Consider the following 115343-nt stretch of genomic DNA (forward strand, 5'->3'; position numbering starts at 1 on the left):
AAGCTAAAAAGCATTACTATTTAAAAAAGGGTAGCAATTATTATAGTATTGGAGGGCAAGGTGCTTTCCTGAATGTATTGAAGGATAAGAAGAAAGAACTGCAGCAATATATAAAGGCCAATAAAATTAAATTTAATGATAACCCGGAAAAAGCAATGTATTTGATTGCAGCCAGGTATGATCAGTTATAAAAATAAGTAAGCTTTATAAAATATTGTATCAACCCCAAAATAGCTGTTAAATCTTCACCAGATATAGGGCATTGCGAAAAATAAATATGCTAATGAAAAAAATTTACTTTCTAAGTTTTTGGTTTTTGATCCTGATGAAGGTTGGTAATGCCCAGCAAACTGCGGTTAAAACAATAAGTGTAAACTTTCAGCAGGCTACTATCGGGCAACTTGTTGCCGATGTTGAAGCCCAAACAGGGTATCACTTTTACTATGAGCCCTCACTATTTGATAGTTTAAAGGTAACAATTAAGTTAGATAATAAACCGGTTGAAGCAGTGCTGGATGCCGCATTCAAAAATACTGCTTTTCGTTACGCTATAACAGCTGATCGCCAGGTGTTTTTAACCAAAGGACGCGAAATACAACCATCGCTTGCCGCCGGCTTTTTTGGAGTTAAACCCGGCACCCAGGCGGTAAAAAACAATGTGACCACAACCGTAGCGGAATTTACCGATCAGAAAGAAAAGGTTATTCCGGAAGCGACAACTGAAAACAAATTATATGAAATAGGTAATAAAACGAACACTATTGGCCCCGGTAACGCAACGCTATCTGGCTACGTTCGCGACAGCAAATCTGGCGAGGCGGTAATTGGGGGGAGCATTTTTGTTACTAATACCAAAACAGGGGTTGCAACAGATCAGTTTGGCTATTTTACCATCAGCCTGCCTAAAGGGCGCCAAATTTTAAGTATCCGTGGACTTGGGATGCGCGATACGCGCAGGCAAATTGTGCTTTATTCTGACGGAAAGCTAATCATCGAAATGAAAGAGCAAATTACCAGCCTGAAGGAAGTAAAAATATCGGCCGAGAAGGTGGCCAATGTACGCAATGTACAATTGGGCGTAAACAGGCTGGATATTAAGAGCATTAAACAGGTGCCAACGGTATTTGGCGAGGCCGACGTTTTAAGGGTGGTATTAACGCTGCCGGGAGTACAATCGGTGGGCGAAGCCACAACAGGCTTCAATGTGCGTGGCGGATCGGCCGATCAGAACCTTATTTTAATGAATGATGCTACAATTTATAACCCATCTCATTTTTTCGGATTTTTCTCGTCATTTAACCCCGACATTGTTAAAGATATTGAACTTTATAAAAGCAGTATCCCGGAAAAATTTGGCGGGCGCCTATCGTCGGTGCTGGATGTTACCAATCGCGAAGGCAATAAAAAGAAGTTTACCGGTTCGGCAGGCATTGGTTTAATAACCAGCAGGCTTAATGTGGAGGGGCCTATCATTAAAGATAAAACCTCGTTTTCATTCGGCGGCCGCACTACCTACTCTGATTGGCTGTTGAAATTGCTGCCCGATGCTTATAAACACAGCCAGGCATCCTTTTACGATTTAAACCTCGACATTAGCCACCAGATAAACGAGAAAAATAATATTTATGTAACTACTTATCTGAGTAAAGATAAATTTAAACTAAACAGCGATACATCATACGGATACAGCAACCGCAACGCCAACATTAAATGGAAACATAATTTTAACGATAAGCTGTTTAGTGTAATTGGAGCAGGTATAGACAGGTATCAATATGATATTGCCAGCTATGATAACCCGGTTAACGCTTATAAGCTTAATTTCGACATCAACCAAACCAATTTTAAAGCTGATTTTGTTTATTACTTTAACCGTAAAAACACCATTGATTTTGGTTTAACATCTATTTTTTATAAGCTACATCCCGGAAATTTTCAGCCAAATAACCCCAAATCATTGGTAGCACCTGATGTTATCCCGGCACAGCAGGCTTTGGAGAGCGCCTTATACCTGGGCGATAAGTATGATTTTACCGAAGACTTTTCGGTAAGCGGAGGCATCAGGTATTCCATTTATAATTTCCTGGGCCCCCAAATGGTTTATAATTACGCCCCTAATTTGCCAAAAACAACCTCAAACCTGCTCGATAGTACAAATTATAGCAGCGGGAAGTTCATTAAAACATATTCGGGACCCGAGATTCGGCTTTCGGCAAGGTACCAATTGGGCGACAATACTTCTTTAAAAGGAGGCTACAACACGTTAAGGCAATACATTCATTTATTATCAAACACAACTGCCATTGCCCCTACTGATGTGTGGCAACTGAGCGATCCTAATATTAAGCCACAATATGGCGATCAGGTATCGCTTGGCCTTTACCATAACATGAAGGCAAACACCGTCGAGACGTCTGTTGAAATTTATTACAAAAGACTAAGGGACTACCTGGATTACCGCAGCGGGGCCAACCTGGTTTTGAACCACCACATTGAAAATGACGTATTGGGTACCGAAGGCAAGGCTTACGGCATTGAATTTTTGCTAAAGAAAACTACAGGCAAGGCTAATGGCTGGATAACCTATACCTACTCGCGCACTTTCTTAAGGCAAACCAATCCTAATGAAGGAGAGTTGATTAATGGCGGCACGCACTATCCGGCCAACTTTGATAAGCCACACGCGTTTAACTTTATCGGCAATTACCGCTTTTCGCACAGGTTTAGCGTATCGTTAAATGTTACTTATAGCACAGGCAGACCTATTACATTGCCGGTAGCCAAATATGAGTACGGCGGATCGGAGCGGGTATATTATTCAGACAGGAACCAGTACCGGATACCAGATTACTTCCGTTCGGACTTTTCAATGAACATTGAAGGGAATCACAAAGTACATCAGCGCACACACAACTCATTCACCATAGGTGTGTATAATTTAACCGGCAGGCAAAATGCCTATTCCACTTATTTTACCGAGCAGGGGGGCATAATAACCGGGTATAAACTATCCATTTTTGCAAGGCCAATTCCGTTTATCAATTATAACATCAGGTTTTAACCAAATATGTATAGGGGGCCAATTATATGGTTTATTTGATAATGCTTACAGCAATTACGCAGGCCTGTCGTAACGCCAATGCGCATTTAGCAGTTGAAAGTGTAGGGGGTATAGTTTGTATGTTAAATAAGGTTAAAGCAGGGTGCAATATGCAGGGTAGCGGCCTGTGTGGAATGGTTAGTTACCGCTTCAATAATGACGGGCTGAGCGCCCCCGGGGCTGTTTATCAAAAAAGGAAATTAAACCCGACAGATGCCGTTATAAGGCCGCAACATGCCGGTGGCGTTATTGGTTACAACGCTTTTGTCATTTGCTGCACAGGCTGCCGGGCACATAGGACGTCAGTTGCTCCTGATTTTTGGATATTATAATGATGAAAAAAAACAAAGACATATGGTGTATTATTGTAATACTGGGCTGTATAGTTGCCGGGTGCAGAAAACCCTATAACCCGCCAGCAATTTTGGCGCCTAATAGTTACCTTGTTGTTGAAGGGGTAATAAACAGCGGCGCCGACTCAACAGTTATTACATTAAGTAAAACGGTGAACCTATCCGAAACGCCGTCGTCAACACTATTATCAAATGCAACGGTAACTGTCGAGGCCGACGGTGGTGCCATCTATCCCTTGCAAGCTTCAATGTCTAACCCGGGTAAATATATTGCCGTTGGCTTAAACCTGGATAATACTAAAAAGTATCGCCTGCATATCACCGCATCGGGGAATGAATATTTATCCGATTATGTGGCTGTAAAAGCAACCCCGCCAATTGATAGCATTACATATAAAATAACAGAGAAAGGCTTACAAATAAACTCGAACACTCATGATGTCACCAATAAAACCCGATATTACCGTTGGGCCTATGAAGAAACATGGCGCTTTCACGCCAGGTTCAATTCGGGATTGATAGTAAAAAACGGCGAGGTTGTGTTTAGAGGAAACGATGAACAGATTTATTATTGCTATGCGGGAGATATGTCGAGTAATATTGTCCTGGCATCATCGTCAAAGCTGGTTCAGGATGTTATATCACAGAATCCGGTTACATTAATACAATCCAATTCAGAGAAGCTTGGAATAAGATATAGCATTTTATTAAAACAGTATGCGCTAACCAAAGAAGGGTATGCATTTTGGGAAAACATGAAGAAAAACAGCGAACAATTAGGTAGCATATTTGATCCTCAGCCGTCAGAGATAAAAGGAAATATTCATAATGTAACCAATCCGGCAGAGCCGGTTGTTGGTTATTTAAGCGTAACGAATGTGCAAACCAAACGAATATTTATATCAAACAACGATTTGCCATTAACCTGGCAACCGCAGGTGGATGCTTTCTGTCAAATAGATTCTGTTTTGTTTGCCAACCCGCATAACGGAGCTAATGATGTTCAAAATCAAATTGTAAATGGTGGGTTAATACCAATTTCGACAATAAGCAAGGATGGGTTTCATGTTATTGGATATACAGCATCAACAGTAGAATGTACAGATTGTAGGGTACGAGGGCAGGTAACAGCTCCCCCATTTTGGAAATAATTGACGAGAAAATGATTATGAAAAAATATATATGGTTTTTGGCGATAGTTTGTGGAATAGCCGGAGGGTGTAAAAAGCCGTATAATCCATCGGTTATAAGCAGCCCCAACCATTATCTGGTGGTAGAGGGGGTAATTGATGTTGGCGATAGTATAACAGTTATTAAGCTAAGCCAAACTGTGAACCTTGGCGATGATGTTAAAACATCCGGCCTGGCCGGTTACACGGTAACTATTCAGGATGCAGCCGGAGCGTCCATAGCAGAATTGCAGCCGATACCCGGACAGGACGGAAAATATGCTTCGGCGGCGCCATTAACGCTTGATCAGTCAAAAAAATACAGGCTGCATATTTCGGGCGATGGCAAGGAATATGCTTCAGACTATACAGCAGTAAAAAAAACACCGCCTATTGATAGCATCGGTTTTATACCGAAGGGCAATAATTTGAACGTATATGTTAATACCCATGATGCAACAAACAGTACACGCTATTATCGCTGGGATTACACAGAGGCCTGGAAATTTCATGCCAAATACGTATCAGGGTTCCTTGTAGACCCGGTAACCAAAGAAGTAAGGAGCAGAAAAGAGAATGAAGCCGCATACTATTGCTATACGGGCGATATATCAAGTAATACAGTAATAGCATCATCAGCCAAGCTAACATCAGATGTTATATTCCAGGCACCGGTAACAACGATACCTTCTACCGCCGAGAAAATTTCAGTGCGGTACTCTATTTTGGTAAACCAGTATGCCTTAACAAAAGAGGCCTATGCGTTTTGGGAAAACATTAAGAAAAACACCGAACAGTTAGGGAGTATATTTGACGCGCAGCCCTCACAGTTGCAGGGTAATATCCATTGTATATCTAACCCTGCTGAGCCTGTTATAGGATTTGTAATTATCACAAACGTACAACGGAAACGCATTTTTATTGACAACCGCCAGTTGCCGACAGCGTGGTATCCTGTTTATCCATATAACTGTGAGGCAGATACTGCGCGTATATATAATCCGAAAAATATGCAGCACGAAGTACAGCAATTTATAATTGACGGAAATGGCATTCCAATTTCGGCCATTATAGAAATGAATGTATTAATTGGTTACACCTATTCAACTATCGAATGTACGGACTGCCGGATAAGGGGTAAATCATTACCTCCGCCATTTTGGAAGCCATAACGCACAAATAAAACACTAAAACAACAGCCAGGTAAGGCAGATCACATAATTGTTAAACAAACCAGCTTTTAGCTATGGGAAAATATAACAGAATTACTAAGACTATAGTTTCGTCGGTTTTGGTTTTATTGCTTGCACAAACAACGGGCTTTGCTCAGGTAATTGAGCAGGTAAAAAGCAGCTTTAACCAATACCGGCAGCGCAACGTACAGGAAAAGATATATGTGCATACCGATAAAAGCGTGTACCTGCCGGGCGAAATTATTTGGTTTAAAATATATAGTGTTGATGCCTCTTTTCATCAGCTCTTGAACCTGAGCAAGGTAGTTTATGTTGACGTAATAGATAATGGCCATAACGGCATAATGCAAGCTAAAATAGCTGTGAATTATGGCACAGGCAGCGGCTCGTTATACATACCCGTATCGGTAAGTAATGGCAACTATACCTTGCGCGCATATACCAATTGGATGAAAAATTTTAATCCCGATTATTATTTTGAAAAAAACATCACCATTATAAATCCGTTGAAGTTGCCTGATGCCTCTGCCAAAGAAACAGCGCTAGTTTACGATGTGCAATTTTTCCCTGAAGGGGGCAGTCTTGTGGGCGGTTTAAACAGTAAGGTAGCCTTTAAAGTTACTGCGCCCAATGGCAACGGACTTGCAATATACCGGGGGGCTGTAATTGACCAGCACAGCGATACAGTGGTACGCTTTGAGCCATTAAAGTTTGGTATTGGCAGTTTTACATTTACACCGGCGGCAAACAACAGCTACAAGGCTATTATTAAAACAAGCCAGGGTAATAAGATTATTAAAGAATTACCCGTGGTCAACAACCGGGGCTATGTAATGCAGCTAAAAGATAATGGAACCAATTTAGATGTTACAGTAAACTGCAATAGCGGCGACAATCAGGTGTTTCTTTTTGCGCATACAAGGCAATTGGTTAAAGCTGCTTTAAGTTCTTCGCTTAATTCGGGTGTGGCTACATTTAGCATCGATAAAAGCAAACTGGGCGAAGGCATATCGCATATAACTATTTTTAACAGCGCCAGGCAGCCGGTGTGTGAGCGTCTTTATTTTAAGCGTCCTAAACGGTTGCTACAAATAGATGCGGCTGCCGACCAAACTCAATACGCTACGCGAAAAAAAGTAAATATTAATGTGGGCACTAAAAGGGCAAACGGGGCTACTGTGCTGGCTAATTTATCACTTTCGGTTTACCGGGTCGATTCGTTGCAGCAAATGGATGCTGATGATATATTTAACTATCTGTGGCTAAGATCGGACTTGAGGGGCAATATAGAATCGGCAGGTTATTACATCAAAAACCAAAACGCCGAAGCTGATGCCGCTATGGATAACCTGATGCTGTCGCAAGGCTGGCGCAGGTTCCAATGGAATAATATTCTAAATGGCGGGTCGTCGCCATTTAATTTTTTACCAGAGTATAATGACCATCTGATAAGCGCGAAAATAACCAACACACTAACGGGCGCTCCGGCAAAGGATATAGTAGCATATTTGAGTGTGCCGGGCAAAAGGGTACAATTATATGCATCCAGGAGTGATTCATTGGGTCGCCTTGTGTTTAATACCAAGCAGTTATTTGGCCCCGGTGAAGTAGTTGCCCAAACCAATCCCGAAAAAGATTCAACCTACCGGATTGATGTTTTGAGCCCCTTTTCGGAGCAATACAGTAAACGTATCACGCCCCAATTAGCCTTGTCTGCCGATTTACAAAAGGCCTTAGAGCAGCACAGCCTGGGCATGCAGGTACAAAATATATATGCCCTTAATAAAATCAAACGGTTTTATGATCCGGGTGTAGATAGTGCCGGTTTTTTTGCGCAGCCTTATAAAACCTACCTGCTGGATAACTACACCCGATTTACCACAATGGAAGAAGTGTTGCGCGAGTATGTGAGAGAAGACAATATAGTGCGCTCCAAGGGTAGGTACCACATTAAAGTATTGAACGAAAAAGGTTTTTTAGACGGCGACCCTATTGTTTTATTGGATGATGTGCCGGTATTTAATATAGATAAGGTAATGGCAATTGACCCCTTGAAGGTAAGAAAGCTTGAAGTAATAAGGGACAGATACTTTTATGGCCCAACCGTTAATGAGGGCGTGTTTAGCTTTACCACGTACAAAGGCGACCTTGGCGGCGTTGAAATAGACCCACACGCAGTAGTTTTGGATTATGAAGGCTTGCAGTTAAAACGAGAGTTTTATTCGCCGGTTTATGATACCCAAAAAGCCGCCGATAGTCGGGTACCTGATTTCAGAAGCTTGTTGTTTTGGTCGCCAGATGTAAACACAAATGCTGCGGGCAAAGGCCTGGTATCGTTTTACACGTCGGATCAGAAGGGAAAATACGTCGTATCGGTGCAGGGAATTAGCGAAGAAGGCAACGCAGGCGCCCAGTATTTTAGTTTTGAAGTTAAATAAAAAAATAAATTTTAAGAAAATTATTAAAGAGATGGCCAACCCTATCGGTCTTTTTTTTCTTTGATATTGAGATAGTTATGACGGGTGCAAAGACCGAGGTTAACATTGAAAAACAGTTGAGGCCGCTAATAAAAGAGATTAAAGCAAGGTTTTTTAAAAAACCACTTGTGTAAACCAAAATGGTGCGTATATTTGCAGACCCAAACGGAGTGGTAGTTCAGCTGGTTAGAATGCCTGCCTGTCACGCAGGAGGTCGCGGGTTCGAGTCCCGTCCATTCCGCTAAAAACTTAAAAGCCTTACTGAAAAGTAAGGCTTTTCTGCGTTTAAAGCCCTTTTTAAGCGGTTTCTCACAAAAAAGCATATCAAAAAAATCAATTATTTACAGCCTTGTAGGGTACCATTTCGGGTAACACTGAAAGTGCCGAAATTTGTTACCCTCGACCCTTTGCAATACGCTATTAATCAGCGATTTGAGGGAAGAATGATTAAAATCATTCATTAAAAATTATTGAGTATGAAAATCAATGAAAGGGTATCATTATTAGTTATGTTGGAGAAATCCAGGTTGACCACCGATGGCAAAGCACCAATTTTTATTCGCCTTACTGTTGATGGCAAGCGTGCGGAAATGTCTTTAGGACAAAAAGTACATGCCTATTTAAAGGAAGTTGCCGATATCTGCGGTATCAATAAAAATCTGACCACACATACCGCCAGGCATACTTTTGCCACAACAGTTACGCTGGCTAATGGTGTTCCTATTGAAACAGTTAGCGCCATGTTAGGGCATAAATCAATTAAGACAACACAGATCTATGCCAAAATAGTAGCCCAAAAAATCAGTACTGACATGAGCGATCTTAAGAAAAAGCTTATGATCAAAATGCCTAATCTGCAAAAGCTAAATGAATTAGTGGCTTAATGAATGAAGAAAGCTGGGATGGAAAACAATAAAGCCCCGGGATTGCCGGGGCCTTAATTCTTAAACTTGATTACGTTTTTATCGCTAAAAAGAGGCTTTATCAAGCATTACGAAACAAAATTACATAATTTACAATTAAAGTCCTTAAAGCAAAAACCAAACATCATCTCCTGCCGAACTACCGAGAATTCCTCGGCAGTTCGGCAGTGTGGGGCAGTAGGCGCTACGAAAAATCTATTCCTTAATTCAAAATGTGCGTTTTATCGTTTAATTAAGGTTTTGTGGATAGCCTGCATGTGGTGACCGCGCAGAATAATTCAATTTTGCAGGATTTTATAGATCGGATTTTGTAGATCTAATGCCAGAAATAGATATGGAAAACAAACAGATTAATAATAAAAGTTTACATAAATTGTAAACTTTTTTATATATTTGAATTATGTATGTAATACATGCCGAGACGGGTCAGAAACTTCAAGCTACTATTAGTAAACTGGATGCCAAAGAAATTGCTCAAATCAATAAAACGAAACGATTTGATTTTAATTGGAACAAAGAAAAAAGCTATGAAGTTTATAAGTTAACAGCGGCAGGCATTGACGAGCCTTTAGGATTAATATCATTAGCAGACCGGCCAGATGATATTGCAATAGAAATTAGGCTGTTGGCATCGTCTTTGGAAAATGTGGGTGATAAAAAGCAATACCAAAGAATTGCAGGCTGTATGATCGCCTTTGCCTGTAGGCAATCATTTAAAGCCCAATATGGCGGTTACGTTTGTCTTAAGCCTAAGACTGATTTGAAGGACCATTATCGGGATATTTATGGATTTGAGTCCACAAAACTATTTTTAGTAACAGACGGCGCTAATTCTTTATCTCTAATTAAGAAATATTATGAAGACCAGGAATAATAAAAAGCATGAATTAACGGATTTCTCTAAATTCAGTAATAAAGAACTTGCCGAATCTTTTGTATTTCCATCAAAAGCTCCCGCCACTGAAAAAGAAAGAAAGGAAGAGAAAGAGTTTTTTCAGGAGCGCCGAAAAAAATTCGCGAACAGGACACATCAGCAGCAGATATATGATAAATTATTGCAGTTAAAATTTCAATTGGAAGATTATATCAGCAGTAATCAATATCAGGATGTTCTGAATTTTAGTTATTTCCTAAGTGAATATGTGAACAGGCAAGATAAGAAAGATAAAGACTTTGCCGCCGAGATCGATATTAAACCCGCAGTATTAAGCCAGTATCTTAACAATTACCGGAAGCCTCCCGAAAAAATTGTTTTCAGGCTGGAATTACATTCCAATGGCATGATACCGGCGGTAGCATGGTACAAGCTTTTACAGAAAGATAAAGAACACGAAATCATGACAGATTCCAGCAGCAGAACGGAAGAAAGCAAGCATATTAAAAATAAACTGGAATTTGCATATTAAGTTTTTTTCACCCAAAAACATTAAAGGTTGCCAAAAGTAATTACAACAGTTTTCTGTATTCACTTGGATATACAGTTAATGATGGGTTTAAGGAATTAGTGCCTGTTGTTACCAAATTATGCTTTAACTCATACCCTGTGCTTGGGCATAACGATTATAATTATTTAACAAAATCATTGATGTTTGTTTCTGTCAAATCAGCAATGGGCTCCTCAGGATAATGTTCAGTTATCCCTGATTGATGGCATGTATTGTTCGATCATTCAGGATATCGAACGGATTTGGAAATCGAAGTAGCCAACCTGTTAAAATCTGTTTCTAACCCAGTCTCAGGAGTATAACCAAAACATAACTTGCTTTAAACTGCTTTGAAATATCGGAAGTATCTCGCTGCCGGGCGAACTGAACTTTGGAAAAAATGCTGTTCAATTTTTTTTAGTGGTTAGAGTACCATAGGTCACCCCTTATGGGGCAAGGTCTTTAAAAGAGATTTTTGCCCCATTTTTTTGCCTGTAACTTCTTGTTTTTCAGGTAAATCAACTCGCCGGCTTTGTTCATGTCAGCGGTTCGATGTACCCCTCCTGAGTACTCTAATTTTTGCGGAAAAGCATCCCTACTAAAGTATCTTTGTCCTTCTGAGCCAGCACTTTCATACAATTGGTCGATTTGCTTCAAACACTCGATTGCGTCTACGGCAATGGTGCGAATATCGACCCAAACGGCATTCTGGGTATTCAATTCGCTTATAGCGCCTTCGTCCGTGTGATCCTTTCATTACATTCCTCTTTGATCTTCCTGAACTCCGCCGCATCTAGTTCATCATACAGAAATTGCTCCCTGGAATTATCGATCCGTTTTGTCTGTAAATTGATTTCCGCGATCAAATCTTTACGTTCTTCCCGCACCGAACGGGTTTGATTAGTGTAGCAGTCGGTGATCGTTTCTACCAACAATTCGTCGTAACCTTTCTTCGGCACATATTGCATAAATTCCTCCACAAAGGCATTATTCACATCGGCTGCACGGAAACGAACGCCGCAGGACGAGGTGCAATGATAATAGACCTTATAGTTATTATTCCGGCCTTTAGACGCACTGCCGGTCAGCAAACGGTTACATTTGGGGCATTTCAGAAAATTACGTAACGGCAGTTCCTTATGCGTGGCAATGGGAGGCCGTATTTACCTGGTTGTTTTTCGCCAGGTGCTTATTCCGGCGCTGCAAAGCGCGTTTAATGACCTGGCTTACTGACAACTTACTCAATTTATACAGCAATTCCAACATGATTTTAGCATCTTCAATGCTCAGATCAGTGCCGTGTTTGGCCAATATTTTCCGAGCTTCTGCGGGTGTGACGGTTTTTTTTTCGTTGGGGAGATAGACTTGCATTGTAGGGCGTTTTGATATGCACGCATCGGCAAGCGAAAAATGTCGATTACTCTACTATAGAAAAATAAGTGTGTCCAAGCATCATTAAGGGATTTTCGCAGGAAGGCACTAAATTGCCGTCAATAATCAACTGCGCACATAGACTGCGTAATAGTTATTTTTATTTGTACTATGGAAAATGAAAAAACTGTCCGGGTGCTGACGCGCATTAAGCGTCAAATCGAAACAAGGGATATCGCTGATGCCCTTAATGACCTTCGGCGGTTATATAATGGCTTTGAAGCGTTAATCGGCCAACTTGTAGCACAGCAAGTGGTTTTGCCACAGATATGGTATGAATATTACGAGGCGATGGGTATCAAGTTCCGATTGAACCTGGGTTCAATTATTGATCTTTATGGTAGTCCCGTTGATCAGGCTGACGAGCTCATTCATCATGACCTGGGCTCCGTCTACTTACTGAACCGATCCCTACTGGAAACCTATCTCACCTTTTATTATTGCTTTATCATGCCCTCATCGAACGAAGAGGGATTAATGAATTATTATATTTTCAAGATCAGCGGACTCATGCAGCGTCAGGGCTATGGACTTAACGATCCCCAGGGAAAAACACCCGAGCGGCAGGCGCTTCATGACAGCGAAAAGCTGAATATTGATAAGTACCGTCGAATACTGGAAAATATGCCATGTTTCCTGGCTTTGGATAAAAAACAACAAAAAGATTTACTGGCCGGCAAATACGCTAAGCGGTTCGGATTTTTGGAGCTGATCAGGCACTCAGAACTAAAAAATATTCTGTTTGAGGATATGTGGAAGCTGTATAGTAATTACGCGCATTCAGAACTACTTGGCCTGCTCCAAATTAATAGTTATGCCGATGAGCCGGGCAGTATTTATGATGCCTTGTTCAGCACCTTAAATAATACCTTGATCGTCACTTCCATGATGTTAAAGGATTTCTCGAAGGTTTTTACCGAGACCGGCCATGACCAGATAGATATTCCCGAGTTGGATGAGGAGTTGATCACGCTCCTGCAATTCTGGTACGGTTCAGGCAAAAATATTTTGGATGGGCCATGATAATTTTTCATGATTTCTGCATCTTCCATGCTGATGTGAGTGCCAAGTTTGGCTTATATTTTCAGGGCTTTTCTGAGTGTAATAGGTCTTTTTCCGTCGGGGGATAGACTTGCATTGGAGGGTGTTTTAAAATGCAAAGATCGTGGAGTTAATAATCTCGTTTGCTTTACTATAGTGAAAATATATATCGAAAGTGTAGCCAGGAATGTCAATTGATTTAATTAAAATTGACGTTCATTCCTAATACTTATGCAATTAAATGAATTTCAAACCAGTGCGCTGGAACAGATAAAGAAAGCTTACGACTCTTCGAGGACCTCCGCTTTATTGATCATGCCAGCTGGAACCGGAAAAACAACATTATCCAGGTTTATCATTGAAGATTTTGCTAAGGAATTTAATATAAAATCATTCGGATACTTTTCGGGTACCAAGATTTTGAAGCAAACCTTTGAATCTGTAATTGAGGAAAGCGTCCAATCAGACGATGTCGTTATCAAAGTATATACCTATCAGGAATTAAATGAACTGATCGATAACAAACTAATAAAAACCGATGAATTCGAGGTTCTAATTTTTGATGACGTTGATGAAGCTGGTTTTTATGTGGGTATGACGCAAAAAATTTATTCTTATTTCAGCGGTTTCAAAATTGGATTTTCACGTTCTACTTTAAATCATGAAACCAAAAGCGTCTTTAAAGTTGAAGAAGGAGGAATTATAATATTATACTCTCTTGATCAGGCTGTTAATGATGGCTATTTCTTTTCTTCGCAAGAGGCGTGGCACAGGCATTTCTTAGGGAATTTTAGAAATTATATCTCGCATATAGGTGTTGGCGTTGACTGGAATCAGGCTATTAAGCAACGGCTGCTAAAGGAAATAGATATTGTCAGCAGTGAAAATGATGAATATCTCAAGGTACAGAAAATACTACTTTCCGGTAAAATCAATACCGCTGAAATATTAGAAATGTCGCATCGCAAAGAACAGTTATTGGAATTCAATAGGCTACTCACCGATAAGGCGTATTTTGACAAGCAGATTGAAAGTGGTAAAGGGACGGAATCTGTCTGGCAAAAGTTTTTTGAGGACAACCCCTGGATATTCGGTTTTGGCCTCAATTATATATTTAACGCGCCTTTGTCCGGAAGGAAATTGGAACAAACCGTTGCGGGTTATAGTGTAGCCGGGCATGGTAAAAGAACAGATGCCCTTTTAAAGACCACGGGACTAATTCAAACTTTGTGTTTCGGTGAAATAAAAACACACCGGAAAAGTATACTTAAAGACACCCTAACACCGTACCGTTCCAGTTCCTGGGCTATATCAGATGAATTGGCCGGAGGCATTGCGCAGGTACAAAGGACGGTGCAGAAATCGTTGATGAATATTGCCGAGGCGCTATCGATGCCGGACGAGGATGGTTATAAATCGAAAAATCCGGTTTACCTGTATAAGCCAAAATCATTCCTTATTATTGGTTCGCTGGACGAATTCAGAAATGAAAATGGAGATATCCACGAAGATAAATTCAGCTCATTTGAATTGTTTCGCAGGTCTGTAAATGACGTTGAGATCATCACTTTTGACGAACTGTACGAAAGAGCAGATGCTATTGTCAATAAGAAATGGAATATTGACATCACGGACAATAAGTAGATATTTATCACTACTAGAGATTCCTCCATTTCAACACCGCCCACCTTTGGCTATTAAACATCATAGCCATGCAAGTATCGAAAGACCCCAACATTAAAGGCCGTAAATATAACGGCCATCCGCACCATCCAATCCCAATCCACAATATTCATGTAAGTAGCGTCTGATTAAGTGTATTGATTACAGGGACCCAAGGGAAATACCGCCCATTTTATGTGACCATAATTAACCCAAACAATACGAGCCCGCAAGGCACGAGCCTCTTTTGCCGGGAACGCGGATGATGATTAAATCTATAGCGATCAGTAAAGAAGCTTTCGAGCTAGGTAATACACTATGTTGGACAGTTTACGCCGATAACGCCGAACCAAAGACCTTAAAGGTTGCGTTTTCCTCAATTTAGCCATTCGATTTCTTTATAGTTTATGAACAATATTTGCGTTTTGTTTATAACTTTAATCTCTCAATGCCCTTACAATACGGTTACTTTACTGTTGAATTGCTAAAACCTGACTTATGAGTGTACAAACCAAGCTAGCAGCCTTTGATTATGTCGTCTTCAGATTAAGTGAATGGTACACAGAGAAAAATGGTCAATGGCAAAATAACGACCTTTCGCGTTTGAAAGTAACGAAATTGCTTTTTTTCGTAACCGCCGTTAGTTCAACCTCCGATAATCCAGGTTTGCTTAATGTATTTGATAACTTTGCAGCAATGCCCTACGGCCATGTGGAAAGTGAAATACAGGACCACATGCATGAATCTCTTAATTACGATATTTCCAAGAGTAGCGTCTCGTTCAAGGAGGGTGTTGCGAACTACCAGCCCGATGCTTTTGTAGACGCTAATACCAGACTTTTAATTGAGCAAGCTGTGGCTAAAATGAAATTAATTAATAATGATCTAATCAACTATAATGCTTTCAAATTAGTTGATCTTAGCCATAGGTGGCAATCATGGAAAACTATCTTTTCTTTGGCTAAACGCAACGGTAAATTTTCGATGCCAATCCCCAAGCAAATGATTATGATCGAGCCCAAAATTTTAAAGTAGTTCTTAAATGGGGCATTTAGATACTGCTTTCAACGACCTACATAATACTTTACCAGTTAACTGGATAAATTCCTTTGCCATAACTGTAACAGATGATGATGTAACTCTACAAGAAAATGTGATTAATGCGGAAGTCGCGGTCACGGTAATTTTGGACACTGCAGCAAATATATTTTTTGAGGAATTAAATTTGTCTATTATCGCAGGAGAGTATGTAACTGATATAGATGGCTACCGGACTAAATTAATCGCTATTGAGGATTATATAAATGATCAGGCTGATTTCGAAATTCTTGGTTACCCACAAATTACATCTGTAAGCCAGGAAACTTTTAAAAGTTCTTTTTTTCATCCAGTAAAGCATAGCCTAAATAGTTATAAGCTATTGCTGAATTTTGTTGAAAAACACTTGGTATATAAACCAAACACAAGCACGATTTTCCATCTGATCAAGAACGACAATAAAGATAGCAGGGATACGAACAGTGCGGCGAAGGAAATGGGGGCATTGTTTCAGCTTAATATTACCTTGGCACAAATTGATCATAGCTTGTCTTTTGACCAAACATATTTTAAAAAATTACTTTTTGTTCAGAAGTCGCTCCGGGAACTAAGTACATCTACGCCTACGTCGGAAATACTGATGAAAAAGTGTGGGTTTCTGTTATATAAAATCTCATTTAGGCTACAACAATCGCAGCAAAATTATCTTTACGCGATTGATTTTAATTATACACAGGTCGAGCCGAGCGAAATTCCTGAGTTTCAAGAATACAATGATATTATCAAGGGTCATTATGATGATGGCATGAATCCGATATATTTCAACCAACGACTAGATGCCGCTCTAATAAAATTTGAAGAGGCACCTACCACACTTGATTTGGACAATTATCATTGTTTAATTAAGTATTTTAAAGACGTTAAAAAAGATATTAAGAAACTTGAGAAACTCAAAGAATATTATGAGACCTTTTATGAAAGAGAGAGAGCAAGCGCTAATTTATTTGATAAGAAAGCCTATGATATATCCTACTGTTACCTTGAAAACAACATATTTTCACTGGAGTTAGATCAAAAAAAAATCACATTATCTAACTGGAACCACAAACTTAACGAATATACGGACAGGGCTGAAAACTTTAAAAACAGGAACTTTTTTCCTTATTATAAAATTGTTAAAGAATTTCTTAGAAAGGAAATTCCGCAGCAATTTAAACTGAAAGATTACCAGTTGAATGTCATCAGAGGCTTGATAGACGAGTATAAAATAAATCTCACGAAACTGATTGAAAACGTTGGGATATGTGAAGAAACAGATTACCTGCCTTTTCAAAAGAACTATGATAGTTGCAAGGTGACTTTCCCTGACAGCTCGGGTACAAACAGGGTATGTTTTATTTCGTCATCATTTTCGCTTCCTCTAAATTATAAGGAACTGAAAGAGGAACTTGAGATTTATAAGGCGGAACTTAATCAGTTTAACGCAATGTTTGAAATACAGCAACTTATCGACGTTGACCGAAAGGACATTAAGACCGTTAAGCAAGAAATTGAAAGAACAGATAAACGACATATCGAGATACTCTCCATTTTTGCTGCTCTTGTAATGTTCGTTTCAAACGAAATACAAATTTTTTCGAAGGTGCCTAATATGGTGGATGCAGTTGCTTACACACTTTTTTTTGCTTTTGGATTAGGCCTCTTTGTTCTAATGATTTGGTTTATCACCCGGCCCGAAGGAGTGAAATTGGATTCATTGACGTTTATGCATTGGTTTGTTGTGATATTATTTTCTATTGGATTGATTTCAGCCGTAACTTACGTCTACACGTCCAAATTCCCAAACAAGGGTCAGCAACAGGAATTAAGCAGGATGGATTTCAAAATTGATTCATTGAAACGGAGTAAGACGATCGACACGCTCCTCTCTCATCAAGGAGCTAAAACTGATTCTTTAAAAAAGGCAATTAAAACACCGAAATGATGAAGGCTTTTCTATATGTTTTAGCGTGCCCTATTAGGAGGGGTGAGGTAATATAGTACTGCCTTCAAAATGATTAAACTGTTGCGAGCTGTAAAAATTAAAGTAGCCCAGCAGGTTCAAGTCTAGCAAAAGAGCCAGCATCTAGGCTGGCTCTTTTTAATTTTTGGTTCATTTTAGGCCATCCAACGGAGGGTACAAATTATCTTCTAAATCTGCTGCATTGTGCAAATCACGTATAAAAGAGTTCGAGTTTTGTAGTATAGGGACCAGGGCGATAACAAATTTTACGTTGTGCTATTCAACGTTGATGATAAACTATAGATAACTATTTATTATATACTCAACAGCACTAATGCAATAATCAATACCCGCCTGCATATCTGCCATGAAAAAATTCAAGGGCTGTAAGAGCCAGATAGTTTGGCAGGATTGCCTGTTTATCTTGTGCGTATGCCGCATATCGCAGTGTGAACAAGTGATAACCGCTAACGTTAGCTCACCCGGGTTCCATAGTGATGAAAAGGGTCAATAAAACATTAAATTGATGGAAGTGTGATTAGGCTGTTAACTCGAAATTTAAAATTCTTATTAATTTATATCTCAAGATTTTTTTGTCTTTCTGATTATGCGCATACATTTCATCGATTTCCATGTCTGTAAAACCATCTTTTAGTTTTTTTAAAATGGCCTGAATTCTATCTGCAAGTTGTTTACTTTCATTTACAATGGGACGCATTTGGCGTCCTAACATTTTCGCTGCCGATAATACCGGCACGAATTCTTCATCAATCAGGTCGTCATAATTGCCATTGAAAAATTCATCCCCTGCTATTTCGAAATAATTCTCTGCGATATAGTAAAAGTCACCCATATCTTTTGGAAACCTCTCAGGCTTGTCATTCCCGGATAAAAGTTTTAGAACACACAAGCCGGGTAAATTGCATACTTTAAAGTCCTGATCTGGTTGCTGTATCACCGAGGCATGGTTTAATACCTCAGTGTTTCCAAATACCGATAATTCAGTTGGTGGGTTACCATTTAGGTACACGACGTTGTTTTTTTCTATACCCCCGAAAGGTATTAAATCAACGATGTGTTTTTCGCTGGAATATAAGCGGTACGGTTCTTCATCCCGGTAGAATCGTTCAGTTGAAACTAAATATTCTTTTAGTTCTTCAAATTGTTCTTGATCATTGATGTAAACAGAAAAATCTACATCTACTGTGGCACGCCTTTCAGGTAGGTAATCTAAATGGTTTAGCCATATATCCCGTGCATACGCGCCTATTAGGTAATAATCAATATTGAACTTTTTAAATGCGCGTTCTAAGGCATCGAATGTGGTCTTCATTTCGCCGTTCCGCAACACCTCAAAATTAATCTTCAAGTAGTCCATTATACAGCATTTTGGCAGTTTCAATATTTCTTGGGTCACCTGAATTGATCAGATCGGCATAAACAAGTATAGGTGGGACGGTATCGGTAGCGATACTAAACTTCCAAAATTTCCTGTAAATGCCTAAATGTCCCTTTTCATCAGGTACCAAACGATACTTTTTGATCAACTGTGGTTTTGTTTCCAGCGTATACAACATTAATCTTCCGGGTTTCAGATAACCTGTAAGCAAATTTGCCGCAGGTTCACCTCCCCATTGTGTTTCTATGTTGTTTAGCGGGATCTTTTCCCAATCTTTATCCGCGCCGCTAAGCTGGCGAAAGTTTCCTATAAACAAGGCAGGTTTAAGTTTTTGTTCATAAGCCTGAATCCACTCATCCAGTAACTCTTTTTTCCTGGTAAGTTTGAGCTCCTTTTTATTGAGTTTTAACAGGTATCCCTGATCTTTTAAACTATTAATAATTTTGTTTATATTTCCTAAGGCGGTGCCGTAATCTTCCGCCATTTGGCGATAAGTTACTTCCAGATACCGTTCATCATTTAGAAAATGAAAGATTAATAGTAAACCCGTTTTTGTAAAGGCGCTGTCTTTACTTACGCTAACAGGCGCTTCAGTTTTAAAACCCTCAACTAAATATACCCATTCGTTTTTTGCGATATAGCAGTTCCCATGAATGTCTATATAGTTGACACCCATTTTGCGTAGTTGTTCACGAATTTTAGGGAATATGGTTTCAGCTATGATAATAACATCCGGAAAAGTCTCCTTTGTTTCTGAAAAGCCTACCAGGTGTGTAGTTTTGATTTCTTTCTTTACGATTGCCGGGAACGTGTTTTTATTCAGCTTATTCTTTAGTTCCAGGTTACCATCAATTGTTTTATCTTTGAGCTTAGCAAACCATCGCCCCTTCAGGTCGGTCTTTTCTTCCAGTGCCTGAATAGCCTTATAAATGATTTGTTCCTCTATGTTCATTTTTTATCGATGTTCACTTATTCGTGAACACTAATATAAAGTGAACAAATTACAATTGCAAATTATTACCAATAATAATTCCACCACAACTAATTATCGCAGCGTCAGCAAATAGCTTATTAATAAATGGATCAGCCAGTGTACCAAATGGGCAGCTGCCTAAATTCATAGCTGTAGCAGTCATTTGCAAAATTTGCAATAACGCGCCGGCATCCCGCCAAACCAGGCTGGCCGGATTATCATATTTTGCCGAAGTCCGGTTAACATGCGCGATAAGCCAGATAACTGTGCCTTTACCTACTGGAATATTATCATTGATATGCGTAACAAAATCAGTAAACAAATCTTCATTTAATTTCAGATTATTAAGGGAGTGTTCAAAAGGGTTATAATACTGAAAAACTGGATTTTCAGAAGGATTGATGATCAGCAAATCGATGGGGTGACGCGCTCCTGCAGAGGGCGATGGCCTATGTGATAAAATATACCCATTGTCCTGATAATGGGTATCAATGACCTTAGCAGCATACCAAAGCAGATCACTTAATTGAGAAGCCGATAAGTCACTTAGATTTTTCTCTGAAGTGCGTAGTCTGGTTAATTCAAAAAAATCGCTTACATAATTATGAGACGGTTTCGGTAATCGCTCAATATAAGAGATGGGATAAGCGAACGACGAAACGAAATCTTCAGCAGATTTTGGCGTTGGATTAATATCAGGCATGCTGTTCCAGTTCAAAAATAGTTTGCCTATATTTATTGCAACCACGGCAATTGCTACAGGGCACGTTGCTCTTATGACAGGAATGCGCCCAGTACAATAAGCTGTTAGGTATCCCTGACTTTTTCACCAATTCTACTGATGAAAAACCAATTGCCGGACTGGTAATTTGAATATTTCCCTCCTGAAAAACCATCAGATCATTTATGAGCTTATAAAATTCAGCAGTGCCATCTTTATGAAAACCATCTGACCTCACAGAAGCCGTCATTAATTCAGTTACTCCTAATGTTATCGCTTTCATACAAGCCAGGGTAATCAGAAGCTGATTACGATAAGGCCACCATTCACTGGAAGGCGCAGCATTGATAGATTCTTTATTCAATAAATCACCACTTCCCAAACTACTGCAGTCAACTGTAATAATATGATGCGTAATATTTAATTCTTTTGCAACCACTTTACTTGCTCTGATCTCAGCTTTAGAAGGTTGTTGGCCATAATCCAGCGTAATGGCGATTTCCGGCCTCAACCAATAAGCCAAAGCAACTGAATCAATACCACCGGATAATAAAATTGCTTTACTCATTTTCTTTTTCAGCCAGGAGCCACAGGCATTTATATAAGGCCGTAGTCATATCAGATTCAATCAGGCACATGGTACCCGCCAGCATAACCAAAGCTGCTGGCGGCTCACTTTCCACATAAGCGATGACAGGTATATTCATCTTTTTCGCATATCCAATTTCAAATAAAGTTCCAGAATCCAGACCATCCACTACCGCAAAAACTATCTTGCATTCTTCCAGTCCATCAATGTCTTTTTGAGCTACGCCATCCTGCACAGTACCTTCACCAACATCATGCATAGGCGAAAAGACATTCAGCCCAAGTCCTTTTAAACCATAATATAATTCGTTGATCAACCATTTTTCCGACAGATCGAAAAATGGCCCAGCTAAATATACTTTTCCTTTAGGGAAATCTTTGATCTTGAGCGGCTGAATAGACTCCGCTACCTTAGCTGGTTTGAACCTGAAATTATGAGAGTTGCAATAAAGCGCTGTCATAAAAGACGCCTTTTCTGCGGCTTCATGAGGGCTTAAGCCTGCTGACATCCAATGGTAGCCAAACATGGCTACAAACACGTCTCCTGAACCTATGGGCCATACAGATTGCGTTTTGTATACAGGAATAATGGTCTCATGGCCGTCAGCGGTAAAAACTTTAGCACCTTTAGGCCCCATTTTTAAGACCAAAACCGAAACTTTCTCCTCCTCGAAAAAGTGCTTTTTAATAACTTCTTCATCGTAAGTTCCTACAATCAAAAATGCTTCCTGGCGGTTAATCACCATAGCCAGTTCTTCTGCTTCTGATTTAGTTTCACTAAAAGGCATGGGCCTGACCGGCGACTGCGGGTCATAGACGACCTTCTTGCCTTTTACACGTGCATTTCCCTCCATCATCCCATAATAAATGATGTGCTCCGCTTCAACACTAAAGTCTTCGGCTTTAACAATAAGATCGGGTCGAGGCGAAATGATCGGTTTTCGCATCGGGTGGTCATAATAAAACCCGATGATTTGTTCACTTTTATGTGTAATAAGTGACATTTTCAGGTAATTGCCTAAGACCTCCAAGTTTGATTTTTCAAAATCAGGTATGTAGGTATGAAAAGTTATATTAATATCGGCGTCAAGATTACGGATCGCGTGGCAACCTCTAAGGCCTGATCCGTATTTTTCCAGAAAATGAGGGTGAAAACACCGCTCATTATATGTGCCACCTATAATTGTTATCATCTATTATCGCAATAGATTGATACCTGGCAATCCCCACCATTTATGCTTAACACCTTAGCAAGGTATTCGTAACCTTCCGTAATGCAATTGATTAATAAAGCAGGATTTGACGATAAAATAGCTCCAGCTACCAGTCCATCCATTGTTACCGCCTGTAGCGGCCCAGTCGCGCTTGACAACTTGATATTTAGTATGTCACCAACACCGAGATCTTCAATTACATCAGGATCAGGTGATGCTAACTGCGTTTTTAATACAATATCGGCACAGTTTTGCCGGGTGGCACCGGTGTCGAATGAGTAACTGCTGGAGCTTCCGGACATATTAGATAAGTTTAAGTTATTGAAGATAAAATATTTAGTGCTAATTTATTATTCTTTTTCATATAACTCCAAATAATTGCATCCATATCAGATGGCCTGACTTCAAGAAACTGGCAGAATGTTAAATATTTTTTCTCCAAGTCATAATATTCGGTGACAATATTAAAATTGCGGCTGAAAAAACCTGTGATTACCCCTGCTCTCAAAATATGTACATCCAGGATAGCAACCCGCTCGCTTCTCAGCCAGTTCCTGGTAATCCAGGATGCTGTTTTAGGCCCGATCCCTTTTAATGTAATTAACCAGGCTCTCAAGCTCAAATCATCAAGCTCGGCCAAAGCATCTAAATCGCTCCTGTTCAAAAATTGATAGATGTATTTGGCTTTTTGATTGGCAAAACGATATTTTACAAACCTGTTCTCGCTTAACTGGAATGGCGTTGTCAACGCTTTGGATATTTCCGTAAAAGAAACGTCCCTGCGTATTAAATTTTCATTTTTAAATCTGCTAAAAGCAATCATTCCCATCTCCGAAGGGATGCCATAACCACCTAAAATACACAGCAAAATTTCTTCGATCAGGCTACTACTGATCTGGTGGGCGTTATTTTCAACAGAGAATGAATTTAATATATACTGAAGTTTCCAGAACGCGGGGGTGTACAACTGATAGCAATACCCCCATTTGAGGCCAGGCAGCACCTCGTGATCTTCTTTTGGAAAGCGCGCGATCACCGAATGCAGGTCTTTCCAAAGATCTGTTTCATCTACTACATTGTTGCTTGTACTAGCCTGCCAAGGTAGTGTAAGTTGATGATTTGTTTGTAATCTCATATCCCTCGTTATTTAAGTTTTAGCATTAAATTATAAATCCAGGCCGGAGCCTTTTTGATGTCATCCATTATCTTTTTTGCATCTTCATTTTGAAGCGCTTTTTTAATTTTGACTTCCAATTCCGTAGTAATCTTGTCCTTACCTACTTCTTCCAAAGCCTGGATGATCAGGCTGCTTATCGGACCTTTCATACTTAACTTTTTGGGTGTCGTTGACTTAAACACAATGGTATGGTCGTTGATAGATATTTTCCTCGGCTCACCATCGGTCACATAGGTCAGAACAGCCGGCTTATCGCTCTCAAAGCCCAAGTGATATAGTGCGTAATTACCGGCAGGCCTTATTCTAATATTCTCCCGTTCGGCGATAGCATCAGCTATGAACTCTGGTGCCGGAACGGCTTCCTGTTTTTTTGACAATCGCCCCGGCTTTAAGTATATACCATGGGACAGCCTTGTTAAGTGCCCCTGTTTGGCTATTCTTGAAAGGCTCATCTTAATAGCTGAATCAGTTCCAATTCCCCTGAAATCTGTTGGAAACAAGACTTTACCCCTTTTTATGTGGCTGATTTGTTCCATAATGAGTTGGTGAATTGACATCGATAATTGTTACAAAAATATCTAAAAAGGTAACACTATTTGTATATTATTTATTTTATTTTCAGTTGGTTATAATAAGAAGGATTTAAAGTGCCAGGCTTTGACATTTCATTCGACTTAGGCTTTTTGCTGCCTAATCGTTTCCGAATGCAAAAAATATCATTGAAAATTCTTGCAAAAAATAAGATTGTATCACAATGTGATAGACCATTGTCAATTTTGAAAGTCTGTTAAATACAAGATTTGTCCGCTATATTTTGCCTTAATTTTCTGCATGTCTAAATGAACTTTGGTGTCGGTAACGCGTGCATAATGTTGAGTAGAGCGAATGTTTTTATGTCCTAACATTTGTCCGACGGTTTCCATGGGAACACCATTAGTCAGCGTAACTGTTGTCGCAAATGTATGCCGGGCGCAGTGATAAGTGAGCCGTTTTGTAATACCCAGTTGTTTTGAAATGTCCTTAAGATTAGCATTGGCTTTTTGATTACTAATATTAGGAAATAGCCTGTCTTTTGGCGTACGAGGGTGTTTCCTGTAATGTTCTAGAAGAGCTTTGGCCGGTGGAAGAAGCGGCACACGCACACGGTTATTCTTTTTAACACGATGAGTTTGAATCCAGGTTTCACCATTATCCACAACCTGATCATCGATGCTCAACTTTACAGTATCCGCATAGGATAAACCAGTGTAGCAGCTAAATAAGAATATATCGCGAACTAAGCCTAGCTTTTTAGGAAATCGTTTTAAAGCTAAACGGGACAACTCTTCTCCGGTTAGATAATCACGATGAACCTCGGTCGATTTCATTCGATGAGCAATAAATGGATCTCGCGAAAGCCAACCGAAGTCGATTAGACCGGTTTTTAAATGCTTGTGGTAACTCAAAATCAAAGGCGCAAAAACTATATATAATAAACCTTAGGGTATCCCAGGAAGCGTACCCGCTTTTAAACCTTTTTGAGATTTTCCTAAGAAATGCAGTCAACGAGAAAGTCTCAGCTTATTTCACAGATACTGACTGGATAGTTAATCAGAAAAGCCGGTTTATGAGTAATCCTTCATTAGCCCCATCCCGGTATCAAATGCGAAATTCTGTTCAAAAGGCAGAAAATACCATAATAGCGAAGGGGGCGGTAGTAACCTCGGGTAAGGTAATTGCCGAACAGACATTTGGTTTTTGGACCAGCCTGTTTGAAAATCACCATTTCAGATTAGTAGGTGGTGCTCCATTAAACAGTTTTCCGCTAAAGCCAGCCGCTGTTAACCGTAGCGTTATGGCAACCAAACTGAATGAGATTAGGCTGTTTAGAAACCGTGTTTACCACAACGAACCGATATGCTTTCTAAATAATAGGATTGATTTTGCTCATGTTCAAAGAATAATCCAAACGATTTACGATTTACTAAGCTGGATAGAACCAAACCTGGTAACATACGTGAATTATTTTGATAATATCAATAGCAAAATTGCTGCGGGAATGACTCTTTAAGTGGTCTGTTTTATATATTTAACAGTTTCGAGTTTTTTTAGTTGCGGTTTTGCCCTTGAAGACATAACAAGTTCAAAAGAAACACATAGCTTTAAAGGTTATCAATAACGATCAAATTATAATTTATCAAATCCCCAATGGCGAAACCGCAATTGACGTTCAATTGCACGATGAATCCGGCTCTCCCTTAAATCAACTAACAATATTATTTAAACGGGACAAGTTTTCTATTCCCAGACACTTAAAAATATATTCCTCGAAGGAGAATTAGAACGAATTTTAGTTGTTGCAAAAAATGCTAAAACTGCCAATGATGGAAAAACTTATGAGGTATAATATTTCAATATAGATGTACACAAGCATCTAACCATCAGGGGTGAAGGTATAATTCCGTTCTTATAAAAATCTTTTACGAATGGCATTGTTTTTCCTTGTGGACAAAGTAAGCTTTCGATTAAAGCCCTTAAAGCAGGAGTCAAACTCCATCTCCGTCGAACTGCCGAGGATTGCTCGGTAGTTCGACAGTCGGGAACCGGAGGTTATTAATGTAGATATTCCGAAGCCATTGATCACCAGAAATGGAAAAAAGCATCATCAGCAATAGTCAAGCTCAATTTTGCAGAACCCTATATTTTACGGCTTGAGATTGGGGATTTTACTAAAAATGAGGAGGCTACCACGGACATGCGGTAAAACCGACCACAAAAGAAAAAGTGGACAAACACATTATCCGCCACGGGTAAGCCTATTCCAGTAGATTTTATTTCACCCTGAAAAAAAGGTAATCTTCCGAGCCGGAGCGACAAAGAAATGCAAAAATAAAAGATATCCGAGGTCATTTTTTAAACACCAGAATCCATCAAAATGTACTGCATGCTTGTTTCCTATATCATATTTGTATAATAGTTAAAAAGCAAAGAAAATAAACACAATTACATGAAAATTAATTCTTAATAAGAATAGATATTTGATATGTTTTTACAATTAACACAAAATTGTTACAAATAATATTTCTTTAATGGAAATCATGTGTATAATTTTAGGAAATTATTCTCTACGGAGTTAATTAACGTACCTAATACTTTAAAACAAATGAAACTATATTTACCAGAACGACACGCTCTCTCTTGAATTTCATCTTGACTTTTTCAAGGACCTAACCTTTCACCTAGCCTGCAAGCTATTCACTGGTCTTTCAATTAGAATTCTGATGATAAATTTGCTGAACAGGCTTTTAGAGCCTAAAATGAACGGGCCTGAGATCGCCCATTTATTCGCGACCTTGCTAAAGGTGGATATTTCGAACACGACGCTTGCTATAGAGATTGAAAATCACCCAGACTACCCCAGCCTGCTGAGTATCAGCGACGTCCTGAAGCAGATCGGCATAGATAATATCGGGCTTAGGATCGATGCTAAAAGGTTTTCAGAGATGCCGGTGCCGCTGATCGCCCAGATCAAAGGAAAACAGACCGGAGAAGATTTCTTTACCGTGGTCAGGGAGGTCAAAGAAACACAGGTGGATTTTTTTGACCCGGAAAACCATAAATGGAAAGCTATTCCGAAAGATCTTTTCCTGGAACGATCCTCAGGTGTAGTATTGCTGGCGGAAGCCTCAGCAGGAGCTGGCGAAAAAGATTATAAGATTAAGATAAAACAGGAGCGGCAAAAGAAGACCGGGGCTTTCCTGGCCGCCTTGGCCATTCCTGCATTGGTCGTGCTCAGCGGGGTTATCGCGTTGGCGCAGGACAGGAACGCCATTTTCCCTTTTTTATTCTCACTGTTGACGGTCTGCGGGGGTATCATCGGCGGTTTGCTGCTGTTATACGAACTGGACCAGCACAACCCTATCCTGCAACAAATTTGCTCCTCCGGAAAAAAGGTGAACTGCAGTTCCGTCCTGCAGTCAAAAGCTTCAAAAGTCATGGGACTTAGCTGGAGCATTATCGGCTTTACCTATTTCACCGGAATGCTCCTCCTCCTGTTGTCCGAAGGGATGACTAGCCCAAGAGTCCTATTCGTTTTGGCCTGGCTGAACACCGCGGCGCTGCCTTACATTTTGTTTTCGGTTTATTATCAATGGCGAATCGCCAAAAACTGGTGTATATTGTGTCTTTGCGTCCTGTTCACTTTAGGGATGCAGTTCCTTGTCGTAGCAACGCAAAACTGGTATGGCAGCATATCCCCGGACATGTTGAACTTAACCCTAGTCATGAAGATCCTGGTTTGTTTTGCATTCCCGCTCTTAGCTGTGAAATTGATCATGCCGGCGCTTGAAGGGGCCAAAGAAGGAAAATACTTTAGAACAGAACTGCAAAAGCTGAAAAATGACAAGCTTGTCCTCGGGGCCTTGCTGAAAAAGCAAAAACAGGTCATCGCTGACCCCAGGGGCCTGGGAATTACGATCGGCAACCCAGAGGCCCCTTATAAGATAATCAAGGTCTGCAATCCATACTGCGGCCCTTGCGGAAGGGCGCATAAGGTCATCGAGGAATTCGTTGAACACAATCCCAACCTGCAGGTACAAATTATTTTCACCGCTACGACTTCAGATCTTGACCACAAAAAGCCACCCGTAAAACATCTTCTGGCGATCGCGCAGCGAAAAGACCCCGCCATGACCAGGAAAGCCCTTGATGACTGGTACCTCGCACCTGAAAAAGATTACGGGGCATTCGCGGCCAGGTATCCCATGAACGGCGAACTCCAGCAGCAGGAAGCCAGGATCGCGGGGATGTTTGCATGGTGCCGGGCGATGAAGATCGAATCGACCCCGACATTTTTTATTTCCTCAGCCGGAGAAGACTCTGCCTTTTCCAGGTTCCATCAGCTGCCGCCTGCTTACTCGATCGCTGACCTCAGGTATTTCTATCACGCTTAAGCAATAAGATCGTGCCTTGAAGTCGCCGGGCCTGATAATAGGCGGCCATCATTTACTTAAATTTTTATTATTTTATGAAAAAGTCAGAACTGGGATCGCTTTCCTACGCTGGTTCGGAAATGCTGTCCAGGGAGCAAATGAAAAATGTATTAGGTGGCTACGTGCAGCCCCCCAATGACGGCATTAAATGCAATTTCGGAACTTCTGCCGGCTGTGGGGTACTCGATGACTTCGACGGTTGCAGTGATTCCTCAAACCTGGATTCGTGTCAGGACGAGGCCGATGCAGCTTGCGAAAAATACGATTGCTGCTATGACGCGGCCTGCAAGTATGCTTAAAACCTTAAAAAAAGCCGCGGACGTCGTGGCGCTTAAACAATCAATTCTTAACATTATTCGAGTTATTAATCATGAGAAATTCAACATTAAATTTATGGGCTTCAGGGGAGTCGGAGTTGCTTACACGGGATCAAATGAAAAATGTATTTGGTGGTTATGTGCAACCGCCTGACAATGTACAGTGCAATTTTTATTCGACAGGCACCGGATCATGCGCAGCCGCAGATGATATGCCTTCTAACTGCGGTGACCTTGATGCCTGCCAGGATAAGGCGGATTCCATCTGCGAGAAATATGATTGCTGTGATGATTCTACCTGCAAATATGCTTAATTAAGCGCCTGACCAGCCCGGTGGACCATAGGTCCGCCGGGTTTTTACAGGTACGCCAGTTCAAAACATCCTATTTTAAATTTCATGCGCCAATTCATTATCGCGTTCATTTTCTGCCTCATCTTTCAGCTCCGGGGCCTGTCCCAATCCAGGTTCAGGGTAAGCTATCAATTCGACGGAACCCAAAAAAGGGGCTTATATTTCCAGTTGCTCAGGCCACTGAGCAACAATCCGGGAGAGCACCTTCCCGCTTTCCCCCTGCTATCCATCGATACAGGGATAACGAACGCCATAACCTGTGTTTTCGCCGTCAGGGATACCTCGATCTGTTTGTTCGCGGATGGGTTTGGACACGAATCATTCATTATACCGGGTGACCAACTGACGATCAGGGTCAAAAAGATGCCGAAAGCAGGGACGCGCGGGGCTGACAAGCTCAATGGGAAATTCATGAGCCCTTTTTTCTACGAATTTGACTACCAGGGCCCCAATAAAAATATTTACGCACTTTTCGACTCGCTGACCTACCATACCGGCGGCTTGTTCGCAGGTGGAGATATTGGCTTCAAAGAAGTCGGGCACGATGTAAAAGTGTTCTTTGATACCGTTACCAATCAATACCAGGCCAGGCTGAAATACCTGGATTACTATGCCCGCAAGTACAAACTTCCGAAGACCATACACCAACTGGCCTTTATGGAAATCAAAGCCGATTACGTCGGCAATTTGCTCGAACCGATGCAGAATATCGTAAAAGACCTTGATTTCCAAGACTACCCCAGGGGCTATATCGATAGTTTGAACAATATAAATTTCAATGATCCCCGTTCATTCTTCCGCTCGAGAGAGTTCGCGCTTAAAGCCTATTATTATGTGCTGTTGTACCAAAACCGTCCGCGGCTCAGCAGCAGGCTGGATGATGAAGAAACCTTCAGAAGGGTTTTCCGGACGATCAATAAACATTACGATAACAAACAGATACAGGAACGGCTTTTAGCGACTTTACTCATTAACAATCACAAGCACCCTTTCAGCTCATTTGATTCCGTACTTAATGTTTACCATGAGCGTTACCCGTCATCGGTCTACAGGAAAAATATTGACTCACTGTACTTCAACTACAAATCAAGGCCGCGGGGAACAGTAGCGGACGTGCTTGCGGGCCAGCTCGTCGACCCCGCCGGGAACAAAGCGACCTTATCAGACCAGGTAGGTGAAGGGCCGACGGTCATCGATTGCTGGGCCTCCTGGTGCGTACCCTGCCTGCAACAGTTCCCTTTCTCCGAGGAACTGGAAAAGAAATACGCCGGGAAAGTGAAGTTCCTGTACCTATCCTTTGACCGGGAACCTTCAAAGTGGAGAATGAAATCGCAAACCCTCGGTCTGAAGAATTCCTTCCTCCTACCGGACGATTTCAAATCAAGCCTCGCGAACTATTTTGAGATCACCGCGATACCGCGCTACATCATCATCAACAATAAAAATGAAGTGGTATCGCCGGAGGCCCCGAGACCTTCGAATAAGGCCGCCCTCGAAAAAATATTAAACAAATTGCTTAAAAACTAGTCCCGCATCTCATGGCCTTCACCTTTTATCGCCAACTCAATGTCATGGACTGTGGGCCGACCTGCCTCCGGATGGTATCTAAATATTACGGCAAACATTACAGTGCCGATACCTTAAGGCAAAAAGCAGGTTACAGCAAACAGGGCGTTTCCCTTTTAGGCATCAGCGAAACTGCGGAACGGATCGGCTTCCGTACCAGGGGTCTGCAGATCAGTTTTGAAAAGCTGCTTGCGGCGCCGCTGCCGGCTATCCTGCACTGGGACCAGAACCATTTTGTGGTCCTCGTCTCCGCGGGCAAAAAACAAATTCGGATCGCTGATCCCGGAAAAGGCATAGTCACCTATGACAAACAGGAATTCCTGCATTTCTGGCTGTCGAACGGATCGGCCGAAAAAGGAGCTACAGGGACCCTTCTGCTCCTGGAACCAACCAGCGACTTTTACAAGAACGAAGGCGAGGAACAACAAAAACTGGGCTGGGGCATCATTCTTCAATATTTCCGCCAAACCAGGCCCCAGCTGATCAGCATATCCGTTTCGATCATTGTCGGTTCCATCTTACAACTGATATTCCCCTTTCTGACCCAAAGCATCGTCGATACCGGCATCAACACCCATAATTTATCGTTCATTACGGTCATTCTCTGCGCCCAGCTTATGCTGACCTTCAGCACGACCGTCATCGGTTTTATCAGAAGCAGGTTACAATTACGTGTCTCCAATGTCATCAACATATCGATCCTCTCAGATTTCTGGATCAAACTGACCCGCCTGCCACTATCATATTTCGACCTGCACCAGACCGGTGACACCCTGCAACGCCTGGAAGACAATAAACAGGTTCAATCCTTCCTGACCGGCCAAACACTGACCACCGTATTCTCTTTGTTCAGCTTCGTTGTCTACGCCGCTGTACTGGTATTATACAGCGTCCAGCTATTTCTGGTATTTCTGGTCGGGAACCTCGCTTATTTCGGCTGGATCAGGATCTTCATGGGTATCCGCCGGAAAATAAACTATGAAACCTTCCGGCTTTCCTCGAAAGAGAACAATTCAACACTTGAACTGATCCAGGGGATGCAGGAGATCAGGCTGAACAACGCGGAGAAACAGAAACGATGGCGCTGGGAAAATATCCAGGCCAATGTCTTCCGCTTAAATTTCAGGAGCCTCAATTTCAGCCAATGGCAATCCGCCGGCGGCTTGTTCATATCCCAAACCAAAGACATCGTGATCACGTACATGGTCGCCCAGATGGTCGTTAAGGGTGAGCTCACCTTAGGTACCATGCTGGCCATCCAGTATATTATCGGGCAGCTCAACAGCCCTGTCAGCCAGTTCATCTCGCTTTCCCAGAACCTCCAGGATGCCAAAATAAGCATGGAACGCCTGAACGAGATCCATGAGCTGTCGAGCGAGGAACCCGATAACAAGGTATTCTCCCAGCTCCTGCCCGCGGACAAATCCCTCTACTTTAAGGACCTGTCATTTTCCTACCCGGGTGCTGGTAACGAACCCGTTCTGAGGAACATCAACCTGGAGATTTCGCAACAACAGGTCACTGCGATCGTTGGCACCAGCGGCAGCGGTAAAACCACGCTTCTAAAGATACTGCTCCGGATATATGACCTCTACCATGGTGAATTGAAAGTCGGGGACACCCATCTGAAACAGATCAGCCATTCTTTCTGGCGGAGCAAATGCGGAGCTGTTTTACAGGATGGCTATATTTTTAACGACACGATCGCCAATAATATCGCCGTCGGGGACGATCATATAGACCAGGACAGGTTGATCCAAAGCTGTTCCATAGCCAACCTGTTAAGCTTCATCGAGTCGCTCCCTAACGGGCTGAATACCAGGCTGGGTGCCGAAGGTATCGGTATCAGCCAGGGGCAGCGGCAGCGCCTGCTGATCGCGCGCGCGGTATACAAACAACCGCAATTCCTGTTTTTCGATGAAGCTACGAATGCCCTCGACGCCAATAACGAGAAAGCCATCGTCCGCCAACTCGATCATTTTTTCAAGGACAGGACCGTGATCGTCGTCGCCCATCGCTTAAGCACCGTCAGGAATGCCGATAAAATAGTTGTACTGCATGAAGGCAGGATCGTAGAAGAGGGTACGCACCAGGAGTTGACCGACCTCCAAGGGCATTATTATGAACTAGTCAAAAACCAGTTGGAATTAGGTAGTTAAACGCATGAACGATACCATTGAAAAAACCGTCGCCTCACAGAAAAGGGACCTCTCTAAAACCATCCTGCAGCGCTCAGAACTGGCCCAGGAACTGATCACCACCAAATCCGGCCTGCTGGAGCGCATGGCCATCTATATCTTTATCGGTGTCCTGGCAATTGTGGTGCTGGCAGCCTGGCTGATCAAATATCCGGATACCATCATTGTAAAATCAAAACTGACCAGTCAGAACGCGCCTAAAGAACTCCTGGCCAGACAGGACGGCCGCCTGGTCAGGTTATTCGTACGAAACGGCCAATCACTTAAACAACACCAGGTGATTGGCTGGCTTGAAAGTACAGCCAGTCATTCAGAAGTTATCGACCTCTCCGCGAAAATAGAAAGCTGTACCCGGTTGCTGGACATGAACCGGATGGCGGAGGCCTCAGCTCAATTCAGCACCACTTATGGTCAGCTCGGAGAAATTCAGCAAACGTACCAGCAGTTTATGAACTCGGTTCAACAATTTAATGATTACATGGTGAATGGATTCTACGACCGAAAGAAGCGGAGCCTGGAAGATGATATCCTCGCGTTAGATAGCGCCAGCCGGACTATCAGGTTCAAAAGGACTTTAACAGAGCAAGACTTACGATTGGCCAATGAATCTTTCGACATGAATAGAAAACTCTATAAGGAGAAAGTAATCACTACGGAAGAGTACCGAAGCCAGAACAGTAAACTGATCAGCAAACAAATATCGATTCCTGAATTAGATGCTGCGGTACTGGCCAACTTAACTTCGAAACGTGAGAAACAAAAAGACCTTGATCAGCTCGACCATGATTTCGCACAGGAAAAAGAACTTTTTGTTCAAAACCTCCAATCCTTAAAAAGCCGGGTCGACGACTGGCTGCTCAAATATGTGCTAAGTTCTCCTACCAGCGGACAGGTATTTTTCACACTTCCCCTGCAGGAGAACCAATATCTTCGCGGAGGAACTGTCTTAGGTTATGTAAGTCCCAATGAAGGGTCGCTGTATGCTGAGGTTTACCTGCCGCAGAACAACTTTGGGAAGATCGACACGGGCAAAGACGTTGAACTTCGCTTTGACGCCTACCCTTACCAGGAAACAGGCTATGTTGCAGGCAAACTTGATTTCATTTCAAGCATTCCTTCAGACAGCGGTTTCCTGGCGAGCGTGCGCCTGACCAAAGGGCTGCTTACCAACAGCCGACACATCATTCCGTTTAAAACCGGACTCACCGGACAAGCTGTCATCATCACCCGGAATATGCGATTGGGTAGCCGGCTTTACTATACGATATTAAAATCCACGTCAGCAAATAAATAAATCCTTTAGTAACCAACCGGGTTACTCATATATAGAAGATGTAAATCAGAAAACCGCGCCTGACCGGGAGAGAAATTTCCAATAAAGGAGAATTTTCCGTCTCTGATATTTCAGACATGACCTTCACTCTTCCGAGCACGACTGCTTCTAGACACAATACTCAGATTCACAACTATCTATTTTGAATTCATAGCGGGGTTTAAACACTTCCATTTGAAGCTTTGAAAAACTGCCCGGTTAGTCATGATAATGTTCAGTTATCCTTCATTCGAGGTTTATTGCTAGCGATGGCAAAACTCATCCAGGGGGCGCGCGAGGATTTTTTTGTTTTTCGAGGTTGACTTGAGTATAGATTTGCGTGACTTACATAAATCAAATATCTTGGACCTATCTTATTCCAACAGGCTCTTTTGATTATGCAAACTGATAAAGCGGTACAGGTCCGTGGTGATGGCTTGGACGACCGGGTTTACCGACAGCATTTCCCAGGTGATCGTTTTATCCCTTACCCCGGCGATCAGGAATGCCGCCAGCATATTTTTATAGCCTGTGGTCAGCGTTCCGCCGGTTTTGGCCTCCACTTTACGGTTGACCTGGTGTTTGGCGAATTCCCGGCTGAGGAATTTACCTAGCTTCGTCTTCGCGTAGGAATTTTTACAGATTTTATCACTTATTACAGGATCGATGCTCAGCCGGTCTTTTAAGAACATAGCGAGGACTGCCGGCGGCAACAGGTTCTCGATTTCCGGGTATTCCGTTTCGTGGTAAACGAAGGTCCTGGCCTTTTCAAGTTTTTTATAATACTGGTGCTTCTTATTCTTATTGGCGTCCGTATCGCTGATGAGGAATATTTTATTGCTGGTAAAATAAGCCCGGATGCCCTCATCCATCGCCGGCGCCGCGGTGGTATCCCCGAACAGGTAATGGGTGAGGTTGCTGCCGCCGTATTCGATAAAGGTATAATTCAGGCCCTCTATGGGTTGAAAGGCCTGCCCGTTTAAATAAGCGCTGAGGAAGGCCCGGAAATAAAGGCGGTCGGTCACCCCTTCGACCCATACCGAACAGTTGCTGATGAGCGTCGAAGTATTTAATACCCCCAGTAATTCCAGCGTGGCCGATTCGGAACCTTTGAATGGCATGATGTCCGAGGAATTCTGGTCCCTGGCTTTCATGACATAGATCTCCGCGTTCTCTGAGCCGCCCAGCAGTACCTCTGACAGCATATGATTGGAGTGTGAATTGATAAAGAATTTTAGGTTTTTTCTTTTCAGCACCTCATTCTCCAGCAGCGTCCGGATAAACAGGTTCTGAAAACCGGGGTGCAGGTTGAGCTCCGGCTCATCAATAAATATCCAGGAATTATTTTTGGCGGTGAACACGGGGAAGAGCAAGTTGATCACCGCCTGCACACCGTCCCCCAGGTCCTGTATTGGCATATCGTTCCTTTCCCCGGGCAGGTCCACGCGTATCTCCTGGTTGTCTACGCCGGCGCCTTGGTAAGCGGTGATATGCAGCTCCTGGTCCCTGAAAAAGCTCTTGCCGATAAATTGCTCGAACAGCTTAAAGTTGTCCCGCTGCTCGCGGGAGCCGTTCTTTTCCTTTTTGATCGCCTCATAGAACTGCAGGCCGGTAAAGATCTGTTCGCCTTCCTTGCTCAGCTTCCCCTTAAAATACTGGGCGTGTACGGTTTCCTTAAATACATCCTCGTAAAGCTTCGTGCCGTTCTTGGTCAGCAGGCTTCGCGAAGTGCGCAGCACTGGGATGTAGGCGATGGCCGTGGTGGAGAGGTCAAATTCCAAATTTCCTAAGTAATCCAGGTAATCCTTGGCTTTTTTAAAGATCTCCCGTGGTACGGTCGTATCGGTATCCAGTTGCCCGTCCCTTAACACGAATTTGAACTTCCGCAGGCTCAGTTCCTGCCAATCATTATGCGCAAAGAATTGCTGCCATTCCGCAAGGCTCCGGCGTACGTCGTACAGGTGATAGATCAGGTCGGTGACCAGCCGGGCCTCCTTTAGTTTTTCCAGAAAGGAAGATACCTGGTCATTGGTTCGGATGCCGAGCAGCGTTTCGTTAAAGTTTTGCAGAAAGTCGACCAAGTCCTGGAAACTAAAGGTTGGCGGGTTCACCGATTTTTCGGCAAATGCAACCTGTGCGGCAGAAGTCGGGCTCATGCTCAGCGGGAAATTACATACTGACCTGTTGTTGTTCCATACTTATATTGATTACGCCACGATGGGGGCGTACGGCGGCGGCGGATGGATCGTGGACGAGTTCACCGAACGCAAAAAACACAGCAAACAGGGTTTGGAGCTGCTGACGGAAGGCCTGGAATCACTGAGCAATGAATTGGAGCCGGGTGACTATAAACCGGTTATCTCGTTTGATTTGAACGACTGCAACCTGGAAATGGCTGTCGCCGATCTCTTACGTCAAAACAATGTCGAACTGATCGTGATGGGGGCGCGTTCCCATGATAAGGAAGAAGCCTTATATGGCGACGACACCAATTCCATCGTAAACCATGCTACCTGCCCGGTACTTATTGTTCCTTCCAAAACCGACCTGGAACAAATACGAAAGGTGATCTTCGCGACTGACTTTGACCAGGCAGACTTTAAAGCGATCCATTACCTGGCAAAACTGGGCAGGCTTTTTCATTACCAACTGGAAATTATTCATGTGATTAACCCTGCTTCGAAAGAAGCCGTCAAAAGTACCCAGGGTACTGCCTTTAAGGAACAGCTGATGCAGTTCAAATACCAGGGTTTAACCTACCATGAAGTGGGCGGAAAGGATGTGATCAGCAGGTTAAACGGTTTAAGTACGGAAACCGGCACCGGCTTGTTAGCCTTATTCCATCACCAGCGACCTTGGCTCATCCGTTTATTCGCACATAGCGAAACAAAAAGAGCCCTTGCTAAACAAAAAATGCCGCTGCTGATCTTTCCGTCCGGCATGGTCGATTTCAATTAAAACCCTGTATATAATGCGCTATCATATCCTGACGACCGACTACGACGGCACCCTGGCCAGTGATGACCGGGTAGCGCCGGGGGCCATCGGGGCCTTAAAACAGTTGAAGGCGACAGGCCGGAAACTTATCCTGGTGACCGGGCGGCAACTGGAAGAGCTAAAAAGCGTGTTCCCGGAATACAGCCTGTTTGACCGTATCGTTGCCGAGAACGGCGCAGTGGTCTATTGTCCTGCGACGCTCGAAATACAGCTTTTGGGTGCGCCCCCGCCCGAATCATTTAAACAGCTTTTAAAAAAACAGAATGTCCCCTTCGTGGTTGGACAGGTCATTGTTGCGAGCTGGGAACCCTACCAGGATGCCGTACTCGATGCGATCAGGTCGACAGGGTTAGAATACCAACTGATTTTCAATAAAGGAGCCATTATGGTTTTGCCACCCGGCATCAACAAAGCCACCGGCCTGCACCATGCGCTCCACGAACTGCATCTATCGGAACATAATACGGTGGCGATCGGTGATGCAGAGAATGATAATGCCATGCTGCTGGCCGCTGAATGCGCAGTGGCCGTGCAGAATGCGTTACCACAAATTGCCGGGATAGCTGACTGGACAACAGATAAGCCCTACGGTGATGGCGTGGTGCAGCTCATTGACCGGCTGATTGCCAATGATTTGGAAGACCTGGACCTGTGCCTGTCGCGGCACTACCTGACTTTAGGACGGCAAATGGACGGTTCCCCGTTCCGGATATGCCCTTATGGTGAAAAGATCCTGCTGGCAGGCACGTCCGGGTTTGGAAAAACTACATTGGCGGCTGCCTTCATTGAAAAACTGGTCGCGAAGGCTTACCAGTTTTGCCTGATCGACCCGGAGGGTGACTACCAGGAGCTGCCCGGGGTGCTCACCATTGGCAACAGCAGCCAACCACCGCCGGTTAGCGAAGTGATCGACTTGCTGACCAAGGCGGAAGAAAATGTGGTCGTTTGTATCCTGACCGTACCGCTGGCTGACCGTCGCGACTATTTTAAGAAGTTATGGCATGCGGTCGCTGAGCTGCGCCGCGCAACCGGCCACCCGCATTTTATCATCATGGATGAGGCGCATCATTTAATGCCCCGGGAACACAGCTCCGGCCCGGTGGAACTCCCGGAAGACTTTAATAGTTTTATGGTCATTACTACCCGCCCTGAACTACTGGACCGCGAACTCGTAAAAAAGGTCAATACCGCCCTGATCATGGGCGAAGTACCCGATCAGGCCATGCGGTCGTTCACCAGCCTTGTTGCTGAAGAAATAACGCTGCCCCCGGACCAGGTCTTGCAAAAAGGCGATGTTATGGTCTGGCAAAAAAGCCATCCGCAACCCCGGCTGATCAGAAGTGATATGCCGGTTCCATTGCTGCTGCGGCATAAACGCAAATACGCTACCGGCGATATGGGGTACAATAGTTTTTATTTTAACGGCCCCGCTCACCGTACGAACCTGAAAGCCAGCAATCTGCTAATGTTCATCCAAATGGGCAGCGGTGTCGATGACGAAACATGGTCGTATCACCTCGGCAGGCACGATTATTCCAAATGGTTCCGGAATTCGGTCAAAGACGAGAAACTGGCGCTATGCGCTGAAAAAATAGAGGGTGAAGCGCTCAATCCGTATGCCTCGCGAAAGGCTATATTTCAGGCCATAGCTGAAAGGTATACCTTACCCGCCTGACCGCATAGGCTTTTTAACAACATTCCATCCTGTCAATAAAAATGGCATTGTTTTTTATCCTGGGGTGCGGTTCAGGTTTTTCATCGCCATAACCGAGGATAACAGCGAGCTGCACCTCTTCAGCGGGTGGTATCCCCAGTTTGTGGTATACCGGCGTTTTACCAATATATTTGGCAAACCCGACAGGACAAGTGTCCAGGCCCAGCGATTTGGCTGCGAGCATCATGTTCTGCGCGCACATGCCAATATCCAGGCCAGCCCATTCATTGTCCCGGGCTGCAGTGATAAAGATCACGACCGGCGCGCCGTGAAAAATGTTGTCTTCGCTGTCCAAATGCACGGGTCCGGACGTGAAATGCACGAGTGTCTTTATGGTTTCCAGCGGATGTTTGACCGCATTTTTCAGCATCGCTTTTGAAGCGACCTTGGCGATCGCCTTGGAGAATGCGGAGATCGTGTCCTTGTGAGTCGCGATATAGAATCTCCAGGGCTGGCGGTTCATGGCCGACGGTGCCATCCGGCCCGCCTCGATCACCTTTTCCAGGATATCGTCATCGGGTATATCAGAAAGGTATTGTCTGACCGCCCTTCTTTCAAAGATGGTTTTCAATGTTTCGTTGTCCGTCGCTGTTTTCATGATGGCTGGATCAACTTATTCAAATATCTCCGGGAAAAAACCCTCACCCGGAGGCGGGAAATCATAAGGCGATATTTCTTCAGGCCGTTCTTCAGGTTGAACATGAGGATCCTCTACCGGACCGGGCTGCGTTACGGGTTCCACCGGTGGTTTTACTTCGGGTTGTGGTTGTATGGGAGGAGTTTCTTTGGGTATCCCTGGCTCACTGTTTGCTTTGCTGGTCATCGTCTGAAATTTTGCTTGTAAAGTAACTGAATGCAAAGCGGTTAATAGCTGATTAGTATCATTGTTCCCGCTGATGTTTATCACCCTTAAGAAACATTTTGGTCTATAAATTTGGACTTAAAGCAAAACAACATGGAAAGCGATTCAACAATTACTACACTAAACAACTTACTGGACGATGACGCCGGAAAGTTCACCAGCGGGGAGATCCAGTTAAAAAAGAACCTGCCTGCCTGGATCAAAGCATCGAATTAATTTGCAGAGCAATTCACTTTATTGAGCCTGGTCAACCGGGTCATGCAGGCTCTCCTGGTAGAAACTAACGAAGAGTTGGGTAAATGCACAGATGCCGATATCCGGGACGCCTGACCAACCTCAATGGCGGTAACCCGGAAGATTTCCTGGAAGAACCGGCCGGTTGTTACGAGCCGGAAATCATTCAGGCCGATCTGCTGACCTTGATCCGTACCCACCTGTAGACCATCGGCTTTGAACAGGCTATTCCGCTCGTAACCGCGCAAATGAAAAAAGATAGCGCTTTCCGCCCCAATGAATTTGAATTGAATGAGTGGGCCTACCGGATGCTGTATAGAGGGCAATTGCCGGAAGCAACCGCGATCCTCGAGCTCAATGTTCATCTTTTCCCGGCCAGTTCCAATGCCTATGACAGCTATGGCGAAGCCCTCCTGAAGTCCGGAAAGAAAAGCGAGGCCATCCGGATGTACCAAAAATTAATTGCACTGGACCCGCATAATGAACATGCCGAAAAGGTGCTCGGCGAAAGTGCGCATTGAGCCGGCTTTGACTTACTCAGATTTTTTAATACTTCAGGCATGTATTGCCGGTAATCCAAAAACTAGATGAAATAGGTTCGTTTGCGAACAAACGCGTACGAATCCGAACAACTCGAAGACGGGAATAAACAACAATGTGCCGTTTTAAGCGCCTAAATGCATCTTTGCCGCTGGCACACCTATTGATATTCTTTAGGCGGTCAATCAACAGCAACATGGAACAATTGAAGCGCTATTTTATGCTAACTATAGTCATCAGTATCACATCCCCGCTTTTTGCGCAAACCTCTAACAGGTTGGACAGTCTGTTAGACAGGCTGGACGCCGCACATCTATTCAACGGCAATGTGCTCGTAGCCGAAAAGCGTAAAATCATCTATAGCCGTTCCGTCGGTTTTGCACAGCTGAAAGATCATAAGAAAAACACGGTCAGGTCGGCGTTCCAGGTCGGTTCCGTCTCCAAGACCTTTACCGCTATCGCCGTGCTGCAGTTGGTGCAACAGCATAAGCTGCATCTGGACGACCCGCTGACAAGGTTCTTCGCCGGTTTTCCATATCAGGACATTACGGTGCGCCATTTGCTAAGTCATACCTCCGGTCTTCCGGATAAAGAAGAACTGTTCTTTCCCTTGATCGATGCCGACAGCACTTACACGGCTACGAATGATTCTGTTATATCTGTATTGAGCAAGACGCACAAACCTTTGGCGTTTAGCCCAGGCAGCCAGTGGCGCTATAATAACGTCGGCTACGCCATACTCGCGCTGATCGTCGAAAAAGTCAGCGGCGAAAGTTTCGCTGTTTACCTGGACAGGCACATTTTCCTACCCGCAGGTATGAAACAAAGTTATCTGCTTAGCAGCCAGTCTGAACTGAATCAAGTGACCGGGTACCTTGTCCGTCATCATTACCTGGGCGATCTCGAACCGATTGCGGTGAGCAAAAAGGTCAGGCGCTGGAGTTACAACCTGCGCGGCCTGTACGGGCCGACCAACATCATCAGCACTACAAGCGATTTGATGAAGTTTGGCCAGGCCCTCGATGCACATCGCATACTTAGCAAAAAACTCCTGGACACTGCTTTTACACCATTTCGTTTAAGTGACGGGACAAAAGCAACGCCCGGCGGTGAATTTGGAGCGGCGGCTTACGGCCTGGGTTGGTTTCTGCCGGAAGCCGGCGGCTTAGGTAAAATGATCATGCATACCGGTCGGGAACCCGGCTTCTTTACATTTTTCTGGCACGACCCCATACGCCAAAGAACGCTCATTTTATTAGATAACGCCGAAAGCAGCGGTTTCGGCACCGCCTGTAAGGCTGTTTTCAATATCGTCTATGGACAATCGTATTTCAAACAGGAGCCGACAGGCAAGCGATCCCTTTTTCAACCTTATGTCCGCCTGTTGCTAAAAGAAGGGCCGGACGCGGCGGCGACACTGTTTAACCGACTGAAATCCGATACCTTACATTATTTTACGGATGAGCGGGAGTTGAACGAACTCGGGCTGGAACTGTTGGACGACCATCACGAAACCGCTGCGCTGGAAGCACTGAAGCTTTGCACTTTGCTATATCCCGCAAGCTGGAACACATATGACAGCTACGGTAAAGCACTACTGCAGGCGGGTAGAAAGCGCGAGGCGATCGACATGTACCGTAAATCGGTAGAGATGTTCCCGGGTAATCTGCCCGGATACAAGATCCTGGAAAAACTGACAGGTGTCCGGGACAAGCCGTAAAAAGTTTGGGCATCAAATTTTACCTGTTTTACATTCACGTAAGCATATCGAAAGTGGATAAACCACACCTGATTGACCCCATTTGGACAATTTCAAAATGGCCGCCTTTAGTGCTTAAGTTCAAGCTTTTAGGAAAAGAAAGCAAATTGGCGGTGAGGCGCAGTGCTATTGGTTTATCCACATATAGAATGAATAGGCCTTTTGTAAGTGACGTTTGCTATTGACTTGCCCAGTTCCCATCGCTTAACGGTATCAATGTCGGCACTGAACATTTGGTTCAGTTAAAGTCAACTAATTACCAAATCTGGCTTTCGCTTCGCTAGTTTAGCAGATGGTGAAGGCCTGCTGAATTTATTGTTGTAGAATTTAAATAAAGTAACCGCTATTTTAAGCTGAGTTTTTGTATTTGCGTAGTTTACATTCGTAATAAAATTTCGTAAATTTGATTTATAATATCAAGAGTCGAAGTCCTTTAAGAGCTTGATTTCATTTCGGTAAAGTAAAATCTTGCCGTTATTCTCCAGGATCTTCAGCAGCCGGGATATCACAACCCTTGACGTGGCCAATTCATCAGCTATCTGGTAATGAGAGGCTTTAATAACGTTCGATCCTGAAAGGCGTTGTTTGTCCTTCAAATAAGCGATCAAGCGGTCATCCAGTTTATGAAATGCAATGCTTTCAATTGATTTTAACAATTCAGAAAAACGTTCACTGAAGCTGCGCATGATGTAATTTTTCCAACTCGGGTATTTATTCAGCCATTCATCCAGCTTGCTGTGCGGAATAGCGATGATGTCAACATCTCCCTCTGCAATTGCTCTGACATCGCTTTTTTTCTCTTCGAGACAGCAACTGTACGCCATCGAACAGGTCTCATTATTTGACAGGTAATATAAAAGGATTTCTTTACCGCTCTCTTCTTTTTTGAGTACTTTCAAGGTGCCTTTGATAACCAAAGGCATCATACGGATGTATTTGCCGTAATCCATAATGACGTCTCCTTCTTTGAAATGCTTCAGTTCGCCGAATCTTTTAATTTCTTCGATTAATGCAGGTTCGAATTCAAAGCCGAGGGTCTCTAATTTATCCATATAGCTAAGGTAACAGTATTTTAGTTTAAAGGCACCTTTTTGAATTTAAAGGTTTAAGTGCGGTATGTTTATAGAAACGAAAAAGCCCTGACGGGATAAATATCATTTGGATACCAATGGAGAGATGGATTTGTGATAGCTGACATAGGTATTTCTCAAAATTTCCGGTATAATTAATCTTCAGAAAAAAAGCCTCAAATCGATTTTTGGTATTTCAGTAACCGATTTGAGGATGTCCCGGACTTTATTTTATAAATTGATTTACATTGTTCCAGGTGCCGCCATTGACGACATTGGTAAACCCGTTTTGTTCCAGGATAGTTTTTGCCTGCCCGCTTCTTCCCCCGCTTTGGCAAAAAACAATGATGTTTTTCTGGTTTTTGAACTTTGATAACTGCGAACTTACTTTGTCGAGGGGAATGTTGACTGAACCTTGAACGTGCCCACCCGCATACTCGCCTGGTGTCCGGACGTCTACTAAAAAAGCACCCTCTTTGATAATGTTGGCCAGATCGACCGATGGGCCTCCGCCAAATAGTTGTTGGAATATGTTCATCTTAATGTTTTTTATGACTTTTTAATTTCCGTTAATGTTTTAAACAACTTCTTCGTAGCTTGTGCCTTTTAGCGCTCCTTTGCTGGTTTTAACTGGTGTGTAACAGATCCCGGAGCCACAGCAGCCTAAGTTAAAAACGCCGATGCCCGTAAAAATAGCTCCGGCTATCCCGCTGACCACATCTGCCCTGGCTATCGCCTCACTTATGATGACCACCCCAATGATCACGCGAAGAATACGGGATAAGCTCCAATTGCTAAGAATGCGATTTTTCATATTTGCTGTTATTAATACGCTTTAATAAAATGCTGTTTACTTGATGAAACAAAGATAGGTTCCATTATCTGCCGGGTTGGTAACAAAGGTTACATAAGAAAAAAGCAACCATAGGCTGCTTTTCAAAAATGCTGTATTTCCGGTTGCTGATAATTCATTTTATACAACCGTATGATCCCCGATCATTTCACTTATTGCCAATCCCCATTGTGGTATTTTCCCACCCAGGGTGTAATACATTTGCTTGAAACCCATTTTCAGCGCATAAGGTGTAATCCCCATTTCCAGGTGGCTTTCCTTACCGCCCCACCATTCATTGGTGCGCATATAGAAACCTTTAATGCCACCCATGTCGCCCATGCACAATAGTTCAAATTCCATAGGTTTGATATCACTCTTGATGACACCTAACTCTTTAGCTAAAGTATTGGCCAACACTTCAGCCTCCATGTGACCCAGTGACCCGATTTTGGGAACGGTAATGGCCGCTGCGTCCCCAACAGCAAAAATATTTTGATAGTCGGGATTGCGCATAAACAGATCAGTTACTACAAAACCCATATCATCGGTAAATGTCAATTCCTTTAAAAAAGCATGGGCCTGCCAGTCGGGGAAAATAATGGAAACCTCTGCCTCCTGGGAGGAGCCATCATTGAATTCTATCCCACCATCGTGAATTTTCTTAATACCGTTGGTATTTGCCTGGTAATGGTAGCCCATTTTTGTCATCATGGGTAACAGCTGGTGCAAAATGGTTTCGCCTGCATCTTCGGCAATTACTTTTGCCGGGGTTGATAGATATACCGTAGCGGCATTGCCTTTCTGCGTTTTTTCCAGCCAGTGTGCCAATGAAAAGGCCAGCTCAACCGGAGGGCCTTCGCAAGCGGTCATGGCTACAGGTAACCCAGGCGGCAACTTCCCGCTCTTACCCTGACGAAAAACGTCGGATGTAAGAGCAATAGGACCGCCTTTATATTCCCTGTGCAGGTAATTTCTCAGCCGGTTACCCAGAAATGTATCCGTAACACTATGCCCGTTCTCGCTAAACCCGTCGACCGCATCGTAAGCCAGGCGGTTACCTAAGGCAACAACCAGGTAATCATATTTTATTTTTCTAACCGGATGGCCCGGCCGTTCATTGGGCTGGTAAAAAACAGTGTTCGTATCGGCATCAATAGTCGTAACCTCCGCCTGGATAAATTCACTTCCGTCATGTTCAAGGTATGACATAAATTTATATTGCAGGTCGATCGCAGGGTTGATGTTCGCCAAAACCTGCATGGGGATATTAGGAACAAAAGTGAGCAATGATTTACGATCAATGATGGTAATGTCTGCCTTGCCTTTTACAGCAGCATGAATATACCTGGCTGTTGTGAGCCCGGCAAAATTGCAGCCGAGGATGATGATATGAGGGTTTGACATATTAATTAATTTAATGGCCGATTACTTTAATTATTGGTATCATGATAACTTTTGATTTTACAGAATTGGAGATCAAACAGGCCGCCTCTGATTTTTGAAGAACCCTTTCCGCTCTTTCACGGTCCTTTTCATCGGTTATGGTAACAGTCGGCGTAAGAAGAATTTCACTCATCATGAATTTCCCATCGACCTGTTCCAACTTTCCTTTCGAACTACAACTGAAACTTTCAAATGAAAGCTTTGAATTTTCTGCAATCGCTAAGAAGGTGGTCATTAAACAGCTGCTTACGGCAGCCGTGAACAAATGTTCCGGCGACCAGATCCCGGGAATACCTTTCGGGAACTCCGGCGGTGTAGCCACTTCAATGCAGCTGCCGGCATCCCTGTTTAACTCCGGGGAACACATCATGCCTTTGCGTTCTGTATTCCAATTGACTTCGACATTATAATAATGTGCTTCCATGTCGGCATATTTATTTAACCAGTACCTTTTCAATGGCTAATGGCTTGGTACAGAAAAACCAGTCAGCACATGTCATATCATCTTTATGATCCATTCTTTCTTTTGCAACCCCACAAGAACCCGCTGTCGGGACAATCACATCATCGCCCGGCCGCCAGTCCGCTGGTGTCGCAATACTGTAAGTGTCGGCAGTTTGCATGGCGATTAATGCCCTTTTCAACTCATCAAAGTTCCTCCCCATAGAAAGCGGGTAATAAATGATTGCCCGGATCATTCCCTTCGGATCAATAAAGAAAACGGCCCTTACTGCTTTGGTAGAACTTTCACCGGGTTGGATCATCCCGTATTTTTTAGCTACTTCCATCGTGATGTCTTCGATGAGCGGAAACTTCACCTCGATGTTTTTCATCCCTTTAAATTCGATCTTTTCTTTGATGGTTCTTAACCAGGCAATATGACTATATAAACCATCGATGGATAAACCGACCAACTGGCAGTTTAACGCGTTAAACTCAGGTTCCATTTTGGCAAATGTCATGAACTCCGAAGTGCAAACCGGGGTAAAGTCGGCGGGATGGCTAAAAAGAATCACCCATTTGCCAGTGTAATCAGCGGGGAAATTGATCTCGCCCTGCGTAGTTACGGCTTTAAACTCAGGTGCTTTGTCGCCTATCCGCGGCATTGTCATTACTTGTTCTGTTGTTTCCATTTTACGGTTTTTAGAATACTAAACTACCCCGGTTTTTTAGAATAAATAATGACCCTCAGTAGTTTATGAAATGATTTAAGTCACGCTCCCGTATTTCAATGCAAGCGATAGTTGTCCTGCGTGATAGGCACTATGTGAGATGATCCTGCCAAGTGCTTCTGCTTTGGTTTTTGTGCCAAATTCTTTGGTTGTTATGTCTTGCTGCCAATCTTCATCAGTTTGCTTTTCAATAATTGCTTTCAGGTGATCAAAAGCGTATTGCTGGTAGTCCAATAACTCAGGGAGGTTTATCCATTCTCCGGTATCGTGCTGTGCAATTACCGTTTTGGCCTGTACTTTTAGGTCAGTTGCACCGAATACATTTTTGGCAAATAATAATTCAACATCGGCTATATGACGGATAAGAAATCCCGCACTATTCTTGGTGTTGACTAACCTTTTTGTCAGTTCTTCTTCCGCTAAGGAAGGCAACAAATTAGAAAACCTTGTCCGGGCTTCTATCCATGTTTGCAGGCAGGATTGTGTTATAGTCATAACGTTAAATTTTTATTTTGGTAAACCGTACGATATCCACTAATAATGGATGTCTTTCATATTGTTATCTATGCTATTGTTACATTCAATCTTTGACGCCAGCCGCCTTCAGGATCAGTTCCAGGGGACAAAACTTTGTAAAGGCAGATTGCAATAAGTTTAGGCCTACAAATACGCCCAGCCATAACCAGTTGATATTAATAGCGTAAGCTAAGGCTATACTGGTTAAAACCATGGTGCCTGCAACGGCACGTACAATTCTTTCTTTCATGATTTTTAATTTTAAGAGTTAAACAGATTTTTCAACAGGCAGAATAAACGCCCTGACCGGGAATCCATTGTTATGGTTTTTGTTATAATCTTTGATCAATTTTATCCCAAGATCGGCACTTGCCACGGTGGTAAAAGTAAAGACCATCATCGAGTTTACGGCTTCGCCGCCGCTGGCAAACCAATCTTCCAAAAGATTAGTGTTTTTGCGCTCTCTGTAACCAATAATGTCGGTGGTACTAAAGATGTCAATATTTGCCTGCTTGAATATCTTTGATACATCATCCAGGTTGTCTTTCAGGCACGTTACGATTAATAATTTCATGACTCAGTATTTAAAGGGGTTAATGTTTTCTTGCGCATCATCTTAAAGTACAATAGCGGTACAACTATCAAGGTTAGGAAAGTAGAGGTAACCGTACCGCCCATCAGCGAAATTGCCAGCCCCTGGAATATCGGGTCAAATAAAATGATCACTGCACCCAAGGCTACTGCACCGGCGGTTAACAATATCGGAGTGGTACGTACTGCACCGGCTTCGATAATCGCTTGCTTGAGCTGGATACCCTCGTCCAGCCTGATATTGATAAAGTCGATCAGCAAGATGGAGTTACGCACCATCACACCGGCGAGGGCGATAAATCCGATCATGGAAGTTGCTGTAAAATAGGCATGCAGCATCCAGTGGCCCAACACAATACCTATCAATGAAAGCGGTATCGCAGCCAGCATAACCAGCGGTACCGTAAAATTCTGGAACCAGCCCACGATGAGGATATAGATCATGATGATCACCACGGCGAAGGCGATTCCCAGGTCGCGAAATACTTCGAAAGTGATTTGCCATTCGCCGTCCCATTTCAGGCTGTAATTGTCTTCCAGTTCGGGCTGATGGGTATATTCTTCTTTCAGTGAAAACCCCTTGGGAACGGTTACCGTTTTTAAATGATCAGACACGTCGGAGATCGCATACGAAGGACTTTCCAGGTTACCGGCCATATCGCCCAGTACATACACGACTTCCTTTTGGTTCTTGCGGTAAATGCTTTTTGGCTTGATTTGCCGGGTTACCGTAACCAGGTCCTTTACGGGTACCGCGTTCCCCTGCATCCCGACCACTTTCAAATTCAGCACATCGTCTATACTGCTTTTATCAGCATCGCTCAATTGCAATTTGATCGCGGTTTGGTTATAAGCGGCGGGCTGGGCAATATTGCCCACCGGCATACCAGACAACCCGGCGTTAACCGTTGCGGCTATTTGCGCGGTGGCGATGCCATAACGCATGGCCTTTTCTTTATTCACTTCAATATGGTATTCGGGCTGGTCATCTTCCACCATCCAGTCCATATCCACTACATTGGAGGTTTTTTCCATCAGATTTTTTACCTGCCTGGCTACTTTTATCTGCTCCTGGTAGTCGGGTCCGTAAATTTCGGCCACTAAGGTCGACAGCACCGGCGGTCCGGGTGGAACTTCCACAATCTTCGCATTTGCGTTATATTTCCTGGCAATGGCCTGTATAGGGGCGCGCATTTCTTTGGCGATACCGTGACTTTGGATACTCCGGTCGCTTTTATCCACCAGGTTAACTTGTATGTCAGCTACATTGTCGCCCCTTCTAAGGTCATAATGACGCACCAGCCCATTGAAGCTTATAGGAGCTGAAGTACCGATATAGGTTTCATAATTTCTTACAAGCGACTGGCCGGAAACATACGATCCAATGTCTTTAGCAACCGCTTGTGTCTTTTCGAGCGTTGTGCCTTCCGGCATATCGATCACTACCTGGAACTCGTTCTTGTTATCAAAGGGCAGCATTTTAACGGCAACCGTTTTGGTATAGAACATTGACAATGATGCGAACAGGATCATCACAGTGCTCAGGATAAAGGTCCAGCGTTTCCAGCGGGTTTCCAGTAACGGCCGAATGGAAGACCGATATATTTTATAAATACGTGTTTCTTCCAGTAACTTCGGTTTGCTTTCTTCGTGTGCGGTGCCATGTTTCTCTTTTTCGCGCAGAAAGATATAGCCCAGATATGGGGTTAGGGTTAGCGCAACGATCAGCGATAAGATCATGGCAATAGATGCGCCGATCGGCATTGGGCTCATATAAGGCCCCATCATGCCGGATACAAAGGCCATCGGTAATACGGCTGCAATTACGGTGAATGTTGCCAGAATGGTAGGATTGCCCACCTCGTTAATGGCATAGATAGCAGCCTGCAGCGGCGGCAGTTTTTTCATCTTAAAATGCCGGTGCATGTTTTCGGCAATGATGATGGAATCATCGACCACGATACCCGTAATAAACACCAACGCAAACAGCGTGATACGGTTAAGCGTATAATGCATAAAATAATAAGCAAACAATGTAAGCGCAAAGGTGACTGGTACGGATAGGAATACGACCAGGCCACCGCGCCAACCCATGGCCAGCATTACAAATACGGTGACCACCACAATGGCAATAAACAGGTGGAATAACAATTCGCCCACCTTGTCCGATGCGCTTTCGCCATAGTTACGGGTAACGGTCAAATGCACATCATTAGGCAATAAACTTGCTTTTAAATGCTCCACTTTACCCAGGATCTGTTCGGACAGTTTCATCGCATCCGCGCCTTTTTTTTTGGCTACGGAAAGCGTAATGGCCGGGTAATTGGATCTGAATTGATGAGCATTTGCCGTATCTGCTTTTCCATAGCCGAACAGCACATATTGATTTGACGTTTCAGCGCCTTCGTCAACTTTGGCGATCTGTTTCAGGTAAACCGGCTGCTGCTGGTTAATGCCCACCACCAAATTGCCTACATCGTCTGATGAGCTCAGGAAATTCCCGGTCTCCACCGAAAAAGCAGTATCTTTTTGGAGCAGCGTCCCTCCCGGCAACTGCATGTTACTACCCTGAATTTGCTTGCTCAGTGATAAAAAGTCTACATGGTTTTCCGCCATCTTGTTTTTATCCAGCAATACTTTTACCTCGCGGTTGCGGCCACCGATAATGTTGACATCCGATACATCGTTTATCTTTTTGATTTCGTTTGCCAATTCCTGGCCCATTTGCTTCAATTGGTAATCATCGTATTTATCGCTCCAAAGCGTTAAGCCCAATACCGGGACATCATCGATGGCCCTTGTTTTGATTAATGGCAGCGTAACGCCCTGTGGCATTTTATCCATGTTTTTCATCAGTTCGCTGTACAACTTTACTAACGAACGTTCCACGTCTTCGCCCACGTTAAACTGCACGATCACCATTGCTTGTCCCTGCATCGAAGTAGAATACACGTATTCCACCCCCTTGATATTCGAGATCATTTTTTCAATGGGCGCTGCAACTTTAGTCTCCACATCTTTTGGGGAAGCGCCGGGGTAACCAATAAAAATATCGGCCATAGGCACCTGTATCTGTGGTTCTTCCTCACGCGGAATTAAGAACGTACTGTAACCGCCTATGAGTAAAAAGGCGATCATCAACAGTATCGTTAATTTCGACTGTATAAATGCCTTAGCTATATTTCCTGCAAATCCGTCTTTCATGTTCTTATTTTGTTTTAACAGCTACACCGTTATACAATCTGCCTTCTGCGCTGACAATAAATTGTTCATTTGCTGCCAGCCCGCTTAATACTTCCACCTGGTTCCCTTGTTTTTTGCCGAGCCTTACCCAGCGTAGCAAAGCGGTATGGTTATTACCAATGGTATATAAGCCTGTTAACTGGTCCTTATGTTCAACAGCCGATACGGGAATCATAACCTGTTCACTACTATTAGCTGTTTTTACTGCCTGTGTTAAAGGGATAGCTATATTGGCGTACATGCCAGCGAATAGTCCTTGCTTTTCGTTATCCGGGATATTTACTTTGATCAGATACTGCCCGCCGCTGTTCGCAGACGACTGGTTGATCTGCGCTATTTTGCCATTGATCACTTTATGAATAGCATCGATATTTATCGTTACCGGTGCGTCTTCCTGGATCAGGCTGATCTCGCTTTCAGGCACAGCTGCGTTTACCTGGTAGCTGCCGCTTTGTTCAATGGTCAACAGCGGCATTCCGGGATTGGCCATGCTGCCGGCATCCATCATTTTCTGGGTAACGGTTCCTGAAAAAGGAGCTGTCAGGTTAGTATAGCTGAGCATGGCGTTTGCTTCGTTGCGCTGTTGTTTGGCGGCTTCGAGGCCGGATTTTGCAGATTGGTATTGCAGCGTTACGTTATCCAGTTCTTTGGCCGAGGCGCTTTGCTGTTTATATAATACGGTAAAACGGTCGTAGTCCTTTTGGGCGCTCTTTAAAGCCGCTTCTGCTTGTGCGATCATAGCGTCTGTTTGTGCCCGCTTTGCCAGAATATCATCGTTGCTGATCGTTGCCAATAGTTGACCTTTGTTTACCCGGTCACCCACTTTGACATTGATCCTGGTAATGTAACCCATTACCCTGGTGCTGATGTTAGCCGTTTGACTGGCTTCAACCTGACCGCTCACGATTAATCCTCGTTGGGCATCTGTCGAAGGCCGGCCTAGCGTAACCACAATTGCAGTGCCTGCACCGGTCATTGTATCCTTTTTTTGGTTGGATGAACAGGAATTAAGAACCAACAAACCTATGATGGTAAATAATTGTAAAGCCCTGTTTTTATGGATAGGTAAGTTCATATCTGATCGGTTATTTGGTGGTCGTTGTTGTTGTTAATAATTTGATATAAGCCCTGGTTATATTGGCAGTGAACTGCGCCTGAGCGAGTGAAAATTTTAATTGGGATAACTGGGTATCGGCAGTCAGGACGTCGGTAGTATTGACCAATCCTTGCTGGTAACGATTTTGTAAGATCCTTAAAGCTTCGGTAGCCTGATCAATGGCAGCCTGATCCTGAGCCATTTCAAACCGCGCGTCAGAAAGGTCACGGTAGGCTTTATCCAGTTCCAGTTGGCTCTGGTCTTTCTGCTGGGCAAGCTGTACGGTAAGCTTGTCCCGCTCCAGTTTTTGTGCGGCAATTACATGTTTGGTTTTATTCCCGTTAAAAATGTTCCACGATAATTGTATACCAAACAGGTAAGCATTCGCACCGAAACCGGTTAAACGGCTGTCGTTATATTGGTAATTGCCGAATGCATTCAGCTTAGGCAGGTAGCTCATCTGGCTGGATTTGATCATCAGCCCGGATGCATCAATGGCTTTCTGCATGGCCATGAAATCGGACCGGCCCGCCAATACCTTTTGCGTGCTGTCTGTAACCAACAAGTTTGTTTTGGGCTCATCAGCAATGCTGTAAATTTTTCCGGTCGGCAGCCCCATTAACAGGCCAAGGTAATCAGATGCGTTAAGGATACTGCTCCTTGCTTTGGCCAGGTTATTTTCAACTGCGGTAACATGTACCTGGGCGTTCAAAAGGTCCGACTTCTGGATCAAGCCTTGTTTGAAGTGATTTTCGGTGAATGTATATACAGACTTTGCAGTTTGCCCGGCTTCTGCCAAAACCTTCTCTGCCTGGTAGGCCAGTTGCAGTTGCAAAAATGCTTTCGTGGTTTCGAAAGTAATATACTCCTGGGTGCGCTGGGTTTTATACCGGTAAACTTCGGTTTGCTTTTCGGCTCCCTTGCGCATATACAACATATCAATATTGAGCAAGGGTTGCTTGACCTCCACTTGTGCCAGGTAATCCGGTGTTGCAGAAGGATGGTTTAAAAGGGCAGGATTAAAATCGTTTTGAGTAATGCTGCGTTGCTGCAGTTTAAAACCAAACGCGTTGAGCGGGTTGTTCGTGCTCATCGCGGTATAAGAGAGGTCAACCTGTGGCAGGAAGACAGCCTGGGTTTGGTTGAAACTCGACTCCGCAATACGCAAGTCCAAGCCGGCCAGGCGGATAGTTTTATTGTTGGCTAAAGCTGCCGAAATAGCCTCTTGCAGGCTTAGTTTTTGGTAGGTGTCCTGCGCTTGCGTTATCGCAGGGAAACCGGGCATTCCTATATAGAGGAACAGCCCCCATTTGATCAAACGCTTTATCTTCTTCATTAATTTAATTTTTAACAAAAGTACTTTCAGCAGAAAAGTTAAACGGTAACATTTGTTACCTACGCCTGAATCGGCAGGTATTTTAAGCTCATTGACAAGCTTTTTCATAAAGCGCCAAATGATTGCCGCTGATGATATCGCCAAGGCCACCCTCTCCATTTAGTTGGTCAATGTCCACGTGGCAACCTGGTGGCATGACTGCTACCTCTCTTAGTTTGTCGGCCTCGTCCTGAATCAAGCGAGCTTTGTTGTCGTCAAAGAGCAGGCATAGGGCTGTTCGGCATGCTTGCTTTAATCGTTATCCTTGCCATCTCTATCTTTAACTGGGGAAGCCGTGTTCGTTCTAATTTCTGTATGCCTGATCTGTCCGCCCAAATAACCGGTCCTTGCGATTAGCCCAAAGCCGATCAATGATGCCCCAACCGCAAATAGTGCAAACGGCCTGGTTAGGGATGTGCTTTTTATTGTAATAAAAAGCCCGGTCACGGCGATCACGCCTATAACTATTAGGCCTGCCAACGAAGTTAAGGCAGACTCTGCATGTTCTTCGATCAAATTTTTAGATATACCCTGTAAATGTTCAACTGTTTCTTCTGCACCTTCACCGGTTGCATAAGCTATACCGGCACCTATAGCAGACAGGATCAAAACGTTATAGGCAGCGATAAGAATAGAATTGCTTTTTCTCCATATCCCATGGATCAAAACAAGAGTACCCAGCGCAGCGCCGATGATCGGCAGGTGGGTAATCAGTAGGTGGATATGCGTCTGGTTCATGACTTTTTTTATCGAAGTTCAGTATTTGTCCGTAATGTTTAAGTGGTTGTAATCAAGTGTTTTAATGATCTTTGTCATTTATTTTTAGCAGGTAAAAAGCCAGTTTTATGATCTAAAAAAACGCTGCTATGAAGACAATCATGATGCTCACTGACTTTTCGGAAAATGCGGATCATGCTGCAAAAACCGCTGCAAAAGTTGCTCCCCAATTGAAGGCGGATATTTTGCTTTACAACACCTACTATGACCATCCTATACTGCCGACGTATGCCGGCGGCCCCTGGGTGGTTGAAGAATTCGTCTTTCGTAAGGATGAAAGTACTGCAAAACTTAGCCAGTTAGCCATTCAATTAAGGCATGTAATGGCAGGCATATCGCAGGGCGACTTTAAACCTAAAACTGATTATCAATGCGGGGAAGGTTCGCTGGGTAAAAATATTGCGATGATCATTCAGGACAACAAAGTCGGGCTTGTTGTGATAGGCAGTCGTACTGATAGCGCAGTGGATCATCTGATCTTCGGTAGCGACACGATGGATGTGATCGATCATTCGTCTTGCCCGGTTTTGATCATTCCGCCGAAAGCTGAAATGAGTGCGCTTAAAAAAGTTACGCTGGCCATCGCTTTTGAATTAACAGATATCAACGCAATCAGCTACCTGATCGACTTAGGTAAACAACTTCACTTCCACCTGGAGATCGTCCATGTTTCGCTCCTCAATAAAAATGATGACCCGGTAAAAGAAAATGCGATCATTAATCACATTAATGCCATCAAGCAGGATAACATATCGTACCTTGAGATCAGGGGAAATGATGTGGTGAAACGATTAAACCGGTTATGCAAAGACAATAATTCTGATCTGCTGGTACTGGTTCATTACCGGGAAGGTTTCTTTTCAGACCTGTTTGACCGGTCTACAACGGCGGCGGCTTTGGATAACCAACATATACCGCTAATGGTTATTCCGTCCGAAATGAAATAATCACCTGATACGGGCTATTATGAAATCCTTAAGATTTAATTTCTGCCACCCGGTTAAAGCGAAGGCACACCTGGTACCGCTTACCGGAACAGACACGAAGTGCCTGCGCATGAATGTTGACAGTGACGAATCGAATCTATTGGAGATCCCGATCGATCAATGCTGCGACGGGAACTGGCGAATTGAACTGGAATGGGAATATGGTAACGAATCGTTCCATCATAAAAAAGAGTTCGAGGTCAAACGGAATAAATTACTTTATTAAAACAAATCTCACTCTGCTATACCCAACAACATGAATGGACGGATTTAAATTACAGCGTATCGGGATCATTATGAGGCCGGAACCGGGAAATGACATGGAGGTTGAAGGCGTATTAAATCCGGCGGCCATACGCGGGTCAAACGGCGACCTGTATTTGTTTCCCCGGCTCGTCGGAAAAGGAAATTATTCCCGTATCGGTATTGCCAAGATCATATTCGACGAAAGGGGAGATCCGGTTGGCGTTAAGCGGCTCGGTATCGTATTAGAACCCGAAGCTGAATATGAAAAAAGGCCGGAAGGCGGTGGCTGCGAAGATCCAAGGATCACCTATTTTGAGCCGATCGGGCAATATATCATGACCTACACCGCTTTTTCGTCAAAGGGCCCGCGTATTGCGCTGGCCATTTCAAAGGATCTGTTGCACTGGGAACGCCTGGGCCTGGCCGATTTTGCCAACTATAAACTGATCACTTTTAATGATGTTTACAACAAGGACGCGTGCATTTTTCCCCGTCCAATGACGAGCCCGCATGGCGATACATCCATGGTGATGCTACATCGGCCTTTATTTCCAGGCACCCTGCCGGAGGACATCATGTGCGACCCCGAAGACCGGAGGGTCAGGGATCACCATGAATGTATCTGGATATCCTACAGCGATCTCATGTTAAACGGCCGTAAAGCAGATCACCTGCAGGAATTTGAATCCAATAGCCCGCTTGCGTTGCCGGAAGCAAACTGGGAAAAGATCAAAATCGGTGCGGGAACACCGCCCGTGCTGTGCAAGCATGGCTGGCTGTTGGTTTATCACGGGGTACACCAAACACTGCCTGTCGGGGCCGAGCCGCATCATTTAATCTATTCGGCCGGGATTATGGTATTAGATATCAATAAGCCTGATAAGATTTTGTATCGCTCGCCCTTTCCCATATTAGAGCCAATGCTTACAGAGGAAAAGGTTGGAATAGTTCAAAGCGTGGTATTCCCGACTGGCATTGACCGGCGCGATGATCTGGGTACACCAAACAGATTTGACATTTATTACGGAATGGCCGATAATTATATCGGGGTGGCGCGATTGGACATTCCTGACGAATTGCTGCCGCTTTAAGGTTTAACAAAGTGGGAAAGCTTTGTATCCACACAACGTTAAATGATGAAGAGTTGATAATCATGTGATTTGCATCAAAAAACGATTGCTTATTAATTGTTACCTTTGTGAAGTTTGAAAAAGTTCACGGCCATATTGCTTTTAACAGTTTTCCTGTTCTCGACAACTGAACTCCACCAGTTGCTAAAATTGCCCGTATTTTTTGAACACTTAGCCGAACATCGTAAGGAAAACAAGAGCATTTCATTCCTGCAATTTCTTGACATGCACTACATGCACGGTAGCCCAAGGGATAAAGACTATAGCGAAGACATGAAATTGCCCTTCAAAACGGCGGATAATTGCACGGCAACCGCATCACCGGTGCTGGTTCCTCAATTATTACAGGCCCTGGCCCTTCCTGTGATATTTTCAGCGGAAACGAAATTACAAGTCTTCGATTTCTGGTTTAATCACTCTGCGTATTTATCCAGCATTTGGCAGCCGCCAAAATCTTGCTAATTAATCCTCTTTTCAATTTTATGTACAATGCTTAGCATGGCTGTTCCTGCTATGCAGTACTTTTTGAATTATTAATTTTTCAAGATCTTATTTTATGCTAAATCATATCATCGCTTTTTCCGTGAGGAATAAACTGATCATAGGGCTTTTTGTGATTGCCCTGATTGGCTATGGCAGTTACCAGTTTACCAGGCTGCCCATTGATGCCGTACCTGATATTACCAACAACCAGGTACAGGTTATTACCGTAGCCCCATCATTCGGGGCCACCGATATCGAACGTTTAGTTACTTACCCGATAGAACAGGCCAATAGTAATATTTCCGGACTCAAGGAGATCCGCAGCTTTTCCAGGTTTGGCCTTTCGCTGGTTACCATTGTATTTGATGATGCCACAGACGTTTACTGGGCAAGGCAACAGGTTGCCGAGCGTTTGCAAAAAGTGCAAAGCCAGATACCATCCGGTATCGGCACGCCGGAGCTGGGCCCGGTAAGCACCGGGCTTGGCGAAATCTATCAATACGTAGTGCGCCCTAAAAAGGGTTATGCTGCAAAATACAATGAAACCGACCTGCGCACCATCCAGGACTGGATTGTCCGCCGCCAGCTTTTGGGCGTTAAAGGCGTTGCCGAGGTGAGCAGCTTTGGCGGTAAGCTAAAGCAATACTCCATCGAGGTTGACCCCAATAAACTGCTCTCGCATAATATCACGATAACCGATGTATTTAAAGCACTGGAAAATAATAACCAGAATACCGGTGGAGCATATATCGAAAAAGGGCCCACTGTGCTCTACATCCGCAGCCAGGGACTGATCGGCAGTATCGAAGATATCAACAATACGATGATTAAAACCACTACCGGCGGATCGCCCCTTTTTATTAAAGACGTAGCTGATGTTAAAATAGGTTATGCCACCCGTTTTGGCGCCATGTGCTACAATGATGAAGGTGAAGTTGCCGGTGCTGTTGTCATGATGCTGAAAGGCGCCAACAGCAGCGAGGTGATCAAAAATGTCAAGGAGCGCATCGTACAGATCCAGAAAACCATGCCCGAAGGTGTAGTAATCGAGCCATTTCTGGACCGAACGAAAATGGTGAATAATGCCATCGGTACAGTGGAGCGCAACCTGCTTGAGGGGGCGCTCATTGTAGTATTTGTGCTGGTATTATTCCTTGGCAACTTCAGGGCAGGTTTACTTGTCGCCTCTGTGATCCCGCTGGCCATGCTGTTTGCCATCATTATGATGAACCTTTTTGGCGTTAGCGGTAACCTGATGAGCCTGGGAGCACTGGATTTTGGTTTGATTGTAGACGGGGCCGTAATTATTGTGGAAGCGGTTATGCACACACTTAGCCATAGTAAACAATTTAAAGGCATTGGCACCCTGGGCCAGGAAGACATGGACAAGGAGGTAAACAGCGCTGCCAGTAAGATGATGAACAGCGCCGTATTTGGCCAGATCATTATCCTGGTGGTGTACCTGCCTATCTTCACTTTGCAGGGCATTGAAGGTAAAATGTTTAAGCCCATGGCACAAACGGTGGCATTTGCTTTATTAGGTGCTTTTATTTTATCCCTTACCTATATCCCCATGATGAGTGCCGTCTGCTTGAGTAAAAAGATTAAGCATAAACCGAACTTTTCAGACCGGCTGATGACTAAGGCAGAAATAGCGTATCAGTCAGGCCTTAGCTATATCATTGCTTTTCCGAAAATGGTATTGTTCACGGTTGTAGGCTTATTTATATTTTCAGCCTATCTTTTAACTACGCTGGGCGGTGAGTTTATCCCCGCGCTGGAAGAAGGCGATTTTGCCGTTGATACCCGCGTATTGACAGGCAGCAGTCTGAATACAACCATCGCTAACACCCAAAAAGCAGCCCATATCTTAAAAACACAGTTCCCTGAAGTAGAAAAAGTGGTTACCAAGATTGGCAGTGGCGAGGTGCCCACAGACCCGATGCCGATGGATGCCAGCGATATGATGGTGATCCTGAAACCTAAGGATGAGTGGGTATCAGCCAAAACCTTTAATGAGCTTTCCGAAAAAATGGGCAAGGCCTTACAGGCTGTTCCGGGTGTTACCGCGGGCTTCCAATTTCCGGTACAAATGCGTTTTAATGAGCTGATGACCGGCGCACGCCAGGATGTAGTTTGCAAGATATTTGGCGAAGACCTGGATACCCTTGCAGCTTACGCCAATAAACTGGGTAAGATAATCAGTACTGTTGACGGTGCTAAAAACCTGTATGTTGAGGCAGTTGCCGGCATGCCGCAGATCATCATTAATTATAATCGTAATGCCATAGCGCAATACAACCTCAATATCACTGATATTAATAAGGTGGTTAATACAGCGCTTGCCGGGCAAAGCACCGGAACCTTGTTTGAAGGTGAAAAGCGTTTTGAGGTAGTGGTGAGAATAAGTGGTGAGCAGAAAAAAGACCTGAAGGACATCCAGAATTTACTGATCCCGACACCGCAAGGCACGCATATCCCTTTGTATCAACTTGCCGATGTGCAAATCAAGGATGGCCCCAACCAGATACAGCGGGAGGATGCCAAGCGCCGTATTGTAGTGGGGTTTAATGTTCGGGGCAGGGACGTACAAACCATTGTAAACGAGTTACAAGCCAAGGTAGATCAGCAACTCAAATTCCCGGCGGGGTATTATGTAACATATGGCGGTGCCTTTGAAAACCTGAACGCTGCCAAACAGCGCCTGATGATTGCGGTGCCGGTTTCACTGCTGCTTATCTTCTTACTGCTCTATTTTGCTTTTAACTCCATCAAGCACGGATTATTGATATACTCTGCAATTCCTTTATCAGCCATCGGGGGTATCCTGTTCCTGGCATTACGGGGCATGCCATTCAGCATCAGTGCAGGGGTGGGTTTTATAGCTCTGTTTGGCGTGGCTGTGCTAAACGGCATTGTATTGATCTCTGAGTTTAATCAACTAAAAAAAGAAGGTATGACCGATTTGAAACGTATTGTTTTAATGGGTACCAAGGTAAGGCTAAGGCCGGTACTCATGACCGCGTTTGTAGCCTCGTTGGGTTTCTTCCCAATGGCTATCAGCAATGGCGCAGGGGCCGAAGTGCAAAGGCCATTGGCCACGGTAGTTATAGGGGGCTTATTAATCGCTACTTTCCTCACTTTGTTTGTATTGCCGGTATTGTACATCATGTTTGAGAAAGGGTTCAAAACAGTGCTCGGTAAAACAACAACCGCCATGGTTTCTATTGCCTTATTGACCGTTTTAAGCCAGGCCTCCAATGCACAGACACCAATTACACTTAAAGCTGCTATTGATACCGCTTTGAAAAATAATTTGCAGGTGAAACATGAGCAACTAAAGGTAAAATACCAGCAAATGCTGATTGGCACATCGGCCAACATGTCGCAGGCCACCTTGTTTGGCGAGACTGGGCAGATCAACAGCAATTATACCGACACTAAGTTTGGTATATCACAGTCTTTTAACTTTCCCACTGTCTACAGCAGGCAAAAGGAACTTTTAAAAGCCGATTGGAAAAACAGTGTATTGAGTGTTGCTGTCAATGAAGCGCTGTTAAAAAAACAAGTGAGCCAGGTATACTACGCCCTGGTTTATATGGAACAGAAAAAGTGGTTACTACAGCATACCGACAGCCTGTACCTGGGATTTTATAAAACGGCTGAGTTGCGGCTGGCTAAAGGAGAAACCAATATACTGGAGAAAACCAGCGCCGAAACCTTGCTGGGGCAGGTACAAATGCAATTGAATCAGTTGAAAGAAGATGAAGCCATATTGCAATTGCAATTGCAGCTGTTGCTGAATTCTACCACTGTATTTACAACAGCCGGAGCCAGTCATAAATTAAGTCTTTTTGCTGTCAATGATAGCCTCAATTTAAAGGAACACCCGGCAGTGAAATTAATAGCGCAGCAACAGCAAATTGCGGATGCGGCAATACGAGTGGAAAAAAGCAGGCTTTTACCGGATATTACCATCGGATATAACAACACCAGCATCAAAGGTATCGGTGCCGATAATAAGTTGTATAATGGTTCAAACCGGTTTAATTCGGTGCAGGTGGGAATTGGTATCCCCATTTTCGCCAATGCACAAAAAGCCCGGATCAACAGTGCGCGGGTGAATAAACAGATAGCCGAGAGTAATCTTGCATTAGAGGTACAAAACATAACATCAGGTTACCGGGCGGCAGATCTCCAATATAAAAAATACCTGCAAACAGTATCCTATTTTGAAAGCAAACCCTTAAAAAATGCTGAATTGATAGCCAATACGGCCAACCAGCAAATAGCAGCCGGTAATATCAATTACCTGGAATGGGCACAGCTGGTTAACCAGGCTACCACGATCAAAAATGATTACCTGGAGGCTGTACGCAACCTCAATGAAGCGGCCATACAACTTAACTATTTTTCTAACAACTAAAATTCAGATCATGAAATCCATCATATATTTATCAGCCCTTGTCGTCCTGTTATCAGCCTGCGGCGACAAAAAAACGGCTTCAGACAATACAGGCGATGCAGTTAATCCCAACATCGTAACCGTTACAGATGCACAGCAAAAAAATGCTGCGATAGCTACCGGAAAAATTGAGTTAAAGGCAATATCATCCGTTTTAAAACTCAACGGAAAAATTGATGTTCCACCGCAAAATATGGTTTCTATCAGTGTACCATTGGGCGGTTATTTAAAATCTACCAAACTTTTACCCGGTATGCATGTAAGTAAAGGTGAAGTCATCGCCATGATGGAAGATCAGCAATACATCCAGTTACAGCAGGATTACCTGACAGCCAGGGCAAGAATCGGATACCTGGAAAATGAATATAACCGCCAAAAAGACCTTAACCAGAGTAAAGCCAGCAGTGATAAGGTATTTCAGCAGGCCGAGGCCGAATACCGTAGCCAACAGGTGCTGATCAGCTCGCTTGCCGAAAAACTGCAACTTATTGGCATCAACGTTCGGAATATGAGCGCGTTGAAAATATCGAGGAGCGTAAATATCTATTCGCCTATCAATGGCTTTGTATCAAAAGTAAATGTCAACATCGGCAAGTACGTATCACCTACCGAGGTGCTGTTTGAGTTGGTTAACCCGACAGATATCCACCTGGCCCTTAAAGTGTACGAGAAGGACCTGGATAAATTATACATCGGTCAAAAACTGGTGGCCTTTACCAACAATGAGCCGGCAAAAAAACACGAAGCCGAGATATTACTGATTGGCCGCGACCTTTCTGCCGATAGGAACGCCGACGTACATTGCCATTTTGAAACCTATGATAAAACGCTGGTCCCGGGTACTTATATGAACGCAGAAGTACAAGTCAAAAATACACAGGCTTATGCCATAGTCAACGAAGCAATTGTTCAGTTTGAAGGCAAACAGTATATCTATAAAGTAATCGGAAACCGGCGGTTTGAAATGACGGCCGTTAATATAGGCGAGAGTGAAAACGGTTTTACAGAAATCCTGTCGCCCACAAAGGATATGACCTCGAATGCTGTTTTCGTAATCAAAGGCGCATATTCGCTATTAATGATGATGAAAAACAAGGCAGAATAAATCAAATAGACTTTAAGTTAGAGCATGCCAAATATGAAAACTAATATCGCGACAAAATTGGTCATCTTAATGGTCACCATCATCATATTTTCTTCCTGCGAAAAGGCTGTCGTATATAATGGGAATGTCAATATCACGTTACAATACAAACAACAAGCTGTACCAGACATCCCCGTTTATTACTATGCCGGGATTCCTGTAAAAGATAGCTTAGGAAACATCAGATATCACGGGATGCAGCTTTCCGCTATTGGCGGAAGTACGACTTTTAGCCAATTACCGCCCGGGGCATATCACTTTACTGCATCCGGTTTTTTGAACTCTGCCCATAAAACTGTACGGGGAGACACCGATATTGTGGTAAGAAAGCGTTACCGGGACGAAAGTAATTATCAGATACTGCTCCCTCTTCGTTAAACTAAATCCGGATGACAATTTATCTACCGTATATGCTAAGTACCGAAAATTGATTTTTGGGTACTTAGCTTTCCGTATTGTGCAAACTATCAATGCCGTTAATTATAAAGCAGAGCTTCAGGTGCAGGGCGGTACTGAAAGTACCTTTTATAAAGCATGGTGGGAGAAGTAATTCAATTTAATAATGGTTTAACAGGCACTTCAATTCATTTGAAGTGCCTCCTGTTTAATTTTTGAATGAGCCATAGAAGCGTAAATATCAACCAAAAAGACAATAGTTTTTCCGCTTTTGCCAGGGCACTGGCCTTACCAGTAAGAATACAAATCGTCAGACTGATCATTGAAAATGGCTTCACCATAAGCCGGGAGGATCTTTATGGTGAAGATTTTGCGAGGGAAACTATTACCAAACGTCTTGCCGAATTGAGATCGCTGGGAGTTTTAAAGATGGATGGGAGCAAAGGACATATCACCTATAATATTGATGAAAGTTGGTTTACACAAATGATGACTGAATTTCTGAATTTTTTTGGAAAATGTATTTCAATGCCTAAACCCTAAATAGCAGATAGTTACATTCAAATGCATATTCCTTCAGTAAATGAGATAAAAGAGGATAAACCACTTCCTGTTTATTCCCATTTTGGTGCTTTTATTAAAAAGCGCCGGGAGGAACTGCACATTACCCAGGAAAACTTTGCCAGAAAGATAAGGATGGACAGGGGGCATTTAAGCCGGATCGAGTGTGGTAAACCAACATTAAGCTTCACAAATTAAAGTCGGTTTCTAAGGCTCTTTATATAGATTACCCGACCTTAAAAAAGGAATATTACAGTTTCCAACTGGCGGAAATGTTTGACGACAGCGGTTATGACGAGTCTGTATTGCTCAGTGCCAGGGAAAAGCTTGAGCATTTGTCAAAACGGAAAAATCATTAACCTATGTGTTTCAACCAGTGTCAGTAGCCCTAATGTGGTCAGCAGGTATCTATCCGAAAATTTAGGAGAAGTTGACCCTTCCTAAATAAATATTGAACCTACGGGGTAACGTTAGGTAAACTCGCAACGCCTGCTTATATCATTTCTCCTTCCTGGTCATCAACAGCAATAACGCCATTACCAATGACTAAAAAGCAGATGATCGCGAGTAACACAGGCAATGACAGCCAGAATTCAGAGTATGGCTTAAATATATTCTGCCGCAAATTAACCAAAATTACGGCTCCAAGAAGAGCAGGGAGGTTAAAAAGACAAAACAAGCGCGTCCGGAAACCCAAGGCAATACACAATCCGCCGATCAGGTGCATGATGATGATTAAGTGCGCCAAAAATGTAATGGAAATTGACAAACCTAACTTGTCAGCAATACCTGTTTCACGAAGGTACTGATCCAAAATATCGAGGTTTAATATAAAGGCGACTCCTTTCCAGACGAGTACTATTCCGAGGGCAATTCGCAAGAAATCGATCCACTTAGGATGATGATGATCGCCCCAAATCTTAATTTGCATGAGCGTTTTCATATGTTTATAATTTGGTTAACTTATTAACGTATGAGAAGGTAAATTGTTATATATTGTTATGCTGGTAAGAGGATTGCTAAATACGAAAAATTTTTATTTTCTATCCTAAATATTTACATTTGTCTTAGCAAGTTCTTTCCCAAAATCGCTAAAATAGAACCAGTGTTATAGGGTAACAGTTAGGGTGGAGATTCTGATGAACCAGACCACCTGATTCCGGGGCAAGCTTTCAGTCGCCCGAAAGAAAAGTAGCAAAAGAAAGGGGCTTTAAACATGAAGCATACAGATCTGCCAGCATGATTCATTCCCTTTACCCCCAATAAATTAGCTGCAATAACCACATTCTTGTAATTGCTTATTAGACAGATCTGTATCTTAAATTGTGTCATTCACATTAGTTTTCCTCAATAATGACAAATCCCCAGGGCGATAACTTAAGTCTGCTTTTCGGGCTAACACTTTCCGATGTAAGCAGTTCCTTGCCAGCGGCATATGGATAAACAAATTCCTTCAGCTCTGCTGAATAGTTTAAGTAATAGTGGACTTTTTTCCTTAGACCGTTAATACCTGATTTTGTTATCAGTGGAAATTTAATTTCCTGATCGACATTCCAGAGGCCGGCATCTTTTACAGCCTTCTCTAAAAGTTTTTCTTTAACGATTTTAGTTATTCCACAAGCAACATATAAAGCGGTTCCTTTGCCGTATTTATTCTCTGTAATTGCAGCATATTTACCCCAGATTGGATGGTCGTATTGCAATAATACTGATGCAGAAACCGGTGTTACTAGCTCCATCCACTCTTCGGCTGAATTTTTAATGCTGTCTGGCAATAATTTACCTTTAAGACCGACGTCTTCTGGTTTAGTAAACTCAGAATATTTAATTCCGCAGGCTTCGCTGATGATACCTGGTTGAGAAACAGTTCTCACTTTGTTGTGTTCGTCAGAAAAGCCGCTTTTGAAAGTATAAATTATATGTCCGCCATTTTTTACATATTGATTCAGATGCCTAAGTATAGTGTCGGGTGACGAATAAAGTGCAGGAACGAGAATCAATTTATATTTATCGATGTCTCTGCTGGAAGGATCTATAAAGTCTACTCCAATATTCATATTGTACAATTATACTGGAAAGGAAAAAATAAATCAGTTTTCAGTGCACCCCCTCTGTTATTAACTACCATATCAATTTGTTAAAAAGTGTTAAAGCCTTTTGAAAATTTTCGACTGCTTTTTTTCTTTGAGCCGTCAATTTTTAACATTAAACCAATATCGAAAAGGCATTTTTTGAAGCTATCATTAACTATTTTAGTTGTAGATTATGTTATCCAAATTCACTATCCCCCGTTTGAGCGCAGCGCGCAGCTTTGCTTTTCTTTTATTATTTCTGGCATCCGCCTTCGCATCAGAAGCGCAACAGCAGCCGGTCACCTGGCCGGCGGGCAAATCAGGGTTTACTGCCAAACTGATGAACATCGAAGCTGCAACCAACGAAACCTTTCGTTACAGCACGACGCTGCATAACGGTTCGGGCAGTTCCAGGATTTACGAACTCAAAACCGATCTTCCCATTGGCTGGGCTATCGCTTATAAAGTGGACGGTAGCCAGGTTACTTCCATAAACATGGACGCAGGCAAAACACAGGACGTCGCCATCGAGATCAATGCCACAGCTACCGCCTCCCCGAAAAAATACAAGGTTCCGATCAAAGCCGTATCCGGTTCCGATACCCTATCGCTGAACCTGGAAGCCGTAGTTAAAGGCTCCTACAGCCTGGCACTAAGCACACCTACCGGAAAATTAAGCGACGAAGTAACCTCGGGCAGCCAAAAAGAGTTGCAGCTGACCGTCAAAAATTCGGGTACATTGCCTTTAAATGATTTGCAGGTTACCGCTCAGCTGCCTACCGGCTGGGAATCTACTTTTGAACCTGCCAGCATTAAACAGCTGGAAGCCGGGAAAACCATCGATGTAAAGGCGACGGTAAAAGTACCGGACAAAACTATCGCCGGGGATTATGCCGCTAATTTTACAGCGACAAACAGCAATACCAACTCGCAGATCGCCTTCCGGCTACTGGTCAAAACATCGTTGCTTTCCGGCTGGATCGGCGTTTTGGTCATCCTTTTAGCTATTGGCGTCGTTTATTACCTCATTCGTAAATATGGCAGAAGATAAACCAGCCATTCCATTTTTTACCAATGAAAGATCCTATTATACAATTAAAGGGTTTAACCAAACAGTATGGCGCTATTAAAGCGGTAGATGGTTTAAACCTTGATATAGACAAGGGCGAGATCTTCGGATTGCTGGGGCCTAACGGAGCCGGCAAAACCACGACCATATTGACGATGCTCGGGCTTACCGACCCGTCGAGCGGTACCGCTTTTGTTTGCGGGCATAACGCGACCAACAGTCCGATACAGGTGAAGCGAAAAGTGGGTTATATGCCTGATAGTGTTGGTTTTTATGATAACATGACCGCACTGGAAAACCTGATGTATATTGGCAGGCTAAACGTTGTACCCGAGAACGAACTAAAAAAACGCTCGGCCGAAGTGTTGGAAATTGTTGGGCTAGCCGCAGACCAACATAAAAAGACTTCGGCTTTCTCGCGCGGAATGAAACAGCGACTGGGCCTGGCCGATGTGCTGATCAAGAACCCTGAGGTCATCATCCTGGATGAGCCGACACTTGGCATCGACCCAACGGGGGTTAGAGATTTCCTGGCGCTGATCAAACAACTGAGCCGGCAGCATGGGCTTACTGTTTTGCTCTCATCACATCATTTACATCACGTTCAGCAAGTGTGCGACCGGGTCGGGATTTTTGTGAATGGCAAGTTGCTTGCTCAGGGAGATATCGGTGCACTGTCCGCCCAACTATTCGGCACCGATAGCCATGTCACTTCTATCAGGATAGCACAACCCGTTCCGCAACCCTGGCAGCTGGAACCGGAACTCCAGTCATGGGATGCTATTACCCAGATTAGTATTCACGAAAATGAACTGGAATTTACCAGCAGGCGCGACATAACGGCCGCATTGGTCCGCTTCCTGGTTGAGAAAAGCTTCGATGTGATTGGTGTCAATCGAAAAAATTATGGACTCGACGATATCTACCAGAAATATTTTGAATCAAATAGTACTAAAAAAACAAGCTATGAAAAGTCAATCTCCTGATCCGGGGCCTTTCGGCGTTATGGTTCACAAGGAAATAGGAGATCATATACGCAGCCGGCGCTTCAGTATACTGATTGCGCTTATTGTTCTTACTTTTATCGCCGCGATGTACGTATCGCTGGCGAATATTAAATCAGCAATAGGAAATTCAAAAGATCCGGATCATCTTTTTATATATCTGAAGTTGTTAACCACAACCGATAATTCCATCCCGCCATTTCATGTGTTCCTGAGTTTTCTGGCACCGTTGCTGGGCATCAGTTTAGGGTTTGACGCGGTTAATTCCGAGCAGAACAGTGGTACCTTAACCCGCCTGATGGCGCAGCCCATCTACCGGGATAATTTATTGCTGGCCAAATTTGTGAGCGCCCTGGTGATCGTCAGCGGTTTGTTTTTTGCATTGGCTCTGCTGATGATAGGCGGCGGATTAGTACTGACCGGTGTACGTATGGAGCCGCAGGAATTGCTGCGAATACTAGGGTTTATTGGGATCACTATTGCTTATGTGGCTTTTTGGTTGAGCTTATCTATCATGCTTTCCATCTTGTTTAAGCAAGCCGCAACTTCCGCACTTACGGCCATCGGAACCTGGTTGTTCTTTACCATATTTTACCAGATTGTCATTAATCTTATTGTCAAGTCCTTCTTACCTGATCCGGCTTATCTCACCCATGCCGAAATCATTAGTTATAACGATCTTATTTTGAATCTGCAACGCATCGCCCCGAATCAGCTTTACTCAGATGCAGTTACGACACTACTGATGCCGTCGGTTCGCAGCCTTGGCCCTGTAACTATGGAGCAAATGGCGGGCGCTATACCAGCCCCCTTGCCTTTTAAGGAAAGCGTCATGATCGTATGGCCGCAAGTAAGCGGTTTAATCGCATCAACAGCAGGCTGTTTTGCACTTGCTTATTACTTTTTTATGCGGCGTGAGATACGTAGCTGATGAGAGATCAGCTACGTATTAACGAAAAAAAATCTTAATTTTGAAATATTGGTGATGCGTTAAGTTTTTATAAACCGTTGTAAATAGCTGAATATAAATATAATATAGTTGTTATTTGATTTTTTGATTTGATTTGACCTTTAGTTTAGGCCTTTTTTAAAGGCTATGAATTCAGGGAAGTATGTTTTTGCTCAACTTTTGCATTTGGTTGATAGGTATGAGTTTGAGAAATGCGTTTCTAAGTATAATGGGGATTTCCGGACAAGGAATTTCAATTGTTGGAACCAGTTCATCCAACTGTTTTTCGGTCAATTGACCTCCCGAAACTCGCTCCGTGATATCTGTGTTTGCCTAAAAGCGCACAAGAACAAACTGTACCACCTCGGAATTAGGGATTATGTGAACCAATCCACGTTATCGCGCGCAAACGAAAACCGGGATTGCCGGATATTCGAAGACTTCGGCAAATACCTGATTGAAAAGGTAAGGCCGATGTATTCCAATGAACCAATTGCCAATGTGGATATTGGCAATGAAGTGTTTGCCCTTGACTCCACAACGGTTTCTTTGAGTCTGAAGCTATTCGTTTGGGCTCCTGGCAAGTACTCGCGTGGCGCTATCAAGATACATACACTACTGGACTTAAGAGGGAACATACCTGCTTTTATCCTGATCACCGATGGTAAATACCACGACAGCAACGCGCTTGATACAATAACTCCAGTTCCAGGGGCAATATATATAATGGACAAAGCGTATGTTGACTTTAAGGCTTTGTACAATATCCACAACTGCGGTGCATCCTTTATCACAAGGGCAAAGAGCGTCATGGATTGCGCGATTGTTGAGCGAAATTTCAACATTGATCCGAACTCAGGGCTCACAGGGGACAAAACTGTCGTGCTGAACGGGCCAAAGTCTAAAAAACTTTATCCAGAACAGCTAAGGTTGGTGGAATATTACGATGGTGAGAAAGATACCGAACTGGTGTTCCTAACTAACAACTTCGAAGTATCCGCCCTGGAAATTGCAAGGCTGTACCGTAACAGGTGGCAAATAGAGACTTTTTTCAAGTGGATAAAACAGAACCTGACCATTAAATCTCTGTGGGGGCAATCAGAAAACGCAGTGAATATTCACGTTTGGGTTGCTATTTGTACTTACCTAATCGTAGCCAGTGTGAAGCATACTCTGAAAAGCACCCTTTCTATTTACGAGATCATGCAAGTTCTGGGGATATCTGCTTTTGATAAAACTCCTTTGAAAGAGTTATTAACAGAAGATCAAATCATTCAAAATGTCAAAGAACAATATGACTTATTTTAACATTAAAAACTTAACGCATCAGTACTAATTTTGAATCAGGAAATACGTTCTTTCCAAGAATCGTCAAAATAGAACCAAAGTTGTAGGGTAACTTTTCGGGTAACAAAGGCGATAATTGATCTTATAAAAACTTCACAATAAGGCATATAGAAGCACGTGGTCAACCTAAAATCCCGTCCATTCCGCCAAAAGCATTTAAAAAATGTTCAAAAGCCTTTAAATCATATGATTTAGAGGCTTTTTTGGTTTTAAGCCCCTCCAAAGCAACCCGGATTATTCGGGATTAAGTGGAAAAGTTGTGGAGGAACAAAAAAGTATTTGTTTTGCGGATAGGAATAACAATACGAATACCCTTGTCAGCAGCATTTATGCCGGTAAGTTGTATATCTATAAATGTAAACGTCAGGATACTTTTCTCATTTGCAACAGCCAGGTATTTGAATTTACAAACTTAAATATCATTTTTATAAGCACTAATCTGCCAGAAGTTTTATCAGCATCCACCGTTTGGATATAAATGTACACGATGTCAATAAAAATGTATGATTTTGCAACTGTTTTGGAAACTATTATGGGTTCATTTGTATTACACAGCAGACAAATAACATAACTAATATATGGCTGCCAGCATATTGAGCAAAAATATTTTAAAGCGTATAGCAGTATTTAAAACCGGGCCAGCTATGATACGTTCTTATCATATTTGGCTTACTTTGCCCGTTTAACCAAAAGAAATTGATTAGACCATTTTTAACCTGCCAGAAAATAACGCATGTAATAAACTATGAGGAAACTTATCCTTTTTATCATTTTAACTTTGTGTTCGGTATGTGTTACCCTTGCACAACAGTCGCCTGTTAAATATGTAAACCCGTTGTTGGGTACTGCTACTTTGTGGGATGCTAAGGATGCGGGCTTTACACCTACACATCGTGTTTGGGGGGCCGAAGTGTTTCCCGGATCATCGCTTCCCAATGCCATGGTGCAGTTAACTCCGGTTACGCAGTTTCACAGTGGCTCAGGCTATCAATATGAGGATACGGTGATATATGGGTTTGCCCATACCAGCAAAGGTCACTGGAATTTATGTAACATACCTTTGCTGCCGGCTACAGGTGTTATAGCAGCCGACGATTATAAATCATCCTATGATCATAAAAATGAATCGGCCCATCCCGGTTATTACCAGGTTTATTTAAATCGTTATGGCATTAATGCCGAATTAACCTCAACCCTGCGTTGTGCATTCCATAAATATACTTTTAAACATGGCGAAAGCAAAAAGTTAATTGCCGACCTGGCCATGGCCAATGAAAGGGTACGGAGCTGGAGTATAAGTCAGGATGGTAGCAATGCGTTTACAGGTTTCCAGCAATGCGGCGAAAAGATGTACTTCTACGCTGTTACTAATCATAAGATTAAAAAGATCGACTCGTTAAGAAAAGATGCTAAAATAGTGCCCGTTGTAAATTTTTTTAACGAAAATAAACCGCTTGAAATCCGGATCGGGTTTTCGTTTGTAAGCTTGAAAAATGCAAAGGAGAACCTGGAGAAGGAAATGCCGGGTAAAAGCTTTGACCAGGTAAGGGCGGATGCCGCTGAAACCTGGAATAAGCTACTCTCAAAAATTACGGTTACAGGCGGTACCGAACGTCAAAAGGGGCTGTTTTATTCGTGTTTATACCGCTCATTTTTATGGTCGGCCTTACGCAGCGATATTAATGGCGATTTTACCGATCAAGGCGGCAACGTAGTAAACAAGGGCTTCAATTACTACACAGAACCCTCGTTATGGGACGATTATCGCAACAAACTTATCTTGTTAGGCCTGCTCTCGCCCAAAGTAACGGCCGATGTTATTCAATCACTGATCGATAAAGGGGCAAAAAGCGGCTTTATGCCAACATTTTTTCATGGCGACCATGCATCTGTGTTTATAACGGGTTCGTACCTAAGGGGCATAAGAGGTTTTGATGTGAAAACAGCGTACACCATGATGTTAAAAAATGCCACTGTTGAAGGTACCAGGAAGTATGTTGATGAATACAACACCAAGGGCTATATAGCCGAACTTGATGTACCCCGGCCGGTTACCGAAACTGTAACCAAAGCTGCGGTCACTAAAACACTTGAATACGCTTATGATGATTACGCCGTCGCTTTGCTGGCAAAAGAATTGAAAGATACCGGTAGTTTCCGCATGTTAATGAAACGCACAGGCAATTACAAAAACGTATTTGATGCCTCAACAGGGTTCATGAGGGGTAGGCTGGCCAATGGTGAATGGGTTAAAAACTTTGATCCTTATTACCCATATTATGAATACATGTACCGCGAAGCCAATGCATGGCAATCGTCTTTTTTTGCCCCGCACGATGTAAAAGGACTTATCGGATTATATAAGAACAATAATGCCTTCGAAAAAAAGCTGGATTCGTTGTTTTCCCTTCCATGGAAAGGGTATGAGGTTTACAACATTTCGGGTTTCATTGGGCAATATTGCCAGGGTAACCAGCCCGATCATAGTTACCCGTTCCTGTACTATTTTGTTGGTAAACAGGAAAAATCGCAGGTATTGCTGGATAGCATCATGAACCATTTTTATGATATGGGGAAACAGAAATTAGCCTATGCCGGTATGGATGACGCGGGTGAAATGTCGTCCTGGTATGTGTTTAATGCTATGGGTTTTTATCCGTTTTCACCTGCCGATCCCAAATATATCGTCTCTGTTCCTCTTTTTGATAAAGTAGAACTTAAGCTGGATAACAATAAAACGTTTACCATTTTGAAAAAGAATACAGGTAAAAAGATTGGCAGCCTTAATTACGCAACTCATAAAATTGAAGATTATTTTATAACCGACAATGAGCTGAAACAAGGTGGCCAACTGGTAATAACCACCCGTTGACGGCATTTGATAACCGAAATTATCAATTAATAAAATGTTTCTTATTTAAAACTGTGGTTTATTCAATTTTGACAACGCATAGTATTTTTAGAGCGATGACGTGACTTACATTTTTACATCTGAAAAGTAAGTGAAAATAATTGGGTTTCTTGTTTATATTATTGGGAGTTATAATATTTTAAAATAAGTTTTTGAGAATAAACAAAAGAAGGACGGTATGTTTAAAACACATCCTTAAATGTTTCAATGCCAGTGCCAATTGATTTTCCACCGAACGCTTGGAAATGTTGAGCCGTCCGGCTATCTCCTGGTTTGATAGGTGTTCAAATCTGCTTAACTCGAAAATTTCCTGGCATCTTTTAGGAAGTTTATCAAGATACAGACTTAACTCGTTGTCAATTTCTTTTTGCCTGATCCTCATTTCGCCGTCGTTGGTATGGCTGAAATTATCAGTGGTCAGATTATCTTTAAAAACTATTTCAAGCTTTACCGCTTTGCGGCGTTTATAGATCTGAAAACGCACCGAAGTTTGCATGAAATTAAAGAATGAAATAATCTCAAGTTCTTTTCTGCGGTTCCAGATGCTTACAAAAACATCGTTAACAGCCTCGGCACAAACTTCTTGGTCTTCCAGATAATAATGAGCTGTTTTATACAAGCTTATCCAGTAACGATCAAATAATATATTGAATGCCAACTTATCGTCCTTTCGTACGGAATCCCATAGATTAATATCTGTTTCTGAAGTATTTAGCATTATATTGGTATCTTAAAAATAAGAATAAAATGTTAAAAAACCTACAATAAAAAATAAAAAAATAATGTGTGTGAGTTTTTTGCCGAATAACGTACTATAGTTATATAAACCAAAAAATGTCGAAGCAGGATTTCATTTCACTGTACAAAAAGTTCCTTTCGGGCCAATGCTCTGAAGAAGAAATCAGGCAATTGGAAAGCTACTATTCTGAAATAAAACTCATGGACAATGAATGGGAAAACGCCCTTGGCGATGAGCGGCGGATAAAGGAAATGATTATGTCAAAAATCAAAGCCAGCACAGATATTGACTATCACCAGACAACAAAGAAGCTGATATTTCAACCTTGGATATGGTATGCCGCATCCGTGTTTTTTGCCATAATTACCGGTGTTTTTTCATTTCATTATTTAACAAAAGATAAAGCACCAAATCAAATTGCTATCATCATTCGCCCGGGTAAAAACCAGGCTTATCTTACTCTTGCCAATGGAAAGTCTATTGTGCTGCATGATGCCAAAAATGGCCAGATAGCGGGAGTGTCGGGAGTTATTATTAAGAAAATAAACGACAGTGTTTTAACGTATTATGCAAATAATAGCGAAAAAATACATAAAAATACCGATAGCAATTCACTCACCATACCTCGCGGAGGGGTATTTCAAACGGTGCTGTCTGATGGTACAAAAGTGTGGCTAAATTCGGCCTCATCTTTAAAATATCCCGTGGCATTTGCCGGTAAAGAACGCCGGGTTACGCTCGTTGGCGAAGCTTATTTTGAAGTTGAAAAAAACAAGGCGATGCCATTTAAGGTATCGGTTAACGGCATGGATGTACAGGTTTTAGGTACTCATTTTAACGTGACGGGTTATCCGGAGGATGTCGATGTAAAAACAACTTTGTTACAGGGCAGGGTTAAGTTGCATTCATCTGCCGGAAGCCAAAACCTGGTCCCCGGCCAGCAAGGGGTATACAATTATCATAGCCGCGGTTTTGAGGTGATGCAGGTTAATACCGACGATATAGTAGCCTGGAAAGATGGTTTTTTTGTATTTGACAATGAAAACATTCAAAGCATTATGATGAAAATAGGCCGCTGGTACAACGTAGATGTAGTTTTTAAGAATAAAACAAGCCAAAATAACTTTGGCGGTACTATTTCGCGCTATAAAAATATTGATGCGGTGCTAAAGGCTCTTGAGGCAACCGGATCTGTTCATTTCAAAATGGAAGGAAGGAGGGTAGTCGTTATGGATTAACCATTACATAAAGCTTCATAACGATCCTTAAAAAAAAGAGACCAGGAGTAGGTGGAAGTACTCCCGGTCAAAACACCTTTCGGCATTAAGGATCAATAACTGATTATTTCTTACAACCAATTAATTACTAACCTTAACCAAATGTATAAATTTTCGATTGCATTCCCGTGCAAAAGGGATTCCCGTATCCTATTAAAATTTTTGCTGATAATGAAACTCTCCTTTGTTTTATTGGTAACGGCATTGCTTCAGGTAAGCGCCGCTACCTATTCGCAAAACATAAGTCTGAAAGTGAAGGATGCTTCTCTGCTGGCTGTGTTTAAACAACTGCACCGCCAAAGCGGGGTGGAGTTTGTGTACGACAATCAGATGCTTAAAGAGGCCAGGCCTGTTAGCTTAATCGTCGTAAATCAGCCGCTTATAAAAGTGCTTGATCAATGCTTTTCGCAGCAGGCTTTAAGCTATGAGATTGTTCAAAATATGATTGTAGTTAAAAGAAAAGCAAGTGGCGAAATGCCCGCTCAGGGCGCCGGCAGCCAAGTGTTACCCATAACTGTTACCGGCAAGGTTGTTGATGAAAAAGGTTTAGCGCTGCCAGGCGTAACTGTAAAGCTGAAAGACGGTACGACGGTTACCTCAACCCGTGGAGATGGTACCTATACTATTAGGCTGCCTGATGGAAGCGGCACACTTGTTTTTACATTTATAGGTTACGCCACGCAGGAGGTTCCTGTTAATAATGCCAAACAAATTAATGTAACCCTTAAAGAAACGTCAACCGGCCTTAACGATGTAGTAGTGGTAGGGTACGGACAGCAAAAAAAAGTAAGCCTGATTGGTGCAATAAGCACCATAAAGGCCGAAGAATTGAAGCAGCCTGTTGCTAATCTATCCGATTTGATTGCCGGCCGCGTTGCCGGGGTTATAGGTGTGCAGCGTAGCGGCCAGCCAGGATATGATAATGCCGAAATCTACATCAGGGGCATATCTACATTCACAAGCAGCAGCCCCCTGGTGTTGGTTGATGGTGTTGAGCGGGAACTGTCTAACGTAGATCCTGAAGACATTGGCAGTTTCAGCATCCTTAAGGATGCATCGGCAACGGCTGTATACGGCGTACGTGGCGCAAACGGTGTTATCCTTATACAAACCAAAAAAGGTAAAGTAGGCAAACCAACCATAAATGCCCAATATGACCAGGGAATTACCGAATTTACAAAAATACCTTCGTTTGCCGATGGCGTTACCTATATGCAAATGGCCAACGAAGCTTACAAAAGCAGTAACCCCGGTGATGCCCTGCCTAAATATTCTGCCGATCGTATCCAGAAGACAGCCGACGGTACCGACCCCGACCTTTATCCCAATGTGGATTGGTTTAAAATTTTGTTTAACAAAACGGGCCAAAACCGTCGGGCCAGGGTTAATGCCAACGGAGGATCCGAAAACGCGCAGTATTATCTGTCTGTTGGTTATTACAACGAAAACGGCTTGTACAAAACAGATCAGCTGGCCAACTATAACTCGGCCATTAAGTTTGACAGGTATAACTTTACATCAAACCTTACATTGAATGTAACTAAATCAACCAAAGTAGATTTTGGCGCTTCGGGATGGATAAGCAATGGTAATTACCCCGGCAGTTCTGTTGATGCCATCTGGAGTTCGGCCTATATTATGCCGCCAATAGTAATTCCACCGGTATATTCAAACGGTTTGCATTCGCAAATCCGAACCGGCGATGTGCTCAATCCTTATAACCTGCTTACTCAAAGTGGGTATGTAAACGAATTCAGGAGTCAGTTGTGGAGCAATATCAGGGTAACCCAGGATTTAGGCACTATCCTTAAGGGCCTCTCGGCTACGGCTATGTATTCTTTTGATAATTACAACACGCACATCATCAGCCGTACAAAAACCGTTGATGGCTACCTGGCTACCGGGCGTGATGCCAATGGAAAGCTATTGCTCGATAAAACATCTGTCGGCACAAGTTTTCTTGGTTATTCCAGGAGCAATGGTGGTACGCGCCAGTTTTATACAGAGGCTGCAATTAATTACACCAACACATTTGGCAAACATGCCGTTTCGGGGCTGATACTATACAATCAATCGGATAAAGAGGATGCCTTTGCAAACGATTTTATTAGTTCGATACCATATCGTTATATGGGGCTTGCAGGGCGTGTAACCTACGCTTACAATAATAAGTACCTGGCCGAAGCAAATTTTGGCTACAATGGTTCTGAAACTTTTGCACCCGACCACAGGTTTGGATTTTTTCCTTCATTTGGCCTTGGTTGGGTAATATCAGAGGAGTCTTTTTTTAAGCCGCTGGCTGGTACCTTTCAGTTTTTGAAACTCAGGTATTCATATGGTGTGGTGGGTAATAGTAACATTGGCGGCCGACGCTTTGCCTACATCTCGACAGTAGGAGGCGGTAACGGTGGTTACTCCTACGGTCAAAATGGTACAGACCAAAACATCGGCGGGCTTGACATTGGCGATTACGCAGTAAGTGTGACCTGGGAAAAGGCAAAAAAACAAAATTTTGGCATTGAACTTAAAACATTGGATAATGCCGTTTCTTTAACTGCCGATGTTTTCCAGGAAAACCGCACAGGTATTTTTCGCCAGCGCGGCGATGTGCCAACCTATACCGGTATCAGAACTTTGCCTTATGCCAATCTTGGCGAAGTACATAATCGAGGTATCGACGCCACGCTCGACATTAATAAGCGGATAAATACCGACTGGCAATTAGGTTTCCGGGGCAATTTTACATGGAACAGGGCAAAGGTAATAAATGATGCCAACGCACCCTGGCCATACCCCTGGCAGCAGCGGATAGGTCGTAAACTGGGCCAGCGTTTTGGATATACCGACCTTGGTCTTTTTCAAAGCGATGCCGACGTAGCCAATAGCCCTTATCAAACCGGAACAAACAAAGCAGGTGATATTAAATATAAAGACCTTAACGGCGATGGTAAGATAGATAATTTTGATCAGGGCCCGATAGGTTACGGCAGCATTCCTGAAATTGTTTATGGTTTTGGGCCAACCATTAGTTATAAAGGCTTTGCTATTGCCGGCTGGTTTAAAGGTATCAGTAATGTAGATGTTTCGCTAAATGGCGACGGCCTGCAGCCGTTTAGCCAGGGCGGCGAACGTGGTAACCTGCTTACCCAAATCACCGACCGATGGACACCTGGCAGCACTAACCCGCGACCTTTTTATCCACGCCTTACTTATGGTAACGATAATATGAACTATGCAAATAGTACCTGGTGGGTAAAAAATGGCGCCTTTATGCGCCTGCAAACCTTACAGTTAAGCTACGATTTTGCCCGCTCACAATGGCTGCGCCATACGGGCATGTCAAACCTAAGCCTATATTTTATAGGCTACAATTTGCTCACTGTAAGTGGATTTAAGCTTTGGGATGTAGAGTTGGGTGACGGCAGGGGGGCACAATATCCTTTGCTGAAAACATATAACCTGGGCATTAAATGCACATTTAAATAATCGTGATCATTCAATTATAAATAATTATGAAAAATACTATCATAAAATACAGTGCTGTAATGTTAACGGTTGTATTGCTTTTTAGCAGTGGCTGTAAAAAATATCTTGATCAGGTGCCCAATGATCGTGTTACCATCGAGCAAGTGTTTCAAAAAAAGGGACCATCAGAGCAGTACCTGGCTAATATATACAGCTATGTAGACGATCAATCAGAACAGTGGACACAAAACCCCTGGATGGGCAATGCCGATGAAATTGACGTAACATGGTCAAAATATATTATTTACGATCTCAATATTGGTAACATTGGCGCCAGTAACGCCATATTTGACAGGTGGGGTTATTATTACAGCGGTATTAGGGCGGCTACATATTTCCTTAACCATATTGATGGTAATGCCGAGATCCTGGCCCTGAACGGACAGCAACTGATTGATCAGTATAAAGCCGAAGCACGATTTTTACGTGCCTATTACTACTTTCTGTTGATGCGCCAGTATGGCCCGGTAGTACTGGTGGGCGAAAAGGAAATCCCTGCCGATGCCAGCGCCGCAGATATGCAGCTACCCCGTAGTACATATGATGATTGTGTAAATTATGTAAGCAGCGAATTGGATAAAGCGGCTTCGGTGCTGCCACTTGTACCTTCAAATAACGGGCAGGCAAGCGATGTTCAATATGGGCGTGCTACGGTTGGTATGGCATTGGCCGTAAAAGCAAGGCTGTTATTATACGCGGCCAGCCCCTTATACAACGGCAATACAGATTATGCCTCATTTAAAACTGCGGATGGCAAGCCATTTATTAACCAAAGCTATGATGTGCAAAAATGGAAAAAGGCGGCTGATGCCGCTAAAGCGGTTATTGACCTGGGGTTATATCAGTTATATAAAGATCCTGGCGGTAACCCTGTAAAATCATACCAGGGTGTGTTTTTACAACAGTGGAACTCGGAGCAAATATTTAACCGGAAAGCCAATAGCCTGCCCAATTGGGATACGCATTGCATGCCAAGGCAAGCCGGAGGCTGGGATGGTATAGGTGTAACGCAGGAGCAGGTAGATGCCTATTTTATGAGCGATGGCAAAACTATCCAGGAATCGTCGTTGTATTCAGAAACAGGCTATACTACGGTTAACGGCGTACAAATTTATAATATGTATGTGAACCGCGAACCCCGTTTTTATGCTTCGGTAACCTATAATAACAGCGTTTTTCAGGGTGGCAATATGCAATCGGCGTCGCCAATCAGCTTTTTTGTGAGTGGGCCAAACAGCAAAAACGGTCACCCAACTGATTTTACAAAAACGGGGTACCTGGTACGCAAAAATGTAGGCACCCAAACCAATTCGGGTTCTGGTGGTAACGGCGCCCAACAGGCGCGTCCGCTGGCGCTCTTTAGGCTTGGCGAGGTTTACCTTAACTATGCCGAGGCATTAAATGAAGTTAGCCCCGGCAGCCCTGATATTGTTAAATACCTAAACCTGATTAGGGAAAGAGCAGGGGTACCGCAATATGGCACAGCATCCTTGCCTTTGCCTCCAAGCCAGGCAGATATGCGCGCCCGCATCTGGCAGGAGCGCCGTGTTGAACTGGCCTTTGAAGCGTTGCGCTGGTTTGATATCCGCCGTTGGAAAATAGCACCGCAGGTTATGGGCGATATGCATGGTATGAACATGAACAAAGATGGCGACGACTTTTATAAACGTACAGTTGTCAGCAAACATCTTTTCAGGGCACCGGCTTCGTATTGGTTCCCGATAAGCCAATATGATATGGACCGATCAAAGCTTATTGTTCAAAACCCCGGATGGTAATAACGCATTAATTTTTTAATACAAAAGTTATGACAACTAAAAAAATATTAAAATTCATTGGCCTGGCATGTATTGTACAATGCATGTTTTTAATGAGCTGTAAGGATAATGTAGTATTGCCAAGTCAGCCGGTAGCAAGCTATAGCCGTGTATATATGCCCGAAGCGGTAAATGGCCCGGTAGTTAAAACCTTTAAAATAACAGATACGGCCCAGGCGCTTATTTATGGCGCAGGTTTTGGAGGGCAGGATTTCCCGGGCAGCGATATCCCCGTTGGTTTTGCGGTAATACAAACCAAAGCAGATACTTTTAACATGGTTAATAATACACACTACCCGCTGTTACCCGCCGATAGCTACACGCTATCTGCAACATCTGCCATTATCCCTAAAGGTATGGTTACAACCACTCCTCTAACTATCAGCGTAAAAACCAGTGGGGCGGGAGCAATGGATGCGTTAAAAACTTATATTTTACCTGTAAGTATTACCAATACCACTGTAAAAGTAAATGAGGCCCTGCGTACTACCTATTACATCCTGAAAGCCCAGCCCGATTTTAACGATTACCCCAACTATGACCGCGCCAACTGGGCCATCATTGGCTTTTCTTCGCAGGAAGCTAATGGCGAAGGACCTAATAATGGCCGGGCAATTTTTGCGCTCGATGGCAATACAGGCACTTTTTGGCACACGCAGTGGTCGGGAGGATCGCCCGGGCCGCCCCATTTTTTGGTTATTGATATGAAAGAGGTTAAAACGCTGCACGGCCTGTCATTTGTAGGCAGGCAGGGCGATGGCGGCGGTAAGCCCAACGAGGTTAATATACAGGTAAGCCTGGATAATGTTGCCTGGGTTGACGCAGGTACATTTAATCTGTTGAATAATAAGGACCTGCAAAAGCAATTTTTGCCTAACGGATTCAAAAACGCCCGTTACTTTAAAGTGTCCGTTAATTCTTCCTATAATGCATCTTACACCCAGATAGCGGAGTTAAATGCCTTTTAAAAAAAATGAAACCCTATAGGTGGAAAATAAATAGCCCACCTATAGGGTTTACCGTTTTAAGTTTAGTAACAAAGCCCATTTCTGCCCACAACAAAAAATGCCAGGGTTGGCGCTTGTTAACAGGAATTTAATTTACGCACAACGCCACATCAAAAATATGTTTTTTACCTGGGAAACCCAGGTAGCGCTGTGCTGTTGCCATTATTTTTCGTCGCAATGATTTCTGTAATTAAGAAAAACAATAGTATTACCCCCCCCTATAAAACAGGCAATATAGGCGAGACAGCTGCCCATGCCACCATATCCAAATACCTTAACCCATATGCCCTATTATAACCAATCCAATTTTAAACAATCTATAAAAACAATCTTATGAAGAAAGATCATTTAAACAACCGCAATGTCATGCGGGGCCTAATCCCGCTTACTGCGGGCGTTATGCTCATGTTCCCGGCCTGTAAAAAAACAGAAGCCCCGCAGGCAAAACAAGCAACAGCAGATTCAAAGCATGAAGTTCATTTTAGTTCGGCTAACTCAGGCAATGCCGATGCAGCTTTTAATGCGTTTAACAGCGCATTTTTAGTAAACTCAGGTGGACAAACTTATTACAAAAAATCAATTAATGATGGCGCCGCTGATGGCACCTGGGTAGCATCGTTAGATATTTTGGTTGCCGAGGACGCTTATGAACGTACCGGTAGCACCGCACATAAAACATTAGTAAATAACCTGTGTAGCACCTGGCTGCAAAATACACCTCCACCCTGGACCTGGGACGGCTGGAACGATGATATAGGTTGGTTTTCGCTTGCGCTGATACGCGGCTACCAAATTACCGGTACCGCTAATTTTCTTACCCAGGCCAAGTATGGTTTTAATATGGCCTACAACCGTGGCTGGGACACACAATATAACGGAGGCGGCATTTGGGAGCAGCAACCCGATATGACACCTGCCGGCGAGTCGATAAGTAAAGAGGCGCTTTCAAACAACAGTTTGGGGAAAGTAGCTTGTTATATTTATCAGAGTACTCACGAGCAGCCATATCTGGATAAAGCTATACAGATTTATGATTGGGTATGGCATCACATATATAATTCAGCCACAGGCCAGGTATATACAGGTATAGATCGTGATAACGTTGTTAACCAGGGTTTGGCGGTTTATAACCAGGGTACATTTGTTGACTATGCCAATTTACTTTACCAGATTACCGGCAACATAAATTATTACAACGATGCCAAACGCACTATTGATTATGTTAAAAATAACATGACCACCAACGGTATTATTACCAACAGCGCCAGTTACCTCAATACCTGGGGCGACGAATTTGCCCGGGGTTTGGGGCACTTTGTGAGAGATAACCGCATGTGGAGCACTTACCATGCCTGGATGCTACAAAATGCCACCTCCATCTGGAGCCACCGCCGTACCGATTATAATATCACCTGGAACGGTTGGGATCAGCAAACGCCGGTTGATAATAGTTTGGCAACAAGCAAGTTTGCCAGTGCAGTAGCATGGCTACAATATACGCCGGCCACAATACCCGATGATATTGCCGGTACACATTTTATTGTAAGTAATCAAAATGGCATAGCTGTTGATAACGCCAGCCAGAGTGGCAGCGGAACGGGTGTTGTGCTGTGGGGGGTAAATAGCGGGCTTAGCCAAAAATGGAATTTTACCCAAAACGAAGATAGTTCATGGAACATCATCAGCCAATACAGCTGGATGGCCCTGGATGTACCGGGAGGAGCTACTACCAACGGCTTGCAGCTTATTCAATATCCATCAAGCCGAAATACCAACCAGCGTTGGTGGGTTGATAAGCAATCTGACGGCTCTTACAAAATATGGAACCAGGCAAGCAGTGGTGTGCTTGATAATTCAAGTTCATCGGTAAACGGCTACAAACTGGTACAATGGGGCTGGAATGGTGGGGCTGCCCAGCGCTGGAAGCTGCAATAGTATCTATTGCGGGTACGCTACTTTTAAAAAGACGGGTGGTTAGTTGCCGATGGCTCCGTAGCAATGATAAAATAAACAACTCCAGGCTTTGGTCTCAATGCTCAACCGGCATTTTGGCTAAAGCCTTTGGTTTTGCTTCAATTATCTTGTTTACTTTAGCCAATAAATAAAATTTATAAGGTAAATGCAACTGGCCACAAACCAGCTCAGCTTTTTTTTAATGATTGCATAAATTGCATTGGCGATTTACCGTATTCTTTTTTAAATGCCCTCGAAAAATTCGAATTACTTTGCAAGCCTATCCTGTCGGCTACCTCGTTCATGGTAATATCTTCGTGTGTCATAATCTGAACCGCTTTTTTTAACCGTATAGTGCGAATAAAATCACCTACTGATTGATCGGAAATGCTTTTGATTTTTTGATATAGTTTGGTTCGGCTTAAATATAAATGCTTGCATAAAAAGTCGACGTCAAGGTTGGGGTCCTGTATGTTATTTTCTATCAATGCGATAAGCTTCTGAAAAAATTCCTTGTCTTTTTCCAAATGTACAAGCTCTGTTGCTTCCGAAAGATAGTCCTTGACGTAACGTTGTTTCAGTTTTTCACTTTGATCAAAAATATTATTAACGGTTAGCAACAAAAGATCAACACTGAGTGGTTTGGCAAAATAAAAATCGGCACCCGATTCCATTCCTTCAATTTTAGCATCTAAAGCATCCTTAGCCGATAGGATTATAAAAGGAATGTGGCTTGTTTCAAACTTCTCTTTCACAAGTTTACAAAGTTCAATGCCATTCATGCCGGGCATCATTACATCGCTGATGATCATATCCGGCACCTTTTCGGTTGCTATTTCAACAGCCGAGTTACCATCCCCTGCTTCATAAACATCGTAGTAGTTTTCAAAGGCCATTTTTAAAAAGGTTCGCAGTTCCTGGTTATCTTCAACTAATAAAATGCGTTTTCTCATTTTTGAAACAGAACGTTCATCATTATTTTCCTGTTCGGGTAAAGGTAGCGCCATGGCGTTATCTATCGCTTCAAGTCGGGTTTCCACCTCGGTGCTGGAAACTGATTTTTCGGCCTCATTATAGTTTTCACCGCCCCAGGGTATGCCAATAATGATTTCGGTGCCCCTATAACGTTCGCTATAAACGTAAATACCTCCCTTATGTAATTGAGTAAGGCTTTTAACCATCGCTAAACCCACGCCCGAGCCCAAATGACTTTTGCTTATACGGTAATAACGGTCAAAAATGCGGGTGATAGATTCACCGGAGATACCTATTCCGGTATCGGCTACACGAAAATAGATGTATTTTTTTGCCCGGTGATCTTTATTCAACAGCTCAAAGCCGGTATTAAAAGCCGGTTTGAATTTATCCATATCAAAAAAAATATCGAACGATACCTTGCCGCCGCTATTCGTATACTTAAACGAGTTATTTAAAAGGTTGAAGAGGATTTTTTCTAATATCTGCACGTCAAAATAGCCTGTTACGGGCGATACCTGGTTTTCGGTATGATCGGTCATTTCAAAGCGGATGCTTTTGCTAACCGACAAATTCTGAAATTCCCAGGCCATATCCTTACAAAACTGGTTCACAATCAGCGGCTGCACCTGTAGCTTTATAACGCTGTCAGACACTTTCTTAAAGTTCATGAGCTCGCTAATGAGGTTGATAAGCCGTTTTGCATTCCTGAACATGAGTTGATATGAATAATCCAATGCCGGGTTTTTGTTCTGGCCCATCAAACTTTCAAGCGGCCCAAGTATCAGGGTTAAAGGCGTACGAAACTCATGCGATACATTGGTGAAGAACATTAGTTGCTGCTGGTAAAGTTCTTCGCGTTGTTTGTGCATTTCTTCCCGTTTTTTTTCATTTATGGCGTTAACTTCAATTTCCCTTTTAAGGCGGTACCAGCGGGCTTGGTATATGTAAATACCGGCAAGGGCTGATAGTATCAACAAAATGTAAATCACATTTGCAAAGCCCGATTTCCACCAGGGCGGGGTTATAGCGATATCGGTTTCAACCCGGTTTTTGCTCCATATGCCGTCATTATTGGTGGCCTCAACTATAAGGCGATAACTGCTATAATCAAGGTTGCTGTAGGCGGCTGAGGGCGTTTTTCCATCAGTGTATTTCCAGTCTTTATCATAACCGATTAATTTATAGCGATATCTGCATTTTAAAGGATTGGCAAAATGCATGGACGAAAAAAAGATCTGGAAATTATTTTGCAGGTAATTAAGTGTTAGTTTATCGCAATAACCGATAGCCTGGGGAATGAAATCCTGTGATATACCGGGTTTTCCAAAGTCTGGTTTCTTATTATTAATTAAAATGTCGGTTAATACAGGTTTTGCGGCAATGCTGTTAGGTTTAATTTGGTCTGGATAGAAATAATTGAGGCCGTTTATACCCCCGAAATACAACCTGCCGTCGGTACCTTTATATGATGATCCTACCTTAAAGCTGTTGCCCTGCAATCCGTCATTTTTATCATACCTAATCAGTTTGCCGGTTGTAGGGTTAAAGCACTCAAGCCCGTTGCCGCCCATCCATAAGTTTCCGGCATTGTCAATTTCCATGCTTTCTACATCATTAAAAATACCATAGTCACCGGCATAGGTTTTAATGGAAAATGTGTTGGTGCCTGTATTTATAGTGAGTTTATCGAGCCCACCGCCGATGGTGCCTATCCAATAGCTGCTGTCGTCTTGTTTAACTATGGGGTAAGTATAATCTGAGCTTAATGAGTTTGGTTTTGCTGATGCCCTGTACCCAAAGCTTTGGGTTATATTTCCTTGTTTATCAACCAGCAGGCGTTTTAAGCCCTGTGTGCTGGATATAAGTAATTGAGGTTTATTGGTATCAGCAAAAATAAAAAAGCCAACACCATAGTATTTTACATGGTAATAGTTTTTTTCATCTTTCCACACCACCCCACACCTATCCCGGTGGTTACCAAACCAAATGTTTCCATAATAATCTTTGGTAAAGGTATCTATCACATAATCCGGGAATTTATCAGAGGAGCGGGGTTGCCAAAGCGTTGTGCCATTGTGCTTTAAAACCTGGATGCCACGTGCGCTGCCTATCCATAAATTATGATCGTTATCAAGCGTCAGCGCTGTTATCGCATCGTTCTTTAATTTTACGGGCGAGTTGTAAATATTGTAATAAGTAAATGTTTGCGTTTTTAAATTATAAAGGTTGAGGCCGTGGGATGTAGTGCCTATCCACAGCCTGTCGCCGTCGGCCAGTACAGACCGGATATGATTGTCCGCCAGTGAATTTTTAGCCTCGGCGTTATGTTGCAGTGTATAGAATAGTTTTTCGTGAAGATTGCAGTAGTTTAAGCCGCCGCCGAAAGTACAGATCCACAAACATTCGCTCCGGTCGATAAATATTTTGTTAAGCGAGTTGGAGTTTAAGCCTCGCTGCGGGCCTTTATTATTCACTACCTGTAACAGGTTTAGGTTAACATCAAGTCTGATCAGGTCAGCGCCGGTATTCAGCCAGTAATCAGAAGTGCCTGCTTCTGCAATATTCCAAATCTGGTCTTTGTTTACCGTAGTGTATTGTTTAACAAAAGTTAAACTTTTAACCTGCGCGGAATTTTTTGCATCGATACCTATCAGGAATAGTTTATTGCCCGATCCTAACAAAATATGGTTCCGGTTATCAAAATAAATACAATGGAGTTGCTGATCTGGCAGGGCTGTTATTGGCAGATTTTTAAAATGATTGTTTTTATCAAGTGTCCAAAGGCCTTTATTACTGGTTAGGTAAAAAAGGCCGTTTTTATCACATGTTATATCTGAAAATACTACCCCAGATGGCAAATTCAGCTTTTGCTCCGTAAGAATATTGTCTTTGATCTGATACAGTTTTATCCGATCGCCCATAAAACCGTATATCCGGTTGCCGGCCGGTTTAAACATCTTATCAAAAGTGGGGATGTATTGCTTGTTTGCCTCGCTGAAATCAAGGTACTTTTCTGTTTTGGGGTCAAAGCATTGTATACCCCCTTCGGTGCCGAGCCATATATTGCCATTGTCTTCGGCATATAGGCACTTGATGCGGTTTTTGAAGGAGTTATTAAGGGGCTCGTTGACATTGTAAAACTTTTTAATCGTGTAGCCGTCAAACCTGTCGAGCCCGAAATGAGTGGCAATCCAAATATAGCCCCGCTTATCCTGCAAAATATCGTTGGCGTCGGTATGTGACAAGCCTTCATCAACAGTAAGATAATTGAATTTATAAGGGTATGCCTGGCCAAAGGCCCTATGCAGTAACAGGCAATAGCAAAAAATAAGTAACAGGGCCTTTACACACGTATGCTTATTTAACCAAAACAGGTTGTTTACATTCATTTATTACTCAGTTTACCAGCTAATGCAAAGTACAATTTGTTCGGCAGGCAAAAGGGTGCCTGTTATAATAATTGATTTTATGTTATCACCCGAATTTACGGCCTTTGCAGCAGTTTTTTACGTACAGAAATATTCTATTCGCAAAAATGATTTTATATGCCGGATAATTGAAAGCATCCACTCTGAAATGTATCATGTGACAATAAATATGCATATAATGACAATTTTGAAGCATGAAATTTATATTTCTTTGCCCTTAATCAATATACAAAGCTTAACCTATTTAAACTATTATAAATGCCCATGTACCAATCTCCATTTAATAAACAATTTGCCCTGGTTTTATTGATCGTTGTGTTTGTTTTTAGTTATAAAATAAGCTCAGGCTTTCAGCAGCAGCCGGATAATGGCCTTTCTAAATCAGATACTGCCTCAGTTCCAAAAGAGATAGAAGACCCCGAAAATATTGGCATCAACAAAGAGGCAAGCCATGCCACGCTTATGCCCTATGCTTCATTAAAAGAGGCATTGGCTGCAAACAGGCATGCATCTTCTTTTAGCCGCAGCCTGAACGGTTTGTGGAAATTTAACTGGGTTGACTGGCCACAAAAACGTCCTGTCGATTTTTATAAACCAGGCTACGATGTATCCGGCTGGAAAGACATCAAAGTACCATCAAACTGGCAGGTAGAGGGGTACGGTACACCTTACTACAGCAACTATACCTATATCTTCCAAAAAGATTTTCCGAGAGTGATGAGCACTCCGCCTGTAAAATATACTGCCTACAAAGAAAGGAATCCGGTAGGCAGCTACCGCCGTGATTTTATCGTGCCCGCTGAATGGAACGGCCGCCGTATTTTTATAACCTTCGATGGCGTTGATGCCGGTTTCTTTATTTGGGTAAACGGCAAAAAAGTGGGCTATAGTGTAAACAGCCGTAACGCCGCCGAGTTTGATCTGACTAAATACGTTAAACCAGGGAAAAATACTTTAGCTGTTGAAGTTTACCGCTTTACTACAGGAAGTTACCTTGAAGATCAGGATATGTGGCGTTTAAGCGGTATATTCAGGAATGTAACGCTGTGGAGCAGTGCGCAGGAACATATCAGGGATTATTTTGTAAAAACCAATCTTGATAAACAATATAAAGATGCCGATGTACTGGTATCGGCCAAAATAAAAAACTACGGAACTGCGCCGGTTAAAGCTCGTTTATTGGACGTTGCTTTATACAACGGTACCGTGGCTGTACCGGGCGCAATCGCCAAAAAAACTATCCCGGCTTTAAAGCCCGGGGAGGAAGTGACGGTTGAAACCAGTTTCCATGTAAACAACCCGCAAAAATGGACTGCCGAAACACCAAAGCTTTATACTACAGTTGTAAAAATTAACGATGGCGTTAATGCTGTGGAAACCATATCGTCACATACCGGTTTCAGAAATATCGAGATTAAGGGCCGCTTATTCCTGGTTAACGGAGTGCCAATTAAACTAAAAGGGGTAAATCGTCATGAAAACTGGCCGAATGATGGCCATGCGGTTACCGAGGAGCAAATGATAAGGGATATTGTGCTCATTAAACAAGCCAATTGTAACCACGTGCGCACCTGCCACTATTCTGACGACCCAAGGTGGTATGAATTGTGCGATCAGTACGGAATTTACCTGGTTGCCGAAGCGAACCTGGAAAGCCATGGTGCATGGGATGAGTTTAATGAAGAGCCCAGGATAAAAGCCGCACTTATTGATAGGAACGTTGCCAATGTAGAGAATTTTAAAAATCACCCTTCGGTTATTATCTGGTCGTTGGGTAACGAATGCGGTAGCGGCGGCTCAAATTTCAGAACGATCCTGAAAGTGATCAAAGGAATTGACGACACGCGTCCAACGCACTACCAAGGTTTTGGTATTGGTAAAAATAACCCTGCAGATATGGACAGCGAAATGTATACCGATGTGGAGAACCTGGAAAAGCACGCAAATGATCAAGCCCTAACCAAGCCATTTTATTTGTGCGAATATGCGCACGCTATGTTCAATTCTATGGGTTCAGTTGATATTTATAACGATTTGTTTGACAAATATCCGCAATTGTTAGGGGGCGCTATTTGGGAATGGCAGGATCAGGGTATCTACAACAACCGGGACCCGAAGCACCCGATCACTGCTTTTGGAGGAGGTTTTGGCGAATACCCGAATGATCAGTATTTTATACATAAAGGCGTTGTGTTTTCGGATAGATCATTAAAACCGCACTATCCCGAGTTAAAACATGCGTACCAGTGGATCAGCATTCATCCGAAAGATCTGAAGAACGGTTTGGTTACCATTAAAAACCGCTACCAGTTTATTAACCTGAACGGCTTAACCGCCAAATGGGAAGTAACTGAAAATGGTACAATTGTATCGTTGGGCCATTTAGCGCTTAAGGAGATTAAGCCGGGTGAAGAGCTTGATGTAAAGGTTCCCTATAATGTTACACCTAAACCCGGGGCAGAATATTTCCTGAGGGTATCGTTTAGCCTGGCTACCGATAAAATGTGGGCAAAAAAGGGATTTGAGGTTGCGGCACAGCAATTGGAACTGCCTATAGGTATTCCGGCTGTTAAAACACAACCTGCAACAGGTAAACTAACTTTATCAGATGCCGGTAATAATATCAGGTTAAAAGGCGATGGTTTTAGCCTGGAGTTTGACAAGGAAAAAGGCACTTTTTCGAAGATGGAGAAAGACGGCCAAAACGTTTTGCAGGACAATGGCGGCCCTATGTTGCACCTGTGGCGTGCGCCTCACCGTAAGGACGATATGTGGGCTTATGACGATTGGGTTAAATATGGCCTGAAAGAGATCAGCTGGAAAACCGACCTGGTAAAAGTTACCCGGCTTTCTGTTGGCCAGGTTGAAATAAAGGTAAACCTTACGGGAACAGGTAAACATGATTTTATTGTTCGTCACCAGGTAACTTATACTATAAATGGTATAGGCATAATTAAAGCTGACAACAACGTGAGCTTTAATGCCGACCCTAAACTGGTGCTGGCCAGGTTGGGTGTACGTTTTTTCCTGAAACAGAACCTGGATCGATTTGAATATTTTGGCCGCGGCCCAATGGAAAACTATGCCGACAGGAAGAGTGGGTTTGATGTTGGCCATTACTTAAGTACCATAACGCAGCAGCAAACCCCATATGAAAAACCGATGGATTGTGGCAACCATGAAGATGTAAGGTGGGCTAATGTGAGCACTGCTAAAGGTACCGGAATAGCCGTTAAACAAACCGGTGAGCTGTTCCAGGTAACCGCACTGCCATACAGTGATGAAGAAATGACAGACGTGGAGTACAAGATAGATTTGCCAAAAAGTAAAGGCACAGTATTATGCGTAAGTAATAAAACGTTGGGCGTTGGCTCATATGGCTGTGGTCCGCGTCCGCTGGAACAGTACAGGGTATATGCAAAAGATACCAGCTTCAGCTACCAAATTCAGTTATTCAGTAAAAAATAAGATCCTGATTAAATAGTTTAAAATAACGCAAAAGCGGGGAGCAAATATCATCATTTGCTCCCCGCTTTGCTACAGGTGCTATCAAGGGCCTTCGCAGTGCTATTAACTTAACGTGAGTTGAAGTATGTGACATAAAAACCTATTACGGTGGGGTACGGGCCTGCTGACTTTAGGTAAAAGGTTTGATAACATCATAATTTCGATGGTATATTGGGGAATACAATACCGCAAGTCGGTATTCGGCAAATAAGATATCCAGTCTTCTGTTATTGCGCAGTCAGATATTTATGGAATAACCCGGTTGATGCGCTTGCTATTGACAAGATCATTAACTGGTATGTGGAAAAGCCCGGTTGAAGCGAGTTTATTAATTTTTACTTTTGAAGTATCCGGCGTGTTTTTGACTACAATGTTGTTTAGCAAACCATAATGCAACCAGAATGATCTTCAGTTTCTCTGCCACACCTGATTTTGATTTTATGACGCATTTCGCCCATCACCTTGGGGTCGCAATGGAAAACAATCTGTTACGTATACCCGAAAAATTAGGGGAGGGTTATATTCGCAAACTAACCTTCGGACCAGACTTTAAGGTTACCTTGCACCGTTATACTCTCCGGGAGGACCTTGTTATCAAGCGTAACTCATCCGGTATGGGGAACGAACTGATCACCATATTTTTTTATAGTAACGAAGACTCGCTCGAAATCTCCTTTAACAACTATCAGCAGGTACGCTTCTCTGAACGGGAAGACGCGGCCATTCAGGTAACCTCTAATGACCTGAGTTCGGCCATTCGCTTTCCCGCCGGACACTCTGTTCATTATGTGGTTATTGCTATTAAACCAGTTTACTTGAAAGCGCTTTTAGGGTTGACTAAACAAAACGCTACCCTGAAAACCATCACCACCAGCGGTAGTTCTTTCCTGTACTTTGAAAGCATGACTGCGGAAACGAAGATCCTGTTAAAACATATGGCGGCGGTTAATACTCAGGATGACCTGAGCCATTTTTATATGCAGATTAAGGTGCAGGAATTAATTTACCTGCTTTTTCGGCAATTGGTTTTGCGTGAAAGCACGGCTGCCCATTACAGCATTAATAGTGCGGACGCAGAAAGACTATTACATATCCGGAACGAGATACTTTACGACTTGAGCGTACCTCCCGTTCTTAGCGAACTGGCACAAGTTGTCGCCATGAGCGAAACCAAACTCAAACAACTTTTCAAACAAACCTTCGGCGATACCATCTACAATTATTACCAGCGTGCCCGGATGGAAGAAGCCGCCTTCCTGTTAAAGCAAGGTAAGCGTTCGGTTGCCGAAGTGGGCTATGAACTGGGCTTTTCCAACCTCAGCCATTTCAGCCGTTTGTTTGAAAAATGCCACGGCCTCACGCCTAAACGATTTTCCGCCCAGGCTAAATAACTTTGCCGGATTGGACTGATTTTGTGTCTTTTTGCGCTATTATTAGCTATTGAATAGGTTCAATTTTGCTGTGTAAACAATAAACACCGCAAAATGAAAAAGTTATTCATGCCTTACAACAAAGGCGCACTTCAATTAAAGAACCATGTGGTAATGGCTCCCATGACCAGGAGCCGGGCTATTAATAATGTTCCCAATGCGATGATGGCCGCTTATTACAAACAGCGTTCAGGCGCTGGGCTGATTATTACCGAAGGTACCTCGCCAAGCCCCGAAGGTTTGGGTTATCCGCGCATTCCCGGCATTTTTACAGACGCCCAGGTGGAAGGCTGGAGGCAGGTTACCAACGCTGTACATGAAGCTGGCTCTAAGATATTTTTGCAACTGATGCATACCGGAAGGATTGCCCATAACTCCAACCTGCCGGAAGGATGCCAGGTGGTTGGTTTGTCGGACGTCAAAGCGGCTGGCGAAATTTACACCGAGACGGGGATGCACGAATATTCGGCCCCTTCAGCACTTAATGCAGAAGGCATAGCCCGCATTGTAGCAGACCACATTAAAGCTGCCGGGAACGCCATAGCTGCCGGATTTGATGGCATAGAACTGCATGGCGCTCACGGGTACCTGCTGGAACAATCTTTAAACCCGCATATCAATAACCGAACTGATATCTACGGTGGATCCATTGAAAACCGCAGCCGCCTGGTACTGGAAATTGTACAAAAAATTGCGTCATCTATCGGTGCCGATAAGGTGGGCTTGCGCATTTCGCCCTTTTTAACATCGAACGATATGCCGGCTTATGACGAGGCTGAAGTACATCAAACTTATGTTTACCTGGTGGGTGAGCTGAATCGATCAGGCATTGCCTACCTCCATATTTCCAATAATCCGGGCATCACCGAAAAAAACCATCGGAGCATCCGCCGGGCTTTTGACAATACCATCATTTATTGTAATGGCTTTACGGCAGAAACGGCCGAAGCGAAATTACAGGACGGCACGGCAGATCTGGTCGCCTTCGGCAGAAGCTTTTTGGCCAACCCCGACTTCATGAGGAGGATTGAAAAAAACGCCCCCCTAAATGAGCCGGATTATAATACCTTTTATACGCCCGGTGAACAGGGTTACACCGATTATCCCGTATTAGACTAATTATTTACCATAAAACACACAATCATGAAAATTATAACAACAGGCTCATTAGGTAATGTAGCCAAACCGTTAGTGAAAAAGCTGATAGCAGCCGGACATGAAGTAACCGTTATCAGCACGAAAGAAGATCGCAAAAATGAAATCGAGGAGTTAGGTGCTAAGGCAGCAATCGGCTCGATCAGCGATGTTACTTTCCTAACCGAAGCTTTTAATGGGGCAGATGCGGTTTATACCATGATGCCACCATCAATGGGAGCAATAAATATGATCCGGAATATCGCAGATGCTGGGCACGCTAATGCGCAAGCTATCAAGGCCGCAAGTGTACCGCACGTGGTAATGCTAAGTAGTGTTGGCGCTGACGCGCCTGAAGGAACAGGCCCGGTAAAGGGGGTGCACCGTGTAGAGCAGATATTAAGTCAATTAAACGGAGTGAACGTAACCGTGCTAAGATCGGGCTTTTTCTTTGTTAACTTTTTCAGAGACATCCCGCTGATCAAGAACAGGGGCATCTTTGGTAACAATTACAGCGGTGACGATGAATTGGCACTCACACATTCTGATGATCTTTCTTCTGCTATAGCCGACGAGTTGCAGACGAAAGGAAATGGTTTTGAGGTAAAATATGTCGTGAGCGATATCTCTACAGGCAATAAAATCGCGACCCTGTTTGGCAAGGCGATAGGCAAACCGGAACTGACCTGGACCGAAATCCCGGATGAACAATTAAAACAAGGGATGTTATCCGGAGGCCTACCCCCTGAATTAGCCGGGCTTATTATCGAACTGGGCCAGGGGGTAAAAGCAGGTATTGTCATGAAGGACTTTTTTGAAAAAGGAAGACAAGTAACAGGGAAGATTAAACTGGAACAATTTGCCGAAGAATTCAAAAGCCGGTACCAGCAGGCTTGAAAACTCCGCAAGCGGGATTGCACACAAGGTGGCGTCCCGCTTATTGATTCTAAAACGCTTTGGAATAATCAACATACCGCCGACATGAAAAACAACTAAGGGATCTAAAAAGCCGCGAGAGAAGATGGGGTAATAATGGACGCGTTTTTGCGGTTTTGGCAAGCGATAGTGACAGGAGTCACTTTTTAATAACAAAACGGTCATTTTTAAACAAGGGAACCAGCCTTAGTTTTGATGCTGTTAATCACTTTGTATTGCTAAAATAAAAAATCATGTTGGGAGCACTTACAGATTTGCAGATAGAAAGCTTGCTGAAACAGCAGGTTACCGGCCGTATCGCTTGCCATGCCGATGGAACGACTTATATCGTTCCGATAAACTATGTTTACAGCGCACCATATATATACAGCCATTCTGCAAATGGTAAAAAAATTGAAATGATGCGAAAGAATCCTGAGGTATGTTTTGAAATTGACGACATCCAGAACATCTTTAGCTGGAAAAGCGTTGTTGCCTGGGGGCATTTTGAAGAAATAACCGATATAGACGAAAAGGCTCGCCTGATGCAGGGAATTATACATCGCATAATGCCCATGGCCAGTCATCCCGCTAATCATCCTTCACATGGGATAACCGAAAATGACAGCGATGTAGGCGACAAAGTTGAACTTATTATTTATAAGATCAATCTTGATAAAAAAACCGGCCGGTTTGAAGGTAACTGAGGCCAGCTTAAATATGGCCTATATGATTGATGATTACAAGCAATTTTTAGGATGACCGTAATCATGTTTTCCCTGACAAGCGTTTGTGAGATTTACTCTTGAAAATTATAACTCCGACACTATGAAAACGATTATCGTAATTAACGATGGTTCTCCATCAGCCACCCACGCATCAAAACAGGCTTTCGCTATTGCCAGGGCGGTGCAAGCCAATATTTTAGTGGCCGATACCTATGAGGTTAATACAATGGTTTCCGCAAAAGTGCTGGCCGGGCACAGTATTCAACAACCGTTGATTGCCGGAGATCGTTTAGCTCTAATGTTAAATGCGCTTAACCAGGAACCGGCAAACTACCATCCCGAAATATCAGCAATGGATATCGCCGATTTTGATGCTACACAATTGGCCGCTATGATAATCAAAAATGATATTTGGCTAATGGTGAGCGGAAGCGGTACCGTGTTGCAAAATGGGCCGCGACAACCTTTATTAAACCTCCAAAGCGTATTAAATAAAGTGCAGTGCCCGCTGCTAATAGTGCCCGAAAACTGGACATTAAAAAACATACAACATATAACTTATATGGCCGATTTACGGTATTGCCGCGCTGCCGTTGTAAAATACCTTGTTCAACTGGCCGAGCCTATGCAGGCCAGCGTAGCTGTAGCGCATTTGTCGGCCAAGGGAATTCCGGATATCGAGGAAAGTTATGGACAGCAACTGTTTACCGAACGGGTTGGAAATCATATCCGTAATTTCCCGGTTGCTTTTAACAACATCAGAGAAAAAGACATTAACAAGGCGCTTGATGTTATAATTAACGGAATGCATAACGATGTGCTGGTGCTTGTTAACCACCGTTATCATTTTAAAGAGATCATTGGGGATTATTTGACCGAAGCGCTGCCGGGGCATATTACAATACCATTGCTGATATTTCCGTATTAACCAAAGCCAGGGGAATCACGAATGGTTTTGCCTTCAGGGTTAAATAAAAAAGGTATTGCTTTAAGCAATACCCCGTTATTTTTTTTAAATCAATGCAGACAAGTATTTAAAACGCTGCTTTGATCTTATCTTTTGTAACACTCAATTCTTCGGCACTGAAGCTTAATTTAGGCCTCGAAAAGTTAAGGTCGTCAACCCGGTTCATGGGGATAAGATGGATGTGTGCGTGCGGTACTTCGAGGCCGATAACAGCCACCCCTACTTTTTTACATGGTATAGCTGTTTTAATGGCTGTAGCCACAATTTTGGCAAATATTTGCAAACCGGTATAAGTTTCGTCATCCAGGTCGAAAATGTAATCAACTTCTTTTTTCGGGATCACCAGCACATGCCCTTCGGCCAGTGGATTGATATCTAAAAAAGCCAAAAACTCATTGCTCTCGGCCACAACATATGCCGGAATCTCGCCTGCTATAATTTTCGAAAAGATGTTCATTGTTAATTATTTGAAAATTTAAGGATTTGAAAATTTGAAGATGGCCTGGCGATTCGATATTTTCAAAATCTCAAATCTTCAAATTCTCAAATTAAAACTTACCGGCTAACTTCCAGTATTTCAAATTCAATTTTACCTGCCGGTACCGTGATCTCAATTTTTTCGCCAACTTTTTTGCCTAAAAGGCCCTTGGCTATGGGCGATGCTACTGATATTTTGCCAGCCTTCATATCAGCTTCACTTTCGGCCACCAACTGATAGCTCATGGTTGCGCCGTTTTTAAGGTTTTTAATTTTAACGATAGAAAGCGCCAGCACTTTTGATGTATCCAGTTTTGATTCATCCAATAAACGGGCATTGGCCAGGGTTTCCTGCATTTGGGCTATTTTGGCCTCATGCAGGCCTTGCGCCTCTTTAGCAGCATCGTATTCCGCGTTTTCCGATAAATCGCCTTTATCGCGCGCTTCGGCAATTTGTTTTGATATATCCGCACGGCCGGTTGTTTTTAACCTTTGTAATTCTTCTTTTAGTTTTTCTAAACCATCCTTGGTAAAGTATGATACCTCTGCCATAACACGTAAATTAATTATTATTTATCCTATTGGTTGTCCAAAAAAAACCGCCCTCCCTTTTTTAAGAAGGACGCAACGACTGTAAAAACAAACAAGACTATATGGGCCATGCCTACATAGTCTTGTTTAGTATTGAACGAAGATAAGTGATTTAAGTTTTAATATGCAAATTTATTTGCCTTCGGCTGTTCATGGATCATTGTTGATGGTTCATGGATAAAAAGTAAGCGGATTCGGCTATGATCTATGAACCATCAACCATGAACTAAATCAACCAATTTCTCCGCCATCACTTCACTTATCTTCCTGTACGAGTCAAACGTCCAGCCGGCTACGTGGGGGCTTAGGATCACTTTGCCGCTTTGGCGCAATTCGTCGTACCAGGCCTGCTCGGCCAGGGTAGGGAATTTTTCAACTTCAAGTACATCTAATCCTGCACCCAATATTTTACCTTCTTTAATGGCTTTTAATACGCTGCTTACTTTTGCGGTTTTTCCCCTGGAGGTATTGATAAAAAATATCGGCTTTTTAAAGTGAAACAGGTATTCGTCATCAATAAGCCCATTGGTTTCTGATGTAAGGGGTACGTGTATACTTAGCACATCGCTTAGCTTTACTATCTGCTCCATGCTTACTTCGCGCGCATAGCGGTCGCTGAAGCCGGTTTTATACTTATCGTAAGCAATTACATCAACCTGGAAACCCGAAAGCTTACGGGCAAGGCTATGCCCCATATGGCCGTAGCCAATAATGCCCACAGTTTTTCCTTTCAGTTCGTAGCCGCGGTTGCCCTCTCGCTCCCATTTGCCATTCCTGATCTCGGCATCGCCCCGGTTAAAATTATTCATTAGTGAAAGCAATAACCCTATGGCATGTTCGCCAACAGCATCGGAGTTGCCTTCGGGCGCATTAATCAGTTTAATGCTTTTTTCGGCGGCGTAAGCCTCGTCAATATTGTCCATCCCGGCACCGGCGCGGGCCACAAATTGCAGGTTTGTGGCCAAATCAAAAACTTGTTTGGTTACCTGGAATTTTGAGCGGATAACCAGGCCCGCGTAATTGCCTATAATTTGTAAAGCTTCTTCGGTTTTTATGATTGGCCTGTAATCGCATGTATAACCCTTGGCTTCGGCCAGCTCCATAAATATGGGATGTACATCATCAACAATTAGAATGTTATTTTTCAACTCGTCAGTAATTTTTTTATAAAAGGCGAATTTACAAACACATAGGTTATTAATGCGTAGCATTTTACGGTTTTACTCATTTTTACGCTTTAAATATATTTACATTGCAATTTTAAACCTATTGAAGCAATGGAAAATCTACCTAAGCAAATAAAAACATTAAAATTATACCTGGCCCTACTTACGGTAACTATAATTGTGTGCTTTGGCTTTATTATACGGCTGATGAGCAATCAAGCCCATTTTAAACAAATAACCGCCGAGCGGATTGACATTGTTGAGCCTGATGGTAAAATACGCATGGCCATAAGCAATCGCCAAAGCCAGCACCCTGGAACCATCGACGGCAAACAACTGCCTAAACGCGACCGCCCAGCCGGCATGATATTTTTTAATGATGATGGCAATGAGTGCGGCGGGTTGGTATATGATGGCGATAAAAAAAGCGCGAGTATGACCTACTCCATCGATCAGTATAAGAACGACCAGATTATGCAGCTTCAATATAGCCAGGAAAATAATGGCCCGCAATTGCAAAGAAGCTATGGTCTGAAACTTTGGGATAAGTACGATAATTTCCCTTCATCAAAGGTTTTGGCTTATATTGATTCACTGAACAAATTAAATGATACTGTTGCATATAAAACAGGAATTGACAAGCTTAACGCATCTGGCCGGGTAACCAAAGAAAGGCTTTTTGTTGGTAAAAACGCAGGGGGCGATGTGGGCTTATTTTTGAGCGATGCCAATGGTAAGCCAAAGCTGAGGATATATATTAACAAACAAAACCAACCCGTAATTGAAACCTTGGATGACAAGGGTGCGGTGGCAAAAAGCCGTTAGCTTACTGCCATATTTACCCGCTTTATTGATTGGCACGAGAATAGCTTAGTATGTTACAAGGGCTTGCTCTTTTTGCAATAAACCAATTAAAAATGAAATCATTAAAACAAATAGGCACCGATATAAAACACTATTCCGAACAATTATCGCACGATGGGTTTAAGCAGGTGTTTGATCATATCGATCAATTGAACGTAAAAAAAGGCGTCGACAAACTGGGCCTTGATAAATTTATAAACCAGTGCGCAATTATGGCTGCCGGCAGCGGTGCCATATCGGGCAGCGGCGGTGTTTTAACCATGGTAATAGGTATGCCTGTTGATGTGCTTAACCTGATAACCCAACAATTCAGGGTTACTATGGCTATTATGTACCATAACAGGGGCAGCTACCAAATGGGTTTCGACGAGTTTATGAAACTGGTAGCTATATCTTTTAAAGTAGAAACCGGCATTGCGCTCAGCAAAACCATGATGGAAAGCGTAGCCGAAAAAATAATCCTCAACCTGGGCGTCCGCACTGCCGAAAGGTTGGTGCCGGTTGTTGGCGCTGTTATTGGCGGAACAACCAATTACTTGTTTATTAAACGGATGGCAAAATCGGTTAAGGAAATGCAAGGGCTGCCGATGGTAATACAGGTGAATTGATAATCTTCTGTTATCTACGTTTGATGTAATAGGTGAAGGTTAAAAACATAAATTGAGGTTGTTTTCCTTTGGGGGCCGATATGCGGACATTTTCGACCTGGAGTTTTACTTCAAAGTTGTTGTTTTTGAGACTAAGCGATAAAGAATCGGACGGTATTCTGTAGATATCCGAGTAAACGTCTGCGGCTAAGCGGGATTTATATGCAGCCAGCTTTTTCGGGTCTTTCATCAATTTTTGGATAATATCGTTGGCATCAAACCGGAAGCTCTCTTTATTGATTTTTAAAATACAAACCCTGCTGTCAAGCGTAGTATGATTTAATTGTAAATCGCCAAGCTCGTCGGTTAAGCTATCAATCATATAGCCGGGGCTGTATGAAAAATCGTAGCCTTTGATATTCCTTATCTTGCTGGTTTCATTAAATTCGTAATCGTAGGTTATCTTGGCGCTGTCACTAACGGGGTAGTCGTTGGCTTCAAAGTGATGCAGGCCCAGGAAAGTCCTTGCCCATTCATATTTACTTTGTCTTAACTCGTAACGGCTATAATACCCATTCATAATTGGATAATTGGGCTTTTTTATTTTTCCTAACGAGTCGGATACCATAGTAAGATCCTTGTTAAAGTAAGGCTGTAGCGGAGACAAATCGTATTTACTTACAAAATAATTTAGGGTAGCTACTACCTTACTGCCGTCTTTAACATTCACTTTGGTGCTATCAACCTTGATAAACTTGCCATTTTTTAAAGCGTTATATTTTTCAAAAAATTTAATAATAATGCGCCTTTGCGAATACATACTCACCGAAAACGCACTCTGCGGACCATATATAGACAGCAGCGTTACCACGCACAACGAGATAGGGATAATCTTTATATTTTGCTTTTTGAATATCAAAAAGTAAACCGATATAAATAAAAGCCAGCAGGCCAGCGCTATTAAAAAGTACCGCCACTCGGTAATGCCGTATTTAAATACCCTTGCACCAACGGCAACAAATAATAAGCCCAGCAACGGCACCAGTAAAAAGTAAAAACTGCGCGCGTAGGTTTTAAGCCATTTGTTACCGTCGCGGTCCCTTATTGGGTAAACAAGTAGCAGGGAAAGGATGCCGAATACGGCATAGCTTAATATGAGGTTGGATACCAGTCCTTTAGGCAGGCTCCATTGAATTAGTATTTTAACCTCGTAGGCTAACAGGATAAGTACATAAATGGTTGATAGCGGGATAAGCACATATTGGGTAAATATTTTAAGCGCCTTAGGATAGCTTAAATCTTCGTCGAGCGCGGCGGTATCAACCGGAACGCCGGCCAGGAAGAACATAGTTGTAAATACGCCCACTATCCAAACCCATAATATGGCGTAGGTATCCCACTCAAAATCGAAGTTGAACAAAAAGTTGGTGGCGCCTATAGCGGCAGCGATACCTAAAAAAAGCACCACCCCATATAATACACTGGTTAAAAAACGCAAAAACAGGGTTTTGTTAAATTGCCAGAACCCGTTTGCCTGTCCTTTGCCGGTAAAGGCTGCAAAAGCCACCAGCAGGTGAAATGCCAGGCAAAGCAGGAAAAACCGAATATAATCAGCTTCACGTGCGGTAGGATCGATGATGAAAATGAGCGCTGCTGCAAAAAGTGCGGCTATAATTTTTATAATGAGTTTATTTTGTTTGCTAAAAGGGCGGCTTTGCGTAAACAGCGTAGCCGATAAGCTCAGCAGCAAGCCCAGGTTGGCTGTCATCACCCCGCGCATCAGCCAGCCTTCATGTACCCTGTTCAAATGGCGCAGTTCAACTTCAACAGTGCCGGCAATGGTACCAATCAATGCGAATAAAAATTCAAACGGATATCGCTTTAACGTAGATAAAAAGCCTTCGGCGAGTGTTTTTATGGATGGGAATTTCATTGCGACAGGGTTTATACAGGCAATGTAAGTACAATTTGTAAAATATCTATACTAAAAAAGTAAACTGCGTGGGTGGCAATTGCATTTCACACATTAGTGATTATATTTGCGGTCGCAAAAAACATCATTTTATACAATATAATGAGAGAAATACAATTCAGAGAAGCGCTACGTGAGGCCATGGTCGAAGAAATGCGCAACGACGGAAATATATACCTGATGGGTGAAGAGGTTGCCGAATATAATGGTGCCTACAAAGTAAGCCAGGGTATGCTGGATGAATTTGGTGCTAAACGCGTTATTGATACGCCCATCTCTGAATTAGGCTTTGCCGGTATTGGCATCGGTTCGGCTATGAATGGCTTACGCCCGATCATCGAGTTCATGACCTTTAACTTTTCGTTAGTGGCTATCGATCAGATCATCAATGGTGCGGCCAAAATCATGTCGATGAGCGGTGGCCAGTTTTCTGTACCAATCGTTTTCCGTGGCCCAACCGGTAATGCGGGTATGCTTAGTTCGCAGCACTCACAATGCTTCGAAAACTGGTATGCCAACTGCCCGGGTTTAAAGGTTGTTGTTCCATCAAACCCTTACGATGCAAAAGGCTTATTAAAATCTGCAATATTGGATCCCGATCCGGTTATTTTCATGGAATCGGAATTGATGTATGGCGATAAAGGCGAAGTTCCTGAAGAAACGTACTATATCCCATTGGGTAAAGCCAAAGTGGTAACAGAAGGTACCGATGTAACTTTGGTAGGTTTCGGTAAGATCATGAAAGTAGTTATTGCTGCCGCTGCCGAATTGGCAAAAGAAGGCATCAACGCCGAAGTGATAGATTTACGTACAGTGCGCCCTATCGACTACGAAACAGTGATTAACTCGGTTAAAAAAACAAACCGTTTGGTAATTATTGAAGAAAGCTGGCCTTTAGGCTCAATTGCTACCGAGGTTGCTTTTAAAGTACAAAAAGATGCATTTGATTACCTTGATGCGCCTATCCTGCGTATTATGGGTGGCGATGTTCCGTTGCCTTATGCTCCAACTTTAATACAGGAATACCTGCCAAACCCTGAAAGGGTTATTAAAGCGGTTAAAGAGGTAATGTACGTTACTAAATAATTACACGATTTAAGGATTGACAGGATTTTTCTTGTTGCTTTTAAAATTTAAATAATATCAAAAAGCCCGGTATTTGTATCGGGCTTTTTGCTTTAAAACAAATACACAATAGAAGAATCAACCGTAAAAGACAGCAACGGCAACGTCCTCAATAAGAGGATTGTCATCCTGAACGTAGTGAAGGATCTATTCGCGAACTTTTCCGTCGGCGATGCATGTCGGTTAACAAATTTTTCACTTCGTTCAAGAAATTGTTCTTCACTCCGTTCAGAATGACAAAAGGGTTATTTATAACATGTCATGGGTTGGGTACGAAAGATGACAGGAAAATTGGATATTTTATGAGGGCAGCTTGGTTAGAGTAGTTTTTCACCTCAACGCAATTTACACAGCTAAATAGCCTACCGCCACCCTCCACCTACCGCCTGGTACAAATTCACCGAGCTTAGAAATATATTTCGCTTAATGTTGGTTAGTTCCAGTTCGGCATCCAGTACACTGCGTTGGGCTGTAATAATCTCCAGGTAATTGGCGCGGCCAACCAGGTAAAGATCATTGGCTACCGATAGGGCGTTATTGAGCGCTTGCAGCTCCTGTTGTTTAAATTCAAAAGCCTGTTTGTAATTGCTGATGCCGCTCAGGTTGTTATTAACCTCCTGGAAACCCGATAGGATAGTTTTCTGGTAATTATAAACCGCTATCTTTTCTTCGGCAATGGTACGTTCATATTCGGCTTTTATGCCCTTGCGATTAAATACAGGCGCTGTAAGCCCGCCAATCAATCCATAGGTAAACGAGCCGGGGTTAAACAGCAAGCCTGCGTTAAAGCTGTTATAGCCCGCGTACGGCGTTAAGGTAAGTGTAGGGAAAAAGTTGGCCCTGGCCGCTTTAATATCGGCATTCATGGCCGTTAGTTCCAGCTCGGCAGCGCGGATATCAGGGCGGTTAAGTAATAACTGCGAAGGTACGCCGGCCGCGATAATTACCGGCAAGGCGATTTTCATGATAGACGTATCCCTTGTGATTTTTCCTTTAAAACTACCCGATAAAAAATTGAGCTGGTTTTCGGTTTCGGTTATTTGTTGCAGGGTTGTGTATTGCAGGCCTTTGGTCCGCGCCAATTGGGCCTCAAATTGTTGTACGGCAAGCTCGGTAGCCCGGCCGCCCAGTTTTTGAATTTTTACAATCTCCAGCGCGTTATCCTGTAGCGCTATGTTTTTTTTGATGATAGCCAACTCTGCATCAAGCGCCAGCAACTGGTAATATAGCCCGGCTATTTGTGCCGTAAGCTGGGTTGTAATTAGCCGGTACCCGCTTTGGCTGGCCAGGAAACGGGCAAAGGCGGCCTTTTTTTGGTTGCCTAATTTACCCCACAGGTCAACCTCCCAGGAGCTTTGAAAGCCCAGGAAATAATTGGGCGTTGGGTTGGGGATGTGCTGGTTGCCGCTAATGTTTTGCGAAAAATTGGTATCGTAATTACCAACGCCGTTCTGTGTATAATCACCATATTTTTCCAGCCCGACATTGGCCGCGATGTTAACTGTTGGCAATAATTTCGACGCGCTAAACCTGAGGTTGGCACGCGACGCTTCTACCCGCTGCAACGCTGTAAGGATATCCGGGCTGGCTTTTAGCGCGGTATCAATAAGGCTGATGAGTTTTTGATCGGTAAAAAACTGGTTGATGGGTAAGGCGGCTATGGTTGTAGTATCATTGCTGCTGCCAAAGGTTCCGGGTAAATTAGCGGCCGCATCTGAACCTGTAACTGGCTTATACGTTTTGCAGCCTGCCGTTAAAATCAATAAAAACGCGGTATTCAGGATATATAAATTTGCTTTCTTTAGCATCGGTAGCTTTTTCATTAGTTAACAATTTCCATTTCATGGTGCATTTCGGTAAGCGGCTCTTCCGGCTTTTTATGTTTACGTGCGGCTATGCCGGCAAATATTACATACAGGCCGGGTATTAATATTACACCGAAGATGGTTCCCATCAGCATTCCTCCTGCCGCCGCAGTACCTATCGACCGGTTGCCCATTGCCCCTGCGCCATCGGCAATACATAATGGAATTAAGCCGGCAATAAATGCCAGCGACGTCATCAGGATGGGCCGTAAGCGGGATACTGCGCCTTCAATAGCGGCTTTAACTATCGATAGTCCCTCTTTTTGCCGCTGGATGGCAAATTCTACTATCAGGATGGCGTTTTTACCCAGCAAGCCTATCAGCATTACCAGGGCTACCTGAGCGTAGATATTGTTTTCTAATCCGCATATCTTTAAAAAGAAAAACGCTCCGAAAATACCTGTAGGTAATGATAAGATAACCGGCAGCGGCAGCAAAAAACTTTCGTACTGCGCAGCCAGCAACAGGTAAACAAATATCAAGCAGATGATAAAAATGTAAATAGCCTGGTTGCCCGATAAGATCTGTTCCCTCGTCATCCCCGACCATTCAAAGGTATAGCCTTTGGGTAGCTTTTGTTTGGCTATGCGTTCAATAGCGGCGTTGGCATCGCCGCTGCTGAAGCCTTTGGCCGCATCGCCGGTAACCATGGCCGATGTGTACATGTTGTAGCGGGTAAGCTGCTCGGGGCCGAAAACTTTTTCCATTTTAATAAAAGTTGAAAAAGGCACCATTTCGCCCTTGTCGTTTTTAACCTGCAGGTTTAAAACATCCTCGGGCCTGGCGCGGTACTCGGGCGCGGCCTGCACCATCACCTTGTACATTTGCCCGAAGCGGATAAAGTTGGACGCGTAAAAGCTACCCATTAAGGTTTGCAGGGTGGACATTGCTTTATCAACCGTAATTCCCTTTTGAGCCGCTGTTTGCTGATCGACAGAGATCATGTACTGCGGAAAGTTGGGATCGAAACTGGTAAACGCGCCCGAAATTTCGGGCGATGCATTTAGCGCATCTACAAAATCCTTGGTTACTTTGGCGGCTTTTTGCAGATCGCCCTGGCCGGAACGGTCAAGCACCCTGATCTCGAAACCGCTGGAGTTGCCAAAGCCCGGTACGGTTGGAGGCGGAAAATACTGGATAGATGCATCGCCTATGTTTTTGGTTTTCACTGTCAGCGTGGCAATAATATCCTCTAACGATTCCTTGCGCTCGTCCCATGGTTTCAGGTTAATCATGGCCATGCCGTAGGACGCGCCCGCAATTTCGTTTACCAAACTATAGCCCGATAAAGTGGATACCGACTCAATTGCCTTGATGCTTTTGGTTTTACTTTCAATCTCTTTTAAAACCTGTTCGGTACGCTCAACAGTTGCGCCGGCTGGCGTGGTTACGTTTACGTAAATCATCCCCTGGTCTTCGGTAGGGATAAAGCCTGTTGGTAATATGGCGCTGGTGCCCCAGGTAAGCACAAAAAAGCCCATCAGCAAGGCAATAGTTATTCCTTTGCGTGGCGACAGGAAGGTCATGAAGCCCGAATACTTGTTTTGCAGGCCGTCATAACGTTTATTAAAGCCGCTAAAAAAGCGTTGGGTAAAGTTTTTGTTTTTAGTCTCGGGGTTATGCATTAGCATAATGGCGCAAAGTGCGGGGGTAAGTGTTAAAGCATTTACACCTGATATCACAATTGATATGGCCAGCGTAAGCGAAAACTGGCGATAAAATACCCCCACAGGGCCCGACATAAAAGCCACAGGCACAAATACTGCAGACATTACCAGCGTAATGGCCACAATAGCCCCGCTGATCTCTTTCATGGCCTGTATGGTGGCATCCATAGCGTTCATGTGCTCTTCGGTCATTTTTACGTGTACGGCCTCAACCACCACAATGGCATTATCCACCACAATACCGATAGCCAGCACCAGCGCGAACAGTGTAAGCAGGTTGATGGAGAAGCCCAGCAACTGCATAAAAAAAAGCGAACCAATTAGCGCCACGGGTACAGCCAAAGCAGGTATTAATGTTGAGCGGAAATCCTGCAGGAAAATGAACACTACAATAAATACCAGTACAAAAGCCTCTACCAAAGTGCGCAACACTTCGTGGATAGAAGCATCCAGAAAACGGGATACATCATAATTTACATTAAAACTCATACCGGCCGGGAACGAGCTTTTCTTAAGCTCGGCCATGCGGGTTTTAATGTTGTTGATAACATCCCGCGCATTTGAGCCTGGGCGTTGTTTTATCATGATAGATGCTGATGGCTTACCATCGGTATTGGATACCATGCTGTAGGTAAGCGAGCCAAATTCAACATCGGCAATTTCTTTCAGTTTTAATACAGAGCCGCCTTCTTCGGCACGGATAACAATGTTTTCATATTGTTTGGGCTCAAAAAACTTACCCGGATAGCGCAAAACATATTGCAGCATTTGCGGCGATTTATCTGAGCTTTGCCCGGTTTTACCCGGCGCGGCTTCCACGTTTTGCGCGCGAATGGCATCAATAACATCATCGGTAGATACCTTGTAAGCCATCATCCTATCGGGCTTTAACCAAACCCGCATAGAATATTCCTTTGCGCCCATAATTTCGGCACGGCCAACGCCGTCAATACGTTTTAATTCCTGCAGTACGTTGATGTCGGTAAAGTTGTAAATGAATTTCTCGTCCATGCCGGGGTCTTCGCTGATGATGTTCAGGTACATCAGCATACTGTTCACCTCTTTTTCGGTAGTTACCCCGGCTTTAATCACCTCTTCGGGCATCTCGTCAATAATAGTGGCAACACGGCCTTGTACGTTTACCGCAGCCTGGTCGGGATCGACCCCAACGTTAAAATAAATCTGTATCACCGTAAGCCCGTCGTTGCTGCAAACGGTGGTCATATAGGTCATGCCCGGCACACCGTTAATGGCGCGCTCAAGCGGTGTAGCCACGGCCTTAGCGCAAACTTCGGCGTTCGCACCGGTATAGTTGGCAGTAACGGTTACCGATGGGGGCACAATATCAGGGAACTGGGTAACCGGCAAAGTAATTAATGCCAGCACGCCCAGCAGGGTAATTATTAAAGATATCACAAGCGACAGCACCGGTCGCTTTATAAATGTTTCGAACATAGCGAGTGAGGGTTTGTATACAATAAACTAAGTCTTGAGTTCTAAGTCTTAAGTTTTGAGTCAAAAAAGCCCATGGCCATAGTTTCAGGCTTAAAGCTTCGCGTATAAAACTTCAGGCCCGCTACTTAAGACTAAAGACTTGAAAAACTACTTCATAGCAAGCAGCGAATCCCTGCTGAGTTTTCTTGGTTTAATGATCATTCCGTCGCGTACATTCTGGGTGCCCTCCAGCAGTATTTTGTCGCCGGGCTTTAAGCCATCTTTTACGATATAGTAGTTAGAAAAACGGGTTTGCGGTACAAAAGCACGCATGTGCAGCTGGTTGTTTTTATCAACTAAATAAACATAGCTTTTATCCTGGATATCAAATACCGATTGTTGTGGCACCATAACCACGTTATCGGCCTTGGTTGATATAAACAGCTTGCCTGTGGCGCCATGCCTCAAAAGTTTTTGCGGGTTGGGGAAGCGAGCCCTGAAATTAATGGACCCGGTTTTTTGCTCAATTTCTGCTTCAACGGTTTCAATATCGCCCTCGTACGGAAAATCGAGGCCATCGGCCAATACCAGCCGCACCTTGTCGCTTGTTTTGCCGGGTGCGGTTTTGCGTTTACGAACGTATTGCAGGTATTCATTTTCGGGGAAGCTGAAGTATGCGTACATCGAGCTGATATCAGACAGGCTGGTGAGCAGCGTGCCCTCATCAATCAAACTGCCCGACTTAAGGGGGATCCTATCCACAATACCATCAAACGGCGCATGGATGTAGGTATAGGCCAGCTGGTCTTCGGCGCTTTGCACCATGGAGCGGGCCTCTTCAATGGTTGCCTTATCGGCGCTCAGCTTTGATTCGGCCACTTCCAGTTCCGATTTGGAGATCACTTTTTTATCAACCAGCATTTTAACACGGTCAACCTCCAGGGCGGTCGCCTTGGCGGCGGCAACAGCATTACTTAGGGCTGCTTTGGCCTTGGTGAGGTTTACCTTAAACTCCTGGTCGTTGAGTTTAAAAAGCAGCTGGCCTTTTTGTACCGACGCGCCTTCGTCGATAAATACTTTTTCTAAAAAACCACGAACGCGCGAACGGATATCAATGTTTTTTAATGCCTGGATATCGGCTACATATGGCTTTTGGATAACCGTATCGCGCGTGGCTAATGTAAGTACAGGTAGTTGTAGGGTATCGGTGGTTTCGTCTTGCGTGGTTTGTGCTTTTGAGGAGCACCCCGTGACATATATAGCTGTTATAATGGCCAGTAAGGGCAGTAGTGATTTAACTGTTTTCATTTTTCTGATAGCGTTAAGCATAGTGGTAACGTTCACGTACCAAAATGGCTATGTTATTAATTCTTTTAAATAGAGGTTATAATGCACTGCGGAGAGTGCATCGCATCAGAAAAAAGATCAGAAGGGACTTAGCCGGAACAGGAAGCTATAATATGCCGGGAGAAATGCTTCCCTGATAATATTTTGCTTGGGTTCCTGCTTTATAAAGTTTGTAATTATGCCGGGCAACGATTGATTGGCCGGCTGCAAAATTGCCGAATAGTTTGTGCGGACATGGACAAACCTTACGTAAACGCTGGCATGGTTACCGGAGTTGTTGCCCGATTCGGGCGAGTCGTCGCTTAGTTCCTGTTGTTGGGCAATGTTAATGAGGTTGTGGTGCAGCCTGGAGATATCGTCGGCTGTTGAACCCCATCGGTTATAATGTTTTAAAATTGTATCCGCATTGGCAGACGCAGCTATAGAAAGCTGGAAAAAAAATAATACAAAGAATATTTTTTTTGTGAGTGCCATCATTGCGAATTTAGCACATAATTATTCTTTTTTCAAATGATTTTATATTTTATTGAATGTAAAATGAATTTATTTTGAATTTTTTGGCCTGATTGTTAGCATTTTAGCTTTTTGATGACGGCAAATTGCGCTTTTTACAACTATAGCACCTCTACACAGCTTCATTTACTATTAAACAGCCAGCTATTGAGTAACGTACTTACTTTGTATCGGCCATTGTGGCCAGGTAATCAGGGGTTTTGCGGATATTATCAAAATCTTCATCGTTTGCAGCAAACTTTTTTGAATAGCCGGAATCAATAGCTTTTTTCAAATAGATATTGGCTTCATCGGGTTTGTTCATTATCGAAAACATGCAGGCTATATTGTAATAGTGGGTAAGTACATCGTCAGGATTGGGCGTTTGTAATACCTGCTGCTGTAAAAGCTCCATGGCAAGCTCCTGGTGGCCGGTATAAAATTGAGAAAAAATGTAACCAACGGATGCTTTTGTGGTATCCAGCGCGATTGCCCGGTTAAAATCCTTCATAGCCAGGTCTTTATTGACAAGTCTTTTAAGGTAAACCTTGCCTCTCAAAAAATAAGACTCGCCAAAATTAGGGTCTAAAGAAATCGCTTTGGCGCATTCGTCTATCACCTTTGGATCGTCTTTTAAAATATAAAGATTAGTTGCAATATCATAATGCAGGATAGCCTGTGCTTTGTTATCATCCTTGTAATAGTCGATTGTTTTTGTATAATCTGCAATTGCCTGTTTGCATTCACCGTTTTGGGTGTAAAAGTTTGCGCGGCTCCAATATAGGTGCCCTCGTTCAGGGTCAAGGCTAATGGCGCGGGTAATGTCGGCAATTGCTTTCTCGGGTAGTCTCAGCGCTATTTCATCACCTGCCCTGTTATCATAAAGTATAGCCAGGTTCTGCTTGTCTTCCTGGTAAAATTCCATAGCTTTTGTAAAATCATTAGCCGATAACAGATAATCGCCGTTGCGTTGATAAACAAGTCCCCTGTCCCAATACGCATCGCCATTATCAGGATTTAACTTTACTGATGTATTGTAATCATTAATTGCGTCTTTATATTGCTTTAGGTTTCTTTTATTGCGTCCCCTAAATTGGTACAGATTGGAAAGCTCTTTCGGGTCTTCTTGATTGAAGTACATGGCGGTTGTATAATCATCAACAGCCTGTTGGTAATCTCCATTCTGGCCGTGTGCGGCGGCCCTGTTCCAATATGCGTCTCCGTTTTGGCTGTTAAGGGATATTGCCTTAGTGCCGTGCTCTATGGCCTGTTTATATTGCTTTATTTTTCGCTCGTTAAGTGCGATATTGTCATATAGTGTAGACAGGTTTTCGTTATTGCCAGCGTTAAAAGGGACGGCTTTGTTATAATCGGCGATGGCTTTCTGATACTCTCCTGTGCTTCCATAGGCAATCGCTCTGTTCCAATACGCATCGCCAAAATTGGGATCGGCTAAAATTGCCGCAGTCTCATCTTTGATGGCTTCGGCATACAATTTTAAATCGTTTTCTGCTTGGGCCTTTTTATCAAGCAAGGCAACGAACTTCTGCTTGCTTTTAGGTTTCATATTAATGGCTCTGGTGTAATTCTCCAGCGCTTTTCTATAGTCTTTACTATCATAAAGCGAATCGGCTATTGCCTGATAGTCTGTTGTTTTCTGTGCAAAAACATCACAGGTAGCAAATGTTAAAGCCAGCAACGATAAAACAAATAGGTACTTTTTCATTTATATTCAATTGTAATAAGTAATGGCCCTCCAATATAACTATTAAGAGCTTATTGTTAAATAAAATAGTAAAGCAATAAGTTAAAAAGTTGAGTAAATGGTATTGCGATCAATTCACAGGAAACTTTATACTTGCCAATTGACGCCTTTATACATAAAATGCCTATTTTAGGCACACAAATACCATCAGTATGCTCAACTCCCGTTTTAAAGCCACAAGGCTTATAGTTTTAATTGTGTTTGCAGGCGCTATCGGCAGCAATTTATCAGCACAAACCAAACCAGCAGCTACAACAACCAAACCTGAAGCAGCCGCGAAAACGCCAACAGCAGCAGGAATTATAGCGCCCACAACCCTTATAGAAAAGTTTTTCAGGAGTTACGATAAAGAGAGCACCACTAAAGCGATGATTGATATATTTAAAACCAATCCGCTTATTGACTCCAACAGCCTGGTTAAGCTTATTTCAAAAATAGATACTACCCGAAGCCTTATCGGCGCTTATACAGGTAAAGATCTTATCGTTCAGCGCAAAGCATCCAATAGCCTTATATTATACAGCTACCTGGTAAAACATCAAAACCAACCGCTGCGGTTTACATTTATGTTTTACAAGCCTAAAAACGAATGGGTAATTTATCGCCTGTATTTTGACGATTCGGTAAGCAGTGAGTTGGAGCAATCGGCAAAAATTACAGCTAAACCGTAGAAGCTTAAAGCAAAAAGCACAAGGCCGAAAGCTATTTTGGCAAAACGTTACTTTTTGCTAATCGCTATACCTGTCGTTTCGCCAGGGATAGGCCGTGTTTGAATAGCCGCGATCTTCCCAGAAACCTAATTTGTTTTCGGTTAAAAACTCAATTCGTTTTATCCACTTTGAGCCCTTCCAGGCATAAAGCTGGGGTGTAATCATGCGTACCGGGCCTCCGTGTTCTATCGGCAAGGGCTGGCCCTCAAAAGTATGCACCAATAAAACATCAGGTTTAAGGGCTTCTTCTAAAGATATATTGGTGCTATACGTATCGTATCCGTAGCACATAATATGCGTGGCATTTTCTTTAGGGTGCACCAATGCTGCAATATCAAGCAGGCTTACACCCTTCCATGGCATATTTAATTTGGACCAGGTGGTTACACAATGAAAATCGGAGGTGTCTTTGGTTTGGGGCAAATCCATAAACTGTTTCCAGGTAAGCTTAACCGGGTTATCAACTGCGCCATCAATAGTCAGCCTCCATTTTTCGGTTGGTATATTGGGTTGGTACCCCAAATCAAGCACAGGCCATTTAACAGTAACCGTTTGACCTATGGGTATAGCCGGCATGCCATGCCTGTTTGGTGCACCGGTACCACGGGGTTTGTCGTCGGCTACCGATGGCGTAAGCTTCATCTTTTCCTCAAACCTGGCTTTAAGTTTCATGCGGGCCTCAATAATACGATCGAGTTTTTCTGGTTCGTCCATAGTTGTAGTGTTTACTAAAGATAGCGAAAAGCCCAAAAGGTTCCGCAAAAAAAGAAAGGCCTTTAGCATATTGCTAAAAGCCCTCGATATGATTTAAGGCAAACCTTTTGCCTTTGACCTTTCTCCTTTAACCTTAAACTACGGTTCCTTCTTTCAGTTTCTCGGCATTTTCTGCAAACTGTAAAGCTTCCATTATCTCCTGTAAATCGCCGTTTAATACGCCGGGCAGGTTGTATATGGTAAGCCCGATGCGGTGTTCTGTTAAGCGGCCCTGCGGGTAGTTGTAGGTACGTACCTTGGCCGATCTGTCGCCGGTTGATACCATGGTTTTGCGCTTTTTGGATGTTTCTTCCAGGTGCTTTTGCAGCTCCATTTCGTACACGCGTGAGCGTAATACCTGTAATGCTTTATCGTAGTTTTTTAATTGCGATTTTTGGTCCTGGCACTGCGCCACAATACCGGTAGGCAAGTGGGTTAACCTTACGGCCGAGTAGGTAGTATTTACCGATTGACCGCCCGGGCCCGATGCGCAGAATAAATCCTTGCGGATATCACTAACCTGCAGGTCGATATCAAACTCATCAACCTCGGGCAATACCACAACCGATGCGGCCGAAGTGTGTACCCGGCCCTGGGTTTCGGTATCAGGAACGCGCTGAACGCGGTGCACTCCCGATTCATATTTTAAGGTACCGTAAGCATCTTCGGCTATTACGTTAAATACAATTTCCTTGTAGCCGCCGCTGGTACCTTCGGTATAGTCAACCAGTTCGGTTTTCCAGCCGCGTTTTTCGCAATAGCGCATATACATGCGGTACAGGTCGCCGGCAAATAAAGCGGCTTCGTCGCCACCGGTACCGCCGCGAATTTCTACCATCGCGTTTTTACTGTCTTCCGGATCTTTAGGGATCAGCATCAGGCGGATGGATTCTTCCATCTCTTCTTGCTTGGTTAGCAGTTCATCCAGTTCCATTTTGGCCATTTCGCGAAACTCTTCGTCTTTTTCGGTAGCCAGGATCTCTTTATTGCTATCAATATTGCTCATAATGTTACGGTATATGTTATACTCATCAACAATTTTAGCAAGGTCTTTATATTCTTTGTTCAGCTGGGCATAGCGTTTCATATCCTGCATTACTTCAGGATTGCTCAATTCGCCTTCAACGGTTTTCCAGCGTTGAAATATCAGTTCTAATTTCTCTAACATACTCGGTATATTCAAAAGCTAATCAAAGCAGCTGTGCTTGATGATGGTCCGGCTACAAAAGGCGTTACGTTTCGGTCGGTTTACAGGCTTGCTTCAAAAAACGCACAAAAATACGTATTTTCGGGGATATATTATTTCAGCGGATTGTAAGTTGTTTTGGCCGCTATTTATGTAACTTTAATTTAAAACCTAATAAGGGTTAATGCTGTTACTCAATAAAAAACAACCACATTATGCCACTTCCAGAAAACCCCAATCTTGACGATAACCAGGACGAAAAAGATCCAGGCAACGAATACGAACAAAACGAAGGCCAGGACACCGGTAACGAACGTTTAGATACTGACGTTGCAGATATTGCCGCTTT

The 115343-nt window shown here is 43.2% G+C and carries 99 protein-coding genes and 1 tRNA gene (2 of these 100 running past the window's edge); 57 read left to right on the plus strand and 43 right to left on the minus strand.

The window, feature by feature from the left end; genetic code table 11:
- The 10 genes from ACFGVS_RS20350 to ACFGVS_RS20395 all read left to right on the plus strand — a co-directional run.
- Positions 1-191: the end of a hypothetical protein gene (locus ACFGVS_RS20350; protein ID WP_439695363.1), read on the plus strand. 550 nt of this gene lie to the left of the window's left edge; the window shows 191 of its 741 coding nt (coding positions 551-741); the start codon falls outside the window, past its left edge; its stop codon occupies positions 189-191.
- A gap of 92 nt (positions 192-283) precedes the next feature.
- The gene (locus tag ACFGVS_RS20355) at positions 284-3061 is read left to right on the plus strand and encodes a carboxypeptidase-like regulatory domain-containing protein (RefSeq protein WP_439695364.1); all 2778 of its coding nucleotides are present in this window, start codon (positions 284-286) and stop codon (positions 3059-3061) included.
- A gap of 41 nt (positions 3062-3102) precedes the next feature.
- Positions 3103-3432 carry a hypothetical protein gene (locus ACFGVS_RS20360; RefSeq protein ID WP_439695365.1) on the plus strand — a complete coding sequence of 110 codons (330 nt, stop codon included), beginning with the start codon at positions 3103-3105 and terminating at the stop codon, positions 3430-3432.
- Positions 3432-4604, plus strand: a complete 1173-nt coding sequence (locus ACFGVS_RS20365) for a DUF4249 domain-containing protein (protein WP_439695366.1) — start codon at positions 3432-3434, stop codon at positions 4602-4604. Before ACFGVS_RS20360 ends, ACFGVS_RS20365 begins: the two co-directional genes overlap by 1 nt.
- Positions 4605-4621: 17 nt before the next feature.
- Positions 4622-5794, plus strand: a complete 1173-nt coding sequence (locus ACFGVS_RS20370; RefSeq protein WP_439695367.1) for a DUF4249 domain-containing protein — start codon at positions 4622-4624, stop codon at positions 5792-5794.
- Positions 5795-5868: 74 nt separating this feature from the next.
- A complete protein-coding gene (locus ACFGVS_RS20375; protein WP_439695368.1) occupies positions 5869-8253 on the plus strand; it encodes a hypothetical protein in 2385 nt (794 codons plus the stop codon).
- 206 nt (positions 8254-8459) lie between these two features.
- Positions 8460-8533 (plus strand) — tRNA-Asp (locus ACFGVS_RS20380).
- 235 nt (positions 8534-8768) lie between these two features.
- On the plus strand, positions 8769-9176 hold the full coding sequence (locus ACFGVS_RS20385; protein ID WP_439695369.1) for a tyrosine-type recombinase/integrase: 408 nt from the start codon (positions 8769-8771) through the stop codon (positions 9174-9176).
- Positions 9177-9615: 439 nt separating this feature from the next.
- On the plus strand, positions 9616-10089 hold the full coding sequence (locus ACFGVS_RS20390; RefSeq protein WP_439695370.1) for a hypothetical protein: 474 nt from the start codon (positions 9616-9618) through the stop codon (positions 10087-10089).
- Entirely contained in the window at positions 10073-10621 is a 549-nt protein-coding gene (locus ACFGVS_RS20395; protein WP_439695371.1) for a hypothetical protein, read from the plus strand. Before ACFGVS_RS20390 ends, ACFGVS_RS20395 begins: the two co-directional genes overlap by 17 nt.
- A 480-nt stretch (positions 10622-11101) precedes the next feature.
- On the opposite strand, the gene ACFGVS_RS20400 is transcribed toward ACFGVS_RS20395, so the two are convergent.
- The 3 genes from ACFGVS_RS20400 to ACFGVS_RS20410 are packed head-to-tail and all read right to left on the minus strand — an operon-like array spanning position 11102 to position 12010.
- Positions 11102-11359 carry a hypothetical protein gene (locus ACFGVS_RS20400; protein WP_439695372.1) on the minus strand — a complete coding sequence of 86 codons (258 nt, stop codon included), beginning with the start codon at positions 11357-11359 and terminating at the stop codon, positions 11102-11104.
- A 5-nt stretch (positions 11360-11364) separates the two neighbouring features.
- On the minus strand, positions 11365-11802 hold the full coding sequence (locus ACFGVS_RS20405) for a zinc ribbon domain-containing protein (RefSeq protein WP_439699256.1): 438 nt from the start codon (positions 11800-11802) through the stop codon (positions 11365-11367).
- Positions 11777-12010 carry a hypothetical protein gene (locus ACFGVS_RS20410; RefSeq protein WP_439695373.1) on the minus strand — a complete coding sequence of 78 codons (234 nt, stop codon included), beginning with the start codon at positions 12008-12010 and terminating at the stop codon, positions 11777-11779. Before ACFGVS_RS20410 ends, ACFGVS_RS20405 begins: the two co-directional genes overlap by 26 nt.
- Before the next feature lie 171 nt (positions 12011-12181).
- On the opposite strand from ACFGVS_RS20410, the gene ACFGVS_RS20415 reads away from it, so the two are divergent.
- The 4 genes from ACFGVS_RS20415 to ACFGVS_RS20430 all read left to right on the plus strand — a co-directional run bounded on the left by ACFGVS_RS20415 (position 12182) and on the right by ACFGVS_RS20430 (position 17795).
- Complete coding sequence (locus ACFGVS_RS20415) at positions 12182-13093, plus strand: hypothetical protein (protein ID WP_439695374.1); 912 nt, start codon at positions 12182-12184, stop codon at positions 13091-13093.
- A gap of 249 nt (positions 13094-13342) precedes the next feature.
- Complete coding sequence (locus tag ACFGVS_RS20420; protein WP_439695375.1) at positions 13343-14755, plus strand: Shedu anti-phage system protein SduA domain-containing protein; 1413 nt, start codon at positions 13343-13345, stop codon at positions 14753-14755.
- A gap of 516 nt (positions 14756-15271) precedes the next feature.
- The gene (locus ACFGVS_RS20425; protein WP_439695376.1) at positions 15272-15808 is read left to right on the plus strand and encodes a type II toxin-antitoxin system antitoxin SocA domain-containing protein; all 537 of its coding nucleotides are present in this window, start codon (positions 15272-15274) and stop codon (positions 15806-15808) included.
- A 7-nt stretch (positions 15809-15815) separates the two neighbouring features.
- Positions 15816-17795, plus strand: coding sequence for a hypothetical protein (locus ACFGVS_RS20430; RefSeq protein ID WP_439695377.1), 1980 nt, complete (start codon positions 15816-15818; stop codon positions 17793-17795).
- A gap of 556 nt (positions 17796-18351) precedes the next feature.
- On the opposite strand, the gene ACFGVS_RS20435 is transcribed toward ACFGVS_RS20430, so the two are convergent.
- The 9 genes from ACFGVS_RS20435 to ACFGVS_RS20475 form a co-directional block, all read right to left on the minus strand.
- A complete protein-coding gene (locus ACFGVS_RS20435) occupies positions 18352-19191 on the minus strand; it encodes a nucleotidyl transferase AbiEii/AbiGii toxin family protein (RefSeq protein ID WP_439695378.1) in 840 nt (279 codons plus the stop codon).
- Entirely contained in the window at positions 19172-20164 is a 993-nt protein-coding gene (locus ACFGVS_RS20440; protein WP_439695379.1) for a type IV toxin-antitoxin system AbiEi family antitoxin, read from the minus strand. Before ACFGVS_RS20440 ends, ACFGVS_RS20435 begins: the two co-directional genes overlap by 20 nt.
- Before the next feature lie 49 nt (positions 20165-20213).
- Positions 20214-20888, minus strand: coding sequence for a nitroreductase family protein (locus ACFGVS_RS20445; protein ID WP_439695380.1), 675 nt, complete (start codon positions 20886-20888; stop codon positions 20214-20216).
- Positions 20881-21474, minus strand: coding sequence for a 7-cyano-7-deazaguanine synthase (locus ACFGVS_RS20450; protein ID WP_439695381.1), 594 nt, complete (start codon positions 21472-21474; stop codon positions 20881-20883). Before ACFGVS_RS20450 ends, ACFGVS_RS20445 begins: the two co-directional genes overlap by 8 nt.
- The gene (locus tag ACFGVS_RS20455; RefSeq protein WP_439695382.1) at positions 21467-22687 is read right to left on the minus strand and encodes a PfkB family carbohydrate kinase; all 1221 of its coding nucleotides are present in this window, start codon (positions 22685-22687) and stop codon (positions 21467-21469) included. The genes ACFGVS_RS20450 and ACFGVS_RS20455 overlap by 8 nt, the downstream gene beginning before the upstream one ends.
- Positions 22684-23010 carry a hypothetical protein gene (locus ACFGVS_RS20460; RefSeq protein ID WP_439695383.1) on the minus strand — a complete coding sequence of 109 codons (327 nt, stop codon included), beginning with the start codon at positions 23008-23010 and terminating at the stop codon, positions 22684-22686. Before ACFGVS_RS20460 ends, ACFGVS_RS20455 begins: the two co-directional genes overlap by 4 nt.
- 11 nt (positions 23011-23021) lie before the next feature.
- Entirely contained in the window at positions 23022-23843 is an 822-nt protein-coding gene (locus tag ACFGVS_RS20465) for an 8-oxoguanine DNA glycosylase (protein WP_439695384.1), read from the minus strand.
- An 8-nt stretch (positions 23844-23851) separates the two neighbouring features.
- Positions 23852-24421, minus strand: coding sequence for a DUF6088 family protein (locus ACFGVS_RS20470; RefSeq protein ID WP_439695385.1), 570 nt, complete (start codon positions 24419-24421; stop codon positions 23852-23854).
- Positions 24422-24655: 234 nt separating this feature from the next.
- The gene (locus ACFGVS_RS20475) at positions 24656-25252 is read right to left on the minus strand and encodes a site-specific integrase (RefSeq protein WP_439695386.1); all 597 of its coding nucleotides are present in this window, start codon (positions 25250-25252) and stop codon (positions 24656-24658) included.
- A gap of 275 nt (positions 25253-25527) precedes the next feature.
- Here ACFGVS_RS20475 and ACFGVS_RS20480 point away from each other — a divergent pair, with 275 nt between their 5' ends.
- The 7 genes from ACFGVS_RS20480 (at position 25528) to ACFGVS_RS20510 (ending at position 34583) form a co-directional block, all read left to right on the plus strand.
- Positions 25528-25935 carry a hypothetical protein gene (locus ACFGVS_RS20480; RefSeq protein WP_439695387.1) on the plus strand — a complete coding sequence of 136 codons (408 nt, stop codon included), beginning with the start codon at positions 25528-25530 and terminating at the stop codon, positions 25933-25935.
- Positions 25936-27145: 1210 nt separating this feature from the next.
- Positions 27146-28816: a vitamin K epoxide reductase family protein gene (locus ACFGVS_RS20485; RefSeq protein WP_439695388.1), complete on the plus strand. Its 1671-nt coding sequence runs from the start codon at positions 27146-27148 to the stop codon at positions 28814-28816.
- A 74-nt stretch (positions 28817-28890) separates the two neighbouring features.
- Positions 28891-29154, plus strand: a complete 264-nt coding sequence (locus ACFGVS_RS20490; protein ID WP_090651418.1) for a hypothetical protein — start codon at positions 28891-28893, stop codon at positions 29152-29154.
- A 71-nt stretch (positions 29155-29225) separates the two neighbouring features.
- The gene (locus tag ACFGVS_RS20495; RefSeq protein WP_143065487.1) at positions 29226-29486 is read left to right on the plus strand and encodes a hypothetical protein; all 261 of its coding nucleotides are present in this window, start codon (positions 29226-29228) and stop codon (positions 29484-29486) included.
- 450 nt (positions 29487-29936) lie between these two features.
- Complete coding sequence (locus tag ACFGVS_RS20500; protein ID WP_439695389.1) at positions 29937-31052, plus strand: TlpA family protein disulfide reductase; 1116 nt, start codon at positions 29937-29939, stop codon at positions 31050-31052.
- A gap of 11 nt (positions 31053-31063) precedes the next feature.
- Positions 31064-33250, plus strand: a complete 2187-nt coding sequence (locus ACFGVS_RS20505) for a peptidase domain-containing ABC transporter (protein WP_439695390.1) — start codon at positions 31064-31066, stop codon at positions 33248-33250.
- 4 nt (positions 33251-33254) lie between these two features.
- Positions 33255-34583 carry an HlyD family secretion protein gene (locus ACFGVS_RS20510; protein WP_439695391.1) on the plus strand — a complete coding sequence of 443 codons (1329 nt, stop codon included), beginning with the start codon at positions 33255-33257 and terminating at the stop codon, positions 34581-34583.
- A 392-nt stretch (positions 34584-34975) separates the two neighbouring features.
- On the opposite strand, the gene ACFGVS_RS20515 is transcribed toward ACFGVS_RS20510, so the two are convergent.
- Positions 34976-36757: an AAA family ATPase gene (locus ACFGVS_RS20515; RefSeq protein ID WP_439695392.1), complete on the minus strand. Its 1782-nt coding sequence runs from the start codon at positions 36755-36757 to the stop codon at positions 34976-34978.
- Here ACFGVS_RS20515 and ACFGVS_RS20520 point away from each other — a divergent pair.
- Positions 36756-37559 (plus strand): universal stress protein, encoded by an 804-nt coding sequence (locus tag ACFGVS_RS20520; RefSeq protein ID WP_439695393.1) that lies wholly within the window; start codon positions 36756-36758, stop codon positions 37557-37559. The two genes, ACFGVS_RS20515 and ACFGVS_RS20520, sit on opposite strands and share 2 nt — an antisense overlap.
- Before the next feature lie 13 nt (positions 37560-37572).
- Positions 37573-39273, plus strand: a complete 1701-nt coding sequence (locus ACFGVS_RS20525) for an HAD family hydrolase (protein ID WP_439695394.1) — start codon at positions 37573-37575, stop codon at positions 39271-39273.
- A 13-nt stretch (positions 39274-39286) separates the two neighbouring features.
- On the opposite strand, the gene ACFGVS_RS20530 is transcribed toward ACFGVS_RS20525, so the two are convergent.
- Both ACFGVS_RS20530 and ACFGVS_RS20535 read right to left on the minus strand, forming a co-directional pair.
- Positions 39287-39910: a nitroreductase gene (locus tag ACFGVS_RS20530; protein ID WP_439695395.1), complete on the minus strand. Its 624-nt coding sequence runs from the start codon at positions 39908-39910 to the stop codon at positions 39287-39289.
- 15 nt (positions 39911-39925) lie between these two features.
- A complete protein-coding gene (locus ACFGVS_RS20535) occupies positions 39926-40135 on the minus strand; it encodes a hypothetical protein (RefSeq protein ID WP_439695396.1) in 210 nt (69 codons plus the stop codon).
- Positions 40136-40267: 132 nt separating this feature from the next.
- Here ACFGVS_RS20535 and ACFGVS_RS20540 point away from each other — a divergent pair, with 132 nt between their 5' ends.
- The 4 genes from ACFGVS_RS20540 to ACFGVS_RS20555 all read left to right on the plus strand — a co-directional run bounded on the left by ACFGVS_RS20540 (position 40268) and on the right by ACFGVS_RS20555 (position 42668).
- Entirely contained in the window at positions 40268-40390 is a 123-nt protein-coding gene (locus ACFGVS_RS20540; RefSeq protein WP_439695397.1) for a hypothetical protein, read from the plus strand.
- An 83-nt stretch (positions 40391-40473) separates the two neighbouring features.
- Positions 40474-40614 (plus strand): hypothetical protein, encoded by a 141-nt coding sequence (locus ACFGVS_RS20545; RefSeq protein ID WP_439695398.1) that lies wholly within the window; start codon positions 40474-40476, stop codon positions 40612-40614.
- A 42-nt stretch (positions 40615-40656) separates the two neighbouring features.
- Positions 40657-40929, plus strand: a complete 273-nt coding sequence (locus ACFGVS_RS20550) for a tetratricopeptide repeat protein (protein ID WP_439695399.1) — start codon at positions 40657-40659, stop codon at positions 40927-40929.
- A 215-nt stretch (positions 40930-41144) separates the two neighbouring features.
- Positions 41145-42668: a serine hydrolase gene (locus ACFGVS_RS20555; RefSeq protein WP_439695400.1), complete on the plus strand. Its 1524-nt coding sequence runs from the start codon at positions 41145-41147 to the stop codon at positions 42666-42668.
- Positions 42669-43123: 455 nt separating this feature from the next.
- Here the strand turns inward: ACFGVS_RS20555 and ACFGVS_RS20560 are convergent, their stop codons facing one another.
- The 13 genes from ACFGVS_RS20560 to ACFGVS_RS20620 form a co-directional block, all read right to left on the minus strand.
- On the minus strand, positions 43124-43759 hold the full coding sequence (locus tag ACFGVS_RS20560; protein ID WP_439695401.1) for a Crp/Fnr family transcriptional regulator: 636 nt from the start codon (positions 43757-43759) through the stop codon (positions 43124-43126).
- A gap of 244 nt (positions 43760-44003) precedes the next feature.
- Positions 44004-44315: a rhodanese-like domain-containing protein gene (locus tag ACFGVS_RS20565; RefSeq protein ID WP_439695402.1), complete on the minus strand. Its 312-nt coding sequence runs from the start codon at positions 44313-44315 to the stop codon at positions 44004-44006.
- A 39-nt stretch (positions 44316-44354) separates the two neighbouring features.
- A complete protein-coding gene (locus tag ACFGVS_RS20570; RefSeq protein WP_439695403.1) occupies positions 44355-44591 on the minus strand; it encodes a hypothetical protein in 237 nt (78 codons plus the stop codon).
- A gap of 159 nt (positions 44592-44750) precedes the next feature.
- Entirely contained in the window at positions 44751-46016 is a 1266-nt protein-coding gene (locus ACFGVS_RS20575) for an NAD(P)/FAD-dependent oxidoreductase (protein ID WP_439695404.1), read from the minus strand.
- A 10-nt stretch (positions 46017-46026) separates the two neighbouring features.
- Positions 46027-46479 carry an OsmC family protein gene (locus ACFGVS_RS20580; RefSeq protein ID WP_439695405.1) on the minus strand — a complete coding sequence of 151 codons (453 nt, stop codon included), beginning with the start codon at positions 46477-46479 and terminating at the stop codon, positions 46027-46029.
- 10 nt (positions 46480-46489) lie between these two features.
- Entirely contained in the window at positions 46490-47188 is a 699-nt protein-coding gene (locus ACFGVS_RS20585) for a peroxiredoxin (RefSeq protein WP_439695406.1), read from the minus strand.
- Positions 47189-47263: 75 nt separating this feature from the next.
- Positions 47264-47722: a DinB family protein gene (locus ACFGVS_RS20590; protein WP_439695407.1), complete on the minus strand. Its 459-nt coding sequence runs from the start codon at positions 47720-47722 to the stop codon at positions 47264-47266.
- Between the two features lie 85 nt (positions 47723-47807).
- Positions 47808-47993 (minus strand): YgaP family membrane protein, encoded by a 186-nt coding sequence (locus tag ACFGVS_RS20595; RefSeq protein WP_439695408.1) that lies wholly within the window; start codon positions 47991-47993, stop codon positions 47808-47810.
- 18 nt (positions 47994-48011) lie between these two features.
- Entirely contained in the window at positions 48012-48317 is a 306-nt protein-coding gene (locus ACFGVS_RS20600; RefSeq protein ID WP_439695409.1) for a hypothetical protein, read from the minus strand.
- Complete coding sequence (locus tag ACFGVS_RS20605; protein ID WP_439695410.1) at positions 48314-51538, minus strand: efflux RND transporter permease subunit; 3225 nt, start codon at positions 51536-51538, stop codon at positions 48314-48316. The genes ACFGVS_RS20600 and ACFGVS_RS20605 overlap by 4 nt, the downstream gene beginning before the upstream one ends.
- A gap of 4 nt (positions 51539-51542) precedes the next feature.
- Positions 51543-52652: an efflux RND transporter periplasmic adaptor subunit gene (locus tag ACFGVS_RS20610; RefSeq protein ID WP_439695411.1), complete on the minus strand. Its 1110-nt coding sequence runs from the start codon at positions 52650-52652 to the stop codon at positions 51543-51545.
- Positions 52653-52662: 10 nt separating this feature from the next.
- Complete coding sequence (locus ACFGVS_RS20615) at positions 52663-54009, minus strand: TolC family protein (RefSeq protein WP_439695412.1); 1347 nt, start codon at positions 54007-54009, stop codon at positions 52663-52665.
- A gap of 291 nt (positions 54010-54300) precedes the next feature.
- Complete coding sequence (locus tag ACFGVS_RS20620) at positions 54301-54786, minus strand: hypothetical protein (protein ID WP_439695413.1); 486 nt, start codon at positions 54784-54786, stop codon at positions 54301-54303.
- A 128-nt stretch (positions 54787-54914) separates the two neighbouring features.
- Here ACFGVS_RS20620 and ACFGVS_RS20625 point away from each other — a divergent pair, with 128 nt between their 5' ends.
- The 9 genes from ACFGVS_RS20625 (at position 54915) to ACFGVS_RS20665 (ending at position 64434) form a co-directional block, all read left to right on the plus strand.
- Positions 54915-55772 (plus strand): universal stress protein, encoded by an 858-nt coding sequence (locus ACFGVS_RS20625; RefSeq protein WP_439695414.1) that lies wholly within the window; start codon positions 54915-54917, stop codon positions 55770-55772.
- A 19-nt stretch (positions 55773-55791) separates the two neighbouring features.
- Complete coding sequence (locus ACFGVS_RS20630; RefSeq protein WP_439695415.1) at positions 55792-56037, plus strand: hypothetical protein; 246 nt, start codon at positions 55792-55794, stop codon at positions 56035-56037.
- Between the two features lie 34 nt (positions 56038-56071).
- Complete coding sequence (locus tag ACFGVS_RS20635) at positions 56072-57148, plus strand: glycoside hydrolase family 130 protein (RefSeq protein ID WP_439695416.1); 1077 nt, start codon at positions 56072-56074, stop codon at positions 57146-57148.
- 114 nt (positions 57149-57262) lie between these two features.
- A complete protein-coding gene (locus tag ACFGVS_RS20640) occupies positions 57263-57649 on the plus strand; it encodes a hypothetical protein (RefSeq protein WP_274213126.1) in 387 nt (128 codons plus the stop codon).
- A gap of 94 nt (positions 57650-57743) precedes the next feature.
- Entirely contained in the window at positions 57744-62096 is a 4353-nt protein-coding gene (locus tag ACFGVS_RS20645) for a CusA/CzcA family heavy metal efflux RND transporter (RefSeq protein ID WP_439695417.1), read from the plus strand.
- A gap of 10 nt (positions 62097-62106) precedes the next feature.
- Positions 62107-63240: an efflux RND transporter periplasmic adaptor subunit gene (locus ACFGVS_RS20650; protein WP_439695418.1), complete on the plus strand. Its 1134-nt coding sequence runs from the start codon at positions 62107-62109 to the stop codon at positions 63238-63240.
- Between the two features lie 33 nt (positions 63241-63273).
- Positions 63274-63657 (plus strand): hypothetical protein, encoded by a 384-nt coding sequence (locus ACFGVS_RS20655; protein WP_439695419.1) that lies wholly within the window; start codon positions 63274-63276, stop codon positions 63655-63657.
- Positions 63658-63894: 237 nt separating this feature from the next.
- On the plus strand, positions 63895-64218 hold the full coding sequence (locus ACFGVS_RS20660) for a hypothetical protein (RefSeq protein WP_439695420.1): 324 nt from the start codon (positions 63895-63897) through the stop codon (positions 64216-64218).
- A 21-nt stretch (positions 64219-64239) separates the two neighbouring features.
- The gene (locus tag ACFGVS_RS20665; RefSeq protein WP_439695421.1) at positions 64240-64434 is read left to right on the plus strand and encodes a helix-turn-helix domain-containing protein; all 195 of its coding nucleotides are present in this window, start codon (positions 64240-64242) and stop codon (positions 64432-64434) included.
- 295 nt (positions 64435-64729) lie between these two features.
- On the opposite strand, the gene ACFGVS_RS20670 is transcribed toward ACFGVS_RS20665, so the two are convergent.
- Both ACFGVS_RS20670 and ACFGVS_RS20675 read right to left on the minus strand, forming a co-directional pair.
- Positions 64730-65179, minus strand: coding sequence for a DoxX family protein (locus ACFGVS_RS20670; RefSeq protein ID WP_439695422.1), 450 nt, complete (start codon positions 65177-65179; stop codon positions 64730-64732).
- Between the two features lie 394 nt (positions 65180-65573).
- Complete coding sequence (locus ACFGVS_RS20675; RefSeq protein ID WP_439695423.1) at positions 65574-66293, minus strand: beta-galactosidase trimerization domain-containing protein; 720 nt, start codon at positions 66291-66293, stop codon at positions 65574-65576.
- Between the two features lie 208 nt (positions 66294-66501).
- Here ACFGVS_RS20675 and ACFGVS_RS20680 point away from each other — a divergent pair, with 208 nt between their 5' ends.
- From ACFGVS_RS20680 to ACFGVS_RS20700, 5 genes are all read left to right on the plus strand, one after another.
- Positions 66502-67359, plus strand: coding sequence for a COG1470 family protein (locus ACFGVS_RS20680; RefSeq protein ID WP_439695424.1), 858 nt, complete (start codon positions 66502-66504; stop codon positions 67357-67359).
- Between the two features lie 23 nt (positions 67360-67382).
- Positions 67383-68363: an ABC transporter ATP-binding protein gene (locus ACFGVS_RS20685; protein WP_439695425.1), complete on the plus strand. Its 981-nt coding sequence runs from the start codon at positions 67383-67385 to the stop codon at positions 68361-68363.
- Positions 68344-69312: an ABC transporter permease gene (locus ACFGVS_RS20690; protein WP_439695426.1), complete on the plus strand. Its 969-nt coding sequence runs from the start codon at positions 68344-68346 to the stop codon at positions 69310-69312. The genes ACFGVS_RS20685 and ACFGVS_RS20690 overlap by 20 nt, the downstream gene beginning before the upstream one ends.
- A gap of 165 nt (positions 69313-69477) precedes the next feature.
- Positions 69478-70638: an IS4 family transposase gene (locus ACFGVS_RS20695; RefSeq protein WP_439695308.1), complete on the plus strand. Its 1161-nt coding sequence runs from the start codon at positions 69478-69480 to the stop codon at positions 70636-70638.
- Positions 70639-71422: 784 nt separating this feature from the next.
- On the plus strand, positions 71423-73549 hold the full coding sequence (locus ACFGVS_RS20700; protein WP_439695427.1) for a GH92 family glycosyl hydrolase: 2127 nt from the start codon (positions 71423-71425) through the stop codon (positions 73547-73549).
- 178 nt (positions 73550-73727) lie between these two features.
- Here the strand turns inward: ACFGVS_RS20700 and ACFGVS_RS20705 are convergent, their stop codons facing one another.
- Positions 73728-74306 (minus strand): sigma-70 family RNA polymerase sigma factor, encoded by a 579-nt coding sequence (locus tag ACFGVS_RS20705; protein ID WP_439695428.1) that lies wholly within the window; start codon positions 74304-74306, stop codon positions 73728-73730.
- A 116-nt stretch (positions 74307-74422) separates the two neighbouring features.
- Here ACFGVS_RS20705 and ACFGVS_RS20710 point away from each other — a divergent pair, with 116 nt between their 5' ends.
- The 5 genes from ACFGVS_RS20710 (at position 74423) to ACFGVS_RS20730 (ending at position 83888) form a co-directional block, all read left to right on the plus strand.
- Entirely contained in the window at positions 74423-75565 is a 1143-nt protein-coding gene (locus tag ACFGVS_RS20710; protein ID WP_274210895.1) for a FecR family protein, read from the plus strand.
- A 210-nt stretch (positions 75566-75775) separates the two neighbouring features.
- The gene (locus tag ACFGVS_RS20715) at positions 75776-79090 is read left to right on the plus strand and encodes a TonB-dependent receptor (RefSeq protein ID WP_439695429.1); all 3315 of its coding nucleotides are present in this window, start codon (positions 75776-75778) and stop codon (positions 79088-79090) included.
- Between the two features lie 26 nt (positions 79091-79116).
- A complete protein-coding gene (locus ACFGVS_RS20720) occupies positions 79117-80907 on the plus strand; it encodes a RagB/SusD family nutrient uptake outer membrane protein (protein WP_439695430.1) in 1791 nt (596 codons plus the stop codon).
- A 29-nt stretch (positions 80908-80936) separates the two neighbouring features.
- Positions 80937-81914, plus strand: a complete 978-nt coding sequence (locus ACFGVS_RS20725) for a discoidin domain-containing protein (protein WP_439695431.1) — start codon at positions 80937-80939, stop codon at positions 81912-81914.
- A 372-nt stretch (positions 81915-82286) separates the two neighbouring features.
- The gene (locus ACFGVS_RS20730) at positions 82287-83888 is read left to right on the plus strand and encodes an RICIN domain-containing protein (protein WP_439695432.1); all 1602 of its coding nucleotides are present in this window, start codon (positions 82287-82289) and stop codon (positions 83886-83888) included.
- Positions 83889-84094: 206 nt separating this feature from the next.
- Here the strand turns inward: ACFGVS_RS20730 and ACFGVS_RS20735 are convergent, their stop codons facing one another.
- On the minus strand, positions 84095-88273 hold the full coding sequence (locus tag ACFGVS_RS20735; RefSeq protein ID WP_439695433.1) for a hybrid sensor histidine kinase/response regulator transcription factor: 4179 nt from the start codon (positions 88271-88273) through the stop codon (positions 84095-84097).
- A gap of 297 nt (positions 88274-88570) precedes the next feature.
- On the opposite strand from ACFGVS_RS20735, the gene ACFGVS_RS20740 reads away from it, so the two are divergent.
- The 6 genes from ACFGVS_RS20740 (at position 88571) to ACFGVS_RS20765 (ending at position 96954) form a co-directional block, all read left to right on the plus strand.
- Positions 88571-91780, plus strand: coding sequence for a glycoside hydrolase family 2 TIM barrel-domain containing protein (locus ACFGVS_RS20740; RefSeq protein ID WP_439695434.1), 3210 nt, complete (start codon positions 88571-88573; stop codon positions 91778-91780).
- Positions 91781-92292: 512 nt separating this feature from the next.
- Positions 92293-93210 (plus strand): helix-turn-helix domain-containing protein, encoded by a 918-nt coding sequence (locus ACFGVS_RS20745; protein ID WP_439695435.1) that lies wholly within the window; start codon positions 92293-92295, stop codon positions 93208-93210.
- 93 nt (positions 93211-93303) lie between these two features.
- Entirely contained in the window at positions 93304-94368 is a 1065-nt protein-coding gene (locus tag ACFGVS_RS20750; protein WP_439695436.1) for an alkene reductase, read from the plus strand.
- A 24-nt stretch (positions 94369-94392) separates the two neighbouring features.
- Entirely contained in the window at positions 94393-95280 is an 888-nt protein-coding gene (locus ACFGVS_RS20755) for an NmrA family NAD(P)-binding protein (protein WP_439695437.1), read from the plus strand.
- Positions 95281-95552: 272 nt separating this feature from the next.
- Positions 95553-96005, plus strand: a complete 453-nt coding sequence (locus ACFGVS_RS20760; RefSeq protein ID WP_090651636.1) for a pyridoxamine 5'-phosphate oxidase family protein — start codon at positions 95553-95555, stop codon at positions 96003-96005.
- A 121-nt stretch (positions 96006-96126) separates the two neighbouring features.
- On the plus strand, positions 96127-96954 hold the full coding sequence (locus ACFGVS_RS20765) for a universal stress protein (RefSeq protein ID WP_439695438.1): 828 nt from the start codon (positions 96127-96129) through the stop codon (positions 96952-96954).
- A gap of 106 nt (positions 96955-97060) precedes the next feature.
- On the opposite strand, the gene ACFGVS_RS20770 is transcribed toward ACFGVS_RS20765, so the two are convergent.
- From ACFGVS_RS20770 to ACFGVS_RS20780, 3 genes are all read right to left on the minus strand, one after another.
- Positions 97061-97450 carry an HIT family protein gene (locus ACFGVS_RS20770; RefSeq protein ID WP_090651441.1) on the minus strand — a complete coding sequence of 130 codons (390 nt, stop codon included), beginning with the start codon at positions 97448-97450 and terminating at the stop codon, positions 97061-97063.
- Positions 97451-97548: 98 nt separating this feature from the next.
- Positions 97549-98022 carry a transcription elongation factor GreA gene (greA, locus tag ACFGVS_RS20775; RefSeq protein WP_090651442.1) on the minus strand — a complete coding sequence of 158 codons (474 nt, stop codon included), beginning with the start codon at positions 98020-98022 and terminating at the stop codon, positions 97549-97551.
- Positions 98023-98276: 254 nt separating this feature from the next.
- The gene (locus ACFGVS_RS20780) at positions 98277-99209 is read right to left on the minus strand and encodes an NAD(P)-dependent oxidoreductase (protein WP_439695439.1); all 933 of its coding nucleotides are present in this window, start codon (positions 99207-99209) and stop codon (positions 98277-98279) included.
- 129 nt (positions 99210-99338) lie between these two features.
- Between ACFGVS_RS20780 and ACFGVS_RS20785 the strand changes: the two genes are divergently transcribed.
- Both ACFGVS_RS20785 and ACFGVS_RS20790 read left to right on the plus strand, forming a co-directional pair.
- Positions 99339-100052 carry a hypothetical protein gene (locus ACFGVS_RS20785; RefSeq protein WP_439695440.1) on the plus strand — a complete coding sequence of 238 codons (714 nt, stop codon included), beginning with the start codon at positions 99339-99341 and terminating at the stop codon, positions 100050-100052.
- 92 nt (positions 100053-100144) lie between these two features.
- Entirely contained in the window at positions 100145-100699 is a 555-nt protein-coding gene (locus tag ACFGVS_RS20790; protein WP_439695441.1) for a hypothetical protein, read from the plus strand.
- A 10-nt stretch (positions 100700-100709) separates the two neighbouring features.
- On the opposite strand, the gene ACFGVS_RS20795 is transcribed toward ACFGVS_RS20790, so the two are convergent.
- On the minus strand, positions 100710-102611 hold the full coding sequence (locus ACFGVS_RS20795) for a DUF4153 domain-containing protein (RefSeq protein ID WP_439695442.1): 1902 nt from the start codon (positions 102609-102611) through the stop codon (positions 100710-100712).
- Positions 102612-102752: 141 nt separating this feature from the next.
- On the opposite strand from ACFGVS_RS20795, the gene ACFGVS_RS20800 reads away from it, so the two are divergent.
- A complete protein-coding gene (locus tag ACFGVS_RS20800; RefSeq protein WP_274210915.1) occupies positions 102753-103736 on the plus strand; it encodes a pyruvate dehydrogenase complex E1 component subunit beta in 984 nt (327 codons plus the stop codon).
- 401 nt (positions 103737-104137) lie between these two features.
- On the opposite strand, the gene ACFGVS_RS20805 is transcribed toward ACFGVS_RS20800, so the two are convergent.
- The 5 genes from ACFGVS_RS20805 to ACFGVS_RS20825 all read right to left on the minus strand — a co-directional run bounded on the left by ACFGVS_RS20805 (position 104138) and on the right by ACFGVS_RS20825 (position 112306).
- Positions 104138-105598, minus strand: coding sequence for a TolC family protein (locus tag ACFGVS_RS20805; RefSeq protein ID WP_439695443.1), 1461 nt, complete (start codon positions 105596-105598; stop codon positions 104138-104140).
- On the minus strand, positions 105598-108762 hold the full coding sequence (locus ACFGVS_RS20810; RefSeq protein ID WP_439695444.1) for an efflux RND transporter permease subunit: 3165 nt from the start codon (positions 108760-108762) through the stop codon (positions 105598-105600). Before ACFGVS_RS20810 ends, ACFGVS_RS20805 begins: the two co-directional genes overlap by 1 nt.
- A gap of 147 nt (positions 108763-108909) precedes the next feature.
- Positions 108910-110049 (minus strand): efflux RND transporter periplasmic adaptor subunit, encoded by a 1140-nt coding sequence (locus ACFGVS_RS20815; protein WP_439695445.1) that lies wholly within the window; start codon positions 110047-110049, stop codon positions 108910-108912.
- Between the two features lie 117 nt (positions 110050-110166).
- Complete coding sequence (locus ACFGVS_RS20820; RefSeq protein ID WP_439695446.1) at positions 110167-110565, minus strand: hypothetical protein; 399 nt, start codon at positions 110563-110565, stop codon at positions 110167-110169.
- Between the two features lie 196 nt (positions 110566-110761).
- Entirely contained in the window at positions 110762-112306 is a 1545-nt protein-coding gene (locus ACFGVS_RS20825) for a tetratricopeptide repeat protein (RefSeq protein ID WP_439695447.1), read from the minus strand.
- A gap of 191 nt (positions 112307-112497) precedes the next feature.
- Between ACFGVS_RS20825 and ACFGVS_RS20830 the strand changes: the two genes are divergently transcribed.
- The gene (locus ACFGVS_RS20830; protein WP_439695448.1) at positions 112498-113016 is read left to right on the plus strand and encodes a hypothetical protein; all 519 of its coding nucleotides are present in this window, start codon (positions 112498-112500) and stop codon (positions 113014-113016) included.
- Positions 113017-113073: 57 nt separating this feature from the next.
- On the opposite strand, the gene ACFGVS_RS20835 is transcribed toward ACFGVS_RS20830, so the two are convergent.
- Both ACFGVS_RS20835 and prfA read right to left on the minus strand, forming a co-directional pair.
- Complete coding sequence (locus ACFGVS_RS20835; protein WP_439695449.1) at positions 113074-113769, minus strand: molybdopterin-dependent oxidoreductase; 696 nt, start codon at positions 113767-113769, stop codon at positions 113074-113076.
- Between the two features lie 133 nt (positions 113770-113902).
- Entirely contained in the window at positions 113903-114976 is a 1074-nt protein-coding gene (gene prfA / locus ACFGVS_RS20840; protein WP_439695450.1) for a peptide chain release factor 1, read from the minus strand.
- Between the two features lie 233 nt (positions 114977-115209).
- Here prfA and ACFGVS_RS20845 point away from each other — a divergent pair, with 233 nt between their 5' ends.
- Positions 115210-115343, plus strand: partial view of a hypothetical protein gene (locus ACFGVS_RS20845; RefSeq protein ID WP_090651455.1) — the 5' portion only. Its footprint extends 88 nt past the window's final position; the window shows 134 of its 222 coding nt (coding positions 1-134); its start codon is at positions 115210-115212; its stop codon lies beyond the right edge, outside the window.

Source organism: Mucilaginibacter sediminis, assembly GCF_051903035.1.
Taxonomy (GTDB): Bacteria; Bacteroidota; Bacteroidia; order Sphingobacteriales; family Sphingobacteriaceae; genus Mucilaginibacter.

What these genes read in the sequence shown, in the direction of transcription:
- ACFGVS_RS20355 (WP_439695364.1), top strand. Translation starts at nt 284, where the DNA reads ATGAAAAAAATTTACTTTCTAAGTTTTTGGTTTTTGATCCTGATGAAG.
- ACFGVS_RS20360 (WP_439695365.1), top strand. Translation starts at nt 3,103, where the DNA reads ATGCTTACAGCAATTACGCAGGCCTGTCGTAACGCCAATGCGCATTTA.
- ACFGVS_RS20365 (WP_439695366.1), top strand. Translation starts at nt 3,432, where the DNA reads ATGATGAAAAAAAACAAAGACATATGGTGTATTATTGTAATACTGGGC.
- ACFGVS_RS20370 (WP_439695367.1), top strand. Translation starts at nt 4,622, where the DNA reads ATGAAAAAATATATATGGTTTTTGGCGATAGTTTGTGGAATAGCCGGA.
- ACFGVS_RS20375 (WP_439695368.1), top strand. Translation starts at nt 5,869, where the DNA reads ATGGGAAAATATAACAGAATTACTAAGACTATAGTTTCGTCGGTTTTG.
- ACFGVS_RS20385 (WP_439695369.1), top strand. Translation starts at nt 8,769, where the DNA reads ATGAAAATCAATGAAAGGGTATCATTATTAGTTATGTTGGAGAAATCC.
- ACFGVS_RS20390 (WP_439695370.1), top strand. Translation starts at nt 9,616, where the DNA reads ATGTATGTAATACATGCCGAGACGGGTCAGAAACTTCAAGCTACTATT.
- ACFGVS_RS20395 (WP_439695371.1), top strand. Translation starts at nt 10,073, where the DNA reads ATGAAGACCAGGAATAATAAAAAGCATGAATTAACGGATTTCTCTAAA.
- ACFGVS_RS20410 (WP_439695373.1), bottom strand. Translation starts at nt 12,010, where the DNA reads ATGCAAGTCTATCTCCCCAACGAAAAAAAAACCGTCACACCCGCAGAA.
- ACFGVS_RS20415 (WP_439695374.1), top strand. Translation starts at nt 12,182, where the DNA reads ATGGAAAATGAAAAAACTGTCCGGGTGCTGACGCGCATTAAGCGTCAA.
- ACFGVS_RS20420 (WP_439695375.1), top strand. Translation starts at nt 13,343, where the DNA reads ATGCAATTAAATGAATTTCAAACCAGTGCGCTGGAACAGATAAAGAAA.
- ACFGVS_RS20425 (WP_439695376.1), top strand. Translation starts at nt 15,272, where the DNA reads ATGAGTGTACAAACCAAGCTAGCAGCCTTTGATTATGTCGTCTTCAGA.
- ACFGVS_RS20430 (WP_439695377.1), top strand. Translation starts at nt 15,816, where the DNA reads ATGGGGCATTTAGATACTGCTTTCAACGACCTACATAATACTTTACCA.
- ACFGVS_RS20435 (WP_439695378.1), bottom strand. Translation starts at nt 19,191, where the DNA reads ATGGACTACTTGAAGATTAATTTTGAGGTGTTGCGGAACGGCGAAATG.
- ACFGVS_RS20440 (WP_439695379.1), bottom strand. Translation starts at nt 20,164, where the DNA reads ATGAACATAGAGGAACAAATCATTTATAAGGCTATTCAGGCACTGGAA.
- ACFGVS_RS20445 (WP_439695380.1), bottom strand. Translation starts at nt 20,888, where the DNA reads ATGCCTGATATTAATCCAACGCCAAAATCTGCTGAAGATTTCGTTTCG.
- ACFGVS_RS20450 (WP_439695381.1), bottom strand. Translation starts at nt 21,474, where the DNA reads ATGAGTAAAGCAATTTTATTATCCGGTGGTATTGATTCAGTTGCTTTG.
- ACFGVS_RS20455 (WP_439695382.1), bottom strand. Translation starts at nt 22,687, where the DNA reads ATGATAACAATTATAGGTGGCACATATAATGAGCGGTGTTTTCACCCT.
- ACFGVS_RS20460 (WP_439695383.1), bottom strand. Translation starts at nt 23,010, where the DNA reads ATGTCCGGAAGCTCCAGCAGTTACTCATTCGACACCGGTGCCACCCGG.
- ACFGVS_RS20465 (WP_439695384.1), bottom strand. Translation starts at nt 23,843, where the DNA reads ATGAGATTACAAACAAATCATCAACTTACACTACCTTGGCAGGCTAGT.
- ACFGVS_RS20470 (WP_439695385.1), bottom strand. Translation starts at nt 24,421, where the DNA reads ATGGAACAAATCAGCCACATAAAAAGGGGTAAAGTCTTGTTTCCAACA.
- ACFGVS_RS20475 (WP_439695386.1), bottom strand. Translation starts at nt 25,252, where the DNA reads ATGAAATCGACCGAGGTTCATCGTGATTATCTAACCGGAGAAGAGTTG.
- ACFGVS_RS20480 (WP_439695387.1), top strand. Translation starts at nt 25,528, where the DNA reads ATGCGAAATTCTGTTCAAAAGGCAGAAAATACCATAATAGCGAAGGGG.
- ACFGVS_RS20485 (WP_439695388.1), top strand. Translation starts at nt 27,146, where the DNA reads ATGATAAATTTGCTGAACAGGCTTTTAGAGCCTAAAATGAACGGGCCT.
- ACFGVS_RS20490 (WP_090651418.1), top strand. Translation starts at nt 28,891, where the DNA reads ATGAAAAAGTCAGAACTGGGATCGCTTTCCTACGCTGGTTCGGAAATG.
- ACFGVS_RS20495 (WP_143065487.1), top strand. Translation starts at nt 29,226, where the DNA reads ATGAGAAATTCAACATTAAATTTATGGGCTTCAGGGGAGTCGGAGTTG.
- ACFGVS_RS20500 (WP_439695389.1), top strand. Translation starts at nt 29,937, where the DNA reads ATGAGCCCTTTTTTCTACGAATTTGACTACCAGGGCCCCAATAAAAAT.
- ACFGVS_RS20505 (WP_439695390.1), top strand. Translation starts at nt 31,064, where the DNA reads ATGGCCTTCACCTTTTATCGCCAACTCAATGTCATGGACTGTGGGCCG.
- ACFGVS_RS20510 (WP_439695391.1), top strand. Translation starts at nt 33,255, where the DNA reads ATGAACGATACCATTGAAAAAACCGTCGCCTCACAGAAAAGGGACCTC.
- ACFGVS_RS20520 (WP_439695393.1), top strand. Translation starts at nt 36,756, where the DNA reads ATGCTCAGCGGGAAATTACATACTGACCTGTTGTTGTTCCATACTTAT.
- ACFGVS_RS20515 (WP_439695392.1), bottom strand. Translation starts at nt 36,757, where the DNA reads ATGAGCCCGACTTCTGCCGCACAGGTTGCATTTGCCGAAAAATCGGTG.
- ACFGVS_RS20525 (WP_439695394.1), top strand. Translation starts at nt 37,573, where the DNA reads ATGCGCTATCATATCCTGACGACCGACTACGACGGCACCCTGGCCAGT.
- ACFGVS_RS20530 (WP_439695395.1), bottom strand. Translation starts at nt 39,910, where the DNA reads ATGAAAACAGCGACGGACAACGAAACATTGAAAACCATCTTTGAAAGA.
- ACFGVS_RS20535 (WP_439695396.1), bottom strand. Translation starts at nt 40,135, where the DNA reads ATGACCAGCAAAGCAAACAGTGAGCCAGGGATACCCAAAGAAACTCCT.
- ACFGVS_RS20540 (WP_439695397.1), top strand. Translation starts at nt 40,268, where the DNA reads ATGGAAAGCGATTCAACAATTACTACACTAAACAACTTACTGGACGAT.
- ACFGVS_RS20545 (WP_439695398.1), top strand. Translation starts at nt 40,474, where the DNA reads ATGCACAGATGCCGATATCCGGGACGCCTGACCAACCTCAATGGCGGT.
- ACFGVS_RS20550 (WP_439695399.1), top strand. Translation starts at nt 40,657, where the DNA reads ATGAAAAAAGATAGCGCTTTCCGCCCCAATGAATTTGAATTGAATGAG.
- ACFGVS_RS20555 (WP_439695400.1), top strand. Translation starts at nt 41,145, where the DNA reads ATGGAACAATTGAAGCGCTATTTTATGCTAACTATAGTCATCAGTATC.
- ACFGVS_RS20560 (WP_439695401.1), bottom strand. Translation starts at nt 43,759, where the DNA reads ATGGATAAATTAGAGACCCTCGGCTTTGAATTCGAACCTGCATTAATC.
- ACFGVS_RS20565 (WP_439695402.1), bottom strand. Translation starts at nt 44,315, where the DNA reads ATGAACATATTCCAACAACTATTTGGCGGAGGCCCATCGGTCGATCTG.
- ACFGVS_RS20570 (WP_439695403.1), bottom strand. Translation starts at nt 44,591, where the DNA reads ATGAAAAATCGCATTCTTAGCAATTGGAGCTTATCCCGTATTCTTCGC.
- ACFGVS_RS20575 (WP_439695404.1), bottom strand. Translation starts at nt 46,016, where the DNA reads ATGTCAAACCCTCATATCATCATCCTCGGCTGCAATTTTGCCGGGCTC.
- ACFGVS_RS20580 (WP_439695405.1), bottom strand. Translation starts at nt 46,479, where the DNA reads ATGGAAGCACATTATTATAATGTCGAAGTCAATTGGAATACAGAACGC.
- ACFGVS_RS20585 (WP_439695406.1), bottom strand. Translation starts at nt 47,188, where the DNA reads ATGGAAACAACAGAACAAGTAATGACAATGCCGCGGATAGGCGACAAA.
- ACFGVS_RS20590 (WP_439695407.1), bottom strand. Translation starts at nt 47,722, where the DNA reads ATGACTATAACACAATCCTGCCTGCAAACATGGATAGAAGCCCGGACA.
- ACFGVS_RS20595 (WP_439695408.1), bottom strand. Translation starts at nt 47,993, where the DNA reads ATGAAAGAAAGAATTGTACGTGCCGTTGCAGGCACCATGGTTTTAACC.
- ACFGVS_RS20600 (WP_439695409.1), bottom strand. Translation starts at nt 48,317, where the DNA reads ATGAAATTATTAATCGTAACGTGCCTGAAAGACAACCTGGATGATGTA.
- ACFGVS_RS20605 (WP_439695410.1), bottom strand. Translation starts at nt 51,538, where the DNA reads ATGAAAGACGGATTTGCAGGAAATATAGCTAAGGCATTTATACAGTCG.
- ACFGVS_RS20610 (WP_439695411.1), bottom strand. Translation starts at nt 52,652, where the DNA reads ATGAACTTACCTATCCATAAAAACAGGGCTTTACAATTATTTACCATC.
- ACFGVS_RS20615 (WP_439695412.1), bottom strand. Translation starts at nt 54,009, where the DNA reads ATGAAGAAGATAAAGCGTTTGATCAAATGGGGGCTGTTCCTCTATATA.
- ACFGVS_RS20620 (WP_439695413.1), bottom strand. Translation starts at nt 54,786, where the DNA reads ATGAACCAGACGCATATCCACCTACTGATTACCCACCTGCCGATCATC.
- ACFGVS_RS20625 (WP_439695414.1), top strand. Translation starts at nt 54,915, where the DNA reads ATGAAGACAATCATGATGCTCACTGACTTTTCGGAAAATGCGGATCAT.
- ACFGVS_RS20630 (WP_439695415.1), top strand. Translation starts at nt 55,792, where the DNA reads ATGAAATCCTTAAGATTTAATTTCTGCCACCCGGTTAAAGCGAAGGCA.
- ACFGVS_RS20635 (WP_439695416.1), top strand. Translation starts at nt 56,072, where the DNA reads ATGGACGGATTTAAATTACAGCGTATCGGGATCATTATGAGGCCGGAA.
- ACFGVS_RS20645 (WP_439695417.1), top strand. Translation starts at nt 57,744, where the DNA reads ATGCTAAATCATATCATCGCTTTTTCCGTGAGGAATAAACTGATCATA.
- ACFGVS_RS20650 (WP_439695418.1), top strand. Translation starts at nt 62,107, where the DNA reads ATGAAATCCATCATATATTTATCAGCCCTTGTCGTCCTGTTATCAGCC.
- ACFGVS_RS20655 (WP_439695419.1), top strand. Translation starts at nt 63,274, where the DNA reads ATGAAAACTAATATCGCGACAAAATTGGTCATCTTAATGGTCACCATC.
- ACFGVS_RS20660 (WP_439695420.1), top strand. Translation starts at nt 63,895, where the DNA reads ATGAGCCATAGAAGCGTAAATATCAACCAAAAAGACAATAGTTTTTCC.
- ACFGVS_RS20665 (WP_439695421.1), top strand. Translation starts at nt 64,240, where the DNA reads ATGCATATTCCTTCAGTAAATGAGATAAAAGAGGATAAACCACTTCCT.
- ACFGVS_RS20670 (WP_439695422.1), bottom strand. Translation starts at nt 65,179, where the DNA reads ATGAAAACGCTCATGCAAATTAAGATTTGGGGCGATCATCATCATCCT.
- ACFGVS_RS20675 (WP_439695423.1), bottom strand. Translation starts at nt 66,293, where the DNA reads ATGAATATTGGAGTAGACTTTATAGATCCTTCCAGCAGAGACATCGAT.
- ACFGVS_RS20680 (WP_439695424.1), top strand. Translation starts at nt 66,502, where the DNA reads ATGTTATCCAAATTCACTATCCCCCGTTTGAGCGCAGCGCGCAGCTTT.
- ACFGVS_RS20685 (WP_439695425.1), top strand. Translation starts at nt 67,383, where the DNA reads ATGAAAGATCCTATTATACAATTAAAGGGTTTAACCAAACAGTATGGC.
- ACFGVS_RS20690 (WP_439695426.1), top strand. Translation starts at nt 68,344, where the DNA reads ATGAAAAGTCAATCTCCTGATCCGGGGCCTTTCGGCGTTATGGTTCAC.
- ACFGVS_RS20695 (WP_439695308.1), top strand. Translation starts at nt 69,478, where the DNA reads ATGAATTCAGGGAAGTATGTTTTTGCTCAACTTTTGCATTTGGTTGAT.
- ACFGVS_RS20700 (WP_439695427.1), top strand. Translation starts at nt 71,423, where the DNA reads ATGAGGAAACTTATCCTTTTTATCATTTTAACTTTGTGTTCGGTATGT.
- ACFGVS_RS20705 (WP_439695428.1), bottom strand. Translation starts at nt 74,306, where the DNA reads ATGCTAAATACTTCAGAAACAGATATTAATCTATGGGATTCCGTACGA.
- ACFGVS_RS20710 (WP_274210895.1), top strand. Translation starts at nt 74,423, where the DNA reads ATGTCGAAGCAGGATTTCATTTCACTGTACAAAAAGTTCCTTTCGGGC.
- ACFGVS_RS20715 (WP_439695429.1), top strand. Translation starts at nt 75,776, where the DNA reads ATGAAACTCTCCTTTGTTTTATTGGTAACGGCATTGCTTCAGGTAAGC.
- ACFGVS_RS20720 (WP_439695430.1), top strand. Translation starts at nt 79,117, where the DNA reads ATGAAAAATACTATCATAAAATACAGTGCTGTAATGTTAACGGTTGTA.
- ACFGVS_RS20725 (WP_439695431.1), top strand. Translation starts at nt 80,937, where the DNA reads ATGACAACTAAAAAAATATTAAAATTCATTGGCCTGGCATGTATTGTA.
- ACFGVS_RS20730 (WP_439695432.1), top strand. Translation starts at nt 82,287, where the DNA reads ATGAAGAAAGATCATTTAAACAACCGCAATGTCATGCGGGGCCTAATC.
- ACFGVS_RS20735 (WP_439695433.1), bottom strand. Translation starts at nt 88,273, where the DNA reads ATGAATGTAAACAACCTGTTTTGGTTAAATAAGCATACGTGTGTAAAG.
- ACFGVS_RS20740 (WP_439695434.1), top strand. Translation starts at nt 88,571, where the DNA reads ATGCCCATGTACCAATCTCCATTTAATAAACAATTTGCCCTGGTTTTA.
- ACFGVS_RS20745 (WP_439695435.1), top strand. Translation starts at nt 92,293, where the DNA reads ATGGAAAACAATCTGTTACGTATACCCGAAAAATTAGGGGAGGGTTAT.
- ACFGVS_RS20750 (WP_439695436.1), top strand. Translation starts at nt 93,304, where the DNA reads ATGAAAAAGTTATTCATGCCTTACAACAAAGGCGCACTTCAATTAAAG.
- ACFGVS_RS20755 (WP_439695437.1), top strand. Translation starts at nt 94,393, where the DNA reads ATGAAAATTATAACAACAGGCTCATTAGGTAATGTAGCCAAACCGTTA.
- ACFGVS_RS20760 (WP_090651636.1), top strand. Translation starts at nt 95,553, where the DNA reads ATGTTGGGAGCACTTACAGATTTGCAGATAGAAAGCTTGCTGAAACAG.
- ACFGVS_RS20765 (WP_439695438.1), top strand. Translation starts at nt 96,127, where the DNA reads ATGAAAACGATTATCGTAATTAACGATGGTTCTCCATCAGCCACCCAC.
- ACFGVS_RS20770 (WP_090651441.1), bottom strand. Translation starts at nt 97,450, where the DNA reads ATGAACATCTTTTCGAAAATTATAGCAGGCGAGATTCCGGCATATGTT.
- greA (WP_090651442.1), bottom strand. Translation starts at nt 98,022, where the DNA reads ATGGCAGAGGTATCATACTTTACCAAGGATGGTTTAGAAAAACTAAAA.
- ACFGVS_RS20785 (WP_439695440.1), top strand. Translation starts at nt 99,339, where the DNA reads ATGGAAAATCTACCTAAGCAAATAAAAACATTAAAATTATACCTGGCC.
- ACFGVS_RS20790 (WP_439695441.1), top strand. Translation starts at nt 100,145, where the DNA reads ATGAAATCATTAAAACAAATAGGCACCGATATAAAACACTATTCCGAA.
- ACFGVS_RS20795 (WP_439695442.1), bottom strand. Translation starts at nt 102,611, where the DNA reads ATGAAATTCCCATCCATAAAAACACTCGCCGAAGGCTTTTTATCTACG.
- ACFGVS_RS20800 (WP_274210915.1), top strand. Translation starts at nt 102,753, where the DNA reads ATGAGAGAAATACAATTCAGAGAAGCGCTACGTGAGGCCATGGTCGAA.
- ACFGVS_RS20805 (WP_439695443.1), bottom strand. Translation starts at nt 105,598, where the DNA reads ATGAAAAAGCTACCGATGCTAAAGAAAGCAAATTTATATATCCTGAAT.
- ACFGVS_RS20810 (WP_439695444.1), bottom strand. Translation starts at nt 108,762, where the DNA reads ATGTTCGAAACATTTATAAAGCGACCGGTGCTGTCGCTTGTGATATCT.
- ACFGVS_RS20815 (WP_439695445.1), bottom strand. Translation starts at nt 110,049, where the DNA reads ATGAAAACAGTTAAATCACTACTGCCCTTACTGGCCATTATAACAGCT.
- ACFGVS_RS20820 (WP_439695446.1), bottom strand. Translation starts at nt 110,565, where the DNA reads ATGATGGCACTCACAAAAAAAATATTCTTTGTATTATTTTTTTTCCAG.
- ACFGVS_RS20825 (WP_439695447.1), bottom strand. Translation starts at nt 112,306, where the DNA reads ATGAAAAAGTACCTATTTGTTTTATCGTTGCTGGCTTTAACATTTGCT.
- ACFGVS_RS20830 (WP_439695448.1), top strand. Translation starts at nt 112,498, where the DNA reads ATGCTCAACTCCCGTTTTAAAGCCACAAGGCTTATAGTTTTAATTGTG.
- ACFGVS_RS20835 (WP_439695449.1), bottom strand. Translation starts at nt 113,769, where the DNA reads ATGGACGAACCAGAAAAACTCGATCGTATTATTGAGGCCCGCATGAAA.
- prfA (WP_439695450.1), bottom strand. Translation starts at nt 114,976, where the DNA reads ATGTTAGAGAAATTAGAACTGATATTTCAACGCTGGAAAACCGTTGAA.